At 71.9% G+C, this 114,519-nt stretch carries 107 protein-coding genes (2 of these 107 only partly in view); 51 read left to right on the forward strand and 56 right to left on the reverse strand.

From position 1 onward, the window contains the following. The 4 genes in view from O3597_RS04755 to O3597_RS04770 are tightly spaced (at most 53 nt apart) and all read left to right on the forward strand, a layout consistent with a single transcriptional unit that may run on beyond the window. Positions 1–111, forward strand: partial view of a replication initiator gene (locus O3597_RS04755; RefSeq protein WP_281603347.1) — the 3' end only. Its footprint begins 1,641 nt before the window's first position; only the last 111 of its 1,752 coding nucleotides appear in the window; its start codon lies beyond the left edge, outside the window; it ends in the stop codon at positions 109–111. After that, positions 111–293: a helix-turn-helix domain-containing protein gene (locus O3597_RS04760; RefSeq protein ID WP_203220703.1), complete on the forward strand. Its 183-nt coding sequence runs from the start codon at positions 111–113 to the stop codon at positions 291–293. The genes O3597_RS04755 and O3597_RS04760 overlap by 1 nt, the downstream gene beginning before the upstream one ends. Further along, complete coding sequence (locus tag O3597_RS04765) at positions 293–1,510, forward strand: tyrosine-type recombinase/integrase (RefSeq protein WP_281603348.1); 1,218 nt, start codon at positions 293–295, stop codon at positions 1,508–1,510. Before O3597_RS04760 ends, O3597_RS04765 begins: the two co-directional genes overlap by 1 nt. A 53-nt stretch (positions 1,511–1,563) precedes the next feature. Continuing rightward, a complete protein-coding gene (locus O3597_RS04770) occupies positions 1,564–1,902 on the forward strand; it encodes an Imm51 family immunity protein (protein WP_281603349.1) in 339 nt (112 codons plus the stop codon). Positions 1,903–2,062: 160 nt separating this feature from the next. Here the strand turns inward: O3597_RS04770 and O3597_RS04775 are convergent, their stop codons facing one another. Further along, positions 2,063–2,506, reverse strand: coding sequence for a hypothetical protein (locus O3597_RS04775; protein ID WP_164449300.1), 444 nt, complete (start codon positions 2,504–2,506; stop codon positions 2,063–2,065). Positions 2,507–2,579: 73 nt separating this feature from the next. Here O3597_RS04775 and O3597_RS04780 point away from each other — a divergent pair, with 73 nt between their 5' ends. Both O3597_RS04780 and O3597_RS04785 read left to right on the forward strand, forming a co-directional pair. Beyond that, positions 2,580–3,170 (forward strand): hypothetical protein, encoded by a 591-nt coding sequence (locus O3597_RS04780; protein ID WP_281603350.1) that lies wholly within the window; start codon positions 2,580–2,582, stop codon positions 3,168–3,170. Positions 3,171–3,249: 79 nt separating this feature from the next. Then, on the forward strand, positions 3,250–3,771 hold the full coding sequence (locus O3597_RS04785) for a DinB family protein (RefSeq protein WP_281603351.1): 522 nt from the start codon (positions 3,250–3,252) through the stop codon (positions 3,769–3,771). A gap of 25 nt (positions 3,772–3,796) precedes the next feature. Here the strand turns inward: O3597_RS04785 and O3597_RS04790 are convergent, their stop codons facing one another. From O3597_RS04790 to O3597_RS04805, 4 genes are all read right to left on the reverse strand, one after another. Further along, positions 3,797–4,267, reverse strand: coding sequence for a roadblock/LC7 domain-containing protein (locus tag O3597_RS04790; RefSeq protein WP_164449297.1), 471 nt, complete (start codon positions 4,265–4,267; stop codon positions 3,797–3,799). Beyond that, entirely contained in the window at positions 4,264–4,635 is a 372-nt protein-coding gene (locus O3597_RS04795) for a hypothetical protein (protein ID WP_164449296.1), read from the reverse strand. Before O3597_RS04795 ends, O3597_RS04790 begins: the two co-directional genes overlap by 4 nt. 261 nt (positions 4,636–4,896) lie before the next feature. Next, positions 4,897–5,703, reverse strand: a complete 807-nt coding sequence (locus O3597_RS04800) for a nucleotidyltransferase domain-containing protein (protein WP_281603352.1) — start codon at positions 5,701–5,703, stop codon at positions 4,897–4,899. Next, a complete protein-coding gene (locus tag O3597_RS04805; RefSeq protein ID WP_164449294.1) occupies positions 5,684–6,193 on the reverse strand; it encodes an NUDIX domain-containing protein in 510 nt (169 codons plus the stop codon). Before O3597_RS04805 ends, O3597_RS04800 begins: the two co-directional genes overlap by 20 nt. A gap of 164 nt (positions 6,194–6,357) precedes the next feature. Between O3597_RS04805 and O3597_RS04810 the strand changes: the two genes are divergently transcribed. The 4 genes from O3597_RS04810 (at position 6,358) to npdG (ending at position 10,063) form a co-directional block, all read left to right on the forward strand. After that, complete coding sequence (locus O3597_RS04810; RefSeq protein ID WP_281603353.1) at positions 6,358–6,558, forward strand: hypothetical protein; 201 nt, start codon at positions 6,358–6,360, stop codon at positions 6,556–6,558. A 78-nt stretch (positions 6,559–6,636) separates the two neighbouring features. Then, positions 6,637–7,635: a histone H1-like repetitive region-containing protein gene (locus O3597_RS04815; protein ID WP_281604477.1), complete on the forward strand. Its 999-nt coding sequence runs from the start codon at positions 6,637–6,639 to the stop codon at positions 7,633–7,635. Between the two features lie 159 nt (positions 7,636–7,794). Then, positions 7,795–9,222 (forward strand): RNB domain-containing ribonuclease, encoded by a 1,428-nt coding sequence (locus O3597_RS04820; RefSeq protein ID WP_281603354.1) that lies wholly within the window; start codon positions 7,795–7,797, stop codon positions 9,220–9,222. Between the two features lie 142 nt (positions 9,223–9,364). Beyond that, the gene (gene npdG, locus O3597_RS04825; protein WP_164449292.1) at positions 9,365–10,063 is read left to right on the forward strand and encodes an NADPH-dependent F420 reductase; all 699 of its coding nucleotides are present in this window, start codon (positions 9,365–9,367) and stop codon (positions 10,061–10,063) included. A 145-nt stretch (positions 10,064–10,208) separates the two neighbouring features. Here the strand turns inward: npdG and O3597_RS04830 are convergent, their stop codons facing one another. Together O3597_RS04830 and O3597_RS04835 are read right to left on the reverse strand one after the other, a co-directional pair. Further along, positions 10,209–10,607: a hypothetical protein gene (locus tag O3597_RS04830; RefSeq protein WP_281603355.1), complete on the reverse strand. Its 399-nt coding sequence runs from the start codon at positions 10,605–10,607 to the stop codon at positions 10,209–10,211. Positions 10,608–10,761: 154 nt separating this feature from the next. Further along, positions 10,762–11,526: a hypothetical protein gene (locus O3597_RS04835; RefSeq protein ID WP_281603356.1), complete on the reverse strand. Its 765-nt coding sequence runs from the start codon at positions 11,524–11,526 to the stop codon at positions 10,762–10,764. 92 nt (positions 11,527–11,618) lie between these two features. Here O3597_RS04835 and O3597_RS04840 point away from each other — a divergent pair, with 92 nt between their 5' ends. Further along, positions 11,619–12,011, forward strand: a complete 393-nt coding sequence (locus tag O3597_RS04840; protein WP_164449289.1) for a DUF222 domain-containing protein — start codon at positions 11,619–11,621, stop codon at positions 12,009–12,011. Positions 12,012–12,136: 125 nt separating this feature from the next. Beyond that, entirely contained in the window at positions 12,137–12,547 is a 411-nt protein-coding gene (locus tag O3597_RS04845) for a VOC family protein (RefSeq protein WP_164449288.1), read from the forward strand. Between the two features lie 187 nt (positions 12,548–12,734). On the opposite strand, the gene panB is transcribed toward O3597_RS04845, so the two are convergent. Both panB and O3597_RS04855 read right to left on the reverse strand, forming a co-directional pair. Next, the gene (panB, locus tag O3597_RS04850; protein WP_164449365.1) at positions 12,735–13,580 is read right to left on the reverse strand and encodes a 3-methyl-2-oxobutanoate hydroxymethyltransferase; all 846 of its coding nucleotides are present in this window, start codon (positions 13,578–13,580) and stop codon (positions 12,735–12,737) included. Between the two features lie 112 nt (positions 13,581–13,692). Continuing rightward, on the reverse strand, positions 13,693–15,462 hold the full coding sequence (locus O3597_RS04855) for an NAD+ synthase (RefSeq protein WP_281603357.1): 1,770 nt from the start codon (positions 15,460–15,462) through the stop codon (positions 13,693–13,695). A gap of 203 nt (positions 15,463–15,665) precedes the next feature. Between O3597_RS04855 and glnA (O3597_RS04860) the strand changes: the two genes are divergently transcribed. Beyond that, positions 15,666–17,015 carry a type I glutamate--ammonia ligase gene (gene glnA, locus O3597_RS04860; RefSeq protein ID WP_164449286.1) on the forward strand — a complete coding sequence of 450 codons (1,350 nt, stop codon included), beginning with the start codon at positions 15,666–15,668 and terminating at the stop codon, positions 17,013–17,015. Positions 17,016–17,193: 178 nt separating this feature from the next. After that, entirely contained in the window at positions 17,194–17,619 is a 426-nt protein-coding gene (locus O3597_RS04865) for a DUF350 domain-containing protein (RefSeq protein WP_099850791.1), read from the forward strand. A 257-nt stretch (positions 17,620–17,876) separates the two neighbouring features. Here the strand turns inward: O3597_RS04865 and O3597_RS04870 are convergent, their stop codons facing one another. Together O3597_RS04870 and O3597_RS04875 are read right to left on the reverse strand one after the other, a co-directional pair. Further along, positions 17,877–18,416, reverse strand: coding sequence for a hypothetical protein (locus O3597_RS04870; protein WP_281603358.1), 540 nt, complete (start codon positions 18,414–18,416; stop codon positions 17,877–17,879). 129 nt (positions 18,417–18,545) lie between these two features. Further along, the gene (locus O3597_RS04875; protein WP_166459056.1) at positions 18,546–19,421 is read right to left on the reverse strand and encodes an LD-carboxypeptidase; all 876 of its coding nucleotides are present in this window, start codon (positions 19,419–19,421) and stop codon (positions 18,546–18,548) included. A 157-nt stretch (positions 19,422–19,578) separates the two neighbouring features. On the opposite strand from O3597_RS04875, the gene O3597_RS04880 reads away from it, so the two are divergent. The 7 genes from O3597_RS04880 to O3597_RS04910 all read left to right on the forward strand — a co-directional run bounded on the left by O3597_RS04880 (position 19,579) and on the right by O3597_RS04910 (position 29,953). Beyond that, positions 19,579–20,343: a type 1 glutamine amidotransferase gene (locus O3597_RS04880; protein ID WP_281603359.1), complete on the forward strand. Its 765-nt coding sequence runs from the start codon at positions 19,579–19,581 to the stop codon at positions 20,341–20,343. Further along, on the forward strand, positions 20,343–23,558 hold the full coding sequence (locus O3597_RS04885) for a bifunctional [glutamine synthetase] adenylyltransferase/[glutamine synthetase]-adenylyl-L-tyrosine phosphorylase (protein ID WP_281603360.1): 3,216 nt from the start codon (positions 20,343–20,345) through the stop codon (positions 23,556–23,558). The genes O3597_RS04880 and O3597_RS04885 overlap by 1 nt, the downstream gene beginning before the upstream one ends. A gap of 59 nt (positions 23,559–23,617) precedes the next feature. Beyond that, on the forward strand, positions 23,618–25,237 hold the full coding sequence (locus O3597_RS04890) for a hypothetical protein (RefSeq protein WP_281603361.1): 1,620 nt from the start codon (positions 23,618–23,620) through the stop codon (positions 25,235–25,237). A 66-nt stretch (positions 25,238–25,303) separates the two neighbouring features. Further along, the gene (mptB, locus tag O3597_RS04895; RefSeq protein ID WP_281603362.1) at positions 25,304–26,716 is read left to right on the forward strand and encodes a polyprenol phosphomannose-dependent alpha 1,6 mannosyltransferase MptB; all 1,413 of its coding nucleotides are present in this window, start codon (positions 25,304–25,306) and stop codon (positions 26,714–26,716) included. A gap of 147 nt (positions 26,717–26,863) precedes the next feature. Beyond that, on the forward strand, positions 26,864–28,381 hold the full coding sequence (gene mptB, locus O3597_RS04900; RefSeq protein WP_281604478.1) for a polyprenol phosphomannose-dependent alpha 1,6 mannosyltransferase MptB: 1,518 nt from the start codon (positions 26,864–26,866) through the stop codon (positions 28,379–28,381). Between the two features lie 421 nt (positions 28,382–28,802). After that, positions 28,803–29,318, forward strand: a complete 516-nt coding sequence (locus O3597_RS04905) for a SigE family RNA polymerase sigma factor (protein WP_164449281.1) — start codon at positions 28,803–28,805, stop codon at positions 29,316–29,318. After that, positions 29,318–29,953 carry a hypothetical protein gene (locus O3597_RS04910; RefSeq protein ID WP_281603363.1) on the forward strand — a complete coding sequence of 212 codons (636 nt, stop codon included), beginning with the start codon at positions 29,318–29,320 and terminating at the stop codon, positions 29,951–29,953. The genes O3597_RS04905 and O3597_RS04910 overlap by 1 nt, the downstream gene beginning before the upstream one ends. 175 nt (positions 29,954–30,128) lie before the next feature. On the opposite strand, the gene glnA (O3597_RS04915) is transcribed toward O3597_RS04910, so the two are convergent. Further along, the gene (glnA, locus tag O3597_RS04915) at positions 30,129–31,553 is read right to left on the reverse strand and encodes a type I glutamate--ammonia ligase (RefSeq protein ID WP_164449279.1); all 1,425 of its coding nucleotides are present in this window, start codon (positions 31,551–31,553) and stop codon (positions 30,129–30,131) included. Positions 31,554–31,853: 300 nt separating this feature from the next. On the opposite strand from glnA (O3597_RS04915), the gene O3597_RS04920 reads away from it, so the two are divergent. Beyond that, entirely contained in the window at positions 31,854–32,252 is a 399-nt protein-coding gene (locus O3597_RS04920) for an RDD family protein (protein WP_281603364.1), read from the forward strand. 21 nt (positions 32,253–32,273) lie between these two features. Here O3597_RS04920 and O3597_RS04925 read toward each other — a convergent pair whose 3' ends face one another. Further along, complete coding sequence (locus O3597_RS04925; RefSeq protein WP_164449277.1) at positions 32,274–32,963, reverse strand: DUF4191 domain-containing protein; 690 nt, start codon at positions 32,961–32,963, stop codon at positions 32,274–32,276. A gap of 195 nt (positions 32,964–33,158) precedes the next feature. On the opposite strand from O3597_RS04925, the gene O3597_RS04930 reads away from it, so the two are divergent. Continuing rightward, positions 33,159–33,329 carry a hypothetical protein gene (locus O3597_RS04930; RefSeq protein WP_269737579.1) on the forward strand — a complete coding sequence of 57 codons (171 nt, stop codon included), beginning with the start codon at positions 33,159–33,161 and terminating at the stop codon, positions 33,327–33,329. A 98-nt stretch (positions 33,330–33,427) separates the two neighbouring features. Continuing rightward, a complete protein-coding gene (locus O3597_RS04935) occupies positions 33,428–36,337 on the forward strand; it encodes an AAA family ATPase (RefSeq protein WP_281603365.1) in 2,910 nt (969 codons plus the stop codon). 36 nt (positions 36,338–36,373) lie between these two features. Here the strand turns inward: O3597_RS04935 and lipA are convergent, their stop codons facing one another. Next, positions 36,374–37,369 carry a lipoyl synthase gene (lipA, locus tag O3597_RS04940; RefSeq protein ID WP_281603366.1) on the reverse strand — a complete coding sequence of 332 codons (996 nt, stop codon included), beginning with the start codon at positions 37,367–37,369 and terminating at the stop codon, positions 36,374–36,376. A 450-nt stretch (positions 37,370–37,819) separates the two neighbouring features. On the opposite strand from lipA, the gene aspS reads away from it, so the two are divergent. Further along, positions 37,820–39,106, forward strand: a complete 1,287-nt coding sequence (gene aspS, locus O3597_RS04945; protein WP_281603367.1) for an aspartate--tRNA(Asn) ligase — start codon at positions 37,820–37,822, stop codon at positions 39,104–39,106. A gap of 132 nt (positions 39,107–39,238) precedes the next feature. Here the strand turns inward: aspS and lipB are convergent, their stop codons facing one another. After that, positions 39,239–39,883 carry a lipoyl(octanoyl) transferase LipB gene (lipB, locus tag O3597_RS04950; RefSeq protein ID WP_164449274.1) on the reverse strand — a complete coding sequence of 215 codons (645 nt, stop codon included), beginning with the start codon at positions 39,881–39,883 and terminating at the stop codon, positions 39,239–39,241. A gap of 86 nt (positions 39,884–39,969) precedes the next feature. After that, a complete protein-coding gene (locus O3597_RS04955; RefSeq protein ID WP_281603368.1) occupies positions 39,970–41,790 on the reverse strand; it encodes a DUF2079 domain-containing protein in 1,821 nt (606 codons plus the stop codon). 170 nt (positions 41,791–41,960) lie between these two features. Here O3597_RS04955 and O3597_RS04960 point away from each other — a divergent pair, with 170 nt between their 5' ends. After that, positions 41,961–43,202, forward strand: a complete 1,242-nt coding sequence (locus tag O3597_RS04960; RefSeq protein WP_281603369.1) for a PHB depolymerase family esterase — start codon at positions 41,961–41,963, stop codon at positions 43,200–43,202. Between the two features lie 100 nt (positions 43,203–43,302). Here the strand turns inward: O3597_RS04960 and O3597_RS04965 are convergent, their stop codons facing one another. From O3597_RS04965 to O3597_RS04975, 3 genes are read right to left on the reverse strand one after another with little or no spacing between them, the layout of a single operon-like run. Then, positions 43,303–44,202, reverse strand: coding sequence for a TIGR01777 family oxidoreductase (locus O3597_RS04965; RefSeq protein WP_164449361.1), 900 nt, complete (start codon positions 44,200–44,202; stop codon positions 43,303–43,305). Positions 44,203–44,249: 47 nt separating this feature from the next. Then, positions 44,250–45,257 carry an aldo/keto reductase gene (locus O3597_RS04970; RefSeq protein ID WP_281603370.1) on the reverse strand — a complete coding sequence of 336 codons (1,008 nt, stop codon included), beginning with the start codon at positions 45,255–45,257 and terminating at the stop codon, positions 44,250–44,252. Positions 45,258–45,301: 44 nt separating this feature from the next. Next, on the reverse strand, positions 45,302–48,715 hold the full coding sequence (locus O3597_RS04975; protein ID WP_281603371.1) for a DEAD/DEAH box helicase family protein: 3,414 nt from the start codon (positions 48,713–48,715) through the stop codon (positions 45,302–45,304). 191 nt (positions 48,716–48,906) lie between these two features. On the opposite strand from O3597_RS04975, the gene O3597_RS04980 reads away from it, so the two are divergent. From O3597_RS04980 to O3597_RS04995, 4 genes are read left to right on the forward strand one after another with little or no spacing between them, the layout of a single operon-like run. Continuing rightward, a complete protein-coding gene (locus O3597_RS04980; protein ID WP_281603372.1) occupies positions 48,907–49,188 on the forward strand; it encodes a hypothetical protein in 282 nt (93 codons plus the stop codon). A gap of 3 nt (positions 49,189–49,191) precedes the next feature. Next, positions 49,192–49,452: a hypothetical protein gene (locus tag O3597_RS04985; protein ID WP_281603373.1), complete on the forward strand. Its 261-nt coding sequence runs from the start codon at positions 49,192–49,194 to the stop codon at positions 49,450–49,452. A 41-nt stretch (positions 49,453–49,493) separates the two neighbouring features. After that, complete coding sequence (locus O3597_RS04990) at positions 49,494–50,150, forward strand: hypothetical protein (RefSeq protein ID WP_281603374.1); 657 nt, start codon at positions 49,494–49,496, stop codon at positions 50,148–50,150. Then, the gene (locus O3597_RS04995; protein ID WP_281603375.1) at positions 50,101–50,532 is read left to right on the forward strand and encodes a hypothetical protein; all 432 of its coding nucleotides are present in this window, start codon (positions 50,101–50,103) and stop codon (positions 50,530–50,532) included. The genes O3597_RS04990 and O3597_RS04995 overlap by 50 nt, the downstream gene beginning before the upstream one ends. Positions 50,533–50,588: 56 nt before the next feature. On the opposite strand, the gene O3597_RS05000 is transcribed toward O3597_RS04995, so the two are convergent. After that, positions 50,589–51,758 (reverse strand): helix-turn-helix domain-containing protein, encoded by a 1,170-nt coding sequence (locus O3597_RS05000; protein ID WP_281603376.1) that lies wholly within the window; start codon positions 51,756–51,758, stop codon positions 50,589–50,591. After that, positions 51,755–51,883: a hypothetical protein gene (locus tag O3597_RS05005; protein WP_281603377.1), complete on the reverse strand. Its 129-nt coding sequence runs from the start codon at positions 51,881–51,883 to the stop codon at positions 51,755–51,757. Before O3597_RS05005 ends, O3597_RS05000 begins: the two co-directional genes overlap by 4 nt. Positions 51,884–52,124: 241 nt before the next feature. Here O3597_RS05005 and O3597_RS05010 point away from each other — a divergent pair, with 241 nt between their 5' ends. Then, positions 52,125–52,922 carry a helix-turn-helix transcriptional regulator gene (locus tag O3597_RS05010; RefSeq protein ID WP_281603378.1) on the forward strand — a complete coding sequence of 266 codons (798 nt, stop codon included), beginning with the start codon at positions 52,125–52,127 and terminating at the stop codon, positions 52,920–52,922. Next, on the forward strand, positions 52,913–53,107 hold the full coding sequence (locus O3597_RS05015; protein WP_281603379.1) for a DUF397 domain-containing protein: 195 nt from the start codon (positions 52,913–52,915) through the stop codon (positions 53,105–53,107). Before O3597_RS05010 ends, O3597_RS05015 begins: the two co-directional genes overlap by 10 nt. Before the next feature lie 162 nt (positions 53,108–53,269). Here the strand turns inward: O3597_RS05015 and O3597_RS05020 are convergent, their stop codons facing one another. The 4 genes from O3597_RS05020 to O3597_RS05035 all read right to left on the reverse strand — a co-directional run bounded on the left by O3597_RS05020 (position 53,270) and on the right by O3597_RS05035 (position 58,066). Continuing rightward, on the reverse strand, positions 53,270–54,463 hold the full coding sequence (locus O3597_RS05020) for a restriction endonuclease subunit S (protein ID WP_281603380.1): 1,194 nt from the start codon (positions 54,461–54,463) through the stop codon (positions 53,270–53,272). Continuing rightward, the gene (locus tag O3597_RS05025) at positions 54,460–55,995 is read right to left on the reverse strand and encodes a class I SAM-dependent DNA methyltransferase (protein WP_281603381.1); all 1,536 of its coding nucleotides are present in this window, start codon (positions 55,993–55,995) and stop codon (positions 54,460–54,462) included. The genes O3597_RS05020 and O3597_RS05025 overlap by 4 nt, the downstream gene beginning before the upstream one ends. A 124-nt stretch (positions 55,996–56,119) precedes the next feature. Then, entirely contained in the window at positions 56,120–57,442 is a 1,323-nt protein-coding gene (locus tag O3597_RS05030) for a low temperature requirement protein A (protein WP_281603382.1), read from the reverse strand. Between the two features lie 45 nt (positions 57,443–57,487). Next, positions 57,488–58,066, reverse strand: coding sequence for a TetR/AcrR family transcriptional regulator (locus tag O3597_RS05035; RefSeq protein WP_281603383.1), 579 nt, complete (start codon positions 58,064–58,066; stop codon positions 57,488–57,490). Positions 58,067–58,204: 138 nt separating this feature from the next. On the opposite strand from O3597_RS05035, the gene O3597_RS05040 reads away from it, so the two are divergent. Next, on the forward strand, positions 58,205–59,149 hold the full coding sequence (locus O3597_RS05040; protein WP_281603384.1) for an SDR family NAD(P)-dependent oxidoreductase: 945 nt from the start codon (positions 58,205–58,207) through the stop codon (positions 59,147–59,149). 151 nt (positions 59,150–59,300) lie between these two features. Here the strand turns inward: O3597_RS05040 and sucB are convergent, their stop codons facing one another. Both sucB and lpdA read right to left on the reverse strand, forming a co-directional pair. Further along, positions 59,301–61,127 carry a 2-oxoglutarate dehydrogenase, E2 component, dihydrolipoamide succinyltransferase gene (gene sucB, locus O3597_RS05045; protein WP_164449265.1) on the reverse strand — a complete coding sequence of 609 codons (1,827 nt, stop codon included), beginning with the start codon at positions 61,125–61,127 and terminating at the stop codon, positions 59,301–59,303. A 72-nt stretch (positions 61,128–61,199) separates the two neighbouring features. Next, positions 61,200–62,591: a dihydrolipoyl dehydrogenase gene (gene lpdA, locus O3597_RS05050; protein WP_281603385.1), complete on the reverse strand. Its 1,392-nt coding sequence runs from the start codon at positions 62,589–62,591 to the stop codon at positions 61,200–61,202. Between the two features lie 179 nt (positions 62,592–62,770). Here lpdA and O3597_RS05055 point away from each other — a divergent pair, with 179 nt between their 5' ends. Next, positions 62,771–63,100: a hypothetical protein gene (locus O3597_RS05055; protein ID WP_164449263.1), complete on the forward strand. Its 330-nt coding sequence runs from the start codon at positions 62,771–62,773 to the stop codon at positions 63,098–63,100. A 47-nt stretch (positions 63,101–63,147) separates the two neighbouring features. On the opposite strand, the gene O3597_RS05060 is transcribed toward O3597_RS05055, so the two are convergent. Then, positions 63,148–64,719, reverse strand: a complete 1,572-nt coding sequence (locus O3597_RS05060; protein ID WP_281603386.1) for a leucyl aminopeptidase — start codon at positions 64,717–64,719, stop codon at positions 63,148–63,150. Between the two features lie 163 nt (positions 64,720–64,882). Between O3597_RS05060 and gcvT the strand changes: the two genes are divergently transcribed. Continuing rightward, positions 64,883–66,007, forward strand: coding sequence for a glycine cleavage system aminomethyltransferase GcvT (gene gcvT, locus O3597_RS05065; protein ID WP_164449262.1), 1,125 nt, complete (start codon positions 64,883–64,885; stop codon positions 66,005–66,007). Positions 66,008–66,013: 6 nt separating this feature from the next. Here the strand turns inward: gcvT and O3597_RS05070 are convergent, their stop codons facing one another. The 4 genes from O3597_RS05070 to O3597_RS05085 all read right to left on the reverse strand — a co-directional run bounded on the left by O3597_RS05070 (position 66,014) and on the right by O3597_RS05085 (position 70,318). Further along, complete coding sequence (locus tag O3597_RS05070) at positions 66,014–67,303, reverse strand: DUF2314 domain-containing protein (protein ID WP_281603387.1); 1,290 nt, start codon at positions 67,301–67,303, stop codon at positions 66,014–66,016. A 67-nt stretch (positions 67,304–67,370) separates the two neighbouring features. Beyond that, entirely contained in the window at positions 67,371–68,141 is a 771-nt protein-coding gene (locus O3597_RS05075; protein WP_281603388.1) for an adenosylcobinamide-GDP ribazoletransferase, read from the reverse strand. Then, positions 68,131–70,038, reverse strand: a complete 1,908-nt coding sequence (cobU, locus tag O3597_RS05080; RefSeq protein WP_281603389.1) for a bifunctional adenosylcobinamide kinase/adenosylcobinamide-phosphate guanylyltransferase — start codon at positions 70,036–70,038, stop codon at positions 68,131–68,133. The genes O3597_RS05075 and cobU overlap by 11 nt, the downstream gene beginning before the upstream one ends. A 73-nt stretch (positions 70,039–70,111) precedes the next feature. Then, positions 70,112–70,318, reverse strand: a complete 207-nt coding sequence (locus O3597_RS05085) for a hypothetical protein (RefSeq protein WP_164449261.1) — start codon at positions 70,316–70,318, stop codon at positions 70,112–70,114. A gap of 179 nt (positions 70,319–70,497) precedes the next feature. On the opposite strand from O3597_RS05085, the gene O3597_RS05090 reads away from it, so the two are divergent. Further along, positions 70,498–70,698 carry a hypothetical protein gene (locus tag O3597_RS05090; RefSeq protein WP_093401231.1) on the forward strand — a complete coding sequence of 67 codons (201 nt, stop codon included), beginning with the start codon at positions 70,498–70,500 and terminating at the stop codon, positions 70,696–70,698. Beyond that, positions 70,698–71,489: a site-2 protease family protein gene (locus tag O3597_RS05095; RefSeq protein ID WP_281603390.1), complete on the forward strand. Its 792-nt coding sequence runs from the start codon at positions 70,698–70,700 to the stop codon at positions 71,487–71,489. The genes O3597_RS05090 and O3597_RS05095 overlap by 1 nt, the downstream gene beginning before the upstream one ends. A 60-nt stretch (positions 71,490–71,549) precedes the next feature. Here O3597_RS05095 and O3597_RS05100 read toward each other — a convergent pair whose 3' ends face one another. Together O3597_RS05100 and O3597_RS05105 are read right to left on the reverse strand one after the other, a co-directional pair. Continuing rightward, positions 71,550–72,548, reverse strand: coding sequence for an aldo/keto reductase family protein (locus tag O3597_RS05100; protein ID WP_164449259.1), 999 nt, complete (start codon positions 72,546–72,548; stop codon positions 71,550–71,552). 45 nt (positions 72,549–72,593) lie between these two features. Next, on the reverse strand, positions 72,594–73,259 hold the full coding sequence (locus tag O3597_RS05105) for a TetR family transcriptional regulator (protein ID WP_164449258.1): 666 nt from the start codon (positions 73,257–73,259) through the stop codon (positions 72,594–72,596). Positions 73,260–73,368: 109 nt separating this feature from the next. On the opposite strand from O3597_RS05105, the gene O3597_RS05110 reads away from it, so the two are divergent. Continuing rightward, the gene (locus O3597_RS05110; RefSeq protein ID WP_281603391.1) at positions 73,369–73,890 is read left to right on the forward strand and encodes a quercetin 2,3-dioxygenase; all 522 of its coding nucleotides are present in this window, start codon (positions 73,369–73,371) and stop codon (positions 73,888–73,890) included. A gap of 284 nt (positions 73,891–74,174) precedes the next feature. Here O3597_RS05110 and O3597_RS05115 read toward each other — a convergent pair whose 3' ends face one another. The 4 genes from O3597_RS05115 to nadA form a co-directional block, all read right to left on the reverse strand. Continuing rightward, complete coding sequence (locus O3597_RS05115) at positions 74,175–78,335, reverse strand: WG repeat-containing protein (protein ID WP_281603392.1); 4,161 nt, start codon at positions 78,333–78,335, stop codon at positions 74,175–74,177. Between the two features lie 445 nt (positions 78,336–78,780). Further along, positions 78,781–79,386, reverse strand: a complete 606-nt coding sequence (locus tag O3597_RS05120) for a DUF3043 domain-containing protein (RefSeq protein WP_164449254.1) — start codon at positions 79,384–79,386, stop codon at positions 78,781–78,783. A gap of 79 nt (positions 79,387–79,465) precedes the next feature. Beyond that, positions 79,466–80,821, reverse strand: coding sequence for a UDP-N-acetylglucosamine 1-carboxyvinyltransferase (gene murA, locus O3597_RS05125; RefSeq protein ID WP_164449359.1), 1,356 nt, complete (start codon positions 80,819–80,821; stop codon positions 79,466–79,468). A 226-nt stretch (positions 80,822–81,047) separates the two neighbouring features. Further along, on the reverse strand, positions 81,048–82,223 hold the full coding sequence (gene nadA / locus O3597_RS05130; RefSeq protein ID WP_164449253.1) for a quinolinate synthase NadA: 1,176 nt from the start codon (positions 82,221–82,223) through the stop codon (positions 81,048–81,050). A 67-nt stretch (positions 82,224–82,290) separates the two neighbouring features. Here nadA and O3597_RS05135 point away from each other — a divergent pair, with 67 nt between their 5' ends. From O3597_RS05135 to O3597_RS05145, 3 genes are all read left to right on the forward strand, one after another. Then, positions 82,291–83,430 carry a glycerate kinase gene (locus O3597_RS05135; protein ID WP_281603394.1) on the forward strand — a complete coding sequence of 380 codons (1,140 nt, stop codon included), beginning with the start codon at positions 82,291–82,293 and terminating at the stop codon, positions 83,428–83,430. 151 nt (positions 83,431–83,581) lie between these two features. Continuing rightward, positions 83,582–83,950, forward strand: coding sequence for an iron-sulfur cluster insertion protein ErpA (gene erpA / locus O3597_RS05140; protein ID WP_093401225.1), 369 nt, complete (start codon positions 83,582–83,584; stop codon positions 83,948–83,950). A 222-nt stretch (positions 83,951–84,172) separates the two neighbouring features. Beyond that, the gene (locus tag O3597_RS05145) at positions 84,173–85,150 is read left to right on the forward strand and encodes a carbohydrate kinase family protein (protein ID WP_164449251.1); all 978 of its coding nucleotides are present in this window, start codon (positions 84,173–84,175) and stop codon (positions 85,148–85,150) included. Positions 85,151–85,205: 55 nt separating this feature from the next. Here O3597_RS05145 and O3597_RS05150 read toward each other — a convergent pair whose 3' ends face one another. Together O3597_RS05150 and O3597_RS05155 are read right to left on the reverse strand one after the other, a co-directional pair. After that, on the reverse strand, positions 85,206–85,442 hold the full coding sequence (locus tag O3597_RS05150) for a sulfurtransferase TusA family protein (RefSeq protein WP_164449250.1): 237 nt from the start codon (positions 85,440–85,442) through the stop codon (positions 85,206–85,208). Next, positions 85,439–86,590, reverse strand: coding sequence for an aminotransferase class V-fold PLP-dependent enzyme (locus tag O3597_RS05155; protein ID WP_281603395.1), 1,152 nt, complete (start codon positions 86,588–86,590; stop codon positions 85,439–85,441). The genes O3597_RS05150 and O3597_RS05155 overlap by 4 nt, the downstream gene beginning before the upstream one ends. Positions 86,591–86,783: 193 nt before the next feature. Here O3597_RS05155 and coxB point away from each other — a divergent pair, with 193 nt between their 5' ends. Both coxB and O3597_RS05165 read left to right on the forward strand, forming a co-directional pair. Next, positions 86,784–87,755, forward strand: a complete 972-nt coding sequence (gene coxB / locus O3597_RS05160; protein WP_164449249.1) for a cytochrome c oxidase subunit II — start codon at positions 86,784–86,786, stop codon at positions 87,753–87,755. A gap of 10 nt (positions 87,756–87,765) precedes the next feature. Beyond that, positions 87,766–88,194, forward strand: coding sequence for a cytochrome c oxidase subunit 4 (locus O3597_RS05165; protein ID WP_164449248.1), 429 nt, complete (start codon positions 87,766–87,768; stop codon positions 88,192–88,194). A 65-nt stretch (positions 88,195–88,259) separates the two neighbouring features. Here the strand turns inward: O3597_RS05165 and O3597_RS05170 are convergent, their stop codons facing one another. From O3597_RS05170 to O3597_RS05185, 4 genes are all read right to left on the reverse strand, one after another. Next, positions 88,260–88,457 (reverse strand): hypothetical protein, encoded by a 198-nt coding sequence (locus O3597_RS05170; protein WP_281603396.1) that lies wholly within the window; start codon positions 88,455–88,457, stop codon positions 88,260–88,262. Positions 88,458–88,566: 109 nt separating this feature from the next. Beyond that, the gene (trpD, locus tag O3597_RS05175) at positions 88,567–89,613 is read right to left on the reverse strand and encodes an anthranilate phosphoribosyltransferase (RefSeq protein ID WP_281603397.1); all 1,047 of its coding nucleotides are present in this window, start codon (positions 89,611–89,613) and stop codon (positions 88,567–88,569) included. An 84-nt stretch (positions 89,614–89,697) separates the two neighbouring features. Then, a complete protein-coding gene (locus tag O3597_RS05180; protein ID WP_164449246.1) occupies positions 89,698–90,093 on the reverse strand; it encodes a hypothetical protein in 396 nt (131 codons plus the stop codon). A 174-nt stretch (positions 90,094–90,267) separates the two neighbouring features. Next, on the reverse strand, positions 90,268–91,185 hold the full coding sequence (locus O3597_RS05185) for a cytochrome c oxidase assembly protein (protein ID WP_281604479.1): 918 nt from the start codon (positions 91,183–91,185) through the stop codon (positions 90,268–90,270). A 192-nt stretch (positions 91,186–91,377) separates the two neighbouring features. Here O3597_RS05185 and O3597_RS05190 point away from each other — a divergent pair, with 192 nt between their 5' ends. From O3597_RS05190 to O3597_RS05210, 5 genes are all read left to right on the forward strand, one after another. Next, positions 91,378–91,977 carry a heme-copper oxidase subunit III gene (locus tag O3597_RS05190; protein WP_164449244.1) on the forward strand — a complete coding sequence of 200 codons (600 nt, stop codon included), beginning with the start codon at positions 91,378–91,380 and terminating at the stop codon, positions 91,975–91,977. Positions 91,978–92,053: 76 nt separating this feature from the next. Next, entirely contained in the window at positions 92,054–92,893 is an 840-nt protein-coding gene (locus O3597_RS05195) for a cytochrome c (protein ID WP_269737539.1), read from the forward strand. An 11-nt stretch (positions 92,894–92,904) separates the two neighbouring features. Continuing rightward, complete coding sequence (locus O3597_RS05200; protein WP_164449242.1) at positions 92,905–93,987, forward strand: Rieske 2Fe-2S domain-containing protein; 1,083 nt, start codon at positions 92,905–92,907, stop codon at positions 93,985–93,987. Further along, complete coding sequence (locus O3597_RS05205; RefSeq protein WP_164449241.1) at positions 93,984–95,603, forward strand: ubiquinol-cytochrome c reductase cytochrome b subunit; 1,620 nt, start codon at positions 93,984–93,986, stop codon at positions 95,601–95,603. Before O3597_RS05200 ends, O3597_RS05205 begins: the two co-directional genes overlap by 4 nt. Before the next feature lie 166 nt (positions 95,604–95,769). Next, complete coding sequence (locus O3597_RS05210) at positions 95,770–96,444, forward strand: DUF4142 domain-containing protein (RefSeq protein ID WP_164449240.1); 675 nt, start codon at positions 95,770–95,772, stop codon at positions 96,442–96,444. A gap of 48 nt (positions 96,445–96,492) precedes the next feature. On the opposite strand, the gene O3597_RS05215 is transcribed toward O3597_RS05210, so the two are convergent. From O3597_RS05215 to O3597_RS05245, 7 genes are all read right to left on the reverse strand, one after another. Continuing rightward, the gene (locus O3597_RS05215) at positions 96,493–96,780 is read right to left on the reverse strand and encodes an Lrp/AsnC ligand binding domain-containing protein (protein ID WP_099850868.1); all 288 of its coding nucleotides are present in this window, start codon (positions 96,778–96,780) and stop codon (positions 96,493–96,495) included. After that, positions 96,777–98,075 carry an MFS transporter gene (locus tag O3597_RS05220; protein WP_281603398.1) on the reverse strand — a complete coding sequence of 433 codons (1,299 nt, stop codon included), beginning with the start codon at positions 98,073–98,075 and terminating at the stop codon, positions 96,777–96,779. The genes O3597_RS05215 and O3597_RS05220 overlap by 4 nt, the downstream gene beginning before the upstream one ends. After that, the gene (locus O3597_RS05225; RefSeq protein WP_348650330.1) at positions 98,072–98,662 is read right to left on the reverse strand and encodes a helix-turn-helix domain-containing protein; all 591 of its coding nucleotides are present in this window, start codon (positions 98,660–98,662) and stop codon (positions 98,072–98,074) included. The genes O3597_RS05220 and O3597_RS05225 overlap by 4 nt, the downstream gene beginning before the upstream one ends. A gap of 76 nt (positions 98,663–98,738) precedes the next feature. Then, positions 98,739–99,569, reverse strand: coding sequence for a sugar phosphate nucleotidyltransferase (locus tag O3597_RS05230; RefSeq protein WP_281604480.1), 831 nt, complete (start codon positions 99,567–99,569; stop codon positions 98,739–98,741). 53 nt (positions 99,570–99,622) lie between these two features. Beyond that, positions 99,623–100,165, reverse strand: coding sequence for an NUDIX domain-containing protein (locus O3597_RS05235; protein ID WP_281603400.1), 543 nt, complete (start codon positions 100,163–100,165; stop codon positions 99,623–99,625). 74 nt (positions 100,166–100,239) lie between these two features. Continuing rightward, entirely contained in the window at positions 100,240–102,027 is a 1,788-nt protein-coding gene (locus O3597_RS05240; RefSeq protein ID WP_164449235.1) for an HD domain-containing protein, read from the reverse strand. Between the two features lie 129 nt (positions 102,028–102,156). After that, positions 102,157–103,911, reverse strand: coding sequence for a DEDD exonuclease domain-containing protein (locus O3597_RS05245; protein WP_164449234.1), 1,755 nt, complete (start codon positions 103,909–103,911; stop codon positions 102,157–102,159). 127 nt (positions 103,912–104,038) lie between these two features. Between O3597_RS05245 and O3597_RS05250 the strand changes: the two genes are divergently transcribed. The 3 genes from O3597_RS05250 to O3597_RS05260 all read left to right on the forward strand — a co-directional run bounded on the left by O3597_RS05250 (position 104,039) and on the right by O3597_RS05260 (position 108,030). After that, a complete protein-coding gene (locus O3597_RS05250; RefSeq protein WP_281603401.1) occupies positions 104,039–105,469 on the forward strand; it encodes an NYN domain-containing protein in 1,431 nt (476 codons plus the stop codon). Between the two features lie 180 nt (positions 105,470–105,649). Further along, a complete protein-coding gene (locus O3597_RS05255; RefSeq protein WP_164449233.1) occupies positions 105,650–106,909 on the forward strand; it encodes a M48 family metallopeptidase in 1,260 nt (419 codons plus the stop codon). Then, positions 106,906–108,030, forward strand: a complete 1,125-nt coding sequence (locus O3597_RS05260; RefSeq protein ID WP_281603402.1) for a glycosyltransferase family 4 protein — start codon at positions 106,906–106,908, stop codon at positions 108,028–108,030. The genes O3597_RS05255 and O3597_RS05260 overlap by 4 nt, the downstream gene beginning before the upstream one ends. A 128-nt stretch (positions 108,031–108,158) precedes the next feature. On the opposite strand, the gene O3597_RS05265 is transcribed toward O3597_RS05260, so the two are convergent. The 5 genes from O3597_RS05265 to O3597_RS05285 all read right to left on the reverse strand — a co-directional run. After that, positions 108,159–109,814, reverse strand: a complete 1,656-nt coding sequence (locus O3597_RS05265; RefSeq protein WP_164449357.1) for a bifunctional diguanylate cyclase/phosphodiesterase — start codon at positions 109,812–109,814, stop codon at positions 108,159–108,161. A 79-nt stretch (positions 109,815–109,893) separates the two neighbouring features. Further along, positions 109,894–110,703, reverse strand: a complete 810-nt coding sequence (locus O3597_RS05270; RefSeq protein WP_281603403.1) for an SAM-dependent methyltransferase — start codon at positions 110,701–110,703, stop codon at positions 109,894–109,896. A gap of 162 nt (positions 110,704–110,865) precedes the next feature. Continuing rightward, positions 110,866–111,534, reverse strand: coding sequence for a response regulator transcription factor (locus tag O3597_RS05275; RefSeq protein ID WP_007072219.1), 669 nt, complete (start codon positions 111,532–111,534; stop codon positions 110,866–110,868). Positions 111,535–111,541: 7 nt separating this feature from the next. After that, complete coding sequence (locus O3597_RS05280; RefSeq protein WP_164449231.1) at positions 111,542–113,236, reverse strand: GAF domain-containing sensor histidine kinase; 1,695 nt, start codon at positions 113,234–113,236, stop codon at positions 111,542–111,544. Positions 113,237–113,250: 14 nt separating this feature from the next. Beyond that, positions 113,251–114,519, reverse strand: the 3' portion of a protein-coding gene (locus tag O3597_RS05285) for a long-chain fatty acid--CoA ligase (RefSeq protein WP_281604481.1). The gene runs 531 nt beyond the window's last position; only the last 1,269 of its 1,800 coding nucleotides appear in the window; its start codon lies off the right edge, out of view; the stop codon is at positions 113,251–113,253.

The following is a 114,519-nucleotide window of genomic DNA, read 5'->3' on the forward strand; positions in this document are numbered from 1 at the left end:
GAACGTGCCCGCTGGCGCTCCGAACTCCTCGCTGCCAAGGACCGCGCCGCGCAGCTCCCCGCCACCGCATCGACGACGGGAACGGATGGCACGACGGGGGAGGGGCAGTAATGGCGGCGAACGATGGGCTCTGGACGATCCGGGACGTGGCGGCGTACCTGCGGGTGCCGACCGAGACGCTGTATCGCTGGCGGAAGGTCAAGTACGGTCCGCCTGCGGCTCGGGTCGGCCGACACCTGCGGTACGAGCCGGAAGCGGTCCGGTCCTGGGTACGTGAGCAGGCGGCGGCCTGATGGGACACGTAGAGGATCGTTGGTACAAGACGCTGCGTCACCCCGGCGGGCAACGGGAGCGGGTCAAGACGGAGCTGTTCGGCAGGGGCCTGCGCTACCGGGTGCGCTACATCGGCCCGGACGGCAAGGAACGCAAAAAGTCGTTCCCAGACCGGGCCAAGCGTGAGGCTGAGGCGTTCCTCGTCTCGACCGAGTCGGACAAGCTGCGCGGCTGGTACGTCGACCCGGTCGCCGGTCGGATGACCTTCGCGGAGTACGCGGAAACCTGGCTACGCACGCGCTCGTTCGATGAGTCGACCCGGGAGAGCACGGAATTCCGGGTACGCAGGCATCTGCTGCCGTTCTTCGGTTCCAAGAAGCTGGCCGAGATCAAGCCGGGCCACATCCGGGCATGGGACGCGGACATGGTCGGCAAGCTGGCCCCGGCGACTCGGGCCGTGGTCTTCGCCCACCTGCGGACCATCCTCGGCGCGGCCGTCGATGACGAGCGGATCGCCAAGAATCCGTGTTCGGCAAAGTCGGTCAAGCCTCCGCGACCGGTGCAGCGGCGGGTGGTGCCGTGGCGGTACGAACAGGTTTCGGCAATCCGCAGTGGCCTCGCCCAGCGGTACCGCCCCATGGTCGACCTGGGCGCCGGCTGCGGTCTGCGGCAGGGGGAGATCCTCGGCCTCGGGGTCGACGACATCGACCTTGACGCGGGCTGGGTGCACGTCTGCCGTCAGGTCAAGCTCGTCCGGTCCCGGCTCGTCTTCGGCCTGCCTAAGAACGACCGGGACCGCCGGATACCGTTGCCCGACTCCGTCGCCCAGGTGCTGAAGCAGCACGTCGACGACTTCGCCCCGGTGCCGCTCACCCTGCCGTGGGAAGACCCGACCACCGACGAGCGGGTCACGGTCCCGCTGCTGTTCACCACCACCCGACGCGGTGCGATCAACCGGCGCACCTTCGACAACAAGAGCTGGCGGCCCGCTGTCGTGGCGGCCGGCATCACGCCGACCCGCGCCACCGGGATGCACGCCCTACGCCACTTCTACGCCTCGTCGCTGCTCGACGCGGGGGAGAGCATCAAGGCCCTCGCCTCCTACCTCGGCCACGCCGACCCCGGCTTCACCCTCCGCGTCTACACCCACCTGATGCCGGCCAGTGAGGAACGCACCCGGCAGGCCATCGACCGCCTGTTCGAGCCTGGGTCCAGAGATACGGGATCGCCATCGTGAGAGCGACCGCCGGGATCTTGTCGCCGGCTCCTGACGGCTGCCAGGCTTCCCCGATGACCTTGCTGTTCATCATCGAGGCAACCCCCGGTGAGTATGCGCTGCTACTGAATGCGGGGACCACGCCGGTCGACGACCTCATCGAAGAACTCGGTCACGAGCCCAACGGGTACTTCTGGGAGGGAGCGGCGCAGGTTCTCGTCAGTACCGAGGCTCAGTCGCTCGAAGGTCGATTCGTCTATGCCTGCGAGGGCGGCACGTTCTGCGCCCACGGCACCGATCGAGGGGCGCTGGAAGAGCTGAAGGCGCGGATGAACGCAGTTGCCACCGATGGCGAACGCATGCGGCGGCTGATCACGGACGCCGAGGCGAGCGGCTTCGAGTTCGACGACTGACAGCCAAGGTGGCCAGACCTGGGCCGCGCAGCCCGGACGCCCTGGCGACGCCCTGAACGGGTCGCAGGCAAGCGAAACGCCTGATCAGGGCGCGAATCAACTTCATAATCCGGCGTACAGGTCGACTCGTCCGTCGCCACCGGTGCCTACGAGCTGTCGGTCACTCCTGCGGCGTAGCCTCATGCCCCGGCATCCCAGGGGTACGCCGACGTTGCTTCATCTCCGCCTCGTAGAGGTGCCGCCGACCATCGGCCAAGGTCTCCCGCGCGTACCGCTCGACCTCCTGGAACGTGGCGTAGTACCCATCGTCGAACTCCTCCATGATCTGGAACGTCCAGCGGCCCGGTAGGACGTTGCGGCCCAGCAACTCCCGCTCGACGCGGTTGGCCACCTCGTCGTGTCCCGCCTGCCGCAGCAGTTCGATCACCCGATCAAGCGTCAGGTCCGCACCACCCACCAACTGATGGGCTGAGTAGAGGTGCCCCCGTACGCGATGGATGGTTTCCAGGGCCTTGCTCAGCTCGCCGAGCGCTTCGACGGTGGTGTCGTCGACCCTCTCTGGGCGGGAGTGCTCGTCGTCTACCGACCTGTGATCGCGTGCCATAGCCGGTCAGTACCCACGGCCGCGCGCGGCACGCACGGCACCTCGCTGTCGGGGTACGCCCTAGGCTGGCAGCATGTCGACGCGGCGTGAAGTGATCGACCTGGATGAGCATGACCGACCGGCCGGCGCCCCGGTCCCCGACCGCCTCCTGGCCAGCCGGAAGACGACTGTCCGGCTCGTCGCCGCGTTCGTCGTCGGCGGGGTGCTTGGCGGCCTTGGCGTGAACGAGCTGCGGGATTCGCGGGAGGAGCGGGAGCGCAACGCTTCGGTCGCACTCGTGGCCGTCCCCGTGTCCATTGCCGGCGGAGGTTCGGACGTTCCGGGCGTTCTCCAGCTGGACGGGCAACTGGCAGTGACGAACGCTGGCCAGGCGTCGGTCACGGTTCGTGCGGCGATTGGGCAGGCACCGGGTGCCGTGGTCCAGGACGTTGGCGCCTTCCGCTCGCTGAGTCCCGGCCATACCGGTCTGCTCGACGTCAGGCTGCGCCTCGACTGTGCGACCGCGTTCGAGAGCGAGATGTTGCCGATGCGGTTCTCGGTCGAGACCAGCGACCGCCAGGTCAGAGAGATCGACTACCCGGTCGCCCTGGTGGGAAGCGTCTGGCAGGTGCGGACCGAGCAGCCGTGCGCGCAGTTCCGTGAGACGGCGGAGCGTGGCGGCTAGCTGGGGCGGGATTTCCGCCCGGGCGCTGGCGACGGTTCGCGGGGCATCGGGGTGGGTCGATCGCCGATAGTGTCCGAGGATGGTGGAGAGCCGCCCCGACCCCGTGGCCGTAGCGATGATGTCGACCACGGCAGACGAACGCGCCGTGCTCGACTCGTTTCTCGACTTTCATCGCGCCATGTTGCTGCGCAAGCTGCGGGGGATCTCCGACGTCGAGGCTGCCCGCCGGCTGGTGCCGTCGGCGACCACCCTCGCCGGCCTGGTCAAGCACCTGACCGTGGTGGAGCGGAACTGGTTCCAGTGCCTGCTCGCGCCCGGCCCGGGGGACGTCTATCTCACCTCGGAGGAGGACGCGACGGCCAGCTTCACGTTGGCCGAGGACGACACCGTCGAGTGGTTGTCGGCGGCGTACGAGGCGGAGTGCGCCCGGTCGCGGGAGGTGGCGGCCCGGTTCGACCTCGACCACGTGGTGCCCCACCCGCAACTCGGGGAGGTTTCGGTGCGCTGGATCCTGGTGCACCTGATCGAGGAGACGGCCCGGCACGTCGGCCATGCCGACATTCTCCGTGAGCTGACCGACGGCTCGACCGGCGCCATCTGACCGTGGTGCGCCCCCGACCGGCGGATCAGGCGGGGGTGAGCAGTTTCGCGAGGCGCTCGGCGACCGGTGGGGCGTGCAGGTGCAGTCGAGCGACGTTTATCGCGTCGGCGCCGACCACCGACAGCAGCGCGTGCGGGCCGACGGCGTACACGGAGAAGTAGCCGGCCTCGTTGCGGACGGTGGACTGGCGGAATTCGCCCTGACCGAGGCGGAGGCTGACCTGGCGGCCGAGGCCGAAGGTCGCCGCCGCCATCGCGGCCAGGTCGTCCGGGTCCAGGGTGTCGGGCACGTCGTGGGTGATGAGCAGGCCGTCGACCCCGCCGAGGACACTGCCCTGCACCCCGGGGATCTGAAGGCGCAGTTCGTGCAGCTCGGTACCGATCGACGGGTACGGCAGCGACGGGTCACCGGCCAGCGACGGGGGGAGCTTGACCGGCGGTGGGAGCTTCGGCTGCTGCGCGGTTCGGCGGGGGAGGAAGGTGTCGCCGGTGCTCACAGTTCCAGCTGCTCCTCGATGGTGCGCAGTTGGTGCCGGGCGAGCGCCAGGTTGGACCGGGTCTTGCTGAGCATCAGGTAGAGGAACAGCCCTTTGCCGTTGGGACCGGCGAGCGGCCGGATGATGTGGTACTGGCTGCCGAGGGTGATGAGCATGTCCTCGATGTCGTCGTTCAGCTTGAGCATCTCGATGGTGCGCATCTTGGCGCGTACCACGTCGGTGTTGCCGGCGGCGGCGACGGTCAGGTCGATCTCCGGGGTGCCACCGGCGACGCCGAGGGTCATCCCGCTCGTGTAGTCGACGAGCGCGGCGCCGATGGCGCCGTCGATCGTCATGGCGTCCTTAAGGGCGGTGTCGAGGTTTGCCACGTGCCTCTCCAGGTTCTGCTGGGCAACTGCGCCCCGGTACCGGATCGTGCCGGGTGAAGAAAACTCGGATGAGACTCGCACACGCGACCTCCTATTCGCATCTTGTACAGCGCGAACAGGCTGAGCGGACCACGGTGGGTGACCACCGGGGCGGCCCACAACCGCCGCAGCGGCTGATGCCGGGTCACCGAACCCTTCTGCTATTTGGCTGCGTGCGTCGTCGACGCCGTCCGGTCGAACCGGGCGGCACGCTCGACGAGATCAGGCCGGTGCGGCGGCAAGGTCGGCGAGCACGCGTCGCTGGAAGGCGCGGGCGGCCGCCCCGGTCGGTGGCACACCGCCGTCGCGGGCGGCCACCGACCGCTGGACCAGGTCGGCGGTGTCGGCGTCGACGAGCGGTCCGGCCTCGTCCAACAGCCGCCGGCCGGCGGCCACCTTGGGCAGCCACACCCCGGTGCGCAGGCGTACCCAGGAACGGCAGGCGCCGAGCACGGCGTCCTCCGCTCCGGGTGCCGGCACCTCTCCCGCGGGCACCGGTCGCGCCAACCACCAGCGCAGCGCGTCCAGGACCAGTCGGCGCAGGTCGTCGGGGGCCAGGTCGGCGAAGGCGTCGGCGGCGGGCGGACCGAGCAGGACCCGTCCGCTCTGGTGCAGGATGCTGCGGTCCAGGCCGTACCAGAACAGACCGTCCGCGCTCGGGCGCTGCGCCGGGCCGTAGGACACCCGGAAGTCCATCCGGGCGCCGGTGTTCAGCTCGACCTCGAAACCCGGCTCGGGGCTGCCGGACCGGGCCACCGCCTGTCGGTACACGACCAGCTCCAGGCCGCGCGCCGGACAGGGCAGGGCCTCGTGCCGCAGCCGGGGCACCAACTCCTCGGCGACACCGTGGTCCAGCGGACCGGCGCAGACCAGCGCCACGTCCACGTCGCTGCGTCCAGGTTGGTACGCGGCCAGCCCCACCGAGCCCGCCGCGTACGCACCGCACAGCTCGGTGCCGAGCACCTCGTCGGCGACCGCGACCAGGTCGCTCAGGTACCGCCGTAGCGGTTCAGGCGTACTCCAGCTCACCGGGCTCGCCCCACTGGGTGCCGGCGGGCAGGAAGAACGCCGAGGTCTCCCCGCCGAGGGCGTGGCGGATGACCAGCCGGGCGTGCTCGTCGAGGTCCGGCAGCCGTCCCGGCGGGAACCACCGGACGTCCAACGACTCGTCGTCGTTGACCCGTGCCTCGCCACCCAGCAGCCGGCAGTGGAAACCGAGGTTGAGGTACTCGCAGCGGTCGCCGTTCGGGTAGGTGTGCGGGTGCGACACGGCGCTGCTGAGCCGCAGCGGTTCCACCGCCAGGCCGGTTTCCTCAAGCACCTCACGCACGACGGCGGTGGCCGGCTGTTCACCCGGCTCGACGAAGCCGCTGACCACCGACCAGCGACCGTCGTCGGCCCGTTGGGCGAGCAGTAGCTCACCCGCGTCGTTGCGGACGATCGCGCTTACGCTGGGTAGCCAGAGTAGGTCGTGGCCGACGTGTTTGCGCATCCGCAGGATGTAGTCCGGTACGCCCATCCGGTGACCTTAGCCAACCCGCTGATCCGGGCCCGCACCCGGGCCGGCGACGTCGATTTTCGCAGTTCAGGCCCGCAGGCCAGGGACCACGTCTACTGTGGAAGGGCCTGGTGACTTGCCGTGTTCCGGTGGCGGCCGGTCGTTTCCCGGTGCACAGTGATGCCATGAGTGACAGCGGACGTGGACGTTACTACTGGTGTACGCGACACCACCGGGTCGAGTCCGGTGCCGACGTGTGCCCGGCGCGGCACGTTCTCGGCCCGTACGACTCGGCCGCCGACGCGGAGAACGCCCTGCAACAGGTGCGGGATCGCAACGAGGCGTGGGAGGCCGAGGACGCTCGCTGGACCGGGGAGGACAGGTAGACGGCGCGGGATGCCTCCCGCGCCGAGGCACTGCGTGCGTCGCGAGGGCGGCAGCACGTCCCCATGAAGGGAACCGAGATGGCCGAAGCGCAACAGGCCACCCGCCCGGCCGCGAAGCGTACGCCCGCGAGGAAGACCGCCGCGACGGAACGCACCGCCGGCGTCGCCCGTACCCCGTCGACCCGCCGCGCGTTCGGGACCGCGCCGGCTGCTCGTAAGGCGACCGGCGGCGCCGGGTCGGCGGCGAAGAGCGCGACCCCCGAGACCAGGGCGGCCACCTTGGCGCGGAAGACCGCCACGGCCAGGAAGACGGCACCCGCGAAGAAGACGGTGTCGGCCAAGACCGCGCCGACGAAGGCGCCCGCCGCGCGGACCACCTCGGCGTCGACCCGGACCGGTCCACGCAAGACCACGACCACGGCACAGCGGGCCACCGCGAAGAAGGCGGCGTCCGCGCGGGGCACGGCGGCGAAGGCGCCCGCGAAGAAGGCGGCCCCGGCCCGCAAGACGGCGCCCGCGAAGAGGGCGGCGTCCGCGCGGGGCACGGCGGCGAAGGCGCCCGCGAAGAAGGCGGCATCCGCGAGAAAGGCGGCCCCGGCCCGCAAGACCGCACCCGCGAAGAAGACGACGGGTACCCGGAGCACGTCGGCCGCGCGGAAGGCACCCGCGAAGACCGCGACGTCGGCGGTGAAGAAGGCGGCGGCGCGCACGGGTACGTCGACCGCGGCGCGGAAGGCGGCGGCGAAGAAAGCCCCGGCGAGGAAGGCCCCCGCGAAGACGGTGGCGGCCAAGAAGGCGCCCGCCCGAAAGAGTACGACGGTGGCGACCCGGGCGACGGCGGCGAAGAAGACGGCCGCGTCGCGGGCTCCCGCGAAGAAGACGGCCGCGAAGAAGGCTCCCGCGTCGAAGACGACGGCCAAGAAGGCCCCTGCGAAGAAAGCGTCCGCGAAGAAGGCTCCCGCGTCGAAGACGGCGGCGAAGCGGGCCCCCGCGAAGAAGGCGTCCGCGAAGCGGGCCCCCGCAGCGAAGACGACGGCGAACAGAGCTCCCGCGAAGAAGGCTGCTGCGGCGAAGTAGGCCCCTGCGGCGCGGAGAGCGCCCGCGTCAACGTCGCCGCCCGCAACGCCGGGCGCGATGTCCGGCACCGGGCGCAGGACGGCCGGCTGACCCGGCGTACGCCGACGACCCGTCGCACGGCGGAGGGCGCGGCGCGCCCGGCGCTGTCAGGATGGGCGCATGGTCATCCGACGTGTGCTGGCACCACGCATCGACTTCGGGGCGCTGCGCCGAGAACTGGGTCTGCCCGAGACCTACCCGGAGGTGGCGCAGCGGGAGGCCGACGAGGCAGCCGCGGCACCGCCCGCGCCGGCCGTCGACCACACGGACATCCCGCTGGTCACGGTCGACCCGCCCGGCTCGCGGGACCTGGACCAGGCGATGCACCTCAGCCGTCGCGCCGGCGGCTACCGGGTGCGGTACGCGATAGCCGACGTCGCCGCCCACGTACGCCCGGGCGGTGCGCTGGAGGACGAGACCTGGCGCCGAGGGCAGACGGTCTACCTGCCGGACGGCAACGTGCCGCTGCACCCGCGCTCCCTCGGCGAAGGCGCGGCGAGCCTGCTGCCGGACGTCGACCGGGCGGCCGTGCTGTGGACCATCGACCTGGACGCCGACGGTGGCACCAGCGCGGTGGTGGTGCAGCGTGCCCTGGTCCGCAGCCGGGCCCAACTGGCCTACCCGCAGGTGCAGGCCGACGCCGAAGCGGGCCGGCTGCCCGAGCCGATCGCCCTGCTGCCCGAGATCGGTGCGCTGCTCACCGCCCGAGGGTTGCGTCGGGGCGCGGTCAACCTGCCGATACCCGAACAGGACGTGGAGGCCGACGGCGACGGTTGGCGGCTGGTCCTGCGGGCACCGGTGCCGATGGAGGAGCACAACGCGCAGATTTCCCTGCTCACCGGGATGGTCGCCGCCGACCTGATGCTGGCCGGTGGGATCGGCCTGCTGCGGACGATGCCCGCGCCGAAGCCGGAGGCGGTGCAGCGACTGCGGGCGGCCGCCGCCCCGCTGGGCGTGCACTGGCCGGACGACGTGGGCGTGGGTGAACTGCTGCTCCGGTTGGATCCGGGCCAGCCTCGGGCCGCCGCGTTCATCGACCAGGCGGCGGAGTTGATGCGGTCGGCCGCGTACACCTCGTTCGACGGCGAGCCGCCGGAGCAACCGGCGCACGGCGGGGTCGCGGCCGCGTACGCCCATGTCACGGCGCCGCTGCGACGACTCGCCGACCGGTACGCCACGGAGGTCTGCCTGGCGTTGCACGACGGCCGTGCGGTGCCCGACTGGGCCCGCGCGGCGCTGCCCCGGCTGCCGGCGGTGATGGCGGCCACGGACCGCGCCGCGTCCGCGGCGAGCCGGGGCGCGATCGACCTGGCCGAGGCGGTGCTGCTGGCCCACCGGGTCGGCGAGACCTTCGACGCCGCCGTGGTCGATGTCGACGCGCCGTCGAACGGCAAGGCCCGCAGTCGTCCGCCCGGCGGCACGGTAGCCCTGGACGACCCGCCGGTACGCGCCCGCTGCCTCGGTGAGCTGCCACTGGGCACCCGGGTCCGGGTCCGGCTGGTCGCCGCCGATCCGGCCACCCGCTCGGTCGCCTTCGAACTCGCCTGACCGGCCCGGCCTCGCCCGACCTCGCTGCCGGTCCGGCGTCCCGTTTCTCGCTGCCGGTGCGATGGATGACGACCGACGCAGCGGGCATTCTCACAGCCCCGCTCGCTGCTGCTGCCCGGGCTGATTTGCGAGGATGACGACCATGGCATACGACCCGAGCACCCTGCCCGACGTTTCCGGGCTCACCATCGGCATCATCGGTGGCACCGGCGACCAGGGCCGTGGGCTCGCCTACCGGTTCGCCCGGGCGGGCCTGACGGTGCTGATCGGTTCCCGTTCCGCGCAGCGGGCGGCCGAGTCGGCCGCCGAGATCGCCGCGCTGCCCGGCGTGCCGGCCGGCGGCGGTGTCACCGGTGCCGACAACGACGAGGTGGCCCGGCGCAGTGACGTGGTGATCATCGCGGTGCCCTGGGACGGGCACGCCGCCACCATCGGCGCGCTGGCCGAACCGCTCGCTGGCAAGATCGTCGTGGACTGCGTCAACCCGCTCGGCTTCGACAAGCAGGGCCCGTACGCGCTGCCGGTGCCCGAGGGCAGCGCCGTTCAGCAGGCCGCCGCGCTGCTGCCCGACTCCCGGGTCTGCGCCGCCTTCAACCACGTCAGCGCCCCGCTGCTGGCCGATCCCGAGATCGACCGGATCGAGCTGGACGTGCTGATCTGCACCGAGGAGCGGGAACTGGTCGGCATCGTCGGCGCGCTCGCCGCCCACATCCCCGGCATGCGTGGCATCTACGCCGGGCGGCTACGCAACGCGCACCAGATCGAGGCGTTCACCGCCAACCTGATCGCCATCAACAAGCGCTACAAGGCGCACGCGGGCGTCCGCGTCACCGACCTCTGATCCCCGCTCGTCGCCGCCGACGCAACGCCGCTTGGCGGTTCGTCCCAGGAGCAGCCGGATCCGTGGCAGGGAAAGCGTCAGCCGGTCGGCGTGTCCGCTACCGCAGCTGCCACGGATCCGGATTCTCAGGTCAGGCGTCCGGCGGTCAGAAGGTGACGGTGACGCCGGCCGACTTGCAGGCCTTGCTGAGGGAAGCGCCAGCCTTCTCGAAGGCCGGGTTGTCCGCGGCCGTCGCCGGGTCCGTGGCGTTGGCGGCCTTGCCGGCCTCCGCGCCGAACTCCTCCAACGCGGCAACCACCTTGCTGTCGCTGGCGCCGGTGGCGGCCACCCGGGTCACCTCGTTCTGCAACCCGGACAGGATCTTCTGGAACAGTGCCGGCGACGGCTCGCTACCGGAGCTGACGGCGGCGACGAGATCCTCCCGCATCTTGTCGCTGGCCTGCTTCGCCGACTCGCAGAGCTGCTTGTCGCTCACCACGTCCGCCGCGTCGGCGGTGGGCGGTGCCGGGGTGGGCGAGGTGGTGGTGGCGGTGGCCGACGGCACGGTGGCCGACGGCGAAGTTCCGGCCGTCGGGGCAGCGTCGTCGCCACCGCAGGCGGCCAACGCCAGCAGCGAGGCGCAGGCCAGGACAGAGAAAGAAGCACGAATCCTATTCACGGGCGAGAACCGTAGCGGCTTTCGGGAAAACTCGCTCGCCCTATCCGGCGTCCAGGCGCGGCACCCACCAGTCGCCGAGAAGCTGGCCGAGCGCCAGCAGGAGCATGCTGTTCAGGAGCGCGGCGAGGAGGCCGATGGCGAAACCGAGGGCACCGTGGCGGTGCTGGCGTGGGCCGGTGGGCGGAGAGTCCGCGTGCGCCCAGGGGCGCTCCCGGGCCAACCACCACAGGATCCCGAGCCCGAACGGTACGAGGCAGATCAGCCAGAACCAGAACCATCGCGTACCCAGCACCGGCGCGGGACCGGCCAGCAGGACACCGATGACGACCACGGCGGCGGCGAAGCCCGTGCCAGCGACGACCTGCCCGATCGGCTGGAGAACGCCGCTGCGACCCGCCGCCAGCCCCGCGGCCTGCAACTGCTCTGCGAAGGCAACCGCGCCCGGCCCGTCGTAGGACATCTCGTGCACGGTGCCGATGATCGTGACCTGATCGAAGTAGGTCGTGTCGGTCCACCAGACCCGACCGTCGGGCGTACGCCAGGCAAACAGGGGACCGAGACGGCCGGAGGACTCCAGATCGGCGGTGCCGAACCACGGGGTTCGCCGGTCGGCGTCCCACCGGTCGCCCCACTGGTGGGCCACCACCCGGCCGGCAGCCAGGTCCGCTTCCGCCTGGTCGTAGCTCTGCTGCCGAGGCGCCGTCCACCACGCCGTTCCGGCCGCGACCAGCCACAAGGCGACGACGCCGAGCCGCAACACCGTCCACCAGTGCCGGCGCCGATCGGCCGGGACGTCATCGATCATGATCGCATCGTCGCAGCGCGCGTCCAGTCGCTACCGATGACCACCGTGGAGATCGGCCGGAACTGTCGTACGTACGTTCTATCGTCGGTGGCGTGTTGGAGGAGTTGGCGCGGGCAGAGGTGGCGACGCGTTCCTGTGTCCACACCGCTGTCTGGGCCATGCCGGAGAGCGAGCTGATCGATGCTCTCGAAGCTGCACACCGGCTGGAGCAGCGGCTCGCCGCGATGAAGCTGACGCTGGTGCGTGAGCTGGACGGCCGTGGCGTGGCGGTGGCGCAGGGCGCGTCGTCCACCGCCGTCTGGCTCCGCGACCGGCTCCGGCTCGGCGTGCCGGCGGCCCGCCGGTTGGTCGACCTCGCTGAGGCGCTCGACCGCGAGCCCGACGAGGTGACCGCCGCACTCGCCGCAGGCCGGGTCGATCTGGAGCAGGTCCGGGTCATCGCCGATGTCGCGGCCACGGTTCGAGGCTGCGACGCTTGTCGATGACCGGCAGCCGACGGACGATCCTGGAGCACCGATGGGGTGCGGGTCGGTGGAAAGCTGCCGCCGTGGCGGTGGCCGAGGCTAGCGTCCGACGGTGAACAGGTCACCGCGCCAAGGAGAGTCCTGCCATGACCACTCGACTCAACCCTTACCTCACCTTCGACGGCGATGCCCGCCAAGCCATGGAGTTCTACCAGTCGGTGTTCGGCGGGCAGCTGCGGATCAGCACTTTTGGCGAATTCGGCACGTCCGACCCGGCGGTCGCCGACAAGGTGATGCACGCGTTGCTCAACACCGACCGGGGCTACACCTTGATGGCGGCCGACACCGCACCCGGCATGCCGTACCAGCCCGGCAGCACCATGACGTGCAGTCTCAGTGGCGACCCGGAGGAGGGCCTCGCAGAGGCGTGGGAGAGGTTGTCCGACGGCGGCACCGTCAGGGTGCCGTTCGAGAAGCAGATGTGGGGGGATCTGTACGGCATGTGTGTCGACAGGTTCGGTGTTCCGTGGATGGTGAACGTCGTGCAGTCGCAGTGATCCCGTCGGCAGCGGTGGGGACGGGCGTGGCACGGCGATGGCAGCCCCGGCCGCTACCGACAGGTGGTGGCCAGAGCTGCCCCGATCGTCGCCCCTGGCTGGCCACCCATCGTCACCCGGGCGACCCTGACGGTCGCCCGGGCGAGTTGATGGTCGGGGCCGGGTCCCGCCACAGACCCGTGGACGGTCAGAAGGTGTGTTCGGCGGCGGGGAACTGGCCGGAGCGGACCTCGTCGGCGAAGCGGCGGGTGGCCTCGTCGAGCGTGTCGGCCAGGGCGGCGTAGCGCTTCACGAAGCGTGGCGCCTTGCCGGCGCGCAGGCCCGCCATGTCCTGCCAGACCAGTACCTGGGCGTCGGTGTCCGGGCCGGCGCCGATGCCCACCGTGGGGATCGGCAGTTCGGCGGTCACCCGCTTGGCGACATCGCCGGGCACCATTTCGAGCACCACCGCGAAGGCGCCCGCCGCGGCGACCGCCCGCGCGTCGGCCAGTACCTCGTCGGCGGTCTCGCCCCGGCCCTGCACCCGGTATCCGCCGATGGTGTGCTCCCGCTGCGGGGTGAAGCCGATGTGCGCCATCACCGGGATGCCGGCACCGACGATCGCCTCGATCTGCGCCGCGCAGCGCCGGCCGCCCTCCAGCTTCACCGCGTGACAGCCGCCCTCCTTCATGAACCGGACGGCGGTACGCAGCGCCTGGGTCGGCCCCTCCTCGTACGAGCCGAAGGGCAGGTCACCGACGACCAGGGTCTGCCGGGTGGCCCGGACGACCGCGCGTACCAGCGGCAGCAGCTCCTCGGCGGTCACCGGCAGGGTCGTCTCGTAGCCGAACACGTTGTTCGCCGCCGAGTCGCCCACCAGCAGCACCGGGATCCCGGCGGCGTCGAAGATCGAGGCCGTGTACTGGTCGTACGAGGTGAGCATCGACCATTTCTCGCCGCGCTCCTTGGCGGCGAGCAGGTCACGGGTGCGCACCCGACGGGTGGCCGGGCCGCCGTAGAGGGCGGTCACCTCGGCCGGAGTGGATTCCACGATGTTCTCCTTCCTCGAGGCCGCGTGCGCGGTCCCCGGGTTCTGCCGCGATCGTCCCACCGTGCGGGCGGTCGGCGGCAGGGCGCAGTGGAGGATGTCACTCCGGCTGAGCCGGTCAGCCGTTCTCGCGCCACCGGTTGGTGATGGGTAGCCGCCGGTCCCGTCCGAACGCCTTCATGGAGATCTTCGTACCCGGCGCGGACTGGCGGCGCTTGTACTCGGCGGTATCCACCAACCGCAGCACCTTGTCCACCACGGCCGGGTCGTGACCGTCGGCGATCAGACCTTCCCGGCCCAGGTCACCGTCGATGTAGCCGATCAGGATCGGGTCGAGCACGTCGTAGTCGGGCAGCGAGTCGCTGTCGAGCTGGCCCGGGCTCAGCTCGGCGCTCGGTGGCTTGCCGATCGAGTTCTCCGGGATCGGCGGCGTCAGGCCCAGTCGGGTCGCCTCGGTGTTGCGCCACTTGGCCAGCCGCCACACCAGGGTCTTCCACACGTCCTTGACCGGGTTGAAGCCGCCGACCGAGTCGCCGTACAGCGTCGAGTAGCCCACCGCCAGCTCGCTCTTGTTGCCGGTGGTCAGCACCAGGTGGCCCTCCTGGTTCGACAACGCCATCAGGATGACGCCGCGTACCCGGGCCTGGAGGTTCTCCACCGCGACCCCGGACAGCGACATGTTCGCCAGGAAGGTGTCCACCATCGGCTGGATCGGTTCCACCCGGTAGTCCAGGCCGGTCCGCTTGGCCAGGTCGGCCGCGTCGGAGCGGCTGTGCTCCGAGGAGTGCTGGCTGGGCATGGAGACCCCGACCACCCGGTCGCCGCCGAGGGCGTCCACCGCGATGGCCGCCACCACCGCCGAGTCGATGCCGCCGGAGAGGCCGAGCACCACCGAGGGGAAGCGGTTCTTCTCGACGTAGTCCCGCAGGCCGAGCACCAGTGCCTGCCACACCTCGGCCTCGTCGGCCACCGGCTCGATGAGGCCGCCGGTCGCCGCCGGGCCCGTCGGCGAGGGCGGAATCCCCTCGACCGTACGCCGCACCACCCGCAGCCCGTCGGCCAACCGGTCGCCGTCGTCAGCGGCATCGGTGCCGTCGGTGGCGGCGGGCAGGTCGACGTCGTGCACGAGCAGGTGGGTGACGAACTGCGGCGCCCGGGTCAGCACCGTCCCGTCCGGCGCGACGATCATCGAGTCGCCCTCGAAGACCAGCTCGTCCTGACCACCGATCATGTTGACGTACGCGATGGTGGCGCCGGCCTCGGCGGCCCGCCGGCGCACCACCGGAAGCCGCAGGTCGTCCTTGTTCAGCTCGTACGGCGAGCCGTTGATGTTGACCACCAGCCCGACCCCGGCCCGCCGGGCGGCGGCGAACGGCCCCCCGGCCTGCCACAGGTCCTCGCAGATGGTCAGTGCCACGTCCACCCCACCCAGCCGGACCACGGTGAGCATGTCGCCGGGCACGAAGTAGCGGTCCTCGTCGAAGACGCCGTAGTTGGGCAGATGGTGCTTGAAGTAGGTGGCGACCACCTCGCCGCGATGCAGCAGCGCGGCGGCGTTGCGCGCTCCCCGGCCCGGCTCGGCTTCCGCGCTGACCTGCGGCGGCCCGTCAGCGTCCAGGTAGCCCACCACGACCGGCAGGTCACCGAGGCCGTCGGCGGCCAGATCGGCGGCGAGCCGGGTGAGTGCCGCCTGGGAGGCGGCCACGAAGGACCGCCGGAAGACCAGATCCTCCACCGGGTAACCGGTCAGCATCATCTCCGGGAACAGGACCAGTTGGGCACCGGAGGCGGCGGCCCGGCGGGTCCAGGCGCGCACGAGACCGGCGTTGCCGGTGAGGTCACCGACACTGGGGTTGACCTGGCACAGGGCGAGACGCAGGGTGGGCATGTCCTCATCTTGCCCCAGCGCCATGGGCTCGACACGTCGGCGTGGGGCAGTACGACCGGGCCGGACCGCCGGTCGGGACGGGACGGGACGCAACGGCCGCGGTTCGGTTAACGTCTGCGTAATCGGGTCGGTGGAGACTGGTCGGTCAGGTCGGGCAGAGTCCGACCGAAGGCGGACATAGCGTGTCGCGGAAGGTTGGGGAAGTGGACCGTCAACAGGAGTTCGTCCTCCGTACGCTGGAAGAGCGGGACATCCGTTTCGTCCGGCTGTGGTTCACCGACGTGCTCGGCACGCTCAAGAGCGTGTCGGTCGCCCCCGCCGAGTTGGAGGCCGCCTTCGAGGAGGGCATCGGCTTCGACGGCTCGGCGATCGAAGGGTTCGCCCGGGTCTTCGAGTCGGACATGGTCGCCATGCCGGATCCGACCACCTTCCAGGTCTTCCCGTTCGAGGGTGGGGTCAGCGGCGAGAGCGCCCGGATGTTCTGCGACATCCTGCTGCCCGACGGCGGCCCGTCCTGGGCCGACCCCCGCCACGTGCTGCGTCGGGCGCTGTCCCGGGCGGCGGAGAAGGGCTTCACCTTCTACACCCACCCCGAGATCGAGTTCTTCCTGCTGGAGAACGGGCCGATGGACGGCTCGGTGCCGGTGCCGGTGGACACCGGCGGCTACTTCGAGCACACCACCCACGCCGTGGCGCGGGACTTCCGCCGTCAGGCGGTGCTGTCGCTGGAGCGGATCGGCATCTCGGTGGAGTTCAGCCACCACGAGGTCGCCCCCGGCCAGCAGGAGATCGACCTGCGCTACGCCGACGCGCTCACCACCGCCGACAACATCATGACGTTCCGGCACGTGGTCAAGGAGGTGGCGCTCTCCACCGGCGTGCAGGCCACCTTCATGCCCAAGCCGTTCACCGACCAGCCGGGCAGTGGGATGCACACCCACCTGTCGCTGTTCGAGGGGGAACGCAACGCGTTCCACGACGCCAGCGACCCGATGAAGCTGTCCAAGGTGGCGCGGGCGTTCATCGCCGGGCTGCTGGCCCACGCCCGGGAGTACACCGCGGTCACCAACCAGTGGGTCAACTCGTACAAGCGGCTGTTCCCGCAGGCGCTGCCGGACCGGGTCACCGAGAGCCCCGCGTACGTCTGCTGGGGGCACCTGAACCGCTCCGCGCTGGTCCGGGTCCCGGCGTACGGCAAGCCGAACTCGGCCCGGGTGGAGATCCGTTCGCCCGACTCGGCCGCCAACCCGTACCTCGCCTTCGCGGTGCTGCTCGGCGCCGGCATGAAGGGCATCGAGGAGGGGTACGAGCTGCCGCCGGGCGCCGAGGACGACGTGTGGGCGCTGACCAGCGCCGAACGGCGGGCGATGGGGTACGAACCGCTGCCGGAGAACCTGTCCGAGGCGATCGACGTGATGGCGGGTTCGGAACTGGTCGCCGAGGTGCTCGGCGAGCATGTCTTCGACTTCTTCCTGCGTAACAAGCGGGCCGAGTGGGAGCAGTACCGTCGCGAGGTCACTCCCTACGAGCGCCAGCACTACCTGTCGTTGTAGGCCGCTGCTGCGGCTGGGCTGTCGCTGTAGCCGGCGCTCCGGGCGAGCTTGTCTGTCGCTGCTGTGGTGGGTCCGTGCGAACCGGCCCGCCGCCGGGCTGCCGGGTGTTGCCCGGTGCCGCTATCGTCTCGATCACCGTGCCGGCGTCCGCCGGTCGGAGACCGTCGGGAGGCAGTCGGTGCTGGAGGATCTGCTCAGCGGAGCCTGGCAGAGCGTGGTGTTCGGGGTCGTCGGAGTGGGCCTGATGGCCGCCGGCTTCGTCCTGGTCGACCTGCTCACCCCGGGCAAACTGCGGGACCTGATCTGGGTACGCCGTAACGCCAACGCTGGCCTGCTGCTCGCCGCGAACCAGCTGGGCGTCGCCGGCATCGTCTTCACCGCGATCCTGACCAGCTACAGCGACTTCGCCAAGGGGCTGGCCTCGACGGTGATCTTCGGGCTGATCGGTCTCGGCATCATGGCGCTGGCCTTCTTCGTGCTGGACCTGATCACGCCCGGCAAGCTCGGCGAGGTCATCTGCGCCGACGAGCCGCACCCGGTGGCCCGGGTCAGCGCCGCCAGCCACTTCGGCGCCGCGCTGATCGTCTGTGCCTGCATCGCCTGACCGCCCCGGTCAGGTGCCGCCGGTCGAGCCCGGCGCGCCGCCAGTGGTCGCCGGATGCGGCAAGTCGGGCCTTCCCGGGCTCCGGAGACCGCGACTTGCCGCATGTCGTGAGTCGGCGAGCCGGGCGGAATTGACCGTCGTCGGGACGCGCCGGTGCACCCGGTAGGCGGCCCCGCAGGAGTGGAGCGGGGCCGCCTTTCACCTGGTTCGCGTGCGTCAGCCGGGACCGCATCAGGCCAGGCCGTTCAGCCGAGGTGTCACTTGCCGGCGGACTCGCCCGCGTCGCCACGAGCGCCCGGGCCGCCCCAGCCGCCGAACACACCGGCCTCGACGGCGGCGGTGATGGCGTCGGCCTGCTCCTGGGTGAGCTTGCCGTCCTCGACCGCCTGCGCGAGCCGCTCGGCCAGCGCCTCCTTGCGCTCCTCGGCCGACGGCGGTGTCCGGCGCTGGCCCTCGGCGGCATCCGCGCCACCCATGCGGCCCTCGCCGCGACCCGGGAAGCCCCGGTGGCCCTCGCGGTCCGTCCGACCCTGCTGGTGCTGCTCGCGGAGCTTCTCCAGCGCCTCGGTCACCTGCTCGGTAGGCACGCCCAACTCCTCGGCCAGCGCCTCGGCGAACTGAGCGTGCCGCGCGGCCCGCTGCTCCTGCCGGTCGCCCTGCGGTTCGCTGCTGGCGCTGGCGCTCGGGGTGGCCTTGTCGTCGGCGAGCGCCACGGTGGGAGCGGCGATCCCCACGCCGAGCACGCCCGCCGCGGCCAGGCCGGCCAGCAGGTGCTTCTTCGAGATCGTGCGGGACATCGTTCCTCCAACTCGTTGGTGATGTGCTGACGTCACCGACAGTGACGAGCTGGGCTGGGTGTGGACCGTGGTGAAGCTGTCAGCGAGCTGGCAATCCCGATCCTGAAGACGGACAATCCCGACAAGGATTCAGCGGACGGCGGCGGCCACGGTGAGGGTGCCGGCGTCGGCGTCGAGACTCGCCCGGGTACCGACCGGGACGGTGAGCTGACCGGGGCCGTGACCGATCGGCAGGCCACCCAGCACCGGTACGCCCAGATCGCCGAGGCGCTCACCGAGCACGTCGGCCACCGTGGTGTCCCAGCCGTCGGCGCAGTCGGTGAACTGCCCCACCGCCACCCCGGCCAGCCCGTCCAACGCGCCGGCCCGGCGGAGCTGGGTCAACATCCGGTCGACCTTGTACGGCGGCTCCTGCACGTCCTCCAGCAACAGCACCGCGCCGGTCAGGTCGGGCATGTCCGGGGTGCCGAGGGAGGCCACGACCAGGCAGAGGTTGCCGCCCAGCAGCCGGCCGGTGGCCCGCCCCGCGACGCGTACGCCGAAGGTCTCCTCGCCCGCCTCGGCGCGTACGGTGACCGGCTCGGTGCTGGTCATCGCCGCGTGCAGGGACTCGGCCGAGGACAGCGGGGTCCGCTCATCGCGCCAGGCCGCCCCGGGACCGTGCACCCCGGCCAACCGGGCGCCCCGCCAGAGCGCCAGTTGCAGCGCGGTGATGTCGGAGAACCCGGCCACCACCTTCGGGTCGCGGCGTACCGCCGCCATGTCGATCGCGTCCACCACCCGCTGCGCGCCGTAGCCGCCTCTGGTGCAGATCACCCCGCGCACCCGTGGATCGGTGAACGCGGTGTTGAGGTCGGCCGCCCGCAGCGCGTCGGTCCCCGCCAGGTAGCCCTGCCGGGCGTAGGCGTTGGGCGCGAGCACCGGCCGCAGCCCCCAGCCGGTGAGCAGTTCCACGCCCCGGGCCACCCGCTCGGGGCGGGTCGGTCCGGACGGCGACACCAGCATCACCGTGCCCCCGGGACGCAGGGCGGGCGGGCGTACGACGTCGTCGGGCGCGAGGTGGTCGGACACAGCGGCAGCTTAGTTGCGGTGGCCAGGCACGTTCCGGCGCTCCCGGTCCCGCTGGTCGGCCGAATCGGCGGGACCGGATAGCCTCGACGATGTGGCAACCGCGTTGGTGATCGAGAACGACCCGACCGACGACCCGCGCCGGCTGGGGGAGTGGCTGACCGAGGCCGGGCTGGAGCTGGCGGTGGTCCGCCCGCACGCGGGCGAGACCCTTCCCACCGACCTGGACGGGTACGCCGCCCTGGTGGTGCTCGGCGGTGACCAGCAGGCCTACCCGCTCGTCGACGGGGTGCCGGCGGCGCCCTGGTTCCCGGCGGTGGAGAAGCTGCTCCGCAAGGCGGTGCGGCACCGGCTGCCCACCCTGGGCGTCTGCCTCGGTGCGCAGCTGCTCGCCACCGCCCACGCCGGCACGGTCGTACGCAGCCCGTCCGGGCCGGAGGTGGGGCCCGCCGTGGTCGGCCGGCGGGACGCGGCCGAGTCCGATCCGCTCTTCCGGTACGTGCCGCTGATCCCCGACGTGTTGCAGTGGCACGCCGACGAGATCACCGAGCTGCCCGCCGGTGCCACCCTGCTGGCCGCCTCCACCCGCTATCCGCACCAGGCGTTCCGCCTCGGCGACCGGGCCTGGGGGTTGCAGTTCCACATCGAGTGCGACACCGCGATGATCGCCGAGTGGGCCAGCGACTCGGTGCTGCTGGCCGAGCTGGGCTACGACCCGCAGCTGGTGATCTCCGCCTGCGACGCGGTGATGGCCGACGTCGAGGATGTCTGGCAGCCGTTCGCGGTGCGGTTCGCCGCACTCGCCCTCGGTGAGCTGGACGAGGGGTCGCGGCGCAGCCTGCCGCTGCTCGGGCACTGATGGGCCGGCCGACCAGCGCCACGGGCCGCCTCGCCCGCTACGGCTTCGGCGTCACCGACGACGAGGCGGGTGCTCGCGCCGCCGACCTGCTCGGGCCGGACGGGCTCGACCTGTGGCGCCCGCAGACCCAGGAACCCACCGGCGAGCAGGCTCAGGAGCTGCTCACCGCGCTGTCCCGGGCCGCCGACCCGGATCTGGCGCTGCGTCAGCTGCACCGGTTGGTGGAGGCGGAGCGCCGTACGATGGCCGGCCCGAACGGCAGCGCCGGGCCGGGGGCGGCACTGCGGCAACGGGGTGCGGGGCCCGGACGCGTCACGGCGACCGCCGCCGGCCAGGGCGGCACCGGGAGCGGGGATGCCGGTGCCGCGAACGAGGGTGCGACCGGCAACGGCGGCAGCGCCGGGCGTGACTGTGTCGCCGGGAGTCAGGGCACCACTGCGGCCGTCGGCGGCATCGGAGCGGGCTCGGCGCTGCTCGCCGCGCTGCACGACGACCCGGGTCTGCGTCGCCGGCTGCTCGCCGTGCTGGGCGCCTCCTCGGCGCTCGGTGACCATCTGGTGGCCAACCCCGACCAGTGGCCGGTACTGCGTACCGAGCCGGACGGTCTCGCACCGACCGCGGACGGCCGGCTCGACCTGTCCGGCGACGGTAATCCCGTCGCGGTGCTGCGGCGGGCGTACCGGCTGGCCCTGCTGCGGGTCGCGGCGGCCGACCTGACCGGCGGGCGCGGCCTGGAACAGACGATGGCCGCCCTGTCGGCACTTGCCGACGCCACGCTGTCGGCCGCGTACCGGATCGCCGTGGCGGAGCTGCCCGAGGGCACCCGGGAGCCGCGCCTGGGCGTGGTCGCCATGGGCAAGTGCGGTGGCGGCGAGCTGAACTACGTCTCCGACGTCGATGTGATCTTCGTGGCGGCCGAGGACGAGGACCTGACCACCGCCACCACCGTGGCCACCCGGCTGATCCACATCTGCGGGCTGGTCGCCTGGCCGGTCGACGCGGCCCTGCGTCCCGAGGGCAACCGGGGGCCGCTGGTGCGGACGCTGGCGAGCCACCTGGCCTACTACCGGCGCTGGGCGCGGACCTGGGAGTTCCAGGCGCTGCTCAAGGCCCGCCCGGCCGCCGGTGACCTGGCGCTCGGCCAGGAGTGGATCGACGCGTTGGCGCCGCTGCTCTGGCAGGCTGCCGAACGCCCCGAGGCGGTCGAGGACGTCCGGGCGATGCGGCGCAAGATCATCGACCACATCCCGCCGAAGGAACTGGAACGCGAGATCAAACGCGGCCCCGGCGGGCTGCGCGACATCGAGTTCGCGGTGCAGTTGCTGCAACTTGTGCACGGCCGGGGCGACGAGACGCTGCGGGCGCCCGGCACCATCCCCGCCCTGCGGGCGCTGGTCACCGGCGGCTACGTAGGCCGGGCCGACGGCGAGGCGCTGCTGCGCGGCTACCGGTTCCTGCGCAGCGTCGAGCACCGGCTGCAACTTCAGGGCCTGCGACGCACCCACACCGTACCGACCGAACCGGGCGCGTTGCGCTGGCTCGCCACCGCGCTCGGCTACACCGCCGGACCCGGCCGCAGCGCCGTCGAGGAGTTCCGCGCCGAGTGGGTCACCCACGCCACCGAGGTACGCCGGCTGCACGCCAAGCTGCTCTACCGGCCGCTGCTGGAGTCGGTGGCCCGGGTACCGGCCGACGGGCTGCGGCTGACCCCGCAGGCGGCCCGCAACCGCCTGGAGATCCTCGGCTTCGCCGACCCGGCCGGGGCGCTGCGTCACCTCCAGGCCCTCACCGGCGGGGTCAGCCGGACCGCCGCCATCCAACGCACCCTGCTGCCGGTGCTGCTCAGCGAGTTCGCCGACGCGCCCGAGCCGGACCGGGGGCTGCTCAACTACCGCCAGGTCTCCGACTCCCTCGGCAGCACCCCCTGGTACCTGCGACTGCTGCGTGACTCCGGGCCGGTGGCCCGCCGGCTGGCCCGGGTGCTCTCCGCCTCCCGGTACGTCGCGGACCTGCTGACCCGAGAGCCGGAGGCGCTGCGCCTGCTGGCCGAGGAGAGCGAGCTGAGCCCCCGCCCACGCGAGGTGCTCTTCGACGGTCTCACCGCCGCCGCGGCCCGGCACACCGACCCGGTCGAGGCGACCCGGGCGGTACGCGCACTGCGCCGCCGGGAACTGCTCCGCCTCGCCTGCGCCGACGTGCTCAGCCGGGCCGGCTCGCTGGCCCCGGCCCGCCCCGACGGCGGCCGGAGCACGCCCGCGCTGTCCGACATCACGGCGGTCGGCACCGCGCTCTCCGACGTCACCGACGCGACCCTCGCCGCCGCGCTACGGACCGCCCGGGCCGCCCAGCCGGCCATGCCGGGACTGACGTTCGCGGTGATCGGGATGGGCCGGCTCGGCGGTTACGAGTCGAACTACCTCTCCGACGCCGACGTGCTCTTCGTCTACGACCCGCCGGAGGGGGTCAGCGAGAGCGCGGCCAGTGCCGCCGCGCACGCCATCGCCGAGGAACTGCGGCGGCTGCTCGGCATGCCCGCACCCGACCCGCCGCTCGGCGTCGACGCCGACCTGCGCCCCGAGGGCCGGCAGGGACCACTGGTCCGCAGCCTCGCCGCCTACCAGCAGTACTACGCCCGCTGGTCGCGGGTGTGGGAGGCGCAGGCGCTGCTGCGCGCCCGCTGCGTCTGCGGCGACGCCGACCTGGGCACCCGGTTCGAGCAGATGGTCGACCCGATCCGGTACCCGGCCGACGGGCTGACCCGGGAACAGGCCATCGAGATCCGCCGGATCAAGGTGCGGGTGGAGACCGAACGACTGCCCCGGGGCGCGGACCCGGCCACCCACACCAAGCTGGGCCGGGGCGGCCTGGCCGACGTGGAGTGGGCGGTGCAGCTGCTCCAGCTGCGGCACGCCGGCGCGTACCCGCAGCTGCGCGGCACGCGTACCCTCGACGCGCTCGGTGCCGCCCGGGACGCGGGCCTGGTCGATCCGGCGGACGCCGAGGCGATGACGGCCGGCTGGACGCTCGCCGCGCAGGTCCGCAACGCGCTGATGCTGGTCCGGGGTCGCGCCGGCGACCAACTGCCCCGGCACGGCGTGGAGCTGGCCGGGGTGGTCCGGCTGCTCGGCCGCGACGATCCGGGCGAGTTCCTCGACGAGTACCTGCGCACCGGCCGTCGCTCCCGCGCCGCCACCGAACGCGTCCTGGAGATGTAGCGCGGGCTTCCCGGCGACCCGCCACCAGCGCCGGTCGCTGATCGTGGTAGGACTGCTCGGTGCCGACATCGACCCACGCTGCCGTTCCCGACGGGAAGGCCGCCGAGGACGCTGGCGCACCGTGGCCGGGCTACCCGGTCCTCGGTGCGCTGGTGCTGTCGCTGCTGCTGGCCGTCGCGTTCCTGCTGGCCCCGCCCATGGGAACCGACCTCTCCGCGCAGGTGGCCCGCGCGGGCTTCGCGGAGCGCAACGGGCTCGTCCCGCTGGACTTCTCCTGGTACGGCGGGGTCAACCAGTTCGGCTACAGCCTCTACACCCAGATGCTCGGCGCGCTGGTGGGGGTGCGTCCGCTCGGTGCGGTCGCGGCGGTCGTCTCCGCCGGGGCACTGGCCTGGCTGCTGGTGCTGACCGGTGCCCGCCGTCCGCTGCTCGGCGGCCTGCTGGGCGCGGTCGTCCTGGTGGGGAACCTGGCCAGCGGCCGGATCACCTTCGCCGTCGGCCTGATGTGGGGACTGCTCGCGCTCTGCCTGGTGGCGCTGCCCCGGGGGGCGCGTTGGTGGCGGCTGGCGGCGGCCGGTGTGGCGGCGGTGCTCGCGACGGCCGCCAGCCCGGTGGCCGGCCTCTTCCTCGGCCTGGCCGGCGGCACCCTGCTGATCCTCGACAGCTGGCGGCACCGGCGACCCGGCGCCGCCGCGCTGGTCCTCTGCCTGGCCCCGCTGGTGACGGTGGCACCGATGGCGGTGCTCTTCGGCAACGGTGGCTGGCAGCCGTTCAGCGCCGAATCACTGCGGATCAACCTCGCCCTGGCCGTGGTGGTGCTCGCGCTGGTACCGGTCCGGGCGCTGCGGGTCGGTGCCGCGCTGACCGCGCTGCTGCTGGTCGCGGCCTACCACCTGCCCAGCCCGATCGGCTCGAACGCGCTGCGCCTGCCGATGCTCTTCGCCCTGCCGATCGTCGCGGCCTATGTCTGGTTCGGCCGGCGGTGGCTGGCCGCGCTGCTCGTCGCGCTGTTCTGGTGGCAGTCCCCGGTGATGACCAACGACATCGCCCGGCGTGGCTCGGCACCGGCGTACGCCGCCTTCCACGAACCGCTGGTGGACGACCTGGCGCGGCGGGCACCGGTGGGCCGGATCGAGGTGGTGCCGCTGCGGGACCACTGGGAGAGCGCCTTCGTGGCCGCCGCCGTACCGTTGGCCCGGGGTTGGGAACGACAGGTCGACGTGGGCCGCAACCCGCTCTTCTACGACGGCGGCCTCGATGCCGGCCGGTACGGCGAGTGGCTGCGCCGCAACGCCGTCAGCTACGTCGCCGTGGCACCGGACGCGGCGCTCGACCGGTACGGCCGGGACGAGGCGACGCTGGTCCTCGCCGGCCAGCCGTACCTGCGGGAGGTGGGTCGTCCCGGGCAGTGGCGGCTGTACCAGGTGCTCGACCCGGCGCCCCTGGTCTCCGGTCCGGCCCGACTGGTCAGCTCCGACGACGCGGGGGTGCGGTTCACCGTCGACGCGCCCGCCGACGTGCTCGTCCGGGTCCGTTGGTCCCGTTGGCTGTCGCTGTCCGCGGGGGACGGGTGCCTGCGCGCCGGCCCGGACGAATGGGTCACGGTACGGGCCCGAAGCGCGGGCACCTTCGCGGTCACCAGCAGTCTGCGACCGTCCGGACACTGCCCGCACGACTGAGGCCCGCCGACCGCCGGACGATGCCCACCTCCGTACCGCGCTCGGCGGTACTGGCAGCATGGCGAGGTGCCCCATCACCTCGTGCGCTGGACCGGACTGGCCGGATCGATCATGCTCTCCGTGGCGGCGTTCCTCGGCGGCGCCCTGCCCGACGGCGACCTGCGACCCAACCCGGTCAAGATCTGGTTGGGCCCGAACGGGCCGCTGATCATCGGGCTGTGGTTGTTCGGCACCGCGGCCATGGCGGTGGCCTGGTGGACGCTGCGGGACCGGGTGCCGTCGGCACGATGGGCCCTGGTCACCGCCGGGCTGTGGGTGCTGCCGTTCCTGCTCACCCCGCCGCTGGGCAGCCGGGACGCCTACGCGTACGCCTGCCAGGGAGCGAGCTACGCGGGCGGCATCAGCCCGTACGAGTACGGCGTCTCCACGCTGCCCTGCCCGTGGCTGGACACCATGTCGTACATCTGGCGGGACACCCCGGCGCCGTACGGGCCGCTGTTCGTGGTGCTCTCCGGCGCGGTGGTCGCGGCGACCGGTTCCCTGATCGGCAGCATCGCCCTGTTCCGGGTGCTCGCGGTGGCCGGCGTGGTGTTGACGGCGGCCTGCCTGCCGGTGCTGGCCCGCCGCAGTGGCGTGCCGGTCGGCCGGGCCCTCTGGCTCGCCCTGGCCAGCCCACTGGTCGGAGTTCACCTGATCTCCGGTGTGCACAACGACGCGCTGATGGTCGGCCTGCTGGTGGCCGGGCTGGCCGTGGTGGTGAGTCGTCCCGGACGGCCCTGGCCGCTGCTGGCCGGCGGCGTCGTGCTCGGCCTGGCCGCCGGCATCAAGGTGACCGCGCTCGTGGTGGTGCCGTTCGCGGCGCTCGCCGCGATCACCGGCGGCTTCTCGCTGCGTGCGCTGCTGCGCCACGGTACGCCGGTGGTCGGCGGCGCCGTGGCCACGCTGTTCGGGGTGACCCTGGCCGCCGGGCTGGACCTCGGTTGGATCACCGGGCTGTCGCACGGCAACGAGGTGGTCGCCTGGACCTCGCCGCCGACCGCCGTCGGACAGACCGTCGGTTACCTGGTGCTGCCGTTCGGCCTGCACATCGACGCGCTGCCGGTGACCCGGGGCATCGCGGTGCTGGTGCTGGCCGCGCTGCTGGTGTGGCTGTGGTTCCGGGCCCGGCACCGGGAACCGCTCTGGCACGCCGCGCTGGCGTTGACCGCGACGGTGGCGCTCGCCCCGCTGTTCCACCCCTGGTACTGGTTCTGGCCGCTGACCCTGCTCGCCGCCACCGCGCGGCGCACCTGGTGGTTCAGCGCGGTGACCGTGTACGCCGCGTTCCTGGTGCTGGCCGACGGCACCGGCCTGCCCCGCTACACCAAGACGGTCGGTGCGCCGCTGATGACGCTGTTCGTGATCGTGGTTGCGGTCCGCTTGGTACGGTCGGCGAAGCAGGCCCGGACGGCGGCCCGTCAACCGGTGCCGGTCGAGTAGGCCAGTCCCGGCGGCGTTGCTGGACACCGCACTGGAGGAGAGGTACCGCCGGTGAGCGAGCCCGGCGCCCGTTCCCCCCTCGGTCCCCGCTGCGCGTCCGAGGCCGGTGGCGATCCGGGTTCCGGACCCGGTCGCGATGCCCGGACCGTGGGCGCGCGGGACCGGATCGCCCGGTACGCCGGACTGGTGGGGGCGCTACTGCTGGCGGTCGCCGGCTACCTCGGTGGTGCCCTGCCGGACGCCGACACCGCCCCCGACGGTGGCCCGCTGACCGTCACGCTGTGGTTGCTCGGCACCATCGCCATGGTGGGTGCCTGGTGGGCGCTGCGGGCCGGTGCGCCGTCGACGAGGTGGGCGTACGTCACCGCCGGGTGGTGGGCGCTGCCGCTGCTGGTCACCGCCCCGCTGGGCAGCCGGGACGTCTACTCGTACGCCTGCCAGGGCTGGATCTACGCCGACGGGGGTGACCCGTACGCCATCGGGGTGGCCGCGGCCGGCTGCCCCTGGGCCGAGGCGGTCGCGCCGGTCTGGCGGGACACCCCGGCGCCGTACGGGCCGTTCTTCGTCCTGCTCGCCGCGCTGGCCGTGACGCTCGGCGGCGGGTTGGTCGGCACGGTGGTGCTGCTGCGGCTGCTGGCGCTCGCGGGCGTGCTGGCGGCGGCGGCCTGCCTGCCCGGCCTGGCCCGGGCAGCCGGTGTGCCGCCTCGGCGGGCGACCTGGCTGCTGCTGGCCTGTCCGCTGGTCGGGGTGCACCTGGTGGCCGGGGCGCACAACGACGCGGTGATGCTCGGCCTGCTCCTGCCCGCCCTGCTGATCCTCGTCCACCGTCCGGGGCGGCTCGGATCGCGGCACTCGGTCGGTGTGCTGCTGCTCGCCGGGGTGCTGCTCGGACTGGCGGTGTCGGTGAAGGCGACCGCCGTGGTGGTGCTGCCGTTCGCGGCGCTGGCCGCCGTGCGGGGTCGGCCCGGCGTGCGGACGCTGCTGCGCGACGGTGGCCTGCTGGCCTTCGGCGCCGTCGGCGGGCTGCTGGTCCTCTCGTGGCTGACCGGTCTGGGGCTCGGCTGGCTCGGCGGGTTGGGCCGCAGCGGCGACACCGTGCAGTGGACGTCGCCACCGACCGCCATCGGCATGCTCGTCGACTACGTCGGTGAACTGCTCGCCCGCCACCCCAACGCGGTCCCCGTGACCCGCATAGCCGCCCTGGCCCTCCTGGCCGCCCTGCTCCCTCTCCTCTGGCACCACACCTACCTAACCCTGCGCCACCCCCCACCCCTCACCCCTCACCCGGCCGCGTCGATCATGAGGTTAGCGGCACCGGTAAGCGCTTTCCAAGGCGCTAACCTCATGATCGACGCTACGGAGGTGGAGCGGGTGCGGGTGGTGTTGCGGGGGGCGGGGGTGGGGTTGGTGGCCACGGTGGTGCTCGCGCCGGTGTTCCATCCCTGGTACGCGACGTGGCCGCTGGCGGTGCTCGCGGTGGCCGCGACCCGGACCGCCTGGTTCGTGCTGCCGTGTGCGCTGGCCTCGTTTCTCGCCCTGCCGGACGGCACCAACCTTGCCCGGCTGACCAAGGCCCCGGGCGCGATCGCGATGACCGCCCTGGTCCTCGCCGCGCTCGTGTGGACCCTGTCCCGCCGCCGTCCCTGGCGATCAACCCCACCCTGATCGGTGCCGCTGCCCGATCCTCCACCGACTGATCCGCCCGCCTGCCCCTCCTGCGGCGCGCGGTTGCGCGGCCGAAGCGTGGCAGCAGAGCTGCTCGACACGCCGGTGCGAAAGCACCTGCACTGCCACAGTCGCCGGCCCTTCATGTAGGACTCGTCGGGGCTGCTCCCGATGCGACGGTGCAGGGTCACGGCGGCCGGGAGCACGGCCGGGCCGAGCAGCCCCACGGTGAGCGCCGCGGGTCGGCTCCGCGAGGAGCGGAGCCGACCCGGAGGGCGCTGAGTGCGGAGCCGTCCGTCGAGCAGCGGGGCTCCGAGGCACTGCCGGACCGGGTGACAAACCACGGGGCACTCATTCGCCGCCATGCAACCCCACTCGCTTGCGAATCGTCAGGGGGCCGTGAGAGTGAAGGAGGGCGTGTGTGAAATGTGACCGTGACGAGCAGTTCCACAGCTTCGTGCTCAGTCGGCGTGCCGGGCTGGTACGAACGGCGACGCTGCTGACCGGTGGCGACGCGCATCTGGCCGAGGACCTGGTCCAGTCGACGCTGACCAAGCTGTACGTCGCCTGGCCGGCGGTCCAGCGGGCGGACAATATCGAGGGCTACCTGCGCCGGACCCTGGTCAACGCGCTGACCGACGAACGCCGTCGGTGGTGGCGCCGCCATGAACGCTCGGTGGCGGACCTTCCGGATCGTTCCCGCGCCGAACCGGGCAGCGGCGGCGACCTCGACGACGGCCTGCGCGCGGCCCTTCGCGACCTGCCACCAAAGATGCGCGCCGCAGTGGTTTTCCGCTACTTCTACGACCTTTCCGTAGCCGACACCGCCGACGCCCTCGGCTGCTCCGAGGGAACGGTGAAGAGCCAGACCGCCCGCGCCCTGGACCGGTTGCGGGCCGCCCTTGCCCAGTATCCCCTGACGGGAGTCACGCGATGATGGATCTGCACGACCGGCTCGACCGGATCGCCGGCCCGGCCGCCGAGCCGTCGGCCGCCGAGGTCGACGCCGACCTGGCCCGGGGCCGCCGGGCGCTGCGCCGCCGCCGGTCCGCCCGCGCGCTCGGTGCCTCGGCCTTCGCGGTCGCCGCGCTGGCCGTCGCCGTCACCTACGGCACCCAGGGAGGCCCGATCACCATAGGCGACAACGCGCCGGCCCAAGTCGTGGCTACCCGCCTGGTGGCCTACGAGGGCGAGCAGCCTCAAGGCTTCACGATCGACAAAGTCCCAGCGGGCTGGGAGATCCAGGGCGGCGACGCCGGCACCCTGACGATTGCCCCAGAGAACGCGGCTAACAAGAGCCCACACGTCTACATCGACAAGATCCTCATCACCCTGCAGTCAAAGAGCGACCACTCCACCCCGACCGGTACGCAGCTTGATGTCGGCGGCAAGCCTGGCGTGCTCAATACCGCCGATGGCACCCATGTCGGCAAGAATCTGTGGGTCAAGCAGCCCGACGGCGTCTGGATGCTGGTGCAGATCTGGGACACCCAGGGCTGGACCCAGCAGGACATCGTCGACTTCGCCGACGGCATCCACGTCCAGCCGGGCGTGGTACGCACCCTCGACTGATGGACCGTCGTCCGCCGCGCACCTGCGCAAGGTGCGCGGCGGCGCGCTCGGGCAACGCGGAACGGCGGCCATGCCGACTGTGAGCCGGGCATGACCGCCGTCCGTCAGGTTGTACCCAACCTGTACCCAAGATCAGTAGTGATCCTGTTGGTCCACGTCCGCGCCTTGATCGGTCCTAGCAGTCGAAGTACATCGCGAACTCGTGCGGGGTCGGGCGCAGACGCACCGGGTCGACCTCGTTGGCCCGCTTCCAGTCGATCCAGGTGGAGATCAGGTCGGGGGTGAACACGCCGCCGTCGAGCAGGTAGTCGTGATCGGCCTCCAGCGAGTCCAGCACCGCCGGCAGCGAGCCCGGCACCTGCTTGACGTCGCCCCACTCCTCCGGCGGGAGGTCGTAGAGGTCCTTGTCGATCGGCGCCGGCGGCTCGATCTTGCTCTTGATGCCGTCCAGGCCGGCCATCAGCATCGCCGAGAAGGCGAGGTAGACGTTCGCCGACGGGTCCGGCACCCGGAACTCGACCCGCTTGGCCTTCGGGTTGCTGCCGGTGACCGGGATGCGGGTGCAGGCGGAGCGGTTGCGCTGCGAGTAGACCAGGTTGACCGGCGCCTCGAAGCCCGGCACCAGGCGACGGTACGAGTTGACCGTCGGGTTGGTGAAGGCCAGCAGCGACGGCGCGTGGTGCAGCAGACCGCCGATGTACCAGCGGGCGGTGTCGGACAGGCCGGCGTAGCCGGTCTCGTCGTAGAACAGCGGCTCGCCGCCCAGCCAGAGGCTCTGGTGGGTGTGCATGCCGGAGCCGTTGTCGCCGAAGAGCGGCTTCGGCATGAAGGTGGCGGTCTTGCCGGCGGCCCAGGCGGTGTTCTTCACGATGTACTTGAAGAGCTGGAGCTGGTCACCGGCGTGCAGCAGGGTGGAGAACTTGTAGTTGATCTCCGCCTGGCCGGCGGTGCCGACCTCGTGGTGCGAGCGCTCCACGGTGAAACCGGTGTCGATCAGCCGGCGCACGATCTGGTCACGCAGGTCGGCGTAGTGGTCGACCGGCGGCACCGGGAAGTAACCACCCTTGTACGCGGTCTTGTAGCCGCGGTTGCCGCCCTCCTCCTCACGACCGGTGTTCCAGGCGCCCTCGATCGAGTCGATGTAGTAGTACGCCTGGTGCGCGGAGGTCTCGTGACGGATGGAGTCGAAGATGTAGAACTCCGCCTCCGGACCGAAGTAGGCGGTGTCGGCGATGCCGCTGGCGGCGAGGTAGGCCTCGGCCTTCTTCGCCACGTTGCGCGGGTCACGCGAGTACGCCTCGCGAGTGAACGGGTCGTGGATGAAGAAGTTCAGCGCGAGGGTCTTCTGCGCGCGGAACGGGTCGATGAAGGCGGTGGCGACGTCCGGGAGCAGGAGCATGTCCGACTCGTGGATCGCCTGGAAGCCGCGGATCGACGACCCGTCGAAAGCGAGACCGTTGGTGAAGAAGTCGTCGTCGACGGACTCCACCGGCAGGTTGAAGTGCTGCATGACGCCGGGCAGGTCACAGAAACGAACGTCGACGAACTTCACGTCCTCGTTCTTGAGGTAACGCAGGAGTTCCTCGGGATTGGCGAACACTCGTCCTCCTGGCACGTCCACGGATAGCTAGGCTCCTGGCGACGCTATGGCCGTGCGGTTGCCCGGCCATGTCTCCAGTGTTTCTGCCGTGTTACGTCCCTCGCGTTCGGTCACCTCGGTGCCTGACCCGGGCACCTCAACCCGAGGGACGGGTCCGGCTGTGCCAGTGTAGTGAACCTTGATGAGATTGGTCCTTTTTGGCACCACGCGTCGGCGCGGCCCGGCACCGATCCGGTTCGCCTCGCACCGTGCGCCGGGCCCACACTCGGCGCGGCCCCGGCGCTGACTAGGCTCGTCCGGGTGACCACCGAGCCGCGCCCGTCACCGCCCCCCGCCACGGACCCCGACTTCGTCCCGGCCGACCTCGGGCGTCGGTTCGGGGCGCTGGTCGTCGACTGGATTCTCTGCCTTCTCGCGTCCGGCCTGTTCGCCAGCCCAACCCGGGACGCCTGGGCACCTGTGCTGGTGCTGATCCTGCTGTACGGCTTCTTCCTGGGGCTGTTCGCCCAGACACCCGGCATGTACCTGACCAGGATCCGATGCGTCGACTGGACCGACGGCGGCCGGATCGGTCTGCTCCGGGCACTGCTGCGGGGTGTGCTGCTGGCCCTGGTCGTCCCCGCCCTGCTGATGGACCAGCACCGGCGCGGTCTGCACGACCGCCTCGCCGGCTCGGTCGTCACCCCCGTCCCGCGCTGACCGGCTCCCCGATGTGCCGGCTCAGCGGCCGCGCATCTGGCGGGACGCGCCGCGCGGCGGGCGGAGGTTCTTCGGGATGGCCCCCTTGGGCATCTGCGGGCGAGAGGTGAGCGCCTTGAGGCGCTTGTCCAGGGAGTTGACGTCCTTGCCGCTCAGGTTGCGGGGCAGCCGCATCAGCGTCATCCGCAGCTTGCGGATCGGCAGCTCGCCCTCGTCCTGCCCGATGACGTAGTCGTAGAGCGGAGCATTGCCGATCACCTTGGCCAGTCGCCGCTTCTCCTGGCCGAGCAGGCCGCGGACCCGCTGCGGATTGCCCTCCGCCAGCAGGATCACGCCGGGCCGCCCGATAACCAGGTGCACCATGTCCATCTGGGTGGTCGAGCTGACCGCCGGGGAGACCCGCCAGTCACCGCGCATGTTCTCCATGATCTGGGCGGCGGCACCCGGCTGCCCCTCGGCCGCGTTCATCATCGCCCGGTTCGACCGCAGGTTGAGCACGATCAACAGGCAGAGCAGGGCGAACAGGATGCCCAGCGGCAACCAGAGCCAGCCCCAGAGCGCGACCGCGACCACGGTCAACGCGAGCGGAATCAGCACCGCACCGGCGGCCAAGGGGGCGAACCACTTGTCCTGCTTGGCGGTGAACCGGAACACCAACCCGATCTGCTTCAGCCGCTGGCCGAACGAGACCTTCTCCTGGGGCTTTGCCATGACGTCGAGTCTAGTGGGCGCCCGCCGCACAGTTGATCCGCGGCCGGCTGAGTACCTTACGACCCCGAACCGCCGCCAGCGACCCGGCGTAAGGAGGGCGAGCGGGCACAGATCAGGCACCGTGCCCATGCCCCGGCGGCACCTTCGCGAGCAGAGTCGGTGTCATCGGTTGACGACGATCGCAGGGAGCGCGACATGTTCGGTCACGACGCCAATCTCATGCTCACCCTCTACCGTACGCACGCGGCGGAGCTGCGGGCCGACGCCGCCCGGGACCGGCTGGCGCGGTCGCTGCCGCACCGCTCGGCACGCGGTTGGCTGCACCGCCGGCAGCATCGGACGCACACCGACGAGGCCCGCCACTGAGCCGTGGGGGAGAACCAACCGCACCGTTCCCGCCCCGACACCACCACGGTGTCGGGGCCGGGGGGAACGGCCGGCGGGCCGGCGAGGGTGGGCGTGGCATGCTCGGTGCCGTGACCGTCCGCCCCACCAGTACCGTCCTCGTCGGCCGCCAGCGGGAGATGACACGGCTACGCGAGGCGGTCGCCCGCGTCCGCGCCGGGGAGCCGGTCACCCTCCTGGTCGGCGGCGAGGCCGGGGTCGGCAAGACCCGCCTGCTGGAGGAGTTCGGCCGCGCCGTCGGTGACGACGCCCGCCTGCTGGTCGGGCAGTGCCTCGAACTCGGCGAGGCCGGCCTGCCGTTCGCCCCGTTCGCCGCGGTCCTGCGGGCGGTGCTGCGCCGCGACGGGACCGGCGTCCTCGACGGGTACGACGCCGAGTTCGCCCGCCTGCTGCCGGAGCTGGCCCGCCCGGCCGGTGCCACCGCGCCCGCCGCCGCACACCCCTCGGACGCCCCCCGGGGTTACCTGTTCGACCTGGTCGCCCAGCTGTTCGGCCGGCTCGCCGCGGCGCGGCCACTGATCGTGGCGATCGAGGATCTGCACTGGGCGGACCGGTCGACCCGCGATCTCATCGGCTTCCTGGTGCGGGCGGGCCACCCCGGCCCGCTGCTGCTGATCTGCACCTACCGCACCGACGAGCTGCACCGGGGCCACCCGTTGCGGCCCTTCCTGGCCGAGCTGGACCGGGCCCGGGGCGTCGAGCGGGTCGAGCTGTCCCGGCTGGAGCGGGACGGCACCGGGGCGGTCCTCGCCGGGCTGCTGGGTGCCGAGCCGGCCGCCCGGGCGGTCGACGACATCCACGACCGTACGCAGGGCAACCCCCTGTTCATCGAGGAACTCGCCGCCGCCGGCAGCCCGATCGGCTGCGCCGCGCTGCCGGAGACACTGCGCGATCTGCTGCTGGCCCGGGTGGACCGGCTGCCCGAGTCGGCCCAGCGGGTGCTGCGGATCGCCGCCGCCGGCGGCAACCGACTGGCACACCAACTGCTCGCCGAGGTCGCCGGCCTGCCCGAGGCGGAGCTGGACGACGCGGTACGGGCCGCCGTCGCCGCGCAGCTGCTGGTCGCCGACCCGGACGGCGACTACGAGTTCCGCCACGCGCTGGTCCGGGAGGCGGTCCACGACGAGTTGCTGCCCGGCGAACACGCCCGGCTGCACGCCCGGTTCGCCGCGGCCATCGAGGCGCAGCCGCACCTGGTCGCCGCCGGCCGGGCGCCGGCCGAGATCGCCCACCACTGGTACGCCGCCCACGACCATCCCCGGGCCCTGGTGGCCGCCCGGGTGGCCGCCGGCGCCGCCGCCGACCGGTACGCGTACGCCGAGCAGACCCGGCTGTTGGAACGGGTGCTGGAACTGTGGGAGCTGGTGCCCGACGCCGCCGACCGGCTCGGCATGGACCACCTCGCGCTGCTGGAGGAGACGCTCGGCGCGGCGACCACGGCCGGTGACTACCAGCGTGCCCTGACCCTGACCCGGGCCGCGCTGGACGAGGTCGACACCGGTGCGGAGCCGCTGCGCGCGGCGCGGTTGCTGGATCGGCGCGGCCGGATGCTGGCCATGCTCGGCAAGAGCGACGGCGCCACCGAGCTGCGGGAGGCGTACCGGCTGGTGTCCGGGGTGTCGGACGGCCCGGACCGGCTGCGGCTGCTCGCCGACCTCGCCGATCACCTGGCCCGCATCGACCACGCCGACGCGGCCCGGATCGCCGCCGAGGTGGTGACGGCGGCGCAGGCGGCCGGCGCGGACGGTGCCCTGCTGCTGGTGCAGCTGGCGGTGCTGAAACGCCGCGAGGGCGCGGCGGATCTGGGGTTGGCCGAGCTGCGCCGCTGCGAGGCGCTGGCGCGGACCGCCGGGGAGGCTCCGGCGCTGGTCAGCGCGCTGGTGCACATCTCCGACGTGCTGTACGAGCTGGGCCGGTACGACGAGTCGGCGCAGGCCGCCGCCGACGGGGTGAGCGAGGCGCGTCGGGTCGGCATCAGCCGCTCCACCGGCGCGTACCTGCTCTCGAACCGGGCGGAGGCGTTGCTGGCGCTGGGCCGTTGGGCGGAGGCCGACCAGGTGTGCGCCGAGGCGGCCCGGCTCGACCCGCCGGGCGTCTCCGGGCTGCACTGGCTGCAACTGCGGGCGGCACTGCGACTGGCGCAGGGGCATCCCCGCGCCGACGAGACGGTCGCCCGGGCGCTGAGCTTCCTCAGCAAGCCGTACCTGCACCCGCACAACCGGCTTCCGCTGCACCTGCTGCGGCTGGAGGCGGCGCTCGTGGCCGACGACCGGGCCGAGGCGCTGCGGGCGGCACGGGCGAGCCTGACCGATCCGGCGATCGTCGACTATCCCCGCTACAGCTGGCCGGTGCTGGCGGCGACGGCGCGGGTCGCCCGACACGTCGACGCCGAGGCCGTGGCCGCCGAGGTCGCCGCGTTGGCCGGCGGCGTCGCGGCCCGGTTTCCCGCCGAGAAGGCGTACGCCGTCGAGGTGGCCGCCACCGTGGGGTCGGGTGCCGAGGCGGCCGACGCCGGGTCGCTCGCCGCCTGGCGGGCGGCGGTCGCGGCCTGGCGGACCGCCGGTCAGCCCGGGGAACTGGCCCGGGTGCTGCTCGGTTTCGCCGAGGCGGCGGCGGGGGCGGGGCAGCGGGACGCGGTGGCCGCGGCGGTGAGCGAGGCGGCCGGGCTCGCCGGCGGGCTCGGCGCGGTCCGGCTCGCCGAGCGGGCGGCCACCCTCGCCCGCCGCGTCGGCCTGCGTGGCGTCGGCCGGGGCCGGCCCGGCGCGGAGCTGCTGACCGAGCGGGAACGCGAGGTGTTGCGCCTGGTCGCCGCGGGACACAGCAACAGCCGCATCGCCGAGCAGTTGTTCATCTCGCCCAAGACCGCGAGCGTGCACGTCTCCCGGATCATCGCCAAGCTGGACGTGAGCAACCGGGTGGAGGCCGCCGCCCTCGCCCACCGCCTCAACCTGCTCACCGACAAACCCTGACGCCCCGACTGCGTGTTCGACGTTGTCGGGTGTGGGTCAGCGGGCGGCGGTCGGGGTGGGGATCTGGCGGGCGGCGAGCGCCTGCTGGTAGAGGCGGCCGGCGCGGTAGGAGGAGCGGACCAGGGGGCCGCTCATCACCCCGGCGAAACCGATCTCCTCGGCCTCCTCGCGCAGCTCGACGAACTCCTCCGGCTTGACCCAGCGTTCCACCGGGTGGTGCCGGGGGGAGGGGCGCAGGTACTGGGTGATGGTGATCAGCTCGCAGCCGGCGGCGTGCAGGTCGCGCAGGGCCTGGGAGATCTCGGCCCGCTCCTCGCCCATCCCGAGGATCAGGTTGCTCTTGGTGACCAGGCCGTCGGCGCGGGCCTGCCGGATGACGTCCAGCGACCGTTCGTAGCGGAAGGCCGGCCGGATCCGCTTGAAGATCCGGGGGACCGTCTCCACGTTGTGCGCGAGCACCTCCGGTCGGGCGCCGAAGACCTCGGCGAGCTGCTCGGGTACCGCGTTGAAGTCCGGGATCAGCAGCTCGACGCCGCAGCCGGGTTGCAGGGCGTGGATCTGCCGCACCGTCTCGGCGTAGAGCCAGGCCCCGCCGTCGGGCAGGTCGTCGCGGGCGACTCCGGTGATGGTGGCGTACCGCAACCCCATCGAGACCACCGACTCGGCGACGCGACGCGGCTCGTCGGCGTCGAACTCGGCCGGCTTGCCGGTGTCGATCTGGCAGAAGTCGCAGCGGCGGGTGCACTGGTCACCGCCGATGAGGAAGGTGGCTTCGCGGTCCTCCCAGCATTCGTAGATGTTGGGGCAGCCGGCCTCCTGGCACACCGTGTGCAGCCCCTCGCGCGAGACCAACCCGCGCAGCTGGGTGTATTCCGGGCCCATCTTGGCCTTGACCTTGATCCACGGCGGTTTGCGCTCGATCGGCGTCTCGGCGTTGCGTGCCTCGATCCGCAGCAGTCGCCGCCCCTCGGGTGCGGGCGTCGCGGTACTCGCGGCCTGGCCGGTCGTCGGCGCGGAGTGCTCGATCGTCACAAAACGAGCCTACGCCGGACGGCGGCGGTCGATGAACGGCGGGCGACGGCCGTCACCCCGGAAATGCTGTGACGCCGGACACCGGGGCCGGGATAAACACGTAACAGGCGGGTCCGGCCAGGTGTTAACGTGCCCGACGAACAGCGACGACGGAGCCGAGTAGCGCGCCGACCCGCCAGTTGAAGAGAGCCGCCGGTTGCTGCGAGGCGGTCTGGCGCCGGCCCGCGAAGACCCTCCCGAGCCGCGGGAAGAACGGCGTGCGGTGACAGCCCTCGTTGAGCAGGGTCACCCCGGTATCCGCGCCCAGTAGACCCCGCCCGGCTGGCCCCGGTGAAAAGGCGACGAACGAGGCTCCCGTCCCGACGGGAGCGAAGGTGTGGTGGCACCGCGAGGTTTCCCGCTCGCCCACACCTCCCGGGGATCGCGTTGCGATTGATCGAGGAGGTAGCCATGCAACGCATCCTGTCCGACCAGCTCACGCCGTACACCGGGCGCACCGTCCGGGTTGCCGGCTGGGTCCACCGCCGCCGGCTGCTCAAGTCGGTGGCCTTCCTGATCGTCCGGGACGCCGCCGGCCTGGTGCAGGTGGTGGTCACCGACCCCGTGGTGCGCGCCGAGGTCGCGGCGCTGCCGGAGGAGACCGTCGTCGAGGTGGTGGCCACCGTGGTCGCCAACGCGGCGGCACCCGGCGGGTTGGAGCTGACCGACCCGACGGTACGTCCGCTCGGCCCACCCGCCGTGCCGCCCCCGTTCGACCTGTACCGGCCCGAACTGGCGGCCACCCTGCCGACCCAGCTGGACCATGCCCCGGTCGCCCTGCGCCACCCGACCCGGTCGGCCGCGTTGCGGATCTCCGCGGCGGCGGTGGCCGGTTTCCGGGCCTCGTTGGACGCCCACCGCTTCGTGGAGATCCAGACACCCAAGGTGGTCGCCGCCAGCACCGAGAGCGGGGCGAACGTCTTCGCCCTGGACTGGTTCGGTCGGCCCGCTTATTTGGCCCAGTCGCCACAGTTCCACAAGCAGCTGATGGTCGGGGTCTTCGAGCGGGTCTACGAGGTCGGGCCGGTGTTCCGCGCCGAACCGCACGACACCGTGCGACACCTGGCGCAGTACACCTCGCTCGACGTCGAGTTGGGTTTCGTCACCGACCACCGGGACGTGATGGCGGTGCTGCGGGACACCCTCGCCGGGATGCTCGACGCGGTCGCTGACCGGGCCGCCGCCGCGCTGGCCACCCTCGGCGTCACGCCCCCACCGGTGCCGGCGCAGATCCCGGCGGTGCACTTCACCGACGCGCTGCGGATCGCCGGCGCGCCGGCCGACGAACCGGACCTGGCCCCGGCGCACGAACGGGCGCTGGGGGAGTGGGCCCGGCGCGAACACGGGTCGGAGTTCCTCTTCGTCACCGGGTACCCGATGGCGAAGCGGCCCTTCTACACCCACCCGGACCCGGCGCGGCCGGGCTACTCCAACGGCTTCGACCTGCTGTTCCGGGGCCTCGAACTGGTCACCGGCGGACAGCGGCTGCACCGGCACGCCGACTACCTGGCCGCGCTGGCCGCCCGAGGTGAGCCGGTGGAGCCGTACGCCGGCTACGTCGACGCCTTCCGCCACGGCATGCCTCCGCACGGCGGCTTCGCCATCGGCCTGGAACGCCTCGTCGCCCGCCTCACCGGCGCCCCCAACATCCGCGAGGTAACCCCCTTCCCCCGCGACCTTCACCGCCTAACCCCCTAACCCCCTGACCCACACCCACCCGATCGACCTCGCCGTTGATCATGAAGTTGTTGTCACCGATCCCGGCGTGGCGGGACAACAACTTCATGATCAACCGAGTGGGTGGGGTGGGGTGGGGTGGGGTGGGGTGGTTTAGGGGGTGGGGAGGAGGGTGGGGAGGTGGCGTTCCACTGCGGGGAGGACGTCGGTGACGGTGATGGGGCGGTTCAGTTCGGCGGTGAGGGAGGTGACGCCGGCGTCGCGGATGCCGCACGGCACGATCCGGTCGAAGGCGGTCAGGTCGCAGTCGCAGTTGATGGAGAAGCCGTGCAGGGTGACGCCCCGGGCGACCCGGATGCCGATCGCCGCGACCTTCCGCTCGGGGCCCCGCGCGTCGGCCGGCACCCACACCCCGCTGCGCCCCTCGACCCGCCCGGCGGTCAGGCCGAACTCGGCGCACACGTCGATCAGCAACTGCTCCACCCGCCGCACGTACGCGACCACGTCGACCGGGTCGGGCAGGCGGACGATCGGGTAGCCCACCAGCTGGCCCGGGCCGTGCCAGGTGATCTTGCCGCCGCGGTCCACGTCGATCACCGGGGTGCCGTCGACCGGACGGTCCCACGGCTCGGTGCGCTTGCCCGCGGTGTAGACGCTCGGGTGTTCCAGCAGCAGCACGGTGTCACCCTGCCCGCCGGTGACCACCGCCTCGTGCAGGCGACGCTGCTCGTCCCAGGCGGCGGCGTAGTCGAGGACACCGGCGCGTACGGCCGTCAGGCCGGAGGTCGTCACGGTCACCCGTCCAGCCTAGACCCGTACCCGCTGGTCACAATCGGTGAGCCGGCTCACCGCCGGAGCCGCCACGCTGGCCGCCGGAGCCGCGGTCATCGGCGGACCCGCCACACCCAGACGTCCTCGACCCGCTCCGGCTCGCCGAACAGCAGGACCAGGGTGCGGCGGACGGCCTCCTCGTCGACCGGCCACTTGGCACCGTGCACCTCCTCGGCGAGCACCACCGTCTCGATCCGCCAGTGCTCCAGGTCGGCGCGTACCTCCTCACGGGTGCCCTCGGTGACGATCGGCGGCAGCCCGGTGCGGGCGGCCTGGTCCAGCAGCGCGCCGAACGGGCGCGGTACCGGACCGATGCGTCCCCGGTCGTCGGGACCGCCGGGGCCGAGGAAGAACCCGGAGGGGATGGCGAACTCGCCCTGCCGGTGCGCCAGCGCGTACGCCTGCCAGCGCTGACCGTCGGGGTAGACGTCGAGGGTGAGTGGTGCCGGGGTCAGCACCCCGCCGGGGGAGACGTGGTCCCGCCAGGCGCCGGAGGTGATGAAACGGGGAATCGGCTCGCGTTCGCTGGTCAGCAGCGGAGTGGGGAACAGGGGCACCAGGGCCACCGCGAAGCCGACGGTCCACGCCACCGCCGCCGGGCGGGACAGCGGGCGGCGACGCAACTGGTCCACCGCGTACGCCAGCAGCAGGCCGATCACCGGCGTCACCACAAGCGCGAACCGGGCGGGCAGCGCGGCGTTCACCACCGGCAGGTGCCCGAGCAGGTCGAAGGGCATCGGCAGGTCGGTGCGCCGACCCTCGACCTTGGCCACCGGCCCGAAGGAGAGCGCGGTGAACACCACCGCGAGGATCCCGAGGGCCCACAGGGTCGCCCGCCGGCGTGCGTCACCGCCCCGCCACAGCAGCACGAAACAGCCGATGGCCAGCACCAGCAGCGGCAGCCCGAAGAAGGAGTTCTCCTCGGTCGGGTTCGGTGCCAGCGAGGTGCCGAAACCGGCCTCGCCCGCCAGCGAGCGGCGTGGGTAGGCGGCGTACGCGGCGATGTCCTCGGAGTGGATCACCGCGTCGAAGCCGGTGCCGTGGAACCGCTGCGGTCCGGCGAAGTGCAGCCACAGCGGGTACGCCAGCAACACCCCGGCGACCACCGCGGTGACCACCAGCCCGCGCAGGAACGACGGCAGGACGGCGCGGGCCTCCGTCCGGTTGGCCGGATGCAGTGCCCAGACGGCGACGAAGAGACCGAGCGCCAGCGCGGTGAAGAACAGGCCCTCGGCGGCGATCGAGAAGGCGACCGCGACGAGGAGGCCGAGGATGGCGCCGTCGCGCAGCCAGTGGCCGGGGCGGCGCAGCGCGAACAGCCGCCAGACCAGCAGTGGCACCAGCCAGCCGGCGGTCCAGTTCAGGTGGGCGTTGGCGTGCGAGACCATGCCGGGGGAGAAGCCGATGAACAGCCCGCCGATCGCGGCGGCGAGCGGGCTGCGGACCAGGTGCCGGGAGAGCAGCCAGTACCAGGCGACGGCGGTGGCGGCCAGATTCAGGGTGAGGATGACCAGGAAGGTGGCCGGCGGGCCGATCAGGTACGTCAGCGGGGCGAAGACCGCCGCGTACACCGTGATCGAGGTGTTGACCGCGAGGTTGACCCCGTCGGGGACGTTGATCAGATAGGTGTAGAGCGGGTTGTCCCCGTGGGTCAGCGCGTGCCCGCCGAAGGCCAGCAGCCACTCGAACAGCGCCTGGTCGCTGGAGTTGACGGTGATCGCCCGTCCGTTCGGGTCGATCCACAGCCCGCTGGTCACCCAACCGGCGAGCGCCAACGCGACCAGCACCACGATCAGGTCGGTACGGCGGTCGCGGGTGACCCGCGACGGCGACGGTGAGGCGGGCTCGGACGCCACGGACGGGGAGGTGGGCACCTAGCGGACGTTACCAACCGCACCGGGACACGCCGGTCAGACCCGGCAGGTAGCCGCCGGCCCGCCGTGCCACACCCGGGCATCGACGAATGTGTGCACGGCCACCATGTCATCCGCGCGACACAACTGCGTAACGTCGCGGCAATCATTGGTGACCCAGCTCACAACCTATGGAGGCTCTCGTGCGCCGCACCCGTACCCGGCTCGCCGGTGCGCTGGCCGGGCTGGCCCTGGCCGCCACCGCGCTGGTGGCCGTCGCCGCGCCCGCCCAGGCCGCAACCCTGACCCAGGTCACCGGCTTCGGCTCCAACCCCGGCAACCTCGCCATGTACGCGTACCGGCCGGACAACCTGCCCTCCGGTGCCCCGGCCGTGGTGCTGCTGCACGGCTGCGCCCAGAACACCAGCGGCTACTTCGCCAACTCCGGCTGGCAGAAGTATGCCGACCAGTGGCGGTTCGCGCTGATCGTGCCCGAGCAGCGGTCGGCCAACAACTCCAGTTCCTGCTTCAACTGGTTCGAGACCGGCGACACGACCCGGGGGCAGGGCGAGGCGCTCTCCATCAAGCAGATGGTCGACCACGCGCGGTCGGCGTACGGCACGGCCGCCAACCGGGTCTACGTCAGCGGGCTGTCGGCCGGCGGGGCGATGAGCGCCACCATGCTCGCGACCTACCCGGACGTCTTCGCCGGTGGTTCGATCATCGCCGGGCTGCCGCACCGCTGCGCCACCAGCATGATCAACGCGTTCTCCTGCATGAGCCCGGGCGTGGACAAGACTCCCGCGCAGTGGGGCGATCTGGTCCGCAACGCCCACCCCGGCTACTCCGGTGCCCGTCCGAAGGTGGCCATCTGGCACGGGACCAGCGACTACACGGTGGCGACGGCGAACGCCACCGAGTCCCGTGACCAGTGGACGAACGTGCTCGGTGTCTCGCAGACGCCCACCAGCACCCGGCAACTGCCGGCGGGCACCAGCGTCGAGGTGTACGGCAACGACGTGGTCCGGGTGCACCGGGTCTCCGGGATGGGGCACGGCACCCCCGTCGACCCGGGCTCGGGCGCGGAGCAGTGCGGCACCGCCGCCGCGTACTTCCTGGACACCATCTGCTCGACGTACCACGACGCGGTTTTCTTCGGCCTGAACGGCGGCACCACCCCGACCCCCACGGCGACCCCGACCACGTCGCCAAGCCCGACCGCGTCACCCACCCCGACGGCGAGCCCGACCCCCACCGGCGCCCCGACCTGCGTGACCGCCAGCAACTACGCCCACGTCACCGCCGGCCGCGCCTACCACTCCGGCGGCTACGCCTACGCCAACGGCTCCAACCAGCGGATGGGCCTGTACAACACCTTCTACACCACCACCCTGCGCCAGACCGCCCCCAACCACTGGGTGATCGGCTGCTAACCCCACCCCCACCCCGTTGATCATGAGGTTGGCGGAAGTCCTGGAGATCATCTTCGCCGCCAACCTCATGATCAACGCGTGCACGGAGAGGGGCGGGCGGTCAGTCGTGGAGGGCGGCGTGGAGGGCCGTGCGGAGGTCGGGGTGGCGGAAGGTGAACTGGGCGCGGTTCAGGACGCCGGGGAGGACTCGGGTGCTGGTCAACGCCTCCTGGGCGAAGCCGCCGAGGGCCACCTTCAGGGCCAGCGCCGGGATCGGGATGACCGCGGGGCGGTTCAGTTGGCGGGCCAGCTCACGGGTGAACTCGGCGTTGGTGACCGGGGCCGGGCCGACCACGTTCACCGGTCCGGCGAGGTCGGCCCGGGCCAGCAGGAACGTGGTCGCGTTGAGCCAGTCGGTCATCGAGATCCACGGAATCCACTGCCGGCCGCTGCCGAGCCGACCGGCGATACCCAGCTTGAACGGCAGCAGTTGCGGCTTGAGCAGGCCACCGTCGCGGTGCAGCGGCAGCCCGGTACGCAGCCGCACCACCCGCACCCCGGCGTCCTCGGCCGGCCGGGTGGCCGCCTCCCACACCCGGGCCACGTCGGCGAGGAAACCCTCGCCGGCCGGCGCGTCCTCCTCCACCACCCGGTCACCGGTGTTGCCGTACCAGCCGATCGCCGAGGAGTTCAGCAGCACCTCCGGCCGGTCCGCGACGGGCAGCCCGGCGATCGTGGTGGCCAGGGTGGTGGTGGTGTCCACCCGGCTGGACCGGATCAGCTGCCGGTACCTGTCGTTCCAGCGCCGGTCGCCGACGCCCGCGCCGGCCAGATTGACCACCGCGTCGGCCTCGGCGACCACCGCCGGGTCCAACTGCGCCGCCGACGGCGACCATTGTCGCTCGTCGGCGGCGCGCGGCGGGCGTCGTACCAGCCGGGTCACCTGGTGCCCGTCGGCCACGAGCAGGTCGACCAGCCGGGTGCCGAGGAAGCCGGACGCGCCGGCCATGAGGATCCGCATGCCCTCCATCTTCGGGTACGCGCGACGACCCGGCCCGGTCGAGTCGGTCACGCTGGCGTGGCGGCCCCGTTCGGGCGAAGCGCCGACAGCTGCCGCTCCACCTCGTCGTAGGCGTCGGCGGGCAGCGGCCCGAGGGTGAGCACCCGGGTGTTCTCCTCCACCTGGGCCACCGTGCGGAACCCGGGAATCGGCACCGTACGCGGACTGCGGGCCAGCAGCCAGCCGAGCGCGCCCTGGGCGAGGGTACGGCCGTCGACGGTGAGTGCCTGGCGTACCCGAGCCACCCGCTGCGCCCACTGCGGTGCCGGCTGGCCGTCGGTGAACCAGGGCAACCACTCCGGTGCCCGCCCCCGCACGTCGTCGTCGCCCAGCGACCGGGTGGCGGCGGTGAGCAGCCCCATCGCCAGCGGCCCCCGGTTGATGCTGGCCAGGTCGTACGTGTCGCAGACCGCCAGCATCTCGGCGTTGTCCCGCAGCACGGACTGGTCGTGCTGGATCGCCGTGCAGTGCGGGGCGGCGGGAGCGAAGGCGGCGGCCGAGGCGGGGTGGTCGGTGCTCCACCCGTACGCCCGGATCTTGCCCTGGGTGACCAGGCCCTCCAGCGTGTCGACCAGGTCGAGCGCGAGCGCCGGTGCCAGGTCGTTCAGGTGCAGTTGCAACAGGTCGACGTGATCGGTGTCGAGGCGGCGCAGCGACGCCTCCAGGCTGGCCACCGCGTACTCGGGACGGTGGTCCTCGCCGGTGGCTCGGCGGGTCGCCTCCTCGGCGGTGTAGCCGAACTTGGTGGCGATCACGACCTGGTCGCGACGGCCGGCGAGCGCCCGGCCGAGCACCCGCTCGCTGTGCCCGGCCCCGTAGTTGCTGGCTGTGTCGAAGAAGGTCACCCCGTGCTCGATCGCCGCGTGCACGGCCCGCACCGACTCCTCGTCGTCCACCTCGCCCCAGCCCAGCGGCTGCCGGTAGTCACCCCACAGCGGCCCGCCGATCGCCCAGCAGCCCATGCCGATGGCGCTGACCTCGATCCCGCTGCGACCCAGTTTCCGTGTCGTCGTCATGCGGGCAAGCGTCGCGTTTAGAGCGCACTCGAAGTCAAGCGCACTCACGCGACCTCGTGGGCGGGTGTGGCGGTGGCGCGTACGGAGGTGAGGATGGCGTCGATGCGGTCCACGTCGGCGGGGACGAACAGCGACTCCGGGCCGTGCGGGGCGATCTCGGTGAACGGCGACTCGTAGAGCCGACCGATCTCCATGGCACCGTTCTGGGTCAGGTGCCCGATGATCATGTGGATGAAGTGGATCTGGTTCCTGGTCAGCGTCCGCCCGTCGAGGAACTCGTTGAACGCCTCCGTGGCCGCCTCGCGGTCCAGGCCGACCAGCGACCGGATGAACAGCCCCAGCCCGTCGGCCGACCGCCGGGCGCGCTCGATGTCGTCGGCGGCACCGGCACCACTGTCGGCGAGCATCCGTTCCAGCTCGGCGAGGTCAGTGGGGGAGAGCTGCCGGTTTCGGCGCAGCTTCTGCAACGCCACGTGGTCCTCGTGCTGGCGCAGGTAGGCACGCGCCTTGATGCGGAACCGCTCGTAGTCGGTCCCGACCCGCGCCTGCGGGATGGTGATCTCGGTAAGCTCTCCGAGCTGGTCGACGAAGTCGGTGTAGACGATGGTGCGCTTGCCCCGCTCGATCAGGCGCACCAAGGACCGGACCCGGCGTCGCACCGACTCCAGCATCGGCAGGGTCACGTCCTGCCACCACTCGTCGTTGGCGACCTCGTCCAGCAGTTCCCGCTGCTCGCGGATCGCCGGGATGCTTGTCTGCTCCAGCAGCGCCGAGGCGATCTCCTGCACCTGTCGGCGCAGCCGCTCGTAGGCCGGCTCCACGTCGAGCTGGCCGAGCTGAAGTCGCAGCATCATCAGGTCGAAGCGCTTGGCGGTCTCGTCGTCGTCCTTGACCGAGGTCGGCAACCCGGCCAGGTCACGCCCGATCTCCTCAACCGCCTCCGGGGTGAGCCGGTGCCAGTTGGCGGCGTCGGCGTAGAACTGCACCGTCCTTCGCTTGGACCGGACGACGAAGTTGTCCAGGTGCATGCCGCTGACCCGCTCGTGCAGGTGCTGGGCGAGGTCCCAGCGCAGCCCGGATTCGCTGCGCGTGCCGTCGGACTCCGCCCGGCCGCCCGGCGGCAGGCGCTGGTCGAGCCGGTAGAGCAGTTCGACTCGCGCCTTGAACAGGCGAGCGGTGAGGGATTCGCCGAGCGACCCCTCGCTGGCCGGCACCTCCTGACTGAAGTACGCGAAGTTCGCGCAGCAGTCGAAGACGAAGAAGTCACGCTTGTCCTGGCCGGGACCGAACAGGTCCGGGCAGAGCCGGGTGCCCCGGCCGATCATCTGCCAGAACTTCGACTTGGACCGGACGACCTTGAAGAAGACCAGGTTGACGACCTCCGGCACGTCGATGCCGGTGTCGAGCATGTCCACCGAGATGGCGATGTGCGGGGCCTTGTCCTTGACCGAGAAGTTGTCGATCAGGCTCTGGGCGTAGTCGACCTGGTGCGTGATGACCTGCGCGAAGTGGCCCGCCAGGTGCGGATAGTGGAGGTCGAACCGTTCGCGGATGAAGTTCGCGTGGTCGTTGTTCTTGGCGAAGATGATCGTCTTGCCGAGCCGGTCACCACCGGCGACCGTGTGCCCGTGCGTCATCAGGGTCTTCAGCACCTTGTCCACCGTGTCGGTGTTGAACAGCCACTTGTTGACCGCATCCGGGTCGACGCCGTCCGGTGGCCCGTCCTCACCCCAGTCGAGGGCGTCCCAGCGTTCCTTCTCTTCGTCGCTGAGGTCGTCGTAGCGGATGCCGTCCCACTGGAACTTCAGCGGCACCGCCACCGCCCGGGGCGGCACCAGGTAGTTCTCCTCGACCGCCTCGTCCAGGTCGTAGTGGTCGGTGGGTACGCCGTCTTCCAGGTTGAACAGGCTGTAGGTGTTGCGGTCGATCTCGTTGCGCGGGGTGGCGGTCAGGCCGAGCAGCAGCGAGTCGAACCAGGTGAAGATCGCCCGATACTTCTGGTAGACCGAGCGGTGCGCCTCGTCGATGATGACCAGGTCGAAATGGCCGGGGCCGAAGCGCCGAACGCCGTCCACGGTTTCGTTGATCAGGCCCATCATGGTCGGGTACGTGGAGACGTACACCCGGCCGTCGGTGGTCTTGTCGGTGACCAGGTTGACCGTGGCCGCCTCCGGCAGGTGCGCCTTGAAGGCGTTGACCGCCTGGTTGACAAGCGCGTTGCGGTCGGCGAGGAAGAGCACCCGCTTGACCCAGTTGGCATGCATGAGCTGCTCGACCAGGGCGATGACCGTGCGTGTCTTGCCCGCGCCGGTCGCCATCACCAGCAGCGCCTGACGCTGCCGGTGCAGCTCGAACGCTTCACCGACCGCCCGGATCGCCCGCTTCTGGTAGTGCCGCTCGACGATCTGCCCGTTGATGTCCTGCTCGGCTAGCGGTCGGCGGCTCTCCCGCCGCTGCACCAGTAGGTGCAGCTCCGCCTTGGTGTAGAAGCCCTGCACCGGCCGGGGCGGGTAGGCGGTGTCGTCCCACAGCCAGTGCTCGTAGCCGTTGGTGTAGAAGATCACCGGGCGCTGCCCGTACGCCTGCTCCAGGCAGTCGGCGTAGAGCTTGGCCTGCTGCTGGCCGGCGGTGGCGTGCCGGCGGGCGCGCTTGGCCTCGACCACGGCGAGCGGCTTGCCGTCGTCGCCCCACAGCACGTAGTCGACCGCGCCCGCGCCGCTGCCGCCGGGCATGCCGGTGACCGGGAACTCCCGGTCGCGCTCCTGGTCCAGCGGCCAGCCGGCCTCCTTGAGGAGTACGTCGATGAACAGGTCCCGGGTCTGCGCCTCGTTGTAGTCGTGGTCGTCCGGTCGGGCCTCGTTGGCGGCCTTGGCGGCGGTGATCTGGGCGCGCAGCCTCGCCAGCTCGGCATCCAGGCTGGCGTTCTTCTCCCGCTCGGCGGCGAGCGCGGCGTCCTGCGCGGCGAGCTTGTCGGCCAACGCCTTGATCTCGGCCTGGCTGGTCTTCTGCGGCTGGCCGTGCGTCGGCCGGGGGAGAAGCGAATCGTCGAAGGCGAGGGTGCTCGGCGGCACCTGCGACTGGTCGCGGGTGTAGTGCCGGGCCACCCAGTACATGACGTGGAACAGTTCCCGCAGCACAGGAATGGAGTCGGTCGACTTGACCGGCGCCATCCTATGCACCGCCCAGTTGCCCTGCTTGCGGATGATGTCCATCTTGGTGATCAGTGCCGGGCCGACCAGATGCTGCAATGTCGGCTCGTGGATCCGCCCGTTGAGGTCCTTCTTGTACGGCTGGTTGAGCGTGCTGTCGACCTCGAACAGCCAGGTGAGGGTGTGTTCCAGCGTCCGCCGGGCATAAAAGCAGGCGGTACGCGGATCAAGCACGGTATTCCGTTCGGCCTTGGCCGCTTCCCGGAACAGATCGGGCCACTCGGCACGCAGGAAATGAAAGTTGCTCATTGCGCCAACCCCCACGATCGACAGCAGCCACCGATGCTCTCACATTGGCAACCTGAATCGACCCCTCCTGACGGCCATGGTCATTCGCCGGTTTGTGCCGCCTCGCCCTATCGGCGGGGCTGCGGAAGGGGATTCACGTTGGGTAGTGTCTGCGTCGCTACCGAACGTGAAGGATGTCAGCATCCCGCGCAGTGGACCGGAAGGACGGCATGGCCAGCATCGAGCAAGTCAAGGCCGAACTTGCCCAGGCAGCCGAGCAGTGCAATACAACGACGAACCAGATCCGAGCCGCCGTCGAGGGCACCGAGCAGGTGCTCTCTCGGCTGCGTGCCGTCGCTGCCGGCACCGGGCACCCGGCGATCGCGGAGGCGATCAGCCGTGCCGAGCAGAGCAAGCAGCGGCTCATCGAGGCGGCGACCGTCCTCCAGGGCAGCACCCAGGCGGCCCGGCAGTACATCAGCGTCCTCGGCTGACCTGTGAGCATCGGCGAGGTCAAGGTGGCTCTCGATGAATCCAACTACCTGCTCGACCAGGGCCGGACCATGATCGAGGGAGTCGGTACGGCCCTGGACGAGGTTGCCGGGCTCGTGCTCGCCACCCTGCACGACACCCGGCGAGCCGAGGCGGAACAGGCGCGCAAGGCCATCGCCGACGCGGTCCGCGAGGTGAAGCTGACCCTGCGAGCCATCGCGGCGGCACAGGACAACGGCAACGCGTACCGGAAAGCGCTGGGATGAGCGGCCTTCTCGCCCAGGTCGTCGCCCAACTCAGGTCCGCCATGGACCAACTGGACGCGCTCGCAGTCCGCGCTTCCCGGGCCGCCACCGATGTCGCCGAGGCCCATACCAGATACACGACGGTCGGCACCGGTTCCGATCATCCGTCGCTGCGCGCGGCAGCGACCCACAGCCGCACCGGCGCCGACAAGGCCCACCGGCTCGCCCGGCTCAGCAGCGACGCGTCCCGACACATCGGCGCGTACCTGAACGTCATCGCCCCGGGCTCCGCGCCGCAACAGACCGTCGCGTCTGGACCGATGTCGGGCGAGGATCTGTTGGCTGACAGCGACCGACGGAGCCTCGCACGCGACAGGACGCGAGGATTCCTGAACCGCACGTTACGTAAGGCCGACGACGCGCAGGACACGGCATCATCGGCGACCGATTCACTTCAACAGTGGGCCAAGGCACTTCGTGACCTGAACGGCCCCTCCGGCACGCAATCAGCCGGCACGGGCACGCCAACTGTCCCGCAACCCGCGCCACGACCGAAGATTGACGGGCCAGAGGCGGCGGGGAACCTTGTAGTGGTCGGCCTACTGGCTGGCGTGGCAACGCACCGGGCCATCAGAGCGATCGGCACATGGATAGCGAGGTTCAACAGAGGTGAACGAACAACCGTTCAGCGACCTGATCCGGGCTCTGGCCAGGGCTGACTGGGACGCCGTGGACGCCTTGGTGGTGAAGATCGGCCAGCAGGGCCTAGCGAACGGCCTTCGGATCGTCGGAGCTGCCTTCGCCCTCGCCGTCAATCGACGCTTCGGCCCTGACAGTTCCCCGACCGACGTGGCTCAGTGGGTCGCCGGGATCCGCGCCCAGCACCAGGGAGCAGAACCTCTCCCTGCCCTCGAAATGGAGGGCCTCATCCGGGCTGCCCTCGGCGAGCCGGAGCTGGTCGACACCATCGCTCCAGAGACCGCGCTCGGAGCCGAACTCTTCATCCTCGGGCAGATCCTCCTTGAGTTGAACCCGGCCCCGGCCGAGATGGACGAGTTCATAGCCGACGCAGAACAACTCGCCGCGGAGCAACTGTCGTAAGCGGCGTCGGTGTCTACCTGATCACTGCTCCCTTACCGCATCATCGCCTTGCCTGCTCACATCGTGTCCGAGGTCAAGCCGGCGTGGGTGGCGAGGCGGGTGAGGTCGGCGGGGGTGGGGCCGGCGCGAAGGACGGCGGCCAGCGCGGCGCGGGCGGCGGGTCGGATGCGGGTTTCGGCGGGGGCGATCTGGTCGGCGGTGACGAGGGCGCGGGCGGCGGCGTGGTGGTCGCCGGTGGCAAGGTACGCGCGGCTCATGTCGATGAGGTGGGCGGCGCGGTGCTCAGCGGGGAGCCGGTGCCAGCCGTCGGTACGGGTGGCCGTCCGGTGGATGGCGACGGCGAGCGCGTGGTCGCCGAGGGTGGTCGCGGCCAGGGCACGTGCGAGGTCCACCGCCGTCGGCCCGAACCCGTCGCTGTCGCGGTGCCCCTTGGCGAGGCAGGCGGCTTGGTCGGTGAGGTTGTCGACGGTGGTGGCGTCGCCGTAGCTGGCGGCGGCGAGCGCGGCTTCGACCAGCAGAGTTCCAGCGAGAGCAGCGTGTTCCGGTGGAGCGTCGGACGGGAGTACGGGGTCGAGGTTGCGCAGTGCCGTGGTGCTGACGGCCAGCGCCAGCCGGCCCCGGCGCTGGGCGCGTAGGGCCTGGGCGAGCGGGAGCACGGCGACGGCGGTGCGTCGCGGGTCGCCGTGGGCGGCGGTCATGGCGCGGTCGGCGGCAAGCCACGCCAGGTCGGGCTCGCCGAGCTTGACCAGCAGGTGGGCGGCGAGCCGGTACGCCCCGACCAGCACGTCGACGGCGGGGGCGTGGCGGGCGGCGGTGAGCAGGTCGGGCAGCATCCGCAGCACCTGCGGATGCTGGGCGTGCCGATAGGCGGTGTACGCGTAGGCGAGCTGCCGGTCCAGGTCCGCGACGAAGTCAGCGGGAGTGTCGTAGCGGACCAGGGCTTCGCGTACCCGCTCCACAGCGGCGGCGACCTCGGTGACGGTCGCCTGCCGGGCGCGACGGCCGACCAGGAGATCGGGGGCGACCCCGAGCACCCCGGAGATCGTATGGATCACGGACAGTCGATCGAGGTTGCGTACCCCACGTTCGACCTTGTCGACCCAGCTCTTCGACTTGCCGATCCGGTCGGCGAAGACCTGCTGGCTCATCCCCCGGCGGACCCGCAGTTGCGCGACCCGCCGCCCGATCGGCACCTCACGCCGCTCCTGCCGGCTCGGGGTGGTCACCGCTGAGCCTTCGGGGGTACGGCGTCGGTGGACGCGCCGCATCGGGGGCACCATCGCGCCTTGACCTTGAAGGCGAACAGCCCAGCCAGAAAGCCAAGCATCACGGCACCGACCAGCAGCATCACCGACCTCCTTCGCGGTCTGGGAGGGGCCGCCCCGGTTGCTCGCCCAGGGGCGGCCCCGACAGCGCGACCGGCGGATTGGGGGCTCCACCGACTCGCGCCGCCTGTTCCACTCTGCTTAGTAACCCCCTAGTGTCGGAAGGTGACCGGCCATGTTGGAGAAACCTTGAAGCCCCGTGTTTGCCCAGGTGAGGAGCTACGGGGGCACACGGGTCTCAAGTGGGGGAGAGCTGGGGATATGGGCATGACAGGGGCCGAGATCCTGCTGGACGAGCTTCGTCGGGCGCGCAGTTCGCGCGGGCTGAGCCAAGACGACTTCGGCAAACTCATCAGCTACTCAGGCACGCACGTTAGTGCGGTAGAAACCGGCACCCGCCCGCCTACGGGAGATTACGTCGCGGGGATCGATCGCGCCTTGAGAACCGGCGGCATCTTCGCCCGTCTGCTTGAACGGCTATCGGATCTCGATGCCGCGCCGTTGTGGCTGCGCGAGTGGATCACGTTGGAGCAGCAAGCGCGTGCATTGCGTTGGTATGAGGTTGCGTGGGTGCCGGGCTTACTGCAGACCGAGGAGTACGCCCGCGCTGTCTTCGGCACTGACGGCCGGCTGACTGCTCAAGAGGTGGAGACGCGAGTAGCGGCGCGTCTTACCCGGCAACAGGTCTTGTCGGGCGACGATCCACCGCAGCTCATCGCGGTCGTGGATGACTCGGTTCTGCGCCGGCCAGTCGGCGGCGCAGCCGTGATGCGGGAGCAGCTCTTCCGCCTCGCGCGGTTCAACCAGGACAGTCGGCGCGTGAGAATCCACATCGTGCCGCAGGGAGTCGGCGCGTACGCTGGCCTCGATGGACCGTTCGTCATCGCGACCCTGTCAGGCTTCGTCGACGTCGGATACCTCGACAACCGGCTTCAAGGTCAGGTGGTGGAACGGGCCGTCGAGGTCGCTGCGCTGCGGGAGCAGTGGGAAGCCACACTCGCCGAGGCGCTGACCCTGCACCAGTCCACCGAGCTGATATTGGAAGTGGCGAAGTCATGGACTTGACCGGCGCACGTTGGCACAAGAGCACCCGCAGCGGCAGCAACCAGGGAGCCTGCGTGGAGGTCGCCGACAACCTTGCGGCGGCGGTCTATGTGCGCGACACGAAAGACCACGGCACCGGTCCGGTCCTGGCCTTCTCCCGCGAGTCCTGGCGGGGGTTTGTGGTCGGGATTGCGAAGCATGACTGACCGCCCTTAGACACATGGAAGCGCTCGCCCTATGCCGGGGCGAGCGCTTCTATATGGAGAAGGTAGCGGTCGGCTGATGCGTGCGGGCAGGCCATCCTTCCAACCTCTGCCGAATACTGCTGTAGAGATCGTCGCTGCTTCTCCTGCCCATCGCGTTGCCTGTTAGAGCGCACCCTGAAAAGCTTGATTCTGCAACGCAGTGAACAATGCATCCACCTCGCTTAGGCTCTTGTGATGCCGTGCCGACACTTCGTCGATGCGTTGAACGCGCGTTCTGAATTCTCTCTGAAGTTCGAGGGGTGGCAGAGGGATTGGAACGGACCTGAGGGAGCCGACGTTTAGATGCTGCTGGATCTGGCCGCGCTTCTGGCCCAAGATGATTTCTTGAGCTGCTCGGGAATTAAAATATGCGCATAAATAGATAGGATCTATTTGCTCCTTTTTCGGTGTCGTAATCAAGATGTCGATGGAATTGGCTCCGTCCAGATGTTCAGGCACTACAGCTGCGGTGCCGGGTCGCCCTGTCCGTACGAGTACCACGTCATCTCGACGCACTCGGGTCTTGGCTAGTCTTGTCTCGTTGTCTTGGGGGGAGAAGTAGACGACGTTTTCGAGAGAAATCTTGCCTGGCTGGATATTTAGCGAGCGAAGTGCCGGAATTCCTGCATCCTGGTAGTAGGAGGCGGGTTGGAAAACGATCCCGACGGTGACGCGCGAGCAGACTTCCGAACAGGGAGTGACTGGCCAGTCGTGAGAGTTGGCGGCTGGGTCGCCGAACATGTCGAGGAAGATGGACTTGGTGAGGTCGTCGAGGTGGACGAGGGCTTCGCGGCGCTTGGTGCGCAGTTCGTCCGCCCGATCCAGCACCTCAGCGATCCTCCGCTGCGTGTCTATTGGGGGAAGTGGGACTTCCAGGTTGTCAAGGTGCTCATTTCGGAGGTTGTTGATGTTGGCACCTCCGGCAAGCGATGAAATCTTGGCGCGATAGGCTGGTGTTCTGAAATAGTGCGAAAAGTATCGAGGTTCAACACGGCTGTTTGGCCTCAACACCTTGCAGAAGGCACCGAACGAGCCTTGAAAGTCAACTCGCGCCTGAGCTGCCTTGCCCACAACATCAAGGCTTCCACTGGATGTTGCAATAAGAATATCGTTACGTCGGATACGCTGCTTTGGAGCGACGCGGGACTCAGGTACAAATATGAGATCTGATAAATTTAAGCCATTGTCGTTAATGTTGCCGGCTCTAAGAATTGGAACTAGGTTCAGGCCGGATGTGGCTGAAGCTTCGCCCTTGGTGTAGGTAACGCCGCGGACTTGTTCGGCAAGTTCCCGAACCGGGACGAGGGGGACGGTCACCGGAGCATCGCCTTTAGCTCGGACATGCCCTGCTGGATTTCGGATTCGAGGCGTTCGAGGTCGGCGAGAATTTCCAGCGGTGGGCGGTGCTCGACTTCCTCGTGGATGACTTCCTTGTAGCGGTTGAGGCTGAGGTCGTAGCCCTGTTCGGCGATGTCGGCCTTGGGGACGCAGAAGCTCTGCTCGGTCCGGGCACGCTTCAGCTCGTCACCGTCGCGCTGGGACCAGCGGGCCAGGGCATCGGGCAGGTTGTTCTTGGTGTGCTCGTCGGCGGTGAGGGTCGCCTTGGGGGCCGGGCCGAGCTTGTCATCGGGCAGCAGGGGAGTGCGCTTGTCGTCCAGGCTCCAGCCGTCTGCGGTCACCTCGTAGAACCAGACGTTGTCGGTGCCACCGCTGTCGGTCTTGGTGAACAGCAGGATCGCCGTGGACACCCCGGAGTACGGCTTGAAGGTGCCGCTGGGCAGTTTCACCACGCCGTCGAGCTTCTGCTCCTCGACCAGGATGCGGCGCAGCTCCTTGTGGGCCTTGGACGAGCCGAACAGCACCCCGTCCGGCACGATCACCGCTGCTCGGCCGCCCGGCTTGAGCAGCCGCAGGAACAGGGCGAGGAACAGCAGCTCGGTCTTCTTGGTCTTGACGACCCGTTGCAGGTCCTTCGACGTGCTCTCGTAGTCGAGGCTGCCGGCGAAGGGCGGGTTGGCGAGGATCAGCGAGTACTGCTCGGCCTCGCCGCTGACGCTTTCGGCGAGGGAGTCGCGGTAGCGGATCTTGGCGTTCTCCACGCCGTGCAGCAGCATGTTCATGCTGCCGATGCGCAGCATGGTGCCGTCGAAGTCGAAGCCGTGGAACATGCTCTCGTGGAAGTGCTTGCGCTGGGCGGCGTCGTGTAGGGCGTCCGGGTAGTGGTCGCGGACGTACTCTCCGGCGGTGACCAGGAAGCCGGCGCTGCCGCAGGCCGGGTCGCAGATCTCGTCGGTCGGTGTCGGCCGGGTCATCTCGACCATGAGCTGGATGATGTGCCGCGAGGTGCGGAACTGGCCGTTGTGGCCGGCGGTGGCGATCTTGCCGAGCATGTACTCGTACAAGTCGCCCTTGGTGTCCCGGTCTTCCAACGGGATGGTGTCGAGCATGTCGACCACCCGGGACAGCAGCGCCGCGTTGGGGATGGTGAACCGGGCGTCGCGCATGTGCTGCGAGTACGTCGAGCCGTCGCCGCCGAGCGTGCGCAGGAACGGGAACACCCGGTCGCGTACCGTCTCGAACATCTCGGCCGGTGCGGCGCTCTTGAACCGCGACCAGCGCAGGTCGTCGTACTTGCGCCACTGGTCGTCGCAGCCCTCGGGGAAGATCCGCCGCTCCCACCGGCCGGTGCGAGTGGCCTTGTTCTCCTCAAGGGTGTGCAGGTCGTCCAGGCGCTTGATGAACAGCAGGTAGGTGATCTGCTCGATCACTTCCAGCGGGTTGGAGATCCCACCCGACCAGAAGGCGTCCCAGATGCGGTCGATCCTGCTCTTCAGCTCACCAGTGATCACGTAGCTTCGATCCCCACGCCGTCGGCCATCTCCAGTTGACCTTCGCAGGGTAGTACCGTTGCCGGGATATCCGGCATAGGGCATCGGGTCGAGTCGGTGACCGTTCGATGCGTCCGGATCATGGTCAGGTCGTGCCGGGGGGGTGGCCGTGCCAGCGGGCGCGGTAGGCGGCCTCGTGGGTCTCGTGGGCGGTCCGCTCCTCGAAGACCACCGCGCGCAGCGTGTGCCGGGCCTCGGCCATGAAGATGACCTCGGCGAAGACCAGGCCGACGCAGATCGCGGTGAGCAGGCCGAGGGCGACCAGCCCGGGCATCGGCATGGCGACCGGAATGGCGGCGAGCAGGACGACCAGGGTGGCGACCCGGGTCCAGCTCAGCGTGTGCAGGGTACGGAGTTGGAAGGCCATGTTGCCGAGCAGGTAGAGGAACACCCCGCCGAACAGCATCGGCACGTTCGGCCCGTGGGCCGGCTCGGCCACCGGTACGCCGGGCTCGGCGACGTCGTGCACGATGCCCTCCGCGCCGAGGGCGAACAAAATGATCCCGGCGATCATCGGCAGGTAGAGGTAGGCGTAGGCGTCGCGGGCCATCAGCACCCGGGCGGGGCCGAGGGTGGCATGCAGAGCGATCCGGGCGGCCGGGCCGATCAGGTCGTAGTGCACCCACCACAGGGCGGCGGTGAAGAAGATCCCGAACACGGCCGCGGTCACCCCGGGCCAGGTCGGCGCCTGGCCGAGCAGGTTGCTGCCGACGCCGACGGAGATCACCGACTCGCCGAGCGCGATGATCAGGATCAGGTCGTACCGTTCGGTCCAGTGTTCCGCCGAGGTGACCTGCCAGCCCCAGGTGCGGGCCAGCAGCCCGGTGCCGTACTGCAGCAGCACCACGCTCACCCAGAGTGCGTCGCGGACGAACGCGGCGGTCCCGGCGTCGGCGATGTGGGTGGGTAGCAGGGCGGCCACCAGCAGCAGCGCGGTGCTCAGCGCCAGCTCCGGGGCGTATCGGAGCAGTTGCCGACGTTCGGTCGGGTTGTCGCGGACCACGTGTAGGAACAGGATCAGATGGATGGCCCGGATGATCACGTAGCTGACCGCGACCACGACCGGTCCCGCCTCCTCCTTGTGGTCCATGAACGCCTGCGGCAGGGCCAGGGCGAAGCAGAACAGCGCGGCCATCCCGACGACCATCAGCACCGGCACGAAACCCTCGCCGATGCGGATGCGGGTGGCTACCACCGTGTGCACCACCCAGCACCACCAGAGCACGGCCAGCACCAGTGCGGCGTGCAGCAGTTGGCGGCCGTTGATGTTGGCGGCGGTGGCGCGGGTGATGATGAAGAACGAGAAGACGAAGACCAGGTCGAAGAAGATCTCGAACTTGTCGACCCGGGCGCCGGGTGCGATGCCGACGGCCGGCCCGAGCCGCCCCCGCCAGCCCACATCGCCCACGGGCTGAGTCTGGCAGCGCGGACCTGGGCGTACGCCCGTTTTCGATCAGTCCGGCCGGCGGTACCGCAGGCCGTCCATCAGCAGGTCGAGCAGGCGTCGCGCCTGATCGCGCTGTTCCCGTCCACCGGCGGCGAGCGAGACTCCGCTGAGCCCGGCGAGGACGTCACCGGGCTGCACGTCCGAGCGAACGGTGCCGGCCGCCGCGCCCGCGGCAAGCAGTCGGTTCAGGGCGGCGAGCAGCCGGTCCCGGCTCTGCGCGAACGGGTTGGTGCCGGCGGCGATCACCAGGCGCAGCGCGTCGGCCATCTCCCGCTTGGTGGCGAGGTAGTCGATGAAGTGGTCCATCCAGGCTCGGGTCGCCGCCTCCGGCGGCAACTGGTCGAGCAGCTCCACTGCGGAGTCGCAGAGCCGCTCCAACTCGTTGCGGTAGGCGGCCTCGACCAACGCTTCTCGGGTGGGGAAGTGCCGGTAGAGCGTGCCGATGCCCACTCCGGCGTCGCGGGCGATCTGTTCCAGGGTTACCTCCGTGCCGGACCGGGAAAACGCCCGGACGGCCGCCTCCAGCAGCCGTCGGCGGTTGCGCAGCGCGTCGGCGCGCAACGGTCGGGATGGCTGCTCCGGCACGTACTCCTCCTGACAGTCGGCCTCCGCCCGGTTGGCAAACGGAGGATCCTCCGGTTAGCCTGGCGGTAACGGAGGAGCCTCCGCTTCTCATCGTAGTGGCGGACAGAATCGCCGCACACCCTGAGACAAGGATGGATCATGACCATCGGCACGCCTGTCAGCACCCCGTTCACCGCCGAGTCCACCGCGCTGGAGGTCGTCGCGGGCGTCGACCTCACCGGCCGTCGAGCCGTCGTCACCGGCGGCGGGTCGGGTATCGGTGTGGAGACCGCCAGGGCGCTCGCGTCCGCCGGTGCCGACGTCACCCTCGCCGTCCGCAAGCCCGAGCAGGGGGAGCGGGCGGCGGCGGAGATCATCGGTACGACCGGCAACGACCGGGTCAGCGTCGCCCCGCTCGACCTGGCCGACCCGGCCTCGGTGGCCGCCTTCGTGGCGAACTGGGACGGCCCGCTGCACATCCTGGTCAACAACGCCGGCATGATGGCCTCGCCCGAAATGCGTACCCCGCAGGGCTGGGAGATGCAGTTCGCCACCAACCACCTGGGCCACTTCGCGCTCGCCACCGGGCTGCACCCGGCCCTCGCCGCCGCGCAGGGCGCCCGGATCGTCTCGGTCAGCTCGGCGGCGCACCTGCGCTCGGCGGTCGTCTTCGACGACATCAACTTCGAGCGCCGGCCCTACGAGCCGTGGGCCGCGTACGGGCAGTCCAAGACCGCGAACGTCCTCTTCGCCGTCGAGGCGAGCCGGCGCTGGGCCGACGACGGCATCCTGGTCAACGCCCTGCACCCCGGCACGATCCGCACCAACCTCCAGCGCTACGTGACCGAGGAGGAACTGGCCCGGCTGCGCGCCCAGAGCGGGCCGGCCACGCCGCCCTGGAAGACCCCGGAGCAGGGCGCCGCCACCTCGGTCCTGGTCGCCACCTCACCCCTGCTCGACGGCGTCGGCGGCCGCTACTTCGAGGACTGCCAACAGGCCGCCCCCCACCAGCCGAACACCCGCACCGGCGTAGCCGACTACGCCCTCGACTCCGACGCTGCCCACCACCTCTGGGAGGTCAGCACGAAGACCCTCACCCCCTGACCGCAACCTCCCCGTCGATCATGAAGTTGTTGTCGCGCCACGCCGAACCCGGCGACAACAACTTCATGATCGACCTTTCGGGGAGCGGGACGGTGAGAACAGCAGGGCGCCCCGGTCCGGGAGGACCGGGGCGCCCTTGGGTGCGCTGGGGTCAGAGGCCCAGTTCGGCTTCGAAGTTGCCGGCCTCCAGGCGCTCCTTGACCGCGGTCAGGAAGCGGGCGGCGTCGGCGCCGTCGATCAGTCGGTGGTCGTAGGACAGGGCCAGGTAGACCATCTGGCGTACGGCGATGACCTCACCCAGCTCCGGGTCGTTGACCACGACCGGACGCTTGACCACGGCACCCGTACCCAGCATCGCCGACTGCGGCGACGGCACGATCGGGGTGTCGAAGAGGGCGCCCCGGCTGCCGGTGTTGGTCAGCGTGAAGGTCGCACCGGCGATCTCGTCCGGGCTGATCTTGTTGGTCCGGGTCCGCTCGGCCAGGTCGGCGACCCGCTTGGCGATCCCGCCCAGGTTGAGGTCACCGGCGTTGTGGATGACCGGCACCAGCAGGCCCCGCTCGGTGTCCACCGCGATGCCGAGGTTCTCGGCGTCCGGGTAGGTGATCGTCCCGCCGTCCAGGTCCATGCTGGCGTTGACGATCGGGTACGCCTGGAGCGCCTCGATGGCCGCGAGGGCGAAGAACGGCAGGAACGACAGCTTGACGCCGTGCCGCTGCTGGAACGACTCCTTGGCCTGCGCCCGCAGCTTGGCGATCTTGGTGACGTCCACCTCGACCACCGTGGTCAGCTGCGCCATCTCGTGCAGCGACGACAGCATCCGCTTGGCGATCGCCGCGCGGATGCGCGGCAGCTTCTCGGTGGTGCCCCGCTTGGCGCTCGGCTGCGGCTTGGCGGCCGGCTTGGCCGGGGCTCCGGCCGTCGGCTGAGCTGCCGGAGCCGGTGCGGCCTTGGCCGCCTTGGCCTGCTCTGCCGCGTCCAGCACGTCCTGCTTGCGGATCCGGCCGCCGACTCCGGTGCCGTTGACCGAGGCGAGGTCCACGTTGTGCTGGCTGGCCAGCTTGCGTACCAGCGGGGTCACGTAACCGGCCGCCTGCTCGCCACCGTTGGCCGGCGCCGCCGCGCGCTGCGGTGCCGCCGGAGCCGGCGGCTGCGCCGCCTGCTCGGCCTTCACCGGCTCCTGCGCCGTCTCGGCCTCGGCGGCCGGCTCGTTGTACGACATGCCCGGCGTCGGCTCGGACACCTGCGGCTCCGGCTTGGCCTCCGGCTCGGGTTCGGCCTGCGGCTCGGGCTTCGCCTCCGCTTCGGGCTTCGGCTCCGGCTTCGACTCGGCCGGGGCGCCACCGGCGGCACCGACCACGGCCAGGGTCGCGCCGACCTCGGCGGTCTCGTCCTCGGCGACCTTGATCTCCAGCACGGTACCGGCGACCGGCGAGGGGATCTCGGTGTCGACCTTGTCGGTGGAGACCTCCAGCAGCGGCTCGTCGACCTCGACGGTCTCGCCGACCTGCTTGAGCCAGCGGGTGACCGTACCCTCGGTGACGCTCTCGCCCAGGGCCGGCATCTGCACCGGGGTGCCCTCGCCCGACGGTGCCGGTGCCGCCTGCGCCGGCTGCTCGGTCGGCTCCTCGACGGCCGACTGCTCCGCCTCGGCCTGCGGCTCCGCCGCCGCCTCGGCGGCCTGCTCGGCGGGAGCCTCCTCCTGCTGCTGCGGGGCGGCTCCACCGCCGGCCGACTCGCCCTCGCCGGAGATCACCGCCAGCTCGCTGCCGACCTCGGCCGTCTCGTCCTCGCCCACCACGATCCGGGTCAGCACCCCGGCCGCCGGGGACGGGATCTCGGTGTCGACCTTGTCGGTGGACACCTCGAGCAGCGGCTCGTCGACCTCGACGGTGTCACCCTCCTGCTTGAGCCAGCGCGTGACGGTGCCCTCGGTGACGCTCTCGCCGAGCCGGGGCATGGTGACCGATACCGGCATGTTCTCCAGACTCCTTCATTTCCCTGGTGGGGGGAGCGCCGCCCGTCGCCGGACGCCGCGGATACGTCGTGATCAGGCGTGCGCGTGCAGCGGCTTGCCGGCGAGGGCCAGGTGCGCCTCGCCCAGGGCCTCGTTCTGCGTCGGGTGGGCGTGCACGAGCTGCGCCACCTCGCCCGGGTACGCCTCCCAGTTGTAGATCAGCTGCGCCTCGCCGACCAGCTCGCCGACCCGCGCGCCGACCATGTGCACGCCGACCACCGGACCGTCCTCGACCCGCACCAGCTTCACGAAACCGGCCGTCTTGAGGATCTGGCTCTTGCCGTTGCCGCCGAGGTTGTAGTTGTAGGTCTTGACCTTGTCCGCGCCGTACTGCTCCTTGGCCTTCGCCTCGGTGAGGCCGACCGACGCCAGCTCCGGGTCGCTGTAGGTGACCCGGGGGATGCCCGCCTCGTCGATCACCGCCGGGTTCTGGCCGGCGATCTCCTCGGCGACGAAGATGCCCTGCTGGAAGCCGCGGTGGGCGAGCTGGAGACCGGGCACGATGTCGCCCACGGCGTAGACGTTCGGCACGTTGGTGCGCAGCCGCTCGTCGGTCAGCACGTAGCCCCGGTCGACCTTGACGCCCTGCTCCTCGTAGCCGAGGTCGGCGGTGTTCGGGCCCCGGCCGACCGCGACCAGCAGCAGCTCGGCCTCGACGGTGTCGCCGCCGGCGATGGTCACCTTCACGCCGCTGTCGGTCTTCTCGACCTTCTCGAACGGCTTGCCGACCTTGAAGTTGATCTTCCGCTTGCGGAAGGCCCGCTCCAGCGCCTTCGACGACTCCTCGTCCTCGGCGGCGACGAGCCGGGGCAGCGCCTCGATGATCGTCACGTCCACCCCGAAGGACTTCCACACGCTGGCGAACTCGACGCCGATCACACCGCCGCCGAGCACGATCGCCGAGGCGGGGACCCGGTCCAGGGTCAGCGCGTGGTCGCTGGTGATGACCCGCTCGCCGTCGATCTCCAGACCCGGCAGGCTCTTGGCGTACGACCCGGAGGCCAGCACCACGTTGCGGCCGGTGTACCGCTTGCCGTCCACCTCGACCGCGTTCGGCGCGACAAGCTTGCCGTGCCCCTCCACGATGGTGATCGACTTGTTGCCCTTGAGCATGCCCTGCAGGCCCTTGTAGAGCCGCGAGATCACGCCGTCCTTGTACGAGTTGACCCCCGCCATGTCGATGCCGACCAGCTCGGCCTTGATGCCGAACTGCTCCGACTCGCGGGTCTGGTCGGCGATCTCGGCCGCGTGCAGCAGCGCCTTGGTCGGGATGCATCCGTTGTGCAGGCAGGTGCCCCCGAGCTTGCCCTTCTCCACCAACGCCACGGAGAGGTCCAACTGGGCGGCGCGCAGGGCGGTCGCGTAACCGCCGCTACCACCTCCGAGGATGACGATGTCGAAGGTTGCGTCGTTCGGCTCGCTCACGTCCAACTCCCAGGTCGCTTCGCTGCATCGGGGGTCACGGCGGGGTAACACGGACACACCCCACCTCGGCCATCTTGTCACCACCGCGTCGCACCCGCGTACCGAGGTGCCCAACGACACGTCGCCGCCACGTACCCTTGGCTCTGCCTTCGATACGCCACGACTGGGGAGACGGCTCGGTGGGACTGTTCCGGCGAAGCAAGCGACCACGCTCGGCTGACCCTGACCGTACGGCCAATCGTGCCGATCTGGAGCACCTTGAGAACTTCGTCCGGACCCGCAAGGGCGTCGAGGCGTACATCGAACCGCGTACCACCGTCACCGAGACGACCGTGATCCTGATCGCCGACGACGGGGAGTGGACCCGACGCCGGATCGACGGGCCGGACGGCGCGCGGCGGTTCGCGTTCCGGCTGAGCATCCCGATCTACGACGTGGCGCTGATGGGCTACCCGCAACGCATGCGCGACTACAACGAGCGCCGCAAACGCCGCCCCGAACAGTACTGACGTCCGCAGGGGCCCCTCCCGTACGACAAGGGGCCCCTCGCGCACACTCAGCCGTTGGCGGCCACGTCGTCGATCAGGTGCAGCAGGGTGCGGACGGGGACGCCGGTGCCGCCCTTGGTCCAGTAGCCGGTCGCCTCGCCCGTGTGGTACGACGGACCGGCGATGTCGATGTGTGCCCAGGCGACGTCGTCGGTGACGAACTCGCGCAGGAAGACTCCGCCCTGGAGCATGTGACCGGCCCGGTCCATGCCCGCGTTGACCTGCGAGATGTCCGCGACGTCGGAGTCCATGCCCTTGCGCACGTCGTCCGGCAACGGCATCGGCCAGGCCGGCTCGCCGACCGCGTCACCGGCACCACGGACCCGCTCGCACAGCTCGGCGGTACCCATCACACCGGAGATCCGCTTGCCCAGCGAGACGACCTGACCGCCGGTCAGGGTGGAGGTCTCGAACAGGTAGTCGCAGCCGTCGGCGCAGGCCCGGGCCATCGCGTCGCCGAGGATCATCCGGCCCTCGGCGTCGGTGTTGAGCACCTCCACCTTCTTGCCGTTGAACATGGTGACCACGTCACCCGGCCGGTACGAGGTTCCCGACGGCATGTTCTCCGCCATCGGCACGTACCCGGTCACCGTCACCGACGGCTTCAGCTCGGCCACCGCCAGCATGGTGGCCGCCACCGCCGCCGCACCGGCCATGTCGGACTTCATCTCCCACATGCCCTGGGCCGGTTTGATCGAGATGCCGCCGGTGTCGAAGGTGATGCCCTTGCCGACCAGGGCGACCCGCTTACCGGTGCCGCCACCGGCCGGGGTGTAGGTCAGCTTGACCAGTCGCGGCGGGGCCTCCGAGCCCTGACCGACGGCGATGATGCCGCCGTAGCCGCCCTCGCGCAGGGCGACCTCGTCGAGCACCTCGACCGTCAGCCCGGCCGCCCGACCGGCCTCGGCGACCGCGTCGGCGAAGGCCGGCGGGCGCAGCTCGTTCGGGGCGATGTTGACCCAGTCGCGGGTACGCCGGACCGCGCCGGCCACCGTGCGGGCCCGGGTCACCTCGGCCTGCGCTGCCGCGTCCGCGGCGTCCGGCACGGCGACGAGCACCTCGGCGACCGGCTCGCGGCGGGTCGGCTGCGGCCTGGTCTTGTACCCGGCGAAGCGGTAACCACCCAGCAGCGCGCCCTCGGCGACGGCGCGCAGCGCGTCGGCGGCGTCGGCGTCGTCCGGCAGCGGCAGCGTCATCGCCACCCGGGACGCGCCGGCCAGAGCCCGCACGGCGGCGCCCGCCGCCCGGCGCAGCGTCTCCGGGGCGGGCGCCGCGCCGCTGGGCTCCGGGCCGAGGCCGACAGCGGCCAGCACCGGCGCGGTGACCGTGCCCAGCGTCGCCAACTTGATCACCTCGCCGGGACCGCCGGTCGCGCCGAGCAGCGCCAGCGTCTCGGTCAGCTTGCCGTCGAAGGCGGCGGCGATGCTCTCGGCGCCGCTGGCGAGCAGCAGGGTGCCGGCGAGGCCGCGGGTGGCGTCCTGCTCGCCGGTCGTACTGTGCACGCCGATCACGATCGCGTCGACGGCGAGTTCGGCGGGGTCGGTGTCGACCAGGCTCAGGGTGGTGCTGGGCGATGTCACGGAGGCTGCTCCCGGGCGGGCCGGGCCGGTCGCGTGGTGGCGTACCGGCGGTGGAGTTCCCCGGCGGATGATTTACCCGCCGGACGTCATTGCTGCCCCGCCAGGTGATCCGGCGGTCCCGCCGATGCTAACCAGCCCGGTGCCTCCCGGTAAGTTGCCACCCATGACCGAGGTGACCACCGACGCCGCCGCGACCCGGCTGCGTCGTTCTCCGCTGGCCGGCCGGCACACCGCGCTCGGCGCCAAGTTCGCTCCGTTCGGTGGCTGGGAGATGCCCCTGGAGTACGCCGGCGGCGGAGTGCTGCGCGAACACACCGCGGTGCGTACCGGCGTCGGCGTGTTCGACGTGTCACACCTGGGCAAGGTGCGGGTGACCGGGCCGGGAGCGGCGGAGTTCGTCAACGCCTGCCTCAGCAACGACCTGGGGCGCATCGGGCCCGGGCGAGCGCAGTACACCCTCTGCTGCGACGAGGCGACCGGCGGCGTGGTGGACGACATCATCGCCTACCTGCACGCCGACGACCACGTCTTCCTCATCCCGAACGCGGCGAACAGCGCCGAGGTGGTGCGCCGGCTGCGCGCCGCCGCGCCGCCGCAGGTCACGGTCACCGACGAGCACGAGGGGTACGCCGTACTGGCGGTGCAGGGGCCCCGGTCGGCGGACCTGCTGGGCGCGCTCGGCCTGCCCACCGGGCACGGGTACATGAGTTTCTCGCCGGCGACGCTCGGCCAGGTCGAGCTGACCGTGTGCCGTACCGGCTACACCGGTGAGCTGGGCTACGAGCTGGTGGTGCCGGCCGGTGACGCGGTCGCGGTGTGGGACGCGTTGTTCGCCGCCGAGCCGGCGCCGCAGGCGTGTGGGCTGGCCGCACGGGACACGCTGCGCACCGAGATGGGGTATCCGCTGCACGGACAGGACCTCTCGCTGGAGATCACGCCGGTGCAGGCCCGCTCCGGGTGGGCGGTCGGCTGGGACAAGCCGGCCTTCTGGGGGCGCGACGCGCTGGTCGCGGAGAAGGCCGCCGGTCCGGCGCGTACGCTGCGCGGCCTGGTCGCCGTCGAACGCGCCATCCCCCGCCCCGGCATGGCCGTCTACGCGGGCGACACCCGGGTCGGCACGGTGACCAGCGGCACCTTCAGCCCGACCCGGAAGCAGGGCATCGCCCTCGCCCTGATCGACACCGCCCCCGCCCTCACCGACGGCGCCGAGCTGCACGTCGACATCCGCAACCGCCGCACCCCCGTCCACCTGACCCGCCCCCCCTTCATCCACCCCTCCGTCAAGTAAGACCGGTCAGGGGGTTGGGGGTTGGCCGGCGTCGAGGACGGCCTGGGTCCAGCCGCCTTCGATGACGCCGTCGGCGTTCAGGACCGCCCAGTCGACGATGTCGGCGACCGCCACGACGACGGGGGAGCCGATGCGTACGGTGGGGTCGGTGTTGGCGTCGCTGGCGCTGGCACCGACGATCCGGTCCGGGGAGTCCCAGTCCGTCACCCCGGCCCAGACGTACTCCGGGCCGTCGTCGCCCGGCAGCCCGTACTTGACCACCAGCTGCGTCTCCGGTGGCAGCTGACCGTCGCGGAACCGGGCCCGGATGTCCGCCAGTCCGGCGCGGGCGGTGGCGATCGCCCGGCTCATCGCGTCACCGGAGCGGGCGTACCGCACGTCGGGCTGAATCCCGGAGAAGAGGGTGGCGCAGGCGTTGGCGAAGTATCGCCCGGCGGGACCGGGGTGCCCGGCCGGCGGGCGCAGGCTGAGGAAGGAGTCGGCGTCCGGGTCGGTGGCCGGGTCCAGCTCCAGCCGGAGCAGCACCGGCGCGGTCGCCCCGTGCTGCTCCGGATTGCCGTACGCCACCGCGATGTCGTGGCCGGTCACCGTGGCCAGCACCGGTAGCTGCACGAACGCCGGGACCTCCTCGCCGGCCAGCCCGTCGGTCCAGTCCCGCAGCAGGCGCCGGGCGGCACCGGTCATCACCGCGCCCCAGGCCCGGGTGAGATGGTCGGGCACCCCCTGGGTCTGCAACTCCAGCAGGCCGAAGCGGCGCAGCCCCTTGGTGGTGAACCAGAGCCCCTCGGCGTCCGACGAGTAGGGCACCAGCACCCAGTCGACCAGCCGGACCCGGCCCTGCGCGTCGGGCAACGAGCGCAGCGCCGTGGCCGGGTCGAGGAACTGCAGGCCGAAGACGTCCACCACGTCGCCGCCGACCGCCTCGGCGACCGCCGCGGCCACCGCGCGCGCGGCCCACTCGTGAGCGGGCGGCCAGCCCGGCCGGTACTCCGCCTGCACCACCACCAGGTGGCTCGCGGCGGCCAGCCGGTCCAGCTGCGCCTCGCTGGCCCCGAACGCGGTGAGCAGGTCCGGCGGCAGCTCGGGGAACTCGCCGACGGGCCGGATGTCGACGCTCATCAGCGGACTGTCCAGCATCTGCCGGGCCAGCCCGTACACCGGCTCGGCGAGCCGGCCGGCCAGCGTCCCCACGGCCGTGCGGGCGGTCACCGACGGCAGTCCGGCCGTCGGCACCAGATAGGTCGCGCTCAGCGACTCCGGAACCGGAACGGGCAGGAAGTCGTCGGTGATGAGCATGTCGTCCCCCGGGTGGCCGCGCCGGTGCTGTCGTCGCAGGTACGCTACCCGGCTCCGGGCCACCGACTCAGGCGGACAGCACCAGTCCCAGGTAGACGAGCGTGGTGACCAGCTCGACGGTGGCGCCGAGCACGTCGCCGGTGATCCCGCCGAGGCGGCGTACCACGTGCCGCAGCAGCCCGGCCGCGACGGCGAGCGCCGCCAGCACGACCAGCGGGCCCTGCCACGGCTGTTGCGGCACCGCCGCGACCGCCAGCAGCGCGACGGCGGCGGTGGTGACGGCCAGCGCGACGGGGCCGACGCTGCCGGCGACGAGCGCACCCAGCCCCTCCGGTCGCGCCGCCGGCACCCCTCGCCGGCAGGCCAACGTCACCCCGAGCCGCCCCGCCGCCGTGGCCGTCAGCACGGCCGCGAACACCGCCGGGCGGGACCGGCCGGCCAGCTCGGCCAGCGCGGCGGCCTGCACCAGCAGGACGAGCACCAGGGCGACCACGCCGAAGGGCCCCACGTCGGGCTTCTTCATGATCTCCAGGGCGGCCGGCCCCCGCCGGTACGACCCGAGCGCGTCCACGGTGTCGGCCAGCCCGTCCAGGTGCAGTCCGCGGGTGAGCACCGCCGCCGCCGCGACGGTGACTCCGGCGGCGACCAGCGGCGCGGTGCCGGCGGCCAGCAGCAGGATGCCGGCCAGCGGCACGCCGAGCAGCGCGCCGACCGCCGGGGCGAGCGTCATCGCCGTGCCGGCGGTGGCCCGGTCGACCCGGCCGACGCGCAGCGGCAGGATGGTGAGGGTGGTCAGCGCCAGCCGCGCCCCGTCGCCGAGCCGCAGCTCAGCCGGCACGTGCGGCGGAGGTCTCCGCCGGCTCCGCGGCCGGCGTGGTGGTGGTCGGGCCGGGCCCCTCGGGCTCCGGCTCGTGGAAGTCGGGCTCCGTCTCCTCGACCGGTCCCGGCTCGTCGCCCTCTCCGCTGTCGTCGTCCTCGGCACGGGACGGCAACGCGGCGGCCAGCGCCAGCGCCGACCGCAGCAGCGGCAGCACGGTGAGCGCGTTCGCCCCCTCGCCGAGATCGAGTCGCAGCTGGGTAAGCGGATCCAGGCCGAGCACGTCGGCGGCGAGCCGGACGGCCGGGTGACCCCCGTCGTCGGCCAGCAGGCACCAGTGCCGGGCCTGCCCGGCAAGGTCCCGACTGATCAGCGCGGCGGCCACCCCGACGGGACCGTCCAGCAGCACCGGCAGCCGGCGGGCGGTCGCGCCCAGCAGGATGCCGGTGGCGACGGCGAGGTCCCCACCGCCCAACTCGGCGAGCACGTCGACGGCGTTGCGGGCGGAACGACGGGTGCGGTGCAGGGCGTCGCGGACCGCGGCGCAGCGGGCCATCCAGGCCACGTCGTCGATCTCGCCGCCCGCGGTGACCACCCGGGCCAGCACCGCGGGCGGTTCGGCGCCGGCGGTCGCGGCCAGCACCGCCGCGGCCGTGGCCTCGGTGCCGGCGCCGCACGCGGCCAGCACCAGCAGTTGTACGCCGGCGTCCGCCGCCTCCTCGGCCAGCCGCCAGCCGTGGCGCAGGGCCGAGTCCACCTGCTCGGCGTCCAGCGCCGGGCCGTGCTCGATGGGCGCGGCGGCGGGGGCGTCCACCACCTGTAGGCTCGCGCCGCTCTCGGCGGCCAGCCGGGCGAGCACGCCCTGCCCGGCTCGGGCCTGCTCGGCGCGGCGGGCCGACTCACCGGCCGTCGTGCCGGCGGCGACGCCGCCCGCGTGGTCGCCGTGAACCAGCAGCACCCGCACCGACCGCCACGGGGCCGGGACGGGGGTGCCCTGGGTGGCGGCGGCGAACGAGACGACCTGCTCCAGCGCACCGAGCCCGGTGCCCGGCACGTCCAGGCTCGCCAGCCGGTCGACGGCCTGCGGCCCGGCGTACTCGTCGGGCATGGGCAGTTCCATGCCGGGCTGGATGACCAGGCCGGTCGCGACCAGCGGGAGGGCCGTGGTAGGCGCCGTCCAGCCGGCGCCGACGGCCTCGGCAGCGGGCTCGGCGGGCACCTGCGGGCTGGTCACCGGCGGCGAAGCGGGCAGCGGCGGAGCACCGGGGGTTTCCGACGACTCGCCGGTCGGCCCGGCCTGAGCGGGCACCGTGGCAGCTCCGGCCGACGGGGCGGAAGCGGCCGGTGACGCGTCGGACGGTGCGGGTCGGGTGGCGGCGGGCTTCAACCGGCACGGCTGGCCGGCGACCACCAGGACCACCGTGTCGCAGGCGTCCGCGACGGCGCGGTTGACCGCGCCGAGGGCGTCGGTGAACGCCCGGCCCAGCGGTGTGGTGGGTACGAGGGAGAGCCCGACCTCGGGGCTGACCAGCACCAACCGTGCGGCGCAGGACCGCACGGCGGCGGCCAGTTCGTCGACGGTGGCGGTGTCGTCGGCCGGCTGGTGCGCCGGGTCGAGCAGGACCGTCACCCAGCCGCCGAGGTCGTCGACGAGCAGGGTGTCCTCCGGCCGGGCGGTGGAGATCACGTCGGCGAGGCGACGCGGGTCGGTCGCGGTCTCCTCGGTGCTCCAGGTCGCGGGCCGGCGGGCGCGGTGCGCGGCGAGGCGCGCGGCCCACTCGGGATCGTCCCCCGGGTCGGCGGCGGTCGCCAGGTAGCGGACCGTGGACGCGTCGGCGACCAGGGACTCGGCGAACTCCGACTTGCCGGACCGGATGCCGCCGAGGACCAGAAGCGTGTTCCACCCGTCAAGGGACATGCTGCGTACCTTACGTCGAGCGGGCGGGCCGGCGGACCGCAGGTAGGGCACCGCCCGCCGGCCCGCGATGCGGTCAGCGCCGGTCGGGGGACTGGTACCTGACGTCGTTGGGGTTGACGTCCGCAGGCTTCGGATCCTCCTGCCAGGCCCCCTCGCCGGGGCGGGCCTGCAGGGCGTCGATGAGTTCCTCCCGCTCCATCTCCCGCGCGCCTTCGATGCCGCCGCGCACCGCGATGTCGCGCAGTTCCGCCGTGTCCATCTGCGGGATCGGTGTCGTCATTGCCGCCTCCTGTGCGTCGGGTTCCCGAACGACATACCCGGCCGCGGCAGGGTCAGTCTCGCCCGGGCGTCGGCCCGGCCGCCGATCGCCGCCCGTGGCCCGGTCGGCGGTGCTGCGGTACGACTACGCTGGCGGAGGTCCGTCCCAAGGGGGCAGCAGCGGCGAGGGGAGACGCGCACATGGCGTGGAGCTGGCGGTACGAGGGTGCGAACGGCGAGTCGGTCGACGGGCCGGCCGAGTCGTTCGGTAGCCAGGCGGATGCCGAGTCCTGGATCGGTCAGACCTGGCGGGAACTCGCGGCGTCCGGCGTCACCTCGGTCGCGCTCCTGGAAGACGACCGGGTGGAGTACCGGATGAGCCTGCAGCCCGTGGCCGAGTGATGACGCCCCGGGACTCCGAGCCGCTGGTGCTCGGGGTGCCCCGGGCGGCCTTCCGGCCCAGCCCGGTCTTCCTGGCGCTGGTCGCCCTGCTGGTGACCAGCGCCGTGTTGACCTGGCACGGGATCGGCAACGTCCGGCTCACCGTGTTCGGCTTCGTCGTCTCCGGCTGGCTGGTCTCGTTGTGCCTGCACGAGTACGCCCACGCCGTGGTGGCGTACCGCAGCGGTGACCGGGGGGTGGCCCACCGCGGTTACCTGACCCTGAACCCGTTGAAGTACAGCCACCCGTTGCTGTCCATCGCGCTGCCGGTGGTGGTGGTGCTGCTCGGCGGCATCGGTCTGCCCGGTGGCGCGGTCTGGGTGGACCGGCACGTCATCCCGGGGCGGTTACGCCACACCCTGGTCAGCCTCGCCGGACCCGCCACGAACGTGTTGTTCGCCCTCGTGCTGGTGGTGGTGCTGCGGCTGGGCGCGGGTGGCGGTGGGCCGGTGGAGTTCTGGGCGGCGGTGGCCCTGTTGGCCTTCCTTCAGGTCACCGCGAGCCTGCTCAACCTGCTGCCGGTGCCCGGGTTGGACGGTGGGAACATGATCCAGCCGTGGCTGACCTCGCCGTACCGGCGGATGTACGACCTGTTCGCGCCGTACGGGTTCATCCTGCTCTTCGCGTTGCTGTGGAACCCGACGATCGGGGGCTGGTTCTTCACCGCCGTCTTCGCCATCGGCGACCTGCTCGGCCTGCCGCAGTGGCTGTACGCGACCGGTCTGGACCTGGTCCGCTTCTGGCAAAGCTGAGCACGGCCGAGCGGACCGTCCGCCCGGCCGACGTGCGGTACGCCGGCCGGGCGGGACGGGTCAGGGCCGTTCGGCCGGCGACTCGGTGCGCGCCGGGTCCCGCTCGGTCACCGGCTCGACGATCTCGTCGATCGCCTTGAGCAGGCCGGCGTCGAGCTTGACGCCGGCCGCCTTGACGTTGTCGTGCACCTGCTCGGGGCGCGAGGCACCGATGATGGCCGACGACACGTTGGGGTTCTGCAGCACCCAGGCGATGGCCAGCTGGGGCATGGTCAGCCCGGCCTGGTCGGCCAGCGGCTTGAGCTGCTGCACCCGGGTCAGCACGTCGTCGGTCAGCCACTTGGCGATGAAGCCGGCACCGGACTTCTCGTCGGTGGCCCGGGAACCGGCCGGTGGCGGCTGGCCGGGCAGGTACTTGCCGGAGAGCACCCCCTGGGCCATCGGCGACCAGACGATCTGCCCGAGGCCCAGTTCCTCGCTGGTGGGGATGACCTCGGCCTCGATGACCCGCCAGAGCATCGAGTACTGCGGCTGGCTGGACACCAGCGGGATGCGCAGCTCCCGGGCGAGGCCGTGCGCCTCGCGGATCTGCGATGCCTTCCACTCGGAGACGCCGATGTAGTGCGCCTTGCCGGAGTGCACGACGTCGGCGAAGGCCTCCATCGTCTCTTCCAGCGGGGTGCTGTAGTCGTACCGGTGGGCCTGGTAGAGGTCCACGTAGTCGGTACGCAGCCGGCGCAGCGATCCGTTGATCGACTCCATGATGTGCTTCCGGGACAGGCCCCGGTCGTTGCGGCCCGGCCCGGTGGGCCAGTACACCTTGGTGAAGATCTCCAGACCCTCGCGCCGCTCCTGCTGCAGCGCCCGGCCGAGGACGTCCTCGGCGCGGGTGCCGGCGTAGACGTCGGCGGTGTCGAAGGTGGTGATGCCGGCGTCGAGGGCGGCTCGCACGCAGGCGAACGCCGCTTCCTCCTCGACCTGCGAACCGTGGGTGATCCAGTTGCCGTACGAGATCTCACTGACCATGAGGCCGGAGCGGCCCAGGTGTCGGAATTCCATGCTCTGACCCTAGCCCGCCCTGGTGGACCCGGCAGGCGACGGTGATCAGTCGGGGTCGGACAGCAGGGCGTGGCGCAGGCTGCGGCCGAGCCAGCGGCGGAAGGTCTCCTCGCGCCAGCCGCGTTCCAGCACCAGTGCGCCGTAGTGCGCCGGGTCGTTGTAGAACCACACCTCGTCGATGGCGGCCTCGACGTCGGAGCCCTGGCGCAAGCGTGCGTCCAGGGCGCGCATCCGCTCGACCACCATCGTGGCGCCGAGCCGGCGGTTGCTCAGCAGCGTCCGCCAGACCTCGGCCACCTCGGGGCTGCCGTCGGCGGCCCGCCGGACGGTCTCGAACACCCGGGTGGTCCGCGCGCCGATCAGGGTGCAGATGCCGGCGTACGCGTCGAGTACCTCACCCCCCGTGGTGGCCTCCCACACCGGCCGGTACCAGGGGCGTTGGGCCACCGGCACCGGCTCGTCGTCGCCGGCGAGCGCCTCGTCGAGCACCTGGCGCAGCAGCGCCGCCTTCGAGCCGAACGCCGCGAACACGGTGGGTCGGGCCACCCCGGCCGCGGCTGCCACGTCGGCCAGCGAGGTGGCCGTGTAGCCGCGCGCGACGAAGAGTTCGGTCGCCGCCGCGACCACGGCCTGTCGGGTACGGCGGGCGTTCTCCTCGCGGATCCGGGACCGGTACGGCCTGGTCGCTTTTCCGTCCTTGACTTCATCCATGGCGTCGTCATACTAGCAATGTATTCACTAGACTCATAGCTATCGAATAGCGACTGGCTATCCAATAGCTCGCTGTCCAGCGAAGATAGTCGACACCGGGGAGGCACCCATGTCCGTCCATCCGTTCGTACGTCGGCCCGACGAGGGGGAGGCGTACTGGTTCCTGGGCAACCTGGTCACCGTCAAGGCTGCCGGCGCGCAGACCGGCGGCCGGCTCACCGCTGTCGAGTTCGTCAACCCGCCCGGCTTCGCCCCGCCACTGCACCGGCACCAGGTCGAGGACGAGATGTTCTACCTGCTGTCCGGCACCGCAACGTTCTACTGCGACGACGCGGTGCTGACCGCCGCACCCGGCGATTTCGTGCTGCTGCCGGCGGGCCTGCCGCACACCTTCGTGGTCGGTCCGGACGAACCGCTGCGGGTGCTGCAACTGACCACCCCCGCGGGCTTCGAGGAGTACGTCGCCGAGGTCGGGGTGCCGGCGGTGGAGCGTCGGCTGCCGGACCCGGCGCCGATCGACCCGGCCGCGCTCGGGCACGCCTCCGCGCGGCACGGGATCGAACTGCTGGGCCCGCCACCCGGCCAGCCGACCGGCCCGGCCCCCCAACCGACCCACCGGCCAGTACCGTGACCGCCTTCGGCGCACCTTCGGACGGGTCGCGGTCCCGTAGCACTGGTGACGGCCCGCGACGCCGGAGGATCGTCTTCCGCATCCCCGGGTACGAGCGCACTCCCGGCCCCGGCGCCTGCGCGCCCCACCGGCGCGTGCCGGGCCCCCGCACCGGACGCCGCCACCCGTGCCGGGTGGGACCCAAGACCGGGCAGGCCCGCACGCGACCGGTAGCGCCGGCCTGATCCCGCGCCGGGACGCGACCGCCGGTGGCCGCGCGGCGACCGGCGGTCGGGTCGCCGGCCTCAGAGCACCGGGTTGGCGTCGGCGAGCAGTCCGTCGATCTCGGCGACCACCGCGCCCGGGTGGTGGAACATCGGGTCGATCAACGACTCGCCGCGCCGGTCCAGGGCACCCCAGTTCCCGGCGCTGTTGGTGGCCAGGAAGGCGACCGGGTGGATCAACAACGCCGGATGCGCCGGCGCGACGATCACCTGGCCGCTCCGGTCCACCACACCCTTGCGGCCAGCCAGGTCCACCACGGCCAGCCCCTCCTCGGTGAAGCCGTCGACGTGGTGGCCGTCGGCCAGCGTGGTGTGGAAGCCGTGGTAACGGGTCGGCACCACGATCCGGCCGGTGCGGTCGACGGCGCCCCAGCCCTCCCGGCGGACCACCGCCACACCCTTGTGGAAGGGCCGCACGTCGGCGAAACCCGGCGGCACCGCCACCGCGCCGGTGGCGTCGACGGCGTGCCAACCGCTCTCGTCGCGCACCACCCAGGCCAGGCCGTCGGAGAACGGCCGAGCCGCCAGGTAGGTCGGTTCGAGCACCGTCTCGCCGGCCAGGTTGATCAACGACCAGCGGTCGGTCTGCGGTCCGCGTACCCAGGCCAGACCGTCCCGGAACGGCTGCGCCTCCGCGTACCGGGCGGCCACCACCATGTCGCCCTCGGCGTCCGCGTAACCCCACAGGCCCTGGCCGCCGTCGCGCGCCGGCACTGGAGTGCGGTCGCGCTCCAACACCTCGTCCCAACTGCGCGGGTACGGCCCGAAGCCGCCCTCCTCGGCTCGGCTGGCGACCGCGTCGAGGCCGGTCCGGACCCGGTCCAGCAACTCGGCGTCCTGCTCGCCGCGCAGGTCGAGAGCCCGCTCGAAGTGATGGCAGGCCTCGATCAGCCGGCCCTGGTCGTAGCAGCAGCGGGCGGCGTGCTCGTGCAGCGCGGCGCGAAGCCGGTCGGGTAGCTCGATCGAGTTGGCCTCCGCGAACAGCCGGTCGGCCTCGGCGAACTCGCCCCGCCAGCGCAGTACGTGGGCCAGCCGGGCCTGGGCGAGCGCGGCCCGGCGCAACTCACCGGTCGCCTCGGCGTAGGTCAGCGCCATTCGGCCGTCGGCCAGCGCGTCGTCCAGGTCGTTGAGGACCCGCGAGGCGACCGCGCGCAGGCTCAGCAGCCGGGCGCGGGACCGGTTGTCCAGCGCCGAGGCGAGTTTCTCGGTGAGCCGCTCCCGGACCTCGCGCAGTTCCTCCGGGTCGTCGACGGTCTCCCGCAGAGTCACCGGATCGAGACGCCAGCGGAAGCGGGCCAGCACCTGTTCGGGATCGGCCGGTGGTTCCGGTGCCGGCTCGTCGTCGGTGGCCTCCGCGGCGCCCTGCTCGTCGGTGGCCGGGAGTCCGGAGTCTGCCGAGGGGTCGAGCATCGCGTCGACCGGGCCGCTGCCATCTCCGACGTCACCCGACGCGGTGCCGGCAGCACCCTCGACGGCCTCGCCGGAGCGCCGGGTGTCGCCGCCCGCCGCGCCGGTGGGCCCGCTGCGGTACCCGAGCTGAGCCTGGTCGTCCGCTGGCTGGGGGTCACCGGTCGGCGGGGAAACCGGCGGCGTCGAGACCGGCACGGCCGAGACCGGCGCACCGAAGTCGGGCCCGCCGGGAGTTCTGGAGACCGGCGGCGCCGACACGGGAGGCGCCGAGGTCGGCGGTGTTCCGGCGGACGGCGTGGTGACCGGTGGCTGCGAGACGGCGGGTGCGGAGACCGGCGGTGTCGACGCGGGAGGCACCGGGACCGCGGGCGGTGGGGTGGCCGATGCCGGTGGTGCGGCAGCCGGGCGATCGGGTGGTGGCGGTGCGGACGGTGCCGAGCCGGGAGATGCCGTGGCCGGCGGCGCGAGGGCCGCGACGTCGGGCGGTGCGAGGTCGGGTGGCGCCGGCCGGTCCGGCGTGGCGTAGCCGGGTGGTGCCGACACGGGCCCGGCGAGCGGATCGGGGCCGGGCGGTGCGGGCTGCACCGGTGGCGGTGCGGCGGCGGGCGGGGCCTGCGCCGCGGGGGGCGGCTCGGTGGCGGGCCCGAACCAGCTCTGCGGAGCGTCGGCGGGGGGACGGGCGGGTCCCGGCGCGGACGGCTCGGGCGGCGGCGGAACGTACCGGGTGGGCTGGCGGGCTGGCGGTGCGGTCGGCACCCCGGGGCCGCTGCCGGCGGGATCGGGTCGTGCTTCCGGCGGCGGTCCCACCGGTGCCGGGTCGGCGACGGCCCCGGAAATCCGCCCCGACGGTGCGGGCACGGGCGGCTGGGCCGGTGGTGCGGAGACCGGTCGGTGGGCGGGTGGTGCGGGCACGGGCGGTTGGGTGGGTGGTGCGGAGACCGGACGGGCCGGGGGCGCAGCGACGGGTGGTGCGGCGGCCACCGAGGGCGCCGGTGTCGGTGGTGGCGAGGCGACGACCGGCTGATCGTGCAGTGGAGCCGGACGGACCTGGTGCTCGTGCAACGGCGCGGGACGTACCTCGTGCTGGTGCAGCGGTGCCGGTCGGACGGCGTCCCCCGTCGGTGCCCGGCCGGCAGCGGAGGCGGCGGGCCGCTCCCGGTCCTGGCCGGGAAGGTCGGTCCGGTTGTGGTCGGGGCGGCCGACCGGTGCCCGGTCCGGTCCTGGCCGGCTCAGGTCCCCGACCGGCGCGGCAGGGCGACGGTGTGGCGCGGAGTCGACCCCCGGCTGGCGGTGCTGCGGAGCTGGGGAGACGGGCCGGGCCCGGCCCGCTGCGGGTGAGACTGGACGGTCCCACTCCGGGGCGGGTGAGACTGGACGGTTGCGCTCCGGGGCGGGAGAGACGGGATGGTCCGGCACCACCGACAGGTGCCGGCGGCGCGGATCCTGGTCGGGTGCCCCGGAGACCGGCCGCTCGGGCTCGGGCAGCGCGGCGGCCGGCCGGTCGACGAACCGCTCCGGTTCGGCACCGTCCGGTGGGCCGCCCGGCCGCCGGTCAACATCCCGCTCCTGCGGAGTCGGCCGCTGGTACTCGCGATGGTCCCGACCGCTGCTCGGCCGCAACGGTCCGGGTGCCGGCCAGGGCAGGTCGCCGCGCGACGGAGCGCCGTACTCCTGCGGATCCGGCGTCGACGGCTGCGGGGCACCCCACCGGCGGTCGCGGTCCGGGCGGACCCACTCATCGGCGGGGGTACGGACCGGTTCGTCGTCGACGTAGCCGTCCGGGTACGGCGCGGCGTCCGGGTCGCCACCGCCGACGAAGTCACCGCGGTAACCGTCGACCACCGGGCTGTCGGCGCGGGCCGGCTGCCCGGGGTGGTGACTCCACTGGTAGCGGGGACGCGGGGAGACGTCCTCGGGCGGCCGACGGTCGACGCCGTCGGTCGGGCGGTGTGCGGCGGCGGGCCGACGTTCCTCGTCCGTCTCCGCCACCCAGCCGGGCTCCGGGCGGGCGGCCGGGGACACCGGTGCCCCGCGCCGGTACTCGTCGCGGCCGGTCGGCTCGGCGCGGCGGCGCGGCCGATCCGGGTACGACTCGGGCTCGCGCTGGCTCCGTCGCTCCGGTTCGGGTCGTGGGTACCGGTCGTCGCGCCGATCCGGGTCACGTCGTTCGGGCTCCCGGCCGGCGTACCGCTGCGGGTCGCGTCGCGCGTACCGGTCGGGATCGCGCTGGTCGCGGGCGCGATCCGGGTCGCGCCGGTCGGATTCGCGCGGGTCTCGGCGGTCCACGTAGCGGTCCGGGTCGCGCCGGTCGCGGCGCGGCGGCGCGCCGGCGCCGGAGGCCTGCGGTCCGAAGTCCGACCAGACGACCCCGTCGCGGCCCCTGGGAGCATCGTCGTACGACGAGCGCCGCCCCTCGGTCCGGGCCCGCTCCGTCCGGGAGCCGGGTGGCACCGACCGGTCGTACGGTTGCGCACCGTTCGGGCTCCCGGCGGGTCGACGGTCGGGGATCTCGTGCCGGCCCGGCCAGCCGTCCGGCTCGTCGTCCCAGGACCGGCCGACGTAGGTGCCGTCGGGTCGGGTCGGCGCGAGTGGCGGCACCTCGGCGCGTCCGACGGCGCTCGCGCGACCTCGTGGGGGCGGTGGCTGGTGCTCGGCCCCGATGTCACCCGGGTAACGCTGGCCGGGGAACTGCGGCTGCCATTCGCTCGTCGGCTCGACGACCCAGGATGGCTCGGCGGGATCGTGCCACCGGTCGGCGTAGCCGCGACTCATCCGCCGAACCTGTCGCTGCGGCCGGGACGCCGCCGGTGGGCGGCGCACGTCGCGACCCGCAGCGCGGGAACCGGTCCGATGCAACCGCGGCGACGGGGCCGTGCACCACGGCCCGCGCCGGAGCCCAGGGCCGGCGCCCGCCCGCTCACGGTCGCGCCCCGGTGGTCGGCTCGCGTCCGCTCGCTCACGGCGATGTCACCTCGTCGGAAATGGTCGCGCTGGGCACCCCGGAGGCCGGCAAAATCGCTCGTCCGGGCACCGGATGGCTGCGCATGGAGGGTAACGGCGCGGGCTCGGTCACCGCCACTGCGGCACCCTCGTCAACCCAAACGTTATCCTATTGATCCGGACATTTATCCCTATGCCGGTATCGGACTTCCGACGCTGCCACACCCACCGTCAGCCGCTCGTCGCCCGGCCTGTGCGGCGCGGACCGAACCCGCGGTCAGACCTGGTCGCCGATGGCGACCCGTGGCTCCGGCGTACGCAGCTTGCGGAAGGTGATCGCCCGCATGATCGCGTAGAGGTACAGCGACCCCATCCGCTGGGTGGACTTCGGGAACCGCTCGCGGACCAGCTTCTTGATCTTGCGCGAGATGAGCACCGAGTCGACCACCACGCCCAGCGCCAGCGCACCCCAGAGCAGGTTGGAGGCCAACCGGATCACCGGCGGCATCGCCTGGTTCGAGCCGATCAGCACCACCAGCGCACCACCGAAGAACCAGGTGCCGACGGTACGCCGGGAGTCGACCACATTGCGGGCCAGCAGCCGCTCCGGCCCCCGGTCGCGGGGGCCACCCTCCCGCCGGAACTCCGCGGCCGCCTCGGCACGACGCTGTCGGCGCTCCGCCTTCGCCTCGTCCTTGCTCAGCGGCTTCGTCGCCCCGGCGGGCCGACGCCCGGTCACGGGTCGCTTGGGCGTCTGGCGACCCTTGGCCGGGGTGTAGGCACGGGACCGAGCCGCCTCGGCCGCCTCCTCCTGCGCCGGGGTCAGCGGCTCGGTGGCGGGATCGGCGAGGTCGGCGGACTTGCGACGAAACAGCGACGGCACGCGGCAAGGGTAGCCAACGCCGCGCGCCTGCCGCACATCGCGGTGCGCCGAACGCGCGGCGGGTGACGTCGCTGGCCGACTACGGTCGTTCCACGTGCGCGCCGAGGTCGGCGAGCTTGGCCTCGAAGTCCTCGTAGCCCCGGTTGATCAGGTCGACGCCGTAGACCCGGGAGGTGCCCTCGGCGGCCAGCGCGGCGATCAGGTGGCTGAAGCCCGCCCGCAGGTCGGGAATGACCAGGTCGGCGGCGTGCAACTTGCTCGGGCCGGCGATCACCGCGGAGTGCTTGAAGTTGCGTCGGCCGAAGCGGCACGGGGTGCCGCCCAGGCAGTCCCGGTAGACCTGGATGTTCGCGCCCATCGAGTTCAACGCCTCGGTGTAGCCGAGGCGCTGCTCGTAGACCGTCTCGTGGACGATGGACAGGCCACGCGCCTGGGTCAGGGCGACCACCAGCGGTTGCTGCCAGTCGGTCATGAAGCCCGGGTGCACGTCGGTCTCCAGCGCGGTGGCCTGGAGTTCGCCGCCCGGGTGCCAGAAGCGGATGCCGCCCTCCTGCCCCGGCTGTCCCAGCCGAGGGGGGCGGGTGTCGGTCACCTCGTACTCGCCGCCGACCGAGCGGAAGACGTTCAGGAAGGTCATCATGTCGGCCTGCTCGGCGCCGAGCACCTCGACGTGACCCCGGGTGGCGAGCGCCGCCGCCGCCCAGCTCGCCGCCTCGATCCGGTCCGGGATCGGCCGGTGGGTGTAGCCGTGCAGTTTCGGTACGCCCTGGATCTCGATCACCCGGTCGGTGTGCACCTTGATGATCGCGCCCATCTTCTGCAGGACACAGATCAGATCGATGATCTCCGGCTCGACCGCCGCGTTGCGCAGCTCGGTGACGCCCTCGGCCATCACCGCGGTCAGCAGCACCTGCTCGGTCGCGCCCACACTCGGGTAGGGCAGCGCGAACTTGGTGCCGTGCAGCCCGTTCGGCGCGGACAGGTGCAGCCCTTCGGGGGTCTTGTCGACGGTCGCGCCGAACTCCCGCAGCGCCTGCAGGTGGAAGTCGATCGGCCGGGGCCCGATGTGGCAGCCGCCGAGGTCCGGAATGAAGGCGTGCCCGAGGCGGTGCAGCAGCGGCCCGCAGAACAGGATCGGGATCCGGCTGGAGCCGGCGTGCACGTTGATCTGGTCGGTGCTGGCGCTCTCCACGTTGGCCGGGTCGAAGACCAGCTCGCCGTCCTCGTCGCCGTCGGTGACCTTGACACCGTGCAGCCCGAGCAGACCCCGGACGACCTCGACATCGCGGATCTTCGGTACGTCGAACAGCCGGCTCGGGCTGTCGCCGAGCAGGGCGGCGACCATCGCCTTGGAGACCAGGTTCTTCGCGCCGCGCACGCGGATCCGCCCTTGCAGCGGCGTGCCTCCGTGTACGACCAGGATGTCGTCGGTCAACGCAACCTCCAGCGCGTGCGTGCTGCCGTTTCGATGGATGGACACCACCGGTTCGCTACCCGGGGCGCGACCGCGCGCAAACGCCCGCGCCCGCATGTGTCGTCGCCCGGCAGCATAGCCCTCCGTGATGAGAATGGATCCGGTCACACCGCTTCGGAGGGCATTTATCGGTGATCCGGCACTTTCGCGTACACCGGGCGTTACTGAGCGTGATGCCTGGTCGAGGTCAGGCGCCGGGCAGCGCGAGCATCTGGTCCAGCGCCACCCGGGCGTGGTGCGCGGTGTCGGCGTCCACCGTGATCCGGTTGACCACCCGCCCGGCGACCAGCTCCTCGAGCGCCCAGACCAGGTGCGGCAGATCGATGCGGTTCATCGTCGAGCAGTAGCAGACCGCCCGGTCCAGAAACATGATCTTTTTGTCGGGATGGGCCAGCGCCAGCCGGCGGACCAGGTTCAGCTCGGTCCCGACGGCCCAGGCGGAGCCGGCCGGGGCGGCCTCGATGGTCCTGATGATGTACTCCGTCGACCCGACCAGGTCGGCCGCCCGCACCACCTCGTGCCGGCACTCGGGGTGCACCAGCACGGTCACCCCCGGCACCCGCTGCCGAACGTCGTTGACGCTGTCGAGCGTGAACCGGCCGTGCACCGAGCAGTGCCCGCGCCAGAGGATCATCTTCGCCTCGCGTAGCTGCTCGGCGGTGAGCCCGCCGCCCGGCTTGTGCGGGTCGTACAGCACGCAGTCGTCGAGGGAGAGGCCCATCTCCAGCACGGCGGTGTTGCGGCCCAGGTGCTGGTCGGGCAGGAAGAGCACCTTCTCGCCCTGCTGGTACGCCCACTCCAGGGCCCGCTTCGCGTTCGACGAGGTGCAGACCACACCACCGTTGCGCCCGACGAAGCCCTTGATGTCCGCCGAGGAGTTCATGTAGGTGACCGGGACGGTGTGCTCCGCCAGGCCCAGCTCGGTGAGCACGTCCCAGGCGTTCTCGACCTGCGGCAGCGCGGCCATGTCCGCCATCGAGCAGCCGGCGGCCAGGTCGGGCAGTACCACCTGCTGCGCGTCCGAGGTGAGGATGTCCGCGCTCTCGGCCATGAAGTGCACGCCGCAGAAGACGATGAACTCGGCCTGCGGCCGGGCTGCGGCCTCGCGGGCCAGCTTGAACGAGTCGCCGGTCACGTCGGCGAACTGGATCACCTCGTCGCGCTGGTAGTGGTGGCCCAGCACGAAGACCCGGTCACCGAGGGCGGCCTTGGCCGCCGTCGCGCGGGCCACCAGGTCCGGATCGCTCGGTGCCGGCAGGTCACCCGGACACTCCACGCCACGTTCGGTGGCGGGGTCGCTGCCGCGGCCGAGGAGCAGCAGCGCAGTGGCGGTGTTGGAGGGCTCAACCCAGGTCGACGTCACGCCTCCATGGTCCCACAGCGCGACCGCCGTGCCGCCCGTGCCGGTGTGGGCTGCCACACTGCCAGGCATGCGCGTACTGCTCTGCCCGGACAAGTTCGCCGGTACGCTCCCGGCTCCGCAGGTCGCCGCCGCCGTGGCCGAGGGCTGGCGGGAGGTGGCACCCGGGGACGACCTGCTGGTCAGGCCGCTGGCGGACGGGGGACCGGGCTTCCTCGACGTGCTCGCCGAGGCGCTGCCCGGCCAGCGGGTGCCGGTGCCGACGACCGATCCACTGGGCCGCCCGGTCACCGGTGAGATGCTGCTCACCGACGGGGGCGCGGTCGCCTGGCTGGAAAGCGCGCACGCCTGCGGGCTGCACCTGCTCTCCGCCGCCGAGCGTGACCCGCTGGCCACCACGTCGTACGGCCTGGGTCTGCTGATCGCCGCCGCGGTCGAGGCCGGCGCACGCACGGTGGTGGTCGGGCTCGGCGGCTCGGCGACGAACGACGGTGGCGCGGGAATGTTCGCCGCCCTGGGCGCGGTGGCGCTGGACGGCACCGGCGCGGCCCTGCCGTACGGCGGTGCGGCGCTGGCCGCGGCGGCGAAACTCGACGGGACGCCCCGGTTGCGGGACGCCCGGCTGATCGCGGCGACCGACGTCGACAACCCGCTGCTCGGGCTGCACGGCGCGAGCAACGTCTTCGGCCCGCAGAAGGGCGCCGACCGGGCTGACGTGCTGCTGCTCGATGCCGCGCTCGGGCGCTGGGCCGAGGTGCTGGAGCGGGACCTGCCCGGCTGCCCCAGTGGGCTGGGCGCACTGCCCGGTGGCGGCGCCGCCGGCGGCGCCGGTGCCGGGCTGCTCGCCCTGGGCGGGCGGTGCGAGTCCGGCATCGGGCTGGTCAGCCGGGCCGTCGAACTGGACACCGTGCTCGACGAGGTCGACCTGGTGGTCACCGGGGAGGGCCGATTCGACCACCAGTCGCTGCGCGGCAAGGTGGTGGCCGGAGTGGCCGGGGCCGCGCGCGACCGGGGCGTACCCTGTGTCGTGCTCGCCGGGCAGGTGAGCACCGGGCGGCGGGAGGCGGCGTCGGTCGGGGTGACCGACACGTACAGCCTGGTGGAGCACTTCGGCGGTGAGGAGCGCGGCGGGTTGGCCGCCGCGCTGGAGCGCCCGGCGCAGGGGCTGCGTGAGCTCGGCGCCCGGCTTGCCCGGCAGTGGAGCCGCTGACCCGGTTCGGACCGAGTGCCTGGTCACGCCGCCGGGTGGCGCGGCCACCGGCGGCCTACAATCAGAAACTGGACCACTGTGGGAATCGCTGACCGGCGGCTGACGTTGGCCAGGGGAGGACCACACCGACGCGCCGCAGGGAGAATTCCACGTGACCACGCCAGCGCAGACCGAGTCGACCGAGGCCAAGGCCCCCACGTCCGTCGTCCTCACCGACGTCGCGGCGCAGAAGGTCAAGGCCCTGATCGAGCAGGAGGGCCGCGACGACCTGCGACTCCGGGTCGCCGTGCAGCCGGGCGGCTGCTCCGGCCTGCGGTACCAGCTCTTCTTCGACGAGCGTTCGCTCGACGGTGACATCGTCACCGACTACGACGGTGTCGAGGTCGTCGTCGACCGGATGAGCGCCCCCTACCTGGCCGGCGCCACCATCGACTTCGCCGACCGGATCGACGCCCAGGGCTTCACGATCGACAACCCCAACGCGGGCAACTCCTGCGCCTGTGGAGACTCCTTCAGCTGAGTCCGGTTTCGCACGCGGACGGCGGTACGGCCCAAGGGCCGTACCGCCGTCCGCGTCTCTGCGTCCCCGGCCACCGTGGCCCGACCAGAACCTCCTGATCGCCCGTGCCGGCGGGGTCGACGGGAGTGGCGGAGGTGGCGGGTGGGAGAGAGGCGGATGGTCGCCCGCAGATGGTGCTGCCGGTAGGCTGATCGGGCTCTGCCGCCGACCCCGAGGGTTGCCATGAAGATCGCCGTGACCGGCTCGATCGCCACCGACCACCTGATGAGCTTCCCCGGTCGGTTCGCCGACCAGCTCATCGCCGACCAGCTGCACAAGGTCTCGCTTTCCTTCCTGGTGGACGATCTGGTGCTGCGCCGGGGCGGGGTGGCGGCCAACATCGCGTTCGGCATGGGCCAGCTCGGTCTCCAGCCGGTGCTGCTCGGCGCCGTCGGCGCCGACTTCGCCGACTATCGCTCCTGGCTGGAGCGGCACGGCGTGGACTGCGACTCGGTGCACGTCAGCGAGATCGCCCATACCGCCCGCTTCGTCTGCACCACCGACACCGACATGTGCCAGATCGCCTCGTTCTACGCGGGGGCGATGAGCGAGGCTCGCAACATCGAGCTGCACCCGGTCGCCCGGCGCCTCGGCGGGCTGGACCTGGTGCTGGTCGGCGCCAACGACCCGGAGGCGATGCTTCGCCACTCCGCCGAGTGCCGTGAGCGTGGCTACCCGTTCGCCGCCGACCCGTCGCAGCAGCTCGCCCGGATGCCCGGCGAGGACGTGGTGGCGCTGATCGACGGTGCCGACTATCTGATGACCAACGACTACGAGAAGTCGCTGCTGCAGAGCAAGGCCGGCCTCTCCGACGCGCAACTGCTGGACCGGGTGAAGATCCGGGTCACCACGCTGGGCAAACACGGGGTGGAGATCGCTGGGCGGGAGATCGAGACGATTCACGTGCCGATCGCCCGGGAAACCCAGGCGGTCGATCCGACCGGCGTCGGCGACGGCTTCCGCGCCGGCTTCTTCACCGCGCTGTCCTGGGGGGTCGGGCTGGAGCGGGCCGCGCAGGTCGGCTCCCTGCTGGCCACGCTGGTGCTGGAAACCGTCGGCACCCAGGAGTACCAGGTGCACCGCGACGCCTTCGTCAAGCGCCTCGCCGAGTCCTACGGCGACCACGCCGCCGACGAGATCCGCCCGCACATGCTCCCCTGACCCACCCTGCCTCTGCCGCAGCGCGAGCCAGGCGGTGTCCCGGGCACCGCCTGGCTCAGTGGGCGCGGCGCACGTCGTAGCCGGGGCCGGGTGCGTTGCCCAGGAACTCCTGCTGACGCATCCGGCACCAGGCCGGGATGTCGACCGCCGCCGCCGGATCGTCGGCGAGCACCCGGACCACCGTGCCCACCGGCAGCTCCGGCAGCCGGCGGGCCAGGGCGATCACCGGCAGCGGGCAGCGCTGGCCGAGGCAGTCGAGCACCTCGTCGGGCTGGTCGTCGGGGGCGCTCACAGCCCCGTCACCCCCGCCTGTTCCCGCAGGTCGGCGACGATGCCGGGCAGCTCGGTGAGGAAGCGCTCCACGTCGGCCTCGGTGCTGCCGGGGTGCAACGAGACCCGGACGTTGCCGTGCGAGAGCACCCCCATCGCCTCCAGCACGTGCGACGGGCGCAGGGTGGACGAGGTGCAGGACGAGCCCGACGAGACGGCGAAACCCCGCCGGTCCAGCGCGTGCAGCAGCGCCTCCCCGTCGACGTACAGGCAGGAGAAGGTGACCAGGTGCGGCAGTCGGCGCTCGGGATCGCCGACCACCTCCACGTCCGGCACCTCCGCCGCCACCCGCGCCCGGATCCGGTCCACCAGCGCGGACAGCCGCGACGCCTGGGCCGCCGCGTCGGCCGTCACCGCACGCAGGCTCGCCGCCGCCGCGACCACCGCCGGCAGGTTGAGCGTGCCCGGGGTACGCCCCGACTCCCGTTCGTCGGTCGGCCAGGGCGACTCCCAGCGGGTGCCCTTGCGGACCACGAGCAGTCCGACGCCGGGCGGACCGCCCCACTTGCGGGCACTCGCGGTCAACACCGACCAGCCGGGTGGCACCGGCATCCGGCCCACCACCTGCGCGGCGTCGACGTAGAGCGGCACGCCGACCCGGGCGCAGGCCGCGGCGGCGGCCTCGACCGGCTGCACCGTGCCCACCTCGTGACTGGCCGCGATCAGCGCGGCCGACGCCACGTGGGCCCCGGCGACCGCCGTCGACCAGGCGTCCAGGTCCAGCCGGCCGAGACGGTCGACCGGCACCTCGACGGCCGTGCCACCGCCGGCGACGTGCTGTTCGGCGGCGTACAGCACGGCCGAGTGTTCGATCGCCGAGTGCACTAGGACCCGGCCGGCCCGTCGGCGTCCACGCAGGCCACCGAGCACGGCGGCGTGCGCGGCGGTGGTGCCGCTGGCGGTGAAGGAGAGCTCGTCGGGGCGTACGCCGAGGGTCTCGGCCGTGGCCTCGCGGGCGGCGTCGAGCAACTGACGCGCGCGCCGGGCCGGCGAGTAGAGCCGGTCCGGGTCGGCCCAACCGTCGTCGAGCGCGGCCAGCAGCGCCTGCCGGGCGACCGGATGCAGCGGCGCGGCGGTGGCCGCGTCCAGGTAGACGGGGGAGGCAGTCACGTCTGCCCACGCTATCGTCCCGGTCCGCACCCGATCCCCCGTCGGGTGCGGACAACGACCCCAACCGGGTCCAGCCCGTCATGGTCGAGTAATCTGCGACCGTCGGTGACGCCTTTGCCGCCGGTGCGGCGGCTCCGCTCGGCGGAGCCGGCCGAAACGAGGACACCGCGGCGCGCTAGGGAGGCAGGACCAGGTGGTCGCAAGGAGTTCGGAGGTACGGCCGACGGCCGTACGGCACAGCGCATCCTCGCGGGCCGGTGGGCGGCGAGGGCGTCGTGCCGGGCGTCTCGCCGGGCTCGGATTCAGTGGGGCGGCGCTGCTGGTCCTGCTCACGGGCTGTGATGTCGGAGCGGCGTTCGGCGGCTTCGGCTGGCCGCAGGGCGGCATCACTCCCGAGGCCCGACGGATGTACGACCTGTGGATCGCCTCGTGCGTCGCGGCGCTCGCGGTCGGCTTCTTCGTCTGGGGCCTGATCTTCTGGTGCATCGTGCGCTACCGCAAGCGCGGCAACGAACTGCCGGTGCAGACCCGCTACAACCTGCCGATGGAGTTCCTCTACACCATCGCGCCGGTGCTGATCGTCTCGGTGCTCTTCTACTACACCGCGGTGGTGCAGACCGACGTCGTCAAGACCACCAACAACCCCGACGTGACCGTCGAGGTGGTGGCCTTCAAGTGGAACTGGCAGTTCAACTACCGCGACGGCCAGGGCGTCGACGCCGAGACCACCGCGTCGGTGCTCGGCACCAGCGAGGTCATCCCGATCCTGGTGCTGCCGACCGGCCGGTCCATCCGGTTCGAGGAGACCAGCCGCGACGTCATCCACTCCTTCTGGGTGCCGGAGATGCTGTTCAAGCGGGACGTCTTCCCCGGCAGCATCCGTAACGAGTTCCAGGTCTCCTCGCTGGAGACCGAGGGGGCGTACGTGGGTCGCTGCGCCGAGCTGTGCGGCAGCTACCACGCCTTCATGAACTTCGAGCTGCGGGTCGTCTCGCCGGAGAACTTCGACCGCTTCCTCGCCGCCAAGCAGGGTGGCGCCTCGACCCAGGAGGCGTTGACCTCCATCGGCGAGGAGCCGTACGCGATCACCACGAGGCCGTTCGAGACGCGGCGTGACGAGAGCAACTTCAACCCGGACACCGCTCCGGCCGGCACGGGAAGCTGAGGCAACCGGCATGAAGACCGAGTGGCGTATCTTCCTGATCATCGCCGGGTTCCTGCTCTTCGCGACCGTCCTCTACGGCGGCTGGACGTGGGCCGACTCCGGCGGTCGGGTCGAGTGGATCGGCACCGTGGCCCTGCTGCTGTCGTTCCTGCTCTGCGCGATGTGCGGCGGCTTCTTCTGGTTCGTCTCCCGCCGCATCGACCTGCGCCCGGAGGACCGGCCGGACGCCGAGATCGCCGACGGTGCGGGCGAGATCGGCTTCTTCAGCCCGGGCAGCTACTGGCCGTTCGGGCTGGCCCTGGCCGCCGCGATCGCCGGCCTGGGCCTGGTGTTCTGGCAGTTCTGGCTGCTCGGCCTCGGTGCGGTGGCCGTGATCCTGGCCGCCTGCGGCCTGCTGTTCGAGTACTACAGCGGCACTCGGCGTACCGCCGAGCACTGAGCCTCGCAACGCGACAGGGCCCGCCCCGGTGGGGCGGGCCCTGTCGTCGTCGGGTGGGCGGGTTGTCAGGCGGCGCGGTGGTGGACGGCCGCACGGCGGCGGGTCGACCGGCGCGGTGCGATGCTCACCACCATCATGATCGCCGCACCGCAGCCGGTGCAGGCCCGTTCGGGGCAGTCGGCACCGTGGCCGTCGACACAGGGGGGTGCCTCGAACGGCTGGATGCTGCCGCAGATGTCGCAGTGAAGCTCGCGCTCCGACACGGACCTCTCCTTTCGCTCGGGGCGGCCGATCGCCGGACGTCGCCGGAACTACTCGGTTGTAGTTTCCCACGACCCTCCGACGTGCCGCGCCGCCCGGGCACGGGCGAGGTCAGGCGGTGCGGGCGACCTCGATCCAGCGGTCGAGGGTGCGGGCGGCCGCACCGGAGTCGATCGACTCGGCGGCCCGGCCCAGACCGGCGCGGAGCGCCTCGGTCAGGTCGCCGTCCAGCGGACCCTGGGTGGCCAGCGCCGCCGCCGCGTTGACCAGGACAGCGTCGCGCACCGGCCCCGGCTCGCCGGCGAGCAGGCGTCGGGCCACCTCGGCGTTGTGGGCCGCGTCGCCGCCGCGCAGTTCGGCGAGGGTGGCCCGGGGTACGCCGAGGTCGACCGCGTCCACCACGGTCTCCCTGACGGCCCCGTTCTGGGCTATCCAGAACCGGGTCGCGGCGGCGGTGGTGAACTCGTCCAGCCCGTCCTCGCCGCGCATCACCAGCACCGAGTCGCCCCGGGCCGCGAAGACGGCCGCCATCACCGGCGCCATCGTCGCGTCGAAGCAGCCGACGGCCCCGGAGCGGGGACGGCCGGGATTGGTCAGCGGGCCGAGGAAGTTGAACGCGGTCGGCACCCCCAACTCCCGGCGGACCGGACCGGCGTGGCGCATGCCGGGGTGGAACCGGGCGGCGAAGCAGAAGCCGATGCCGGCCTCGGCGACGCAGCGGGCCACCTGCTCGGGCCCGAGATCAAGTGGAATGCCGAGGAACTCCAGCAGATCGGCGGTGCCGCAGGAGGACGAGGCGGCCCGGTTGCCGTGCTTGACCACGCGTACGCCGGCGCCGGCCACGACCAGCGCCGTCATCGTGGAGATGTTCACCGTGTGGGCGAGGTCGCCACCGGTGCCGACCACGTCGAGGGCCTCGGCGCGTACCTTCTCGGGCAGTTCGACCGGGACGGCCCGGCTCAGCATCGCCTCGACCAGCCCGGTCACCTCGGCCGGGGTCTCGCCCTTGGCCCGCAGCGCGACGGCGAAGCCGGCGATCTGGGCCGGCGCGGCCGATCCGGACATGATCTCGCCCATCGCCCAGGCGGTATCGGCGGTGGACAGTTCCTCGCCACGCAACAGCGCGGTGAGCAGGTGTGGCCAGGTCCGATCGCCCATGGCGGGCCTCCCGAGCAGACGGTTACGGGTGGGACGGGACCGGCGCCGGCTCGCCCGGCGCCGTGGCGGTGCCGGAGTGGGACGTCAGGCGGGTGCGCTCGTGCGCAGCAGCTCGGTCACCGTGGCGGCGGTGGTGACCGGGTCGAGCGGGTGCACCAGGGTGGCGTCGACCTCGGCGAAGGACGCCAGCCATCGGTCGGCGGCGCGGGCGATCACCACGCAGGTCGGTGGGGCGTCGTCGCGGTCGTCCTTGATCTGCCGGGCGATGCCGATGCCGCCGCCGGGGGTGGCCTCACCGTCGAGCAGCATCAGGTCGATCTCGTAGTCGTCGACCAGTCGGACGCACTCGGCGTAGGTGGACGCCTCGACGAACTCGACTCGCAGGTCGGCCGCGGGTCGGGTGCCGACGGCGAGCCGCATCCGGTCCCGCACCTGCGGGTCGTCGCTGTAGAGCAGGACGGTGCACAGACGGTCACTCATGCCGACACTCCGCTTCGCTTCGTGCCGTCCTGAGGCGCCATCGCACCGAGCGTGACCCGCTCGCTGTGCTCGCTCATGGCTCCCAACGGCTCCCACTTCGTAGCTGCGTGGCTGATCGTACCGGCCGGTGTGGTGCGCGTGACACGCCGCCCCGGCCGGTCCGCCGGGCTGGCCTCAGGCGGTGGTTTCCGCCGCCCGTCGGCGGGCCTCCTGGCGGTCCAGCTCGCGGTCGATCCGGCGGGCCTCCCGCTCGGCCTGCCGCATCCACTGCACGACCAGCACCGCGAGCATCGTCACGCTGACGAACTCGCCGCCGGCCCACAGGATGCCGCCGGCGAGCACCTGGTCCTCCCGGGGGTCGGCCCAGCCCAGCCCGAGCGAGGGGTACCAGTCGCCGCCGAAGAGGGTGGTGCTCTGCATGATGGTGAGCCCGAGCACGGTGTGGAACGGCACCGACAGCAGCATCAGCAGCGCCCGCCCGGGGTACGGCCAGCGTCCGGGCAGCGGATCCAGGCCGAGCAGCGGCCAGAAGAAGACGCAGCCGGTCATGATGAAGTGCGCGTGCACCAGCTCGTGCGCCCAGGCGTGTTCGAGCGTGTAGCGGTACAGGTCGGTGAAGTAGAGCGCGAACGGGTTCACCACGAAGATGGCGAACGCCACCAGCGGGAAGGTGTAGATCCGGGCGATCCGACTGTGCACCACCGCGAGCAGCCGCTTGCGTGGGCCGGTCGGCAGGGTACGCAGGGCCAGGGTCACCGGCGCGCCCAGGGCCAGGAAGATCGGCGAGACCATGGACAGCACCATGTGCTGCACCATGTGCACCGACAGCAGCGTGCTGTCGTACGCCTCCAGCCCGCTGACCGTCACCGAGGCGATGCCGCCGAGGCCGGGGCCGAGGAAGAAGATGGTCCGGGCGATCGGCCAGCGGTCCCCGCGCAGCCGCAGCCGGTACACCCCGTAGAGGTAGAGCCCGGCCGCGAGGACCAGGCCGACGGCGAGCCAGCTGTCCAGCCGCGCCTCGGTGAACACGGCGGTGATGGAGAACGGCGGCGGAGTGGCCTGGGCCGCCAGAGTCCCGGCGCTCGTCGTCACGTCGCTGGCGGCAGGGCTGGTCGCGGCCGTGGTGAGCAGCGGCGCGGTCGCGGCGGCCACGGAGATCGGATCGACGTGCAGCACACCAATCAGCCTAGGTCAGGCGAACCGGACGGTACCGATCGGGCCACTGCTGGCCCGGGTTTCACCCCCCGCTGATCGCCGGCCGTGGTGAACGGCAATAATGACCGCGTGACTGCGGCCCCAGCCATTGACAAGAGCCGGATCCACTCCCTGACGCGGCCGAACATGGTCAGCGTCGGGACGATCGTCTGGCTCTCCAGCGAACTCATGTTCTTCGCGGCGCTGTTCGCGATGTACTTCTCCATCCGCGCGGCGGCGCCGGAGCAGTGGGCGGAGCACACCGAGGTCCTCAACATCCCGTACGCGACCACCTTCACGGTGATCCTGGTGTTGTCCTCGGTGACCTGCCAGCTCGGCGTGTTCGCCGCCGAGAAGGGTGACGTCCACGCGCTGCGACGCTGGTTCACGATCACCTTCGTGATGGGCCTGATCTTCGTGCTCGGCCAGCTCAACGAGTACCGCGAGCTGGTGCACCACGGCGTCAAGATCAACAGTGACGGCTACGGGTCGATGTTCTACCTGACCACCGGCTTCCACGGCCTGCACGTCACCGGTGGTCTGATCGCCTTCGTGATCTTCATGATCCGCACCACCATGGGCCGGTTCACCCCGGCGCAGGCCACCTCGGCGATCGTGGTGTCGTACTACTGGCACTTCGTCGACGTCGTGTGGATCGCGCTCTACGCCATGATCTACTGGCTTCAGTGATCTTGGCGCGCACCAGCCGCCTTGCCGCTGCTCCACCCCCCGCAACACAAGGTCCAACCGGTTAAGGACACAGGTCATGACTTCTCACAACGACCGCCGACGCGGTCTGTTCGCGCGGCTGCGCGGGCGGCCCGGGGCGCCCAGCAGGGGCCGCCGCCGGCTGGGTGCTGCGGTCCGGCTGGTCGCCGCGCTGATGCTGGCCGGCGGTGCCTACACCGTGCTCGCCCCCGGCGCCGCCGCCCAGGAGAATCCGCCGCTGAGCAGCGCCGCCGCCGACGGCAAGGCGCTGTTCGACGTGAGCTGTGTGAGCTGCCACGGTCGCAACGCGCAGGGAGTCGAGGGGCGCGGGCCGAGCCTCATCGGCGTCGGCGCCGCCTCGGTGGAGTTCCAGGTGAGCACCGGTCGGATGCCGATGGCGCGGCAGGAGGCCCAGGCGGCGCGCAAGCCCGAGGTCTTCACCCGCGACGAGATCGACCAGCTCGCGGCGTACGTCCAGGAACTCGGCGGTGGGCCGGTCGTGCCGGCCGGTGACAACCTGCACGCCGACGGCAACGTCGCGATCGGCGGCGAGCTCTACCGGATCAACTGCTCGCAGTGCCACGCGTTCAGCGGTGGCGGCGGTGCCCTCTCCTCGGGCAAGTACGCGCCGAGCCTGCGGCCGGCCACCGACCGGCAGATCTACGCCGCGATGCTCAGCGGCCCGCAGAACATGCCGGTCTTCGGTGACAACCAGATCACGCCGGAGCAGAAGGCCGACATCATCGCCTACATCCAGCAGACGCTGAAGGACGACGGTGACCCGGGTGGCCTGTTCAACCTGGGCCGGTACGGACCCTCCACCGAGGGGGTGGCGATCTTCCTCGTCGGTATCGTCGCGCTGGTCTTCGCCAGCCTGTGGATCGCGGGCAAGTCGTGAGCGGGGGGACCATGAGCAGCCAGACCGGGCAGTCGAACCTGCCGAGCCAACGGGTCGACGTGAACGACCCCCGGCTCAGCCGGTTCGACATCGTCCGGGAGGGCGCCCGGCGGGACGACATCGAGATCGTCCACTACGAGCCGCAGGTGGCCCCGGGCACCAAGGCCGAACGGCGGCTGGTCCGCACGGTCGCGGGCTTCTTCCTGCTGACCGGGCTGGCGGCGACGGCGTTCCTGGCCATCTACATCTGGTGGCCCTGGGAGTACGAGCCGGGTCGCGGCGGTGACAAGCTCTACACCCCGCTGCTCGGCGTGACCCTCGGCGTCGCCCTGCTCGGCATCGGCTTCGGCATCCTCACCTGGGGCAAGAAGCTGCTGCCCAAGGAGGTGTCGATCCAGGACCGGCACGAGGGTGCCCCGCCCGCCGAGGACCAGCGGATCACCGGCGAGACCATGGCGTACATGGCCGACGAGCTGGGCGTGAAGCGTCGTCCGTTGCTCGGCGTGTCGCTGCTGGCCGGTCTGCTGCCGGTCGGTGCCGTCGCCGCCGCGCCCCTGGTCGGCGGGCTGATCTCCGACCCGCACAAGGACGACCAGATGTTGACCACCGGGTTCGCCCCCCGGGACGGTCAGAAGATCCGCCTGGTTCGCGAGGACGGCCGACCGATCCGGCCGGCCGACATCAGCGCCGGTGGTCAGATCACCGTCTTCCCGGGTGTGGAGCACGGGGTGAGCAACCGGTACGCCGACTCGCCCACCCTGCTGATCCACCTGCGCGAGGACGACGCCGTGGAATCGCGGCGCGCCAACGAGCGTGCCGGGCACGGCGGCTACATGTGGGGCAACTACGCCGCCTACTCGAAGGTCTGCACGCACGCCGGCTGCCCGGCGAGCCTGTACGAGCAGCAGACCAACCGGCTGCTCTGCCCGTGCCACCAGTCACAGTTCCTGATCACCGACAACGCCAAGCCGATCTTCGGTCCGGCCAGCCGGCGGTTGCCTCAGCTGCCCATCGAGGTGGACGCTGAGGGTTACTTCGTGGCGACGTCCGACTACACCGAGGCTGTCGGGCCCGACTTCTGGGAGCGGCCGTGAAGCGGCGAAAGTTTGACGTGGCAGCGGTGCCGGGCAACACCGCCCGAGCGGTCGACGACCGCTTCCAGGTGGCGACCCCGCTGCGCCGACTGCTCAACAAGGTCTTCCCGGACCACTGGTCCTTCCTGCTCGGCGAGATCGCGCTCTTCTCGTTCATCGTCCTGCTGCTGACCGGGGTCTTCCTGACCTTCTTCTTCGAGCCGGCGATGACGGAGGTCATCTACAACGGCAGCTACGCCCCGCTGCGGGGCACGCCGATGTCGGCCGCGTACGCCTCGACGCTGGACATCTCCTTCGACGTCCGCGGCGGCCTGATCATGCGCCAGATGCACCACTGGGCGGCGCTGCTGTTCATGGCCGCGATCGTGGTGCACATGCTGCGGGTCTTCTTCACCGGCGCGTTCCGCAAGCCGCGGGAGACCAACTGGATCATCGGCTCGCTGCTGTTCTGGGTCGGCTTCCTGGCCGGCTTCACCGGTTACTCGCTGCCGGACGACGGTCTGTCCGGCACCGGCCTGCGGATCGCCTCGGCGATCATGCTGTCCATCCCGGTGATCGGTTCCTGGGTGACCGCGGCGGTCTTCAACGGCGAGTTCCCGGGCACGATCATCATCAGCCGGTTCTTCATCGCCCACGTGCTGCTCATCCCGGGTCTGCTGGTCGCGTTGATCACCGTGCACCTGGGCCTGGTGTTCAAGCAGAAGCACACCCAGTGGCCGGGGCCCGGCCGGACCAACGGCAACGTGGTCGGCGAGCGGATGTTCCCGCGCTACGCGATCAAGCAGGGCGGCTTCTTCATGGTCGTCTTCGGCGTGATCGCGCTGATGGGCGGTCTGTTCCAGATCAACCCGGTGTGGCTGTTCGGCCCGTACGAGGCGTGGGTGGTCTCGGCCGCCAGCCAGCCCGACTGGTACGTGATGTTCCTCGACGGCTCGACCCGGTTGATGCCCGACTGGGAGATCACGATACCCATCGGCGAGGGCTATGTGATCCCGCCGCTGTTCTGGCCGACAGTGGTGCTACCCGGCATCCTGGTGGCGATATCCCTGCTCTACCCCTTCATGGAGGCCCGCCACCTGAAGGACTACCGCAGCCACAACCTGCTCCAGCGTCCCCGCGACGTTCCGTTCCGCACCGGCCTGGGCGTCATGGCCCTCACCTTCTACGTGATCCTGACCCTGTCGGGCGCGAACGACGTCATCGCCGACAAGTTCCAGATCAGCCTGAACGCGATGACCTGGGCCGGCCGGATCGGTCTGCTGCTGTTGCCGCCGCTGGCGTACTACGTCACCTACCGCATCTGTCTCGGGCTGCAGCAGCACGACCGGGAGGTCCTCGCGCACGGCGTGGAGACCGGCATCATCCGGCGCCTGCCGGACGGGCGGTTCGTCGAGGTGCACCAGCCGCTCGGCGCGGGCGACGGGCACGGCGAACTGGACTACGCCGGTTGGGTGGTACCGAAGAAGATGAACCGGCTCGGTGCCCTCGGCCCGGCCATCCGGGGCTTCTTCTACCCGATCGAGCGGCCGGCCGAGGCACCGGTCTCGCCGGGGCATCCTCCGGTCGAGCCACGGCCGGAGCGGGAGGAGATCACCAGCGGGGAGAACCGCCCCTGAGATCCGTCGTAAGTTGACGTGGCGCCCGTCGGACCTGCTCCGGCGGGCGCCACGCCCGTTTCGCCGCATCCGGACGTCGTCATCGCTTCCCGCCGTCGCCGGATCGCAGGAATAACCCCGGTCAGCCGGGTATCCGTGCGGTCCAACGTCTCAACGGGGAGGAAGCATGTTGGGTATCAAACGCCTCGGCCTGCTGGCCGCGCTGGTGCTGGTGGGGGTCGCACCCGCGGCGGCGGCGCAGGCGGCGGCACAGCCGTCGGAACAGGACACCCAGTACCTGCAGGCGGTCCACCAGGTCAACCTGTACGAGATCGCCGCCGGTGAACTGGCCCAGCAGAAGGGTCAGAACCAGCAGGTCAAGGAGCTGGGGCAGCAGTTCGTCACGGACCACACCGAACTGGACCAGTCGGTGCAGGACCTGGCCGGACAGCTGAACGTCGACCTGCCGAGTGAACCCACCACGGAACAGCAGGCCGGTCTCGACCAGCTCAACAACGCCAGCGGCGAGGAGTTCGACCGGCTCTGGGTGACCCAGGAACTGGCCGGCCACGTCCAGGCCATCCAGGCGACCCAGACGGAGATCTCACAGGGCACCGAGCCGCAGGTGGTCCAGCTGGCGCAGACCGCGCTGCCGGTCCTGCAGGCGCACTACGACGCCCTGGTGATGCTGGCCGAGGAACTCGGCATCCCGGTCCCGGAGACCAGCCCGAGCGGCACGGCCAGCCCGGGTGGCACCGTCCCGGCTCCGGGTGGCACCACGCCGGCCCCGGGTGAGACCTTCACCGAGGAGCCGGTGCCCGGTGGCACCGTCACCGAGACCCCGGTGCCGCAGCAGAGCTGATTCGGCGGTACGAGCCGAGCCGGTCCACCCCCTGTGGGGTGGGCCGGCTCAGTCGGTGCTGCCCAGGCCGATGGCGAAGGCTTCCTCCAGGTCGTGCCGCGAGTACGCGCGGAAGGCGATGTGCGATTCGGTGTTGAGCACGCCGGGCACCTTCGAGATGCTGCCCGCGATGATCTGGGCGATCTCGTCGAACTCGCGGACCCGGACCATGGCGATCAGGTCGACGTGCCCGGCCACCGAGTAGACCTCGCTCACCCCCGGCAGGTTGGCCAGTGTCTCGGCCACCTCGGGGATCGAGTCGGTGGCGCAGTCGATCAGCACGATCGCGGTGATCACGGGACTCTCCGTTCGTCGGCGTACTCGCCCATGCTAGGCGCTGTGCCAGCAGCGCCGTGCGGGGCTGCGCCGGGCAGGCGCACGAAAAGGGCGGCGGACGCGAACAGCACCGCCGCGCCGATCAGGTAACCCGCTTCGACACCGTGCCGGGTGGCCTGCCAGCCGATCAGCGGTAGCCCCGTCGCCACCACGACCTGCATGAGTAGTGACTGTACAGACAGCACGGTGGCGCGTTCGGTCGCCTCGACGCGGTCGTGGAGCAGCTTCGCCTGTGCCGGAAAAGCCGCGCCGAGACCGAGGAACATCAGGCAGTAAGCGAGCCCGGCGAGCGTCATGGCACCCGGCCCCCGCAGGAGGGCGCAACCGGCGAGTCCGAGCATGGACAGTGCGGACACGACCGCTCCGGTCGCTGCCGCCCGCGCGTGTGATCCGCAGGTACGCACCGTCCAACCCGCGATCATCCCCCCTACGGCGTCGGCGCCGAAACCTGTGGCTGCCACCACCGCGTACGTGGCGGCGGCGGTCGGGCCGCTGGTCAGCTCGGCCAGCCAGGCCGGGGTGAGAAGTTCGATGGCACCCAGCGCGACACCCGCTCCGCCGGCCGCGAGCAACACCCGGGCCAGTACCCGGTCCCGCGCCGAAACCTGCAGCCCAGCGACGACGCCGGCGGGCACGCGACGCACGACGGCCGCCATCTTCAGACGCGGGCGCGGCGGCTCGGGCAGCCGGACCGTCACCAGGGCCCGCAGCGCCTCGACCCCGGCCGCTGTCAGCACCGGCACTGCCAGGGCCGGAAGCGCGGCGGTGTCACCCAGGGCCAGCGGCAGTAGACCGCCAGCGAGCGTGCCGACCGCCAGTGCCAGCGACCCGGCGACCTCACCGCGGGCCAGTCCGGTGGTCAGGTCGACATCGCGGTCGGCCTGCGCGTGCACGGTGTCGACGTACCACGCTTCCAGCGGCCCGGTCGACAGCGCGCGGGCGACGCCGCGCAGCACCGCGGAGGCCAGAAACAGTGCGACTGTGTCGGCCAGGCCCAGCAACAGCAGGCCGCCGGCGCCGGCCACCGCCGAGGCGACGAGAACGGGGCGGCGGCCGATCGCGTCCGCCAGCCCTCCGGTGGGCAGTTCGAGCAGCGCGACCGTGAGACCGTACACCGCGGTGACGAGCGCGATCGTGGGTACCGACAAGCCACGGTCGAGCATCAGCAGTACGAGGGGCACCAGATAGAGCCCGGTCGGCAGCCACAGGAGAAAGTTCAGCGATGCGTACCGACGCCGGGCAGCGTCGATGCTCATCGGCGTTCGGTGCGCGGAAAACCGGCCACCACGATGGACACGGTGACCGCGGTCGGATCGGCTTCGTCCCGTGCTCTCAGCTCGTCGAGGTGGGCATAGAAGCGGTCCCACAACTCGGCCACCGAGGAGCGGCTGAGCCGAGTCACGATATCGCCGATACCTGCCGCCTCCACCCACTCCGGATCCAGGTCGTCCAGGTGCGCCTCGAAGTGCTCGACATCGCCGACGAGCACCTCGACCTGTCGACGCCGCATCATCGCCGCAGCCTGCCGACCGGCATCACTCGCGGAGAGCTCGGTGTTGCTCCAACCGGTCGTGAGGTGTACGGCGGCCCAGCGCCGTTCTCGGGGATGTCGACGCCCGAGCGCGGACTCCGTGACGAACCCGTGCCGGGCCAGTACGCGTAGGTGGTAGCTGGTCGATCCGGACTCGGTGTCGAGCAGGCGGGCGAGCTCGGTGGCCGTGGCCGGGCCGTGCTCCCGCAGAGCCGCCAGCAGCCGCACCCGGAGAGGGTGCGCCACCGCTTTGAGGTCCGCGGGATCGGATACCCGTCGTTCCTGGCGAGGATCGGTCATGCCGGGCAACATAGCTTCGCATAGAAGCTTATGCAAAGACTTTTCTGTAAACCGGGCACGTTGGGCCCGGCCTTGGTGCGTCGACGAGTCAGGCCGCCGGGACGGTCAGGTCGGCACCGGCCCGGATCACGTCGCGCAGGTGCTCCTCGGCGCCGACGACGGCGTCCGGCCAGATCACGCTGCGGCTGACCGTGCCCCGGACGGTGGCACCCGCGCCCACCACGCAACGGTGACAGGTGCCGGTGACCGTGGCGGCCGCGTCGATCAGGCAGCCGTCGCCGGCGGCGTGCAGGTTCGCGGCGAGGTAGTCGGCCGGGGTGCCGGTGTCGATGAAGGTGCCCCGGTAGCCGACCACGGTCAGCCGACCGGCGGCCTCGGCCGGACGCCACACCGCGCGTACCAGGTCGCCGAAGGTGGCGGGCAGGTCGCGGACCAGCCGCCACGGCAACAGGGAGAACCCGGTGAAGACGTGCCCGTCGAAGGTGCCCGGCGCGGTCGGGTCGGCGGCCGGCTGCCCGAGCAGGCGCACCGATTCGCCGTCCCAGCCGGCCAGCAGCGCGGCGATGTCGGGGCCGGGCGGTGCCGCCGGGTCGGCCAGGTAGGCGTCGGCGTTGCCGACCAGCACGCCCCGGCCGTCGATCCAGTCCCGCAGCCGCCCCACGCCGCCGGCGGTGCCGAGCGGGCTGCCCGGCTCCACCGACAGGTGCGCCCGCGCACCTGTCCGCCGCACCACCTGGTCACCCAGGTAGCAGGCGTTCACCGCGACCGAGGCCGGGCCGGTCAGGCCGAGCCCGGCGAGCCGAGCCAGCGCCCGGTCCAGCAGGGACACGTTGCCCACCGGGCAGAGCGCCTTCGGTACCCGCTCGGTCAGCGGGCGCAGCCGGGTGCCCTCGCCGGCGGCGAGCACCACCGCGCAGATGCCGTCGGAGGACGCGGTGGGCCGACCGCCGCTCGCCGCACCCTCGGGCCGGGTCACGGCGTCGTGTCGGGCAGCGGCGGCGGGAACTGCCCGGCCAGCGGACCGATGTCGTAGTAGGCCAGCAGGCGGGCGGTCGGCCAGGTCAGCTTCGGCAGGTCGTCCAGCGGGTGCCAGGCGGCTTCGAAGACCTCGGCACCGTCGACGGTCAGCTCGGTGCGCGAGGCCGGCACCTCGGCGGTGAACACCACGTCCACCCATCCCTTGGCGTGCACGATGGCGTTGGGTGCCGCCGGGGTGAGTCGGGTGGGGGAGAGCCGGACCCCGGTCTCCTCGTACAACTCCCGGGCGGCACCGACGGCCGGGTTCTCGCCGCGTTGCAGCAACCCCGCCGGCAGGGTCCAGCCCCGGCCCGGCGGCTGCCGCAGCAGCAGCAACCGACCCGCGCCCGAGGCATCACTGTCGCGGAGCAGGGTGACGGCACCGACGATGTACTTCGGCACGGCCATCCGGACCAGCCGACGTCGGACCGGCAGCGGCAGCCGGTAGAAGACCTGGTACGCGACGGCGCGTCCGGTGCGGCGGGTACGGGGGATCATGACTCCAGGCTAGTGGCCGTGCGGCCCGCTCGCGCCACGAGGACCACGCCGAGTACCGGGTGGGGCCGGGTCGGTCACTGACGGTGGTCGACGAGGTCGATGAGTTGGCGCACCACGGCGTCCGGCTCGATGACCCGGTCGAAGACCGCGACCAGCAGCGTTTCCAGATCCGGGTAGCCGAGTTCCTCCGACAGGCGCAGCAGCGGCAGATCGCTGGCCAGCCCCCGGTTGTACCGGCGCAGGGCCAGCCCGATGGTGGCCCGGCCCAGGCGTACCTTGTCGCTGATCGAGATCCCCGGCTCGCTGTGCTCGGCGAACCACCTGTTGATCTGCATCTGGGCGTGTGGTGACTTGACGAACCCCAGCCACTCACGACGCGGCCCACGCGGGGCCACCTCGGCGTCGAGGCTGCTCTCCTCGTCGGTCTCGGTGAAGATCTCCACCACGTCACCCTCCTCGAGCTCGGAGGAGAGCGGCACCAGCCGACCGTTGACCCGGGCCGCCAGACACCGGTCACCCCGGTCGGTACCGAGCTCGTAGGCCAGGTCGACCGGGGTGGCACCGGCCGGCAGCACGATCTGCCGCCCCTCGGCGACCACCTGGATCTGCGCCTCGGACAGGTCGCAGCGCAGCGAGTGCAGGAACTGGGCCGGGTCGGCGGCATCCTGCTCCCAGTCCAGCACCCGGCGCAGCCAGTCGAGCTGCCCCGAGCGGGCCGTGGCCCCGCCGGAGCGGGGGAAGCGGAAGTCGGCGGCCACCCCGTACTCGGCCGCGCGGTGCATCTCCGTCGTGCGGATCAGCACCTCGACGGTGCGGTTCTTCGGCCCGCAGACGCTCGTGTGCAGGGACCGGTAGAGGTTGTTCTTCGGTGAGGCGATGAAGTCCTTGAACCGGCCCGGCACCGGCCGCCAGAGGCCGTGCACGGCACCGAGCGCCGCGTAACAGTCGGTCGGCGGACCGTCGACCACGATGGTGATCCGGGGCAGGTCGAACGGAGCGGTGTGGCCGCCGGCCACGGTGTCCTTCCAGATCGAGTAGAGGTGCCGGGGTCGCGGGGCGACCTCGGCGTCGACCCGGCTGCGCCGTAGCGCCACCCTGGCCTGGGCGACCACCTCGGTGAGGTAGCTGTCCCAGCCGGGCCGGTCGTGCACGTGCCGCGCGATGCGGGCGTGCTCGTCCGGCTCGAGGTGCAGCAGCACCACGTCGTCCAGCTCCCGTTTGAGGGTCTGGATACCCAGCCGGTCGCAGAGCGGTACCAGCACCTCCTGGGTCTTGCGGGCGATCCGTTCGCGGGAGGCGGCCGAGCGTACGCCCAGGGTGCGCATGTTGTGCAGCCGGTCGGCGAGCTTGATGATGAGCACCCGGACGTCCTTGCCGGCCGCGATGATCATCTTGCGGATGGTCTCCGCCTCGGCGGCCTGCCCGTAGAACGCCTTGTCGAACTTGGTCACCCCGTCGACCAGGTGGGCGACCTCGTGGTCGAAGTCCTCCGCGAGGGCCTGCAACGTGTAGCGGGTGTCCTCCACCGTGTCGTGCAGCAGCGCCGCGACCAGAGTGGTGGTGTCCATGCCGAGTTCCGCGCAGATCTGGGCGACCGCCAGCGGGTGGGTGATGAACGGCTCCCCGCTCTTGCGGAACTGGCCGCGGTGCATGTTGTCCGCGATGGTGTACGCGCGGCGCAGCACCGCCGGGTCGGCGCCGGCGTGGATGGCGCGGTGGGTGCGTACCAGTTGGCCGACCGGTTCGGTCTCGGTGGTCGGCCAGGTCAGCAGCGATCGGAGTCGTCTGGTCAGGGGCAGCTCGCCGGGCTGTGTCGGGAGCGCACCGCCCAGGGCGCCGCCGTGGCCGGCGTTGACGTCCACCTGGGACACCCCCTCACGCCTGCTGCACCACCACCGGAATCCGGCAAGCGGGAGCAGACCCTCGAAACGGGCAGGACTGCACTTCCTTAACAGAGTAAGTGAGTCGACGTAGTCCGATCGGACAGTTGCTCATGAGCGTTCGGACCAGAGTTGCCGGGACGCCGCGCTCTCCGCCTTGGTCAACAGGTCGCGGAACCGTGCCGCGCCGGCCACCGGCGAGGACCAACCGGCGGACATCTCGACCAGTCGGGTCTCCGGTCGCTCCAACCAGGACAGGATCCGCTCCGACTCCTCCGGGCTGGCCGCCGGGACCGGACCGTGCCCGGGCGGCACCGTCTCGGCGGTGGCCCGGATGGCGGTCAACGTCGGTCGAGGATGGACCCCGGGCGGCGACACCCCGGCGCCGGCGAGCCGGCCGTGACGTACCAGCGCCAGCTCCCAGCCGCCGCCGGCCGCCGGGTGCGCGGCGGCCACCTCGGCGAGCCCACTCAGCGCGGCGAGCCGCTGCATGCGTACGGCGGCCCGCAGCACCGCCGCGAGACGGGAGCGCAGCGCGGCCGCCTCCTCGTAGCGCTGGCCGGCCGAGAGCGCCTCGATCCGCGCGAGCAGGGCGTCCACCACCGGCTGTGGATCGCCCGTGGTGGCGGTGGCGAACGGCGTGACCGCCCGGGCGTCGTACTCCTCGGGTGAGATCCGGTGCTCGCAGGGTGCCGGGCAGCGGCCCAGCTCGGCCAGCGCGCAGGCCGGCGTCACGGTACGCAGCGACAACCGGTGGGTGCACTGCCGCAGCGGCACCGCGTCGTGGAAGCCGGCGGCGGCCAGCTCGGCGGCCCGCCGTGAGGTGAACGGGCCGAGGTAGGCGCGGTCACCCGGGGAAATCTCCCGGACCACCGACAACCTGGGGTACGGCCCGTCGGTCAGCTTCAGCCAGACCACCCGCTCCGGGTACTTCGACCGTCGGTTGTACGGCGGCGCGTGCGCCGCGATCAGCCGCAGCTCACGCACCTCGGCCTCCAGCGAGTGCGCACACTCCACCGCCTCCACCCGCTCGGCGGCGGCCAGCATCTCCGAGATCCGGGCGCGTTTCTCCGCGGCGGTGAAGTAGCTGCGTACCCGGGTGGCGATGTCCCGGGAGGTGCCGATGTAGAGCGGTCGCTCGTCGGCGGCCCGGAAGATGTAGACCCCGGGGGAGCGGGGCAGACCGTCGGCCAGGTGCCGCTTGCGACGCTGCGTCGGGGTGACCGCGCGGGCGAACTCGATGGCGTCGCCGATGGTGTCGACCCGGTGCCCGCCGAGGCGGCCGATGAGCCCGTGCAGCACGTCGACGGTCGCCCGGGCGTCGTCCAGGGCCCGGTGGGTCGGCTGCGTGGCCGCCCGGAAGTACGCGGCGAGGGTGCCGAGCTTGCGGTTGGGCACCTCGTCGCGCAGCAGCACCCGTCGGGCCAGCGCCGCGGTGTCCAGCACCCGCGGGTTCGGCCAGCGGTAGCCGTGCTTCGCGCAGGCCGCCTTGAGGAAGCCGACGTCGTACGGCGCGTTGTGGGCGACCAGTACGGCGTCCGAGACGAACTCCAGGAAACTCGGCAGCACCTGCTCGATCGGCGGCGCCGGCAGCAGCATCGCCTGGGTGATGCCGGTCAGCACGGTGATGAAGGGTGGGATCGGCACCCCGGGGTTGACCAGGGTGGCCAGCACCCCCAGCTCCTCGCCGCCGCGCACCTTGACCGCGCCGATCTCGGTGATGCCGCCGCCGTCGGGTGCGCCGCCGGTGGTCTCGAGGTCGACCACCACGAACGTCGTCGCGTACAGCGGCAGCGCCGGGTCGACACCACCGACGGTCGGATCGAGGCCGGCGAGCGGCGGTTGCCGGAACTCCTGTGCTGCCATCCGCGGCACCGTAACGGTCCGGTCCGACACTCCCGCCCCACCAGCCCCAGACGTCACCACCGGTCTAGGATGAGAGATCGGCTCACTCACCGGGCGGTGGGCCCGGTCGCGGTGGGAGACTTGCCACATGCCCCTCACCGAGCCGCACGACGACAACCTCCCGCAGGAGGAGCAGGTCGTCGCGGTGCCCGCGGCCGGTGACGGTGCCACCGACGAGCCGACGCCGGACCCCGGGCCGGTGGACCCGGGGCAGCCGGAGCCGGAGCCGATCCTGCCCGAGCCGGTGCGACAGCGGATCGTCTCGCTCACCGCCGCCGTGCTGCCCGGTCTGCCCGCCGACGAGGTGCCCGTGCCGCTGCGTCGGGTCGCCAAGTTCGCTCCGAATCGACGCGCCCGGCTCGGCGCGCCGGCGATCGCCGCCCAACTCACCGCCGATCCGCTGTTCCGGCAGCGGGTCACCGCACGGGTGCTGGCTGACGCCGGTGACCTGGGCACCGCCGTGGTGGAGGGCACCGCGCCCGCCGCCGCCGATCCGGTCGAGGTGGCGGCCCTGGCCTACCTGGCCCGTCCGCGCGGCTGGCGGGAGTTGATCGACGCCAGCGGGGCGGCGGTCCGCGCCGAGGCGGACACGGCGGTGGTGGCCGAACTGGTCCGGCAGGCCGAACAGCGGGCCACCCGGGCCGAGCACGACCGGGCGGTCGCCCGGGTGGAGGCCGACAAGCTGCGTGACGAACTGGCCCGGGTCCGCGAGGAACTGGGCCAACTGCGCGAGGAGGCCCGGCAACTGGCTCGTACGCTGCGGGAGAGCCAGGCCCGGGAGCGTCGGGCCAACGAGCTGCTGGCCACCGAGCGGGGCCGGGCCACCCGGGCCGCCGCCGACGCGGACGCCGAACTGCGCCGGGTCCGGGCCCGGCTGGCCGAGGCGGAGGCCGCGGCCGGCGCGGCGCGCAGCAGCGCCAAGGAGGCCCGCTCGGTCGACGACGCGCGACTGTGGCTGCTGCTGGAGACGATCGGTCAGGCCGCCGTCGGGCTGCGCCGGGAGCTGGCCCTGGATCCGGTCGACAAGCTGCCCGCCGACTTCGTGGCCGACTCCTTCACCGATTCGCCCACCGCCACCGGGGCCGCGGCCCGGGCCCAGGACACCGACGACCCGGCCCGGCTGGACCAGCTCCTGGCGCTGCCCCGGGCGCACCTGGTGGTAGACGGCTACAACGTGACCAAACGCGGCTTCGGGGAGATGTCGCTCGAACAGCAGCGCAAGCGGCTGGTGAGCGGCCTCGGCGGGATCGCCGCGCAGACCGGTGACGAGGTCACCGTGGTCTTCGACGGCGCCGAACGGGTGCACGGCCTGCCACCGACCCCGCGTGGGGTGCGGGTGCTGTTCTCCCGCAAGGGTGAGACCGCCGACGAGCTGATCCGCCGACTGGTGCGGGCCGAACCACCGGGCCGTCCCGTGGTGGTGGTGTCCTCCGACCGCGAGGTGGCCGACGGGGTACGCCGGCACGGCGCGTACCCGCTGGGGGCGGATTCGCTGGTGCGCCGGCTGTCGCGGTCCTGAGCCCGGCCGCGGTGGTCCTGAGCCGGCCGTGCGGTGGGTCGACGGGCGTGGGGCGGATCCACCCCGGGACATAGGATGGGCGCCCATGGCGACAGGAGCGGCGGGCATGAGGCGCACGGCGGGCGACGGATCGGTTCGCGTTCGTTGCGGCGGATCGCCGGTGCCGGACGGGGCGGCGTGGTGAGCCCGCGAGGATGGGCGGTGCTGACCCTGGCCGGACTGGGTGTCGCCCTGGTCGTGGCGGCGCTGGTGCTGATCCCGTGGCAGCGCCCGCCGGCCCCCCGGGCCGACCAGCTCGCCGCCCTGCGCGACCTGCCGACCGAGCAGGTGGAGCGGGCCCGGCAGTTCCGGTCCGCGCTGCGTCCCGGCGGATGGGCGGCGCTCGGCGTCGGGCTGCTGGTGGCCCTGGCACTCGGGTTGACCCCGCTGGGCAGCCGCCTGGTCGAGTTGGCCGGGCGGCCCTTCGGCGGGCACTGGATCGCGCAGGCGATCCTCGGTGGTCTGGCCGTGGTGCTGGTCGCCGACCTGGTGACCCTGCCCTTCTCGGCGTGGCGGCACAGCGTGCTCACCCGTTACGGGCTGGCCACCAACGGCTGGGGCGGCTGGGCGGTGGACCTGCTCAAGTCGTACGCGGTGAGCGCCGTCATCGGCGCGGTGGCGCTGCTCGGCTTCTACACCGTCGTGCGACTCGCCCCCCGCTGGTGGTGGGCCTTCGGCGCGGCCGGTGCCGCCACCCTGGTGGCGCTGCTCTCCTTCGTGCTGCCGGTGCTCGTCGAGCCGGTCTTCAACCGGTTCCGCCCGATGGAGCCGTCGCCGCTGCGCAGCCAGCTCATGGAGCTGGCCGAACGGGACGGAGTGCCGGTGCGCGACGTGCTGGTCGCCGACGCCTCCCGGCGCACCCGGGCGGTCAACGCGTACGTCTCCGGGCTGGGGCCGACCCGCCGGGTGGTGGTCTACGACAACCTGCTGCGCGAGGCGACGCCGGCCGAGGTGACCGCGGTGGTGGCGCACGAACTGGGCCACGCCCGGGACCGGGACGTACCGGTCGGCACGCTCACCGGCGCGCTCGGCGCCGCCGCCGCGGTGGTGGCGCTCTACCTGATCGGCTCCTGGCCACCGCTGCTGCGCCTGGCCGGGGTCGACTCGGTGGCGCAACCCCGCGCGTTCCCGCTGTTGCTCGCCCTGGTCACGGTGGCCGGGCTGGTCTTCGCTCCGGTGCAGGCGCTGATGTCGCGGCGGGTCGAGGCCCGCGCCGACGCACACGCGCTGGCGTTGACCGGCGACCCGGCCGCGTTCGAGTCGATGCAGCGGCGACTGTCCGCGGTCAACCTGTCCGACCCCGACCCGCCCCGCTGGGAGTACCTCTACTCGGCCTCCCACCCGTCCACAGTGGAGCGGATCGCCGCTGCCCGCGCGTACGCCCGAAAGGTTGGCCGGTGAGCCGCACGTTGCTGGTGACGAACGATTTTCCGCCCCGGCCGGGCGGCATCCAGTCGTTCGTGCACAACCTCGCGGTGCGCCAGCCGGCCGGTTCGGTGGTGGTGTACGCGTCACGCTGGGCCGGGGCGGACAAGTTCGACGCCGACCAGCCGTTCGAGGTGGTGCGGGAGCGTACCAAGGTGTTGCTGCCCACCCCCCTCGTGGCGCGCCGGGCCGCCCGACTGGCCCGCTCGTACGGGTGCGACACGGTCTGGTTCGGCGCGGCGGCTCCGCTCGGACTGCTCGCGGCCGGGCTGCGTCGGCGGGCCGGCATCCGGCGGGTGGTCGCCCTGACCCACGGTCACGAGGTCGGCTGGGCGGCGGTGCCGATGGCCCGGACGGCGCTGCGGCGCATCGCTCGGGACACCGACGTGGTGACCTACCTGGGCGAGTACACCCGCACCCGGCTGGCCCGGGCCGTGGACGGCCTGACCGAACTGCGGCGGCTCGCGCCCGGTGTGGACACCGACGTCTACCACCCGTCCGTCGACGGCGGCGCGGTGCGGCACCGGCTCGGCCTGGCCGACCGGCCGGTGGTGGTCTGCGTGTCGCGGCTGGTGCCCCGCAAGGGCCAGGACATGCTGATCCGGGCGATGCCGCTGATTCGCCGCCGGGTGCCCGACGCCGCGTTGCTGGTGGTCGGCGGTGGACCGTACCGGACCACGCTGGCCCGGCTGGCCCGCCAGTCCGGGATGGAGCGGGACGTGGTCTTCACCGGTTCGGTGCCCTCGGCAGAACTGCCCGCTCACTACGCGGCCGGCGACGTGTACGCCATGCCGTGCCGCACCCGCAACCGGGGCTTGGACGTCGAAGGGCTCGGCATCGTCTACCTGGAGGCGTCGGCGACCGGCCTGCCGGTGGTCGCCGGCAACTCCGGCGGCGCCCCGGACGCGGTGCGCCAGGGCGAGACGGGCTACGTGGTGGACGGTCGGGATCTCGCCGAACTCGCCGACCGGGTGGCCACCCTGCTGGCCGACCGGGACCTGGCCCGGCAGTTCGGCGCCGCCGGGCGGGCCTGGGTGGAGCGGGAGTGGCGCTGGGAGACGCAGGCCCGACGCCTGGCGACGCTGCTCGCCGGCTGAGACCCGGGGTGGGCGCCTCGGGCCCGGGCCGGGTGATGGTGGTGGGCGCGCTGTCGAGCTGAGAGCGCAGGCGGATCGGTAACGGCTCACTGTCCGGACCGCCGAACAGTTGCCGTGTGGTGGCTGGCTCAGCGGATGCGGGCGAGGATGTGGTCGGGGGAGGCGGGGCGGCCGAAGTGCCAGCCCTGGCCGGCGTCGCAGCCGATCGCCCGCAGCCGCTCGGCCTGTCCGCCGGTCTCCACCCCCTCGGCGGTCACCGTCAGGTCCAGCGCGTGCGCCAGCGAGACCAGCGAGGCGAGGATCCGTTCGTCGGCGCGGGCCTCCGGAGTACGCAGGCCCCGCACGAACTCACCGGCCACCTTCAACTCGGTCACCGGCAGGTCCCGTAGGTAGGCCAGGTTGCTGTAGCCGGTACCGAAGTCGTCGATGGCGATCCGGATGCCCAGGTCGGCGAGGGCGCGAAGGGCGCGTACCGGCTCCTCGGAGGTGGTCATCATCGTGCTCTCGGTGATCTCCAGTTGGAGCCGGTTCGGCGGCAGGCCGGTACGCCGCAGCAGGGCCCGCACCTCCTGCACCAGACCGGGGCGGCGAACCTGCCGGACCGCCAGGTTGACGCTGACGTACGGGGGCTCACCCGAGGTGGACGTCCAGCCGACCGCCTCGCGACACGCCTCGGCGAGCACCCACCCGCCGAGCGGCACGATCAACCCGGTCTCCTCGGCCAGACCGATGAACTTGTCCGGGCGCAGCACCCCGAGCCGTGGGTGGCGCCACCGGACCAGCGCCTCGACGCCCAGCAGCGAACCGTCGTGCAACGAGGTCAACGGCTGGTAGTCGAGGAAGAACTCACCCCGTTCCAGCCCCGCCGGGATGGCCGCGCACAGCTCCTGGCGGGCCTGCTCCCGGCCGTCGCGCTCCGCGTCGTACAGGGCCCAGCCCGCGCCCCCGGCCGACTTGGCCCAGTGCAGGGTGCTGCCCGCGGCCCGCATCAGGTCGTCCGGCGAGGTCCCGGCGACCCGCCGCTCCACGATGCCCACGCTCGCCGTGACGGTCACGTCATGTCCGTCGACCACCACCGGCTCGGAGAGCGCGGCCAGTGCCGCCTCGGCGACGGCGACCACGTCTCCGGTCCCGGTGGACCGTTCGACGAGAACGACGAAGGCGTCCCCGCCGAGCCGCGCGACCAGGTGCGGCTCGACCGCCCGCCGCAGTCGCCGTGCCGCGGCCACCAGGGCCCGGTCGCCGATCTGGTGCCCGAAGGAGTCGTTGACCCGCTTGAACCGGTCGAGGTCGAGAAAGCACAGCCCGACCCGGCGGCCACTGCCGGCCGACGCGTCGACGGCGGCGGCGAGGCGTTCGGCGAAGAGCGTGCGGTTCGGCAGGTCGGTCAACGGGTCGTGGGTGGCCTGGTGCCGGAAGCGGGCCTCGCTGGCCCGTAGCGCCTGCTCCGCCTCGGCGCGGGCGGTCATCGCGGCCCGCCGGATGGACTCCTGCTCGTCGAGGGTCCGGTCCCGCAGCGCTCGGGCGTAGCCGGTGGCGACCGCGCCCAGCAGGCGGGCCATCCGGTCCTCGATGTCGTCGGCGACCAGGTCGAGATCGCGGACCAGTCGAAGCTGGATCACCTCGACGGTCCGGCCGAGCGCCTCGGCGGAGACGATGTGCGCGGCGACCAGCTCGTCGGCGACCTTGTGCCCGACCCGCAGGTCGAGCGGCTCCGCCCGCAGCGCCTCGGCGAGCAGGTCGGTGAGCCGCTGCAGCAGCACCTCGAGCTGGGCGTGGGTCATCGGCAGATAGCTGGTGCCCGATACCGCCTTCGCCCAGGCGCGGGCGAACACGCCGGCGCAGGGCCGGCCGTCCGCGGGCTTACCCACCGAGGCGCCCGACCCCGCCGAGGAACACCGCCTGTTCGGCGTCCTCGGCGCTCTCCGGCGTTTCCGGGCGCCACTGCGGCACCCACACCACGCCGGGCTCGACCAACTCGAAGCCGTCGAAGAACCCGGTCAGCTCGGCCCGGCTGCGTATCCACAGCGGGTTGTCGGTGCGCCGGTAGACCTCCTCGGCCTCGGCCCGCTCGGCCTCGCCCCGGCCGTCGTCGCTGGCCTGCGACAGGACCAGGTAGCTGCCGGGGGCAAGTGCCGCCCGCAGCGTCCGCAGCACCTCGGCCGGCCGGTCGTCGTCGGGAACGAAGTGCAGCACCGCCACCACCAGCACCGCCATCGGCTGGGAGAAGTCGAGCATCGCGCGTACGTCGGGATGGGTCAGGATCCGCTCGGGATGGCGCAGATCCTCCTGGATCACCGCCGTACGGTCGTTGCCGGCCAGGATCTCCCGACTGTGCGCCACGGCGACCGGGTCGACGTCGACGTAGACCACCCGAGAGTCGGGGGCGTGCCGTTGCGCGATCTCGTGCACGTTGCCCACGGTGGGGATGCCGGAACCGATGTCCAGGAACTGCCGGATGCCGGCGTCGGTGAGGAACTGCACGGCCCGGCGCAGGAAAGCGCGGTTGGCCTGCGCCATCAGCGGTGCCTGCGGCACCACCGCCACCATCGCGCGAGCGGTCGCCCGGTCCACGGCGAAGTTGTGTGAGCCGCCGAGATAGTAGTCGTACATGCGGGCGACGCTGGGACGTTCGACGTCGATCGTCTCGGGTGCCCAGTCCGGCCGCTGCAAGTGCCTCACCCCTTCGCCCGCCCTCGGCGGCGACGCCGCCCCGGCGGGTATTCTGCCCCGCTTTCGCGAGGGAGGCCAGAGCCGGTACGGGCGGAGGCCTTCGATGCGAAGATCCGTGCCCCGCCGAGGTGGGACACGGATCTTCGTCGGGTGTCGCGCCGATCAGAACTTCGGCGCGTCCGGTGCCTCGAGCAGACCGAGTCGCAGCGCGGTCATCAGCGCCTGTGCCCGGTTGGCCGCGCCGAGCTTCTCGTAGAGCTTGGAGATGTGGGTCTTGGCGGTCGACTCGCTGACGAACAGCTGCTTGGCGATGCCGGCGACGCTCATGCCGTCGGCGAGCAGCCGCAGCACCTGACCCTCGCGGGGAGACAGCTGCGGGCCGGACGGGGCGAGTCGACGCTTCATCGCCTCGGCCAGGTCGGCGGCGGTGAAGGCGCTGGGGGAGGAGGCGGCGTGCCGGGCGGCGGCGACCACCTCGTCGGCCGGTGCGGTCTTCGGCACGAACGCGCTGGCCCCCGCCTCCAGGGCACCGAAGAGCTGGTCGTCGCCGGCGTACATGGTGAGCACCACGATGCCCATCGACGCGCTGGACTTGCGCAACGCCCGGGTGGCCTCCAGGCCGCTACCGTCGGGCAGCCGCAGATCCATGATCACCACGTCCGGTTGCAGGGCACCGGCCTGCCGGACGCCCTCCGCCGCCGTGGCCGCCTCGCCGACGACCTCGAACTGCCGGTCGCGCTCGAAGGCGTGCCGCAGGCCCTTGCGGATCAAGTCGTGATCGTCGACAAGGAGGACCTTGGTACGGGTTGCCGGTGTCGGGCTTGTGGTCATCCTCGGCTTACTCCCCTTCTGCTGCGGCGGCGCTACCGCGAACGTTATCGCGCCGGGACGGTGAACCGACCACCACCGCGACGGTCGTCCCGCTCGGCTGTCGCGGCCTGATCTCCAACCGGCCCCGGATACGTTCCGCTCTCTCGGCCATGATCGCAAGACCATAGTGCCCGTCCGAGCGCTGGTCACCTATGCCGTGACCGTCATCCGACACTTCGATCTGCGCGTACGGCGGATCCACCTCGCAGGTGACCCAGAGGTTGGCCGCGCCGGCGTGCTTGCGGGCGTTGGTGACCGCCTCCTGGGCGATGCGCAGCAACTCCGCCTCGGTCGCGGCGGGCAGCCGGGCGGTGGACTCGTCCAGGGACAGGTGCACCCGCAGGCCGCCGGAGGCGCCGACGGTGCGGGCGTACTCGGCGATCGCGGCGGCCAGGCCACCGTGCCGGTCCACCTCGCTGCGCAGCTCGAACAGGCTCAGCCGCAGCTCGGTGATCACCCGGGTCACCTCCTGGCGCAGCAGACGCAGCGACTCGGCGGTCTCCTCGGCGTCGTCGTGCACGGTGGCCAACGCGTTGTCGATGCCGTAGCCCACCATCACCAGTTCCTGGGCCACCCCGTCGTGGATCTCCCGGGCCAGCCGCTGCCGCTCCTCGTTGGTGGCCAGCGAGCGCACCTCGTCGAAGAGCAGGGCGGCCTCCAGGCGCAGCGCGGCCGGGCCGGTCAGCCCGGTCACCTGGGCCACCACCGGTGGCGGGTACGCGTGCGCCGTGTCGGTCTCCAGCACCACCAGACCCACCGTGCGCAACCCGGCCACCAGCGGCACGATCAGCGCCGAGACCTCGCCCCCACGGTGTGAGCGGGACTGCGAGCGGGCCGAGGTCTGCGACTGCTGGCTGGCCCAGGCGTCGGCGATGGCCGAATCGGCGTCGATGGTGGTCTCCCAGTCGACCCGGTCCGCGCCGAGCTGGGCGAGCACCACCAGCCGGCCACCACCGCTGGCGGAGAGCACCGCGCCCCGGTCGGTACGGGCCACCGTGCGCAGCTCCTCCAACAGGTGCTCGGAGATCCCACCCGGGTCCAGCGTGGCGCCGGGCAGTTGACGGGCCACCGTACGCAGCTGGGTCAGCAGCCGGGTCGCCTCGGCGTACGGCTGGGGTTTGCTGTCGTGGCGGGCCTGCATCACCCGGTGCAGGGTGCCGGCGGCGTAGAGACCGAGGGCGGCGAGGATCAGCCACTGGGCGCAGACGGCGAGATAGCCGGGCTGACTGAGCTGGCGAACCCCGCCCACCTCGGTGACCGCGCCGGCGACCAGCAGGCTGCCGGCGGTCACGGCGATCAGCGCCGCGCCCTCCCGGAACCGGCGACGCAGCGCGGTGACGGTCACCGGTACCGCCAGGTACGGCAGCACCGCGGAGGCACCCAGCCCGCCGATGTGGCCGCCGACGGTGGCCACCGCGGCGACCTGGCTGGCCGCCAGACCGAGCACCACCACCTCCGCCACCCGGCTGAGCGGACCGACGAGCCGGTGCTGGGGGGCCAGCATCGCCGGCAGCCCGGCCAGCGCCAGCAGGACGATCCACCACAGCTGGGTCACGTCGCGGGTGGCGAACAGGGTCAGGACGGCGACCAGCGTGAGTACGACGACGCGGGCCGCCGCGGCGAGCGGGTGCGAGCGGGCCAGGGCGGATGTGGAGGCGGGCACGTGACGGATCGTAGTCAGCCGCGGTAGATGTCGGCGATCTCCGCCGCGTACGTCTTGTGCACGACCTGGCGCTTGACCTTCAGCGACGGGGTCAATTCCCCGGTCGCCTCGGTGAAGTCGCGCGGCAGGACCCGGAAGACCTTGATCGCCTCGGCCTTGGAGACCGACTGGTTGGCCTGGTCCACGGCGGCCTGGATCTCCGCGTGCAGCCCCTCGTGCTCGCGCAGTTGCTCGATCCCGGTGTCCGCCGGCAGCCCGGCCGACTCCAGCCAGCCCGGCAGGGCTTCCTCGTCGATGGTGACCAGCGCGGCGATGAACGGCTGCCGGTCACCCACCACGACACACTGGCTGACCAGGCGGTGCGACCGGACCTGGTCCTCCAGCACGGCCGGGGCGACGTTCTTGCCGCCGGCCGTCACGATGATCTCCTTCTTCCGGCCGGTGATGGTCAGGTAGCCGTCCGCGTCGAGCGAACCCAGGTCGCCGGTGCGGAACCAGCCGTCCGAGGTGATCGCCTCGGCGGTGGCCGTGTCGTTGTGCCAGTACCCCTGGAAGACGAGATCACCGGCGACGAGCACCTCGCCGTCGTCGTCGATGCGGATGGTCACCCCGGGCAACGGGCGGCCGACCGTGCCGATCCGGGTGAATCCGGGCAGGTTGGCGGAGGCGGCGGGAGAGGTTTCGGTCAGGCCGTACCCCTCGCAGACGGTCACTCCGATGCCCCGGAAGAAGTGGCCGAGCCGGGCGCCGAGCGGTGCGCCGCCGGAGATCGCGTCGCGGCAGCGCCCGCCGAGCGCGGCCCGTAGCTTGCCGTAGACCAGTCGGTCGAAGAGCGCGTGCTGGGCACGCAGCGCCAGGCCCGGCCCGCCGGGCGTCTCAAGCGCCTCGCTGTACGCGATGGCGACCGCCTCGGCCCGGGCGAAGATCCCGCCCTTGCCGCCGGCCTCGGCCTTCTGCTTGGCGCCGTTGTAGACCTTCTCGAAGACCCGGGGCACCGAGAGCACGAAGGTCGGCTTGACCTCCTGCAGCTCGGCGAGCAGGTTCTTGGTGTCCGAGCAGTGCGCCATCGTGGCCCGGGCCTGCACCACGCCGATCTGGATCAGCCGGGCGAAGGCGTGCGCGAGCGGCAGGAACAGCAGGGTCGACGCGTTCGGCCCGAACAGGTTCGGCAGCACCGGGACGGCGTTGGCGATGTCGGCGTACATGTTGCGGTGGGTCAGCACGCAGCCCTTGGGCCGGCCGGTGGTGCCGCTGGTGTAGATGATCGTCGCCACGTCCGAGGA

Origin of the sequence: Verrucosispora sp. WMMA2044, from assembly GCF_027497155.1 — a bacterium.
Taxonomy (GTDB): Bacteria; Actinomycetota; Actinomycetes; order Mycobacteriales; family Micromonosporaceae; genus Micromonospora; species Micromonospora palythoicola.

Bases quoted from the DNA above. Each gene is read 5' to 3' on its own strand.
- O3597_RS04760 (WP_203220703.1), top strand. From the start codon at position 111: ATGGCGGCGAACGATGGGCTCTGGACGATCCGGGACGTGGCGGCGTAC.
- O3597_RS04765 (WP_281603348.1), top strand. From the start codon at position 293: ATGGGACACGTAGAGGATCGTTGGTACAAGACGCTGCGTCACCCCGGC.
- O3597_RS04770 (WP_281603349.1), top strand. From the start codon at position 1,564: ATGACCTTGCTGTTCATCATCGAGGCAACCCCCGGTGAGTATGCGCTG.
- O3597_RS04775 (WP_164449300.1), bottom strand. From the start codon at position 2,506: ATGGCACGCGATCACAGGTCGGTAGACGACGAGCACTCCCGCCCAGAG.
- O3597_RS04780 (WP_281603350.1), top strand. From the start codon at position 2,580: ATGTCGACGCGGCGTGAAGTGATCGACCTGGATGAGCATGACCGACCG.
- O3597_RS04785 (WP_281603351.1), top strand. From the start codon at position 3,250: ATGGTGGAGAGCCGCCCCGACCCCGTGGCCGTAGCGATGATGTCGACC.
- O3597_RS04805 (WP_164449294.1), bottom strand. From the start codon at position 6,193: ATGGGCGTACCGGACTACATCCTGCGGATGCGCAAACACGTCGGCCAC.
- O3597_RS04810 (WP_281603353.1), top strand. From the start codon at position 6,358: ATGAGTGACAGCGGACGTGGACGTTACTACTGGTGTACGCGACACCAC.
- O3597_RS04815 (WP_281604477.1), top strand. From the start codon at position 6,637: ATGGCCGAAGCGCAACAGGCCACCCGCCCGGCCGCGAAGCGTACGCCC.
- O3597_RS04820 (WP_281603354.1), top strand. From the start codon at position 7,795: ATGGTCATCCGACGTGTGCTGGCACCACGCATCGACTTCGGGGCGCTG.
- npdG (WP_164449292.1), top strand. From the start codon at position 9,365: ATGGCATACGACCCGAGCACCCTGCCCGACGTTTCCGGGCTCACCATC.
- O3597_RS04835 (WP_281603356.1), bottom strand. From the start codon at position 11,526: ATGATCGATGACGTCCCGGCCGATCGGCGCCGGCACTGGTGGACGGTG.
- O3597_RS04845 (WP_164449288.1), top strand. From the start codon at position 12,137: ATGACCACTCGACTCAACCCTTACCTCACCTTCGACGGCGATGCCCGC.
- O3597_RS04855 (WP_281603357.1), bottom strand. From the start codon at position 15,462: ATGCCCACCCTGCGTCTCGCCCTGTGCCAGGTCAACCCCAGTGTCGGT.
- O3597_RS04870 (WP_281603358.1), bottom strand. From the start codon at position 18,416: ATGTCCCGCACGATCTCGAAGAAGCACCTGCTGGCCGGCCTGGCCGCG.
- O3597_RS04875 (WP_166459056.1), bottom strand. From the start codon at position 19,421: ATGCTGGTGTCGCCGTCCGGACCGACCCGCCCCGAGCGGGTGGCCCGG.
- O3597_RS04885 (WP_281603360.1), top strand. From the start codon at position 20,343: ATGGGCCGGCCGACCAGCGCCACGGGCCGCCTCGCCCGCTACGGCTTC.
- O3597_RS04910 (WP_281603363.1), top strand. From the start codon at position 29,318: ATGGATCTGCACGACCGGCTCGACCGGATCGCCGGCCCGGCCGCCGAG.
- O3597_RS04925 (WP_164449277.1), bottom strand. From the start codon at position 32,963: ATGGCAAAGCCCCAGGAGAAGGTCTCGTTCGGCCAGCGGCTGAAGCAG.
- O3597_RS04930 (WP_269737579.1), top strand. From the start codon at position 33,159: ATGTTCGGTCACGACGCCAATCTCATGCTCACCCTCTACCGTACGCAC.
- O3597_RS04935 (WP_281603365.1), top strand. From the start codon at position 33,428: ATGCTCGGTGCCGTGACCGTCCGCCCCACCAGTACCGTCCTCGTCGGC.
- aspS (WP_281603367.1), top strand. From the start codon at position 37,820: ATGCAACGCATCCTGTCCGACCAGCTCACGCCGTACACCGGGCGCACC.
- O3597_RS04960 (WP_281603369.1), top strand. From the start codon at position 41,961: ATGGAGGCTCTCGTGCGCCGCACCCGTACCCGGCTCGCCGGTGCGCTG.
- O3597_RS04965 (WP_164449361.1), bottom strand. From the start codon at position 44,202: ATGCGGATCCTCATGGCCGGCGCGTCCGGCTTCCTCGGCACCCGGCTG.
- O3597_RS04970 (WP_281603370.1), bottom strand. From the start codon at position 45,257: ATGACGACGACACGGAAACTGGGTCGCAGCGGGATCGAGGTCAGCGCC.
- O3597_RS04975 (WP_281603371.1), bottom strand. From the start codon at position 48,715: ATGAGCAACTTTCATTTCCTGCGTGCCGAGTGGCCCGATCTGTTCCGG.
- O3597_RS04990 (WP_281603374.1), top strand. From the start codon at position 49,494: ATGGACCAACTGGACGCGCTCGCAGTCCGCGCTTCCCGGGCCGCCACC.
- O3597_RS05010 (WP_281603378.1), top strand. From the start codon at position 52,125: ATGACAGGGGCCGAGATCCTGCTGGACGAGCTTCGTCGGGCGCGCAGT.
- O3597_RS05015 (WP_281603379.1), top strand. From the start codon at position 52,913: ATGGACTTGACCGGCGCACGTTGGCACAAGAGCACCCGCAGCGGCAGC.
- O3597_RS05040 (WP_281603384.1), top strand. From the start codon at position 58,205: ATGACCATCGGCACGCCTGTCAGCACCCCGTTCACCGCCGAGTCCACC.
- sucB (WP_164449265.1), bottom strand. From the start codon at position 61,127: ATGCCGGTATCGGTCACCATGCCCCGGCTCGGCGAGAGCGTCACCGAG.
- gcvT (WP_164449262.1), top strand. From the start codon at position 64,883: ATGACCGAGGTGACCACCGACGCCGCCGCGACCCGGCTGCGTCGTTCT.
- O3597_RS05070 (WP_281603387.1), bottom strand. From the start codon at position 67,303: ATGCTCATCACCGACGACTTCCTGCCCGTTCCGGTTCCGGAGTCGCTG.
- cobU (WP_281603389.1), bottom strand. From the start codon at position 70,038: ATGTCCCTTGACGGGTGGAACACGCTTCTGGTCCTCGGCGGCATCCGG.
- O3597_RS05085 (WP_164449261.1), bottom strand. From the start codon at position 70,318: ATGACGACACCGATCCCGCAGATGGACACGGCGGAACTGCGCGACATC.
- O3597_RS05090 (WP_093401231.1), top strand. From the start codon at position 70,498: ATGGCGTGGAGCTGGCGGTACGAGGGTGCGAACGGCGAGTCGGTCGAC.
- O3597_RS05095 (WP_281603390.1), top strand. From the start codon at position 70,698: ATGACGCCCCGGGACTCCGAGCCGCTGGTGCTCGGGGTGCCCCGGGCG.
- O3597_RS05100 (WP_164449259.1), bottom strand. From the start codon at position 72,548: ATGGAATTCCGACACCTGGGCCGCTCCGGCCTCATGGTCAGTGAGATC.
- O3597_RS05105 (WP_164449258.1), bottom strand. From the start codon at position 73,259: ATGGATGAAGTCAAGGACGGAAAAGCGACCAGGCCGTACCGGTCCCGG.
- O3597_RS05110 (WP_281603391.1), top strand. From the start codon at position 73,369: ATGTCCGTCCATCCGTTCGTACGTCGGCCCGACGAGGGGGAGGCGTAC.
- O3597_RS05115 (WP_281603392.1), bottom strand. From the start codon at position 78,335: ATGAGTCGCGGCTACGCCGACCGGTGGCACGATCCCGCCGAGCCATCC.
- O3597_RS05135 (WP_281603394.1), top strand. From the start codon at position 82,291: ATGCGCGTACTGCTCTGCCCGGACAAGTTCGCCGGTACGCTCCCGGCT.
- O3597_RS05145 (WP_164449251.1), top strand. From the start codon at position 84,173: ATGAAGATCGCCGTGACCGGCTCGATCGCCACCGACCACCTGATGAGC.
- O3597_RS05165 (WP_164449248.1), top strand. From the start codon at position 87,766: ATGAAGACCGAGTGGCGTATCTTCCTGATCATCGCCGGGTTCCTGCTC.
- trpD (WP_281603397.1), bottom strand. From the start codon at position 89,613: ATGGGCGATCGGACCTGGCCACACCTGCTCACCGCGCTGTTGCGTGGC.
- O3597_RS05180 (WP_164449246.1), bottom strand. From the start codon at position 90,093: ATGAGTGACCGTCTGTGCACCGTCCTGCTCTACAGCGACGACCCGCAG.
- O3597_RS05195 (WP_269737539.1), top strand. From the start codon at position 92,054: ATGACTTCTCACAACGACCGCCGACGCGGTCTGTTCGCGCGGCTGCGC.
- O3597_RS05200 (WP_164449242.1), top strand. From the start codon at position 92,905: ATGAGCAGCCAGACCGGGCAGTCGAACCTGCCGAGCCAACGGGTCGAC.
- O3597_RS05210 (WP_164449240.1), top strand. From the start codon at position 95,770: ATGTTGGGTATCAAACGCCTCGGCCTGCTGGCCGCGCTGGTGCTGGTG.
- O3597_RS05220 (WP_281603398.1), bottom strand. From the start codon at position 98,075: ATGAGCATCGACGCTGCCCGGCGTCGGTACGCATCGCTGAACTTTCTC.
- O3597_RS05225 (WP_348650330.1), bottom strand. From the start codon at position 98,662: ATGTTGCCCGGCATGACCGATCCTCGCCAGGAACGACGGGTATCCGAT.
- O3597_RS05235 (WP_281603400.1), bottom strand. From the start codon at position 100,165: ATGATCCCCCGTACCCGCCGCACCGGACGCGCCGTCGCGTACCAGGTC.
- O3597_RS05245 (WP_164449234.1), bottom strand. From the start codon at position 103,911: ATGGCAGCACAGGAGTTCCGGCAACCGCCGCTCGCCGGCCTCGATCCG.
- O3597_RS05250 (WP_281603401.1), top strand. From the start codon at position 104,039: ATGCCCCTCACCGAGCCGCACGACGACAACCTCCCGCAGGAGGAGCAG.
- O3597_RS05265 (WP_164449357.1), bottom strand. From the start codon at position 109,814: ATGACCCACGCCCAGCTCGAGGTGCTGCTGCAGCGGCTCACCGACCTG.
- O3597_RS05275 (WP_007072219.1), bottom strand. From the start codon at position 111,534: ATGACCACAAGCCCGACACCGGCAACCCGTACCAAGGTCCTCCTTGTC.